This window comes from Blastocatellia bacterium (genome assembly GCA_025054955.1).
GTDB lineage: Bacteria > Acidobacteriota > Blastocatellia > HR10 > J050 > JANWZE01.
Genome location: JANWZE010000152.1, coordinates 1 through 115,343 on the forward strand (window position 1 = coordinate 1; position 115,343 = coordinate 115,343).

Below are 115,343 nucleotides of genomic sequence, written 5' to 3' on the forward strand. Positions count from 1 at the left end.
TCCAGGGCGCGCGCGCCGGCCGCCCAGAGGAGCTCTTGGCTGATGACTGACCGCTTTTAACATAGGATTTTGTTTTTTTCATAGCGAAAACAAAATACTAACTTTGACCAACACAGTCAACCCCATGCTCATGGGCCGACAGAGCGCACATGAGGCTGAGCAACACAAGCTCGTCAACGGTGGCGTTGTCATCCTTGATCGGGGCTGGTCGGTCGCTCGGTAGCCAAACCGATCAGCGAGTGACCACCACCTGATTTGACTCGGCATGATTGCCGACGTTGTCCCACACGCGAATGATGAAGTAATACGTGCCAGGCGGTAGCGAGCGGGGCAAGATCACCTGCTCAACGGTCCCTGCCGGTTGAGGAAACGGGGCATTTGGCAACTTCTGAGCCAGCTTGATATTGTCGGGTGTCATTGGACTGGTCAGGTAACGAATCTCATAGAACATCGCTTGCCCTTGGTCGTCGTCGTCTCCCGTGGCTGTCCAGACAAGCAGTGGCGCATCGTTCGAGCCAAGCACACGCGCATCGCGGATCGGCGCTGGGGCCACTTCGTCGGTTTCGAGCGCGCGCAGCGCATTGACGCGGCCGCCGGCCACCGTGCGTTCGCGAAAATCGGGCAAGCGATCAACGCTGCCGCGCAATCGGTATTTCACCTGTAACGGGGTGAGTGTAGGAAATTGCGAGTAGATCAGTGCGGCAATGCCGCTGACAATCGCTGTAGCGGCCGACGTACCCTGCCACGTGATGTGTCCCGTCTCGCTGCCCAGCGGGATCGGCGCGCGAGCCGTGATACCGAAGATGCCGCTGCCGGGCGCTGCCAGATCCACGCTGGAGCGGCCATAGTTGGCGAAGAATGGCCGACGATTGAATCGGTCGGTGGCCGTCACCGCGATGACGTTGTCCATGGTCGTTGAGTACTGCGCCGGGTAGATGGGCGTTAGGTCGTTATCGGCGCCTTGATTGCCGGCTGCTGCGACGACCAGCAATCCGGCTTGTTGAGCCGCGCGCAAGGCTAGCTCTCGCGTTTGATTAACCGAAGCGCCGCCGAAGCTCATGTTGATCACACGCACGCCGTGCGGCATCATCGCAATCGCATAGTTGATGGCTTGCACTTGCTGTGAGATGTAGATGCCCGTTGCATCGCCAGCCTTCAGTGGCAGAATCCGGCTACCCCAACTGACCCCGGCGGCGTCCAGCGCATTGTTCGTATGCATGGCGGCCAACCCAGCTACCCAAGTTCCGTGCCCGGTTTCCGCCTCAGGGACGTTATCGCGCCGCGTGAAATCCCAACCGATGACATCGTCCACGAGTTGGTTCAGGTCATCGTCAATGCCGTTATCGGGGATTTCGCCCGGATTGACGAAGAGCTTGCCACGCAGGTCTGGATGATCCAGGTCGAAGCCCGCGTCAATCACGGCAATGACCACATCCGGCTCGCCAGTGGTGATGTCCCACGCTTCAGTAGCGAAAATATCAGTCCGCTCACCTGTGCTCAGCGTCGTCGGATTGAGGTGCCACTGTATAGGAAAGAATTGATCGTTTGGGATCAAGCTCGGTTGATCGAGCGAGTCCGGCTCAGCGAATTCGATCAGGTCGGGATAACGTTGCACGAGCAGAGCGGCCAGCCGCTGCGGATTGATAGGTCGCGCAAAGCGCAGCAGCACGGTGCGGTCTAGTCCGTAGGCACGCCACAGCGTCATTGCTTGCGCCGGCGGTGTGAGGCGTAGTCCTTGATTGAGCGGCTGAGCGTTCTCAGACGGCTGACTCAGCGCCGGCGTGAGACGTTCGATTTCACTTAATCCCCATTGAGCTGCGAGTTCGTCCAGTGCCCGGTTGAGCGTTGTCGGCAGCCGTTTCGTCAAAGGCACCGTAGGAATCCAGACGCCTGGTTTGAAACGCACAATCAGGTGATGATCCACATCACCAATGAACGGTCCGGGCTTTGCCGTTGTCAGCCCAGCATGGGGCATGCTCAGGAGCATCGTGACAAGCAGTATTGTCGTTATCCTCATGCGTGACACTTTACCATTTCCTCTGAACGCCGGGCCGTCGCTCATTTTAGGCGAGGCCGGCTCAGTTGACAACCATAGAATGAGTACTCGGCGCTCGTATGCAAAGCCCGAAGGCTCCCGCGCGCATTCAACATGCATCCAACCACGAGGACTAACAGGAAGAGCCTTGGTTAGGCCGCTGATACGTTCACCACGAGGTTGTCAATCAATCGCGCAGGTCCCACGAATACAGCCAGCGCAATCAAACACTCGCCTTCGAGCACAGTCAGCGGATCAAGCGTTTGGGCGTTGACGATTTCGATGTAGTCAATCCGAGCCAGCGGCTCGCGCTGGATCAATTGCCGCATCGCTGCTGTGATCTCCGCCGCTTGTCTCTGCCCGGAATCAATCATCTGCCGGGCATGTTGCAGCGACCTATAGAGAATTGTCGCCGCCTGCCGCTCGTCAGGCTGCAAATACCGATTGCGTGAGCTCATGGCCAATCCGTCCGGTTCGCGCACAATTGGACAAGCCACGATCTCCACATCCAGATTCAAGTCGGCCACCATTTTCCTGATGATGACCAATTGCTGAGCATCTTTTTGACCGAAACAGGCCACATGGGGACGAACGATCTCGAATAACTTCAGCACGACGGTGGTGACGCCACGAAAGTGGCCGGGGCGCGACCGACCGCATAAACGATCGGCCAGTCCCTCCACCGTCACATAGGTCGCATAGCCAGCGGGGTACATCGCCTCAACCGATGGCGCGAAGAGATACTGCACGCCTTCGCGTTCGAGCAACGCGATGTCAGTTTGCAAATCACGTGGATAGCGATTGAAGTCTTCATGGGGGCCAAACTGGGTGGGATTGACAAAGACCGATACGATGACCACGTCGGCGCGTTGCTGCGCAGCGCGAACCAAGCTCAGGTGGCCTTCGTGTAGCGCGCCCATCGTCGGCACGAATCCAATCCGTTGCCCCTGCCGAGCAGTGGCGCGGGCAACGGCTTTCATTGGCGCTACCTCAGTGATGATCTCCATAACCACGTCCTATTCATCGTAGCTGTGCTCATCGGCGGGAAACAAGCCTGTCTTCACCTCATCCACATACTGACGACAAGCCTGCACAATCAAAGGGCCAATCTCGGCATAGACCTTGACGAATCGCGGTCGAAACTTATCAAATACGCCGAGCATATCATGAATAACCAACACCTGCCCGTCACAGTATGGGCCAGCGCCAATACCGATGGTCGGAATGGACACAGACTCGGTGACTCGCCGCGCCAGCGACTTGGGAATCTTCTCCAACACGATGGCAAAGCAGCCGGCGTCCTCCAGCGCGCGAGCGCTATCCAATATCTTTTGCGCATCATCGGGCGTGCGCCCTTGCAACTTATACCCACCGAACTTATGTACAGATTGTGGCGTCAACCCGATATGCCCCATCACCGGAATGCCCGCGCCAACGATTTTCTTGATCGTCGGCACCATGCGACGGCCGCCTTCCAGTTTGACGGCATGGGCGCGCGCTTCTTTCATGAAGCGTCCGGCATTGATCAAGGCTTGTTCGGGATTGACCTGATACGACATGAACGGCATGTCACCAACCACCATCGCCCGCTTGGCCGCGCGGGCGACAATTTCGGTGTGGTACAACATCTGTTCCAACGTCACGGGAATCGTCGTTGAATGCCCGGCAAATACCATCGCCAGCGTGTCACCGACTAACAAAATATCTACACCCGCCTGATCCAAAATCTCCGCCGTCAGGTAATCGTAGGCCGTCAGCATGGCGATTTTTTCTCCATTGGCCTTCATCTGACGCAGCACACTCACTGTGACCTGGTTGAACGGCATGAGCTCCTCCGGAAATACATCCACAGATTCACTGATGACCAGATTTTCAATCAGTCAATCAGTGCTTGTTTTCATCGTTTCTCCCGCGTCGCCACCGGCGACGTGAGCACCTCCTCCTCTTCCGCACGCGAATCACATGATGAGCCAGCAGCGCGTTGTAAGCAAGGTGGCGCCGGCTGTGTCTTGCACGACGCTCTCCCATTGGCCATCACCCACGATGCTTGAGTTCGATCACATTGGACACTCTCTCCTTGCCCTCATCCGCGATACATGGCTTCAATCACGTCGGCATATCTTTCCATAGCCACCTTCCGTTTAATCTTCATGGTTGGCGTCAGCAAGCCGTCTTCAATCGTGAACTCGTTCTGCAAAATAGCAAACTTCTTGATCTGCTCGAATGAGGCAAGCTGTGCATTGCGCTGGGCGACGACGCGCTCCAGCAAGGCACGCACCTGAGGATGACGGACCAGTTCGCTGTAAGGTGTATCATCAAGCCCCTGGCTGGCCGCCCACTGCTGGATGGCCGGCGGATTGAGCGTGATCAACGCCGTCAGATATGGGCGTCGGTCGCCGATGATGATGATCTCGCTGATATATTCAGAAGCTTTGAAAAAATTCTCCAGCTTGGCCGGCGCGATATTTTTCCCGCCTGCTGTGATGATCAAGTTTTTCTTACGATCCGTGATTACCAGATAGCCCTGTTCATCAATCATGCCGACATCGCCTGAGTAGTACCAGCCGTCGCGCAGTGCGCGCGCGGTTTCGTCTGGGTCTTTGAAATAACCTTTGAACACGCCGCCGCCTTTGATCAAGATTTCCCCGTCGTTGGCGATTTTGATCTGCACGCCGGGCAGCGGCACTCCGACCGTGCCGATACGCGGAGACTGAGGGCGATTCATGGTGGCCGGACCGCATGTCTCTGTGGCGCCGTAGCCTTCCAGGAGCGGCAATCCGATGTCACCAAAAAATTCGGCGACATCACGCGCCAGCGGCGCAGCGCCAGAGATGCCGTATCGCGCTCGACCGCCCAGTCGAGCCTTGATCTTGCTAAGCACCAGCCGCTCAGCCAGCGCGTGCTGTAGCGCCAACCACGGAGAGACGCGACGGCCTGACTCCTGAGCCAATCGTCGCGCCCGCCCAACGCCAAGCGCCCAGTGGAAAATTTTCTTGGCCACTGGCGAGCTTTGCTCAACGGCGCTCATGACGCGTGCATGAATCTTTTCATAGAATCGCGGAACGCCGACCAACGTGGAAGGCGCGACCTCTACCAGATTCTCGCCGACCGTTTCCAGGCTTTCGGCAAAGCAGGTCGTACTCCCCATGTAAAGCTGAGCAAACAATCCCATCCGTTCCAACGCATGAGCCAGCGGCAAATAACACAGATAAACATTCTGGTCTGAGAGATACTCACGAAACGCTTCCTCAACGGCCCGCAACACAAACATGATGTTCCCATGCGTGAGCATCACGCCCTTGGGCTGGCCGGTCGTGCCTGACGTGTAAATAATCGTTGCCAGATCATCGGGCGTGATGGCCGCTTGCCATTGAGCGCGTTGCTGCACGGTGGCCGAATCGGCCTCCTCACCCAGCCGGCACACGTCATCAAAGCTGAGCCATCGCGCATCGGATTGGGCGGCGACTGAGTCAAACACAATGACCTTCTCCAACCCGAACAAACGATCTTCAACCGATTTGATTTTGTCCAACTGATCGCGCTGATCCACAATCAGCAATCGCGCTTCCGAATGATTCACGATGTAGGCCACATCATCGGCGACGCTGGTAGCATAAATCGGCACCGTCACAGCGCCGGCTGACAAAATCGCTAAATCGGCAAACATGAACTCAGGCCGATTGCGTGAGAGCAAGCAGACGTTTTCGCCCCGCTTGAGGCCCAAGCGAATCAGGCCAAGACTCAACTGGCGCACGCGCTCGCCACATTCGTGCCAGCTTATGTCGGTGTAACGACCGGCTCGTTTGACGCGCAGGGCCGCGCGCGACCCATAGCGCTTGACCTGATGGTTGAACACCTCAACAATTGTGCTCGCCGCCTGCATATCACCATTGGCGGTGCATTATGACACGGGTGGGGTTTCACTGGCAATTTGTTGGGACAACAACCATCGCTTTGAGTGACTTGACGGTGACACGACCGAAGTGACAGACTCCGGCGCTCGATGGCCGCGACCAAACGCAAACACGATGGCTTCTCGTTCCTGCTGGGAGCGACCGCTTTGACCATTGTCCTCTGGTACGTGCCCTATGCAGACCGGCTCGTTTATCCGCTTCGCATCTTCGTCACATTCATGCATGAGACCGCGCATGCGCTGGCCGCGCTGGCTACAGGCGGCGCTGTTGAACGCATTGAGATTGCTTCCAATGGCAGTGGCCTGACTTACACGCGAGGTGGCTGGAGCCTGTTGATTGCCAGCGCCGGTTACGTGGGCACCATGCTCTATGGTGGACTGCTCCTCATGCTGAGCAAACAGGCGAAGCACGCCAGGCTGGCATTGGTTGGAACGAGTCTGCTCGTGGGATTGGTTACGCTCTTTTGGGTCAAGCCGATTTTGAGTTTCGGGTTCTCGGCAGGTGTGGCCTTGACTATCGGGCTGGCAGCGACCCTCTATCTGGCGACCGCACGAGTAACCCATTTCTTGGTCAGCTTCCTCGGTGTTCAAAGCTGTCTGAACTCGCTCTTCGACTTGAAGACGCTCTTTCTACTCTCGGCTCATACCAATGTGCCAACTGATGCGATGACCTTGGAACAAATGACCATGATCCCGGCGATCCTCTGGGCGTTGGCGTGGGTTGGCATTTCGCTGCTGATCTTGTTCCTAGCGCTGCGCAGCTACCGCTCAGCCTTGCCCAAGCTCTGAATAGGTGGACAAAAGGTCTGGGGGATTTTGGCAGACAGACGTTTTGGTTTGCTCTGCTGTCCCAGACGTTGCACGTCTGGCTACCTTCTTTCCGGCCGCTGACGCGGCCTCCGGATGCTGACCCACCACAGAAGGCGCCACTAAATCGCACCCTCTGGAACTCGCAACTCGCTTGCGCGGCCTCCGGATGCTGACCCACCACAGAAGGCGCCTGTAAGGCGCATCCCCCGGAAGTTGCAGGCCACTGACGCGCCCTCCGAAGGCTGACGCACCCCACTGAGGATGTCATAAAATGCGCACAGAAAATCGTAGACTGCCCGCGTGGGACGTTCTGAGCGTGCTCTCCATGTTGCTTTTCAAACATGGCTTTTCTCCAGTCTATTGGTATAAGCTGTATAGCCTGTGAGCGGTCGTATGAATCTTGAGAAATACTCACGACAAATTCTCTTTGAACCCATTGGCGCGGAAGGGCAACAGAAATTGCTCAACAGTCGCGTCGCTGTCATCGGTTGCGGCGCGCTGGGCGCCGTTCAGGTGGAATCGCTGGCGCGCGCTGGCGTCGGCTTTCTGCGGCTGGCTGACCGCGATTTCGTTGAAGAAAGCAATTTGCAACGGCAGATCATGTTTGATGAATCGGACGCAGCCGAGCGACTGCCGAAAGCCATTGCTTGCCGGCGACGTGTGCAGCGCATCAACTCGATGATCAACGTTGAAGCTATTGTCGCCAACGTTCATCATGCCAATATCGAACAGATCATCAGCGATGTAGACCTCGTGCTGGACGGGACAGACAATTTCGAGACGCGCTACCTGATCAATGACGCGTGCGTTAAGACGGAAACGCCGTGGGTCTATGGCGCGGCCGTCGGCTCCTACGGGCTAACAATGACCATCATCCCTCACCAGACTCCATGCCTGCGCTGCGTGATCGAGACGCTGCCGCCGCCAGGCTCATCACCCACCTGTGACACCGCTGGCGTCATCTTGCCGATCATCTTCACCATCGCTTCGATTCAGGTCACGGAAGCGATCAAAATTCTGACCGGCCAGCTCGATCAATTGCATCATTCCATTATTCAAATTGACTTATGGCAACACGCTTACAATCGGATTCGGCTCGGCTCGTTACGAGACAAATCAGATTGCCCGGCGTGTAAGCGCGGCCAGTTTGAATTTCTCGACGCCAAGGCTGGCCACCTGGCTTCGGGACTGTGCGGCCGTCATGCTGTGTACATTTCGCCGAGTCAGCGCGTCACGATTGACCTGCCCACATTGGCCGAACGCTTGAAGGCTGTCGGCTCGGTTAAACTCACAGCTCATTTACTCACCGTCAAGCTGGACGAGTACGAAATCAATCTCTTTGCTGATGGTCACTGCATCGTCAAAGGGACAACCGATGTGGAGACGGCGCGCCGTTTGTACACGCGCTATATCGGCAGTTGACCATCACTCAAGTTCACCACGTTCGTAGGCCATAACAGGGACATTCTGTGGTTTTGATGCCAGGTTGACTATCACTCGAGTTCACCATGCTCGTAGGCCGGCCAATCCCAATCCGCTCAGCGCAACGTGCGCCAAAATCGGCGCGATCAACGATCGTCGCCACAAGTAGACAACACAGAGCCAACCGCCGACATACAAACTACTCGGCACGACAAACCAATCCAATGCTACTGCCTCGCCCAATCCAAACGCAGTGTAGGCCAAGACTGCTATCACCACCGAGCTACTCAAACGATAGAGCCGATGCAGCTCGGTCAGCACGTAACCGCGCCAGACGATTTCCTCACACACCGCGATGATGATCACATGAATCCACTGCACTGGCGCTGCGAGAGATGGCAACGCGGCAGTTGGCACGTTGATGTTGAACCATCGGAGCAACCAGACGGGCATCAGAGCGATCAACCATAATCCACATCCCACCAACAGACCGATCAATGCTTCGCGCCCAAACCAATCGGTTGTCAAGCCAATCTCGGCCAGATGCCGCTTCTGCTGTCGCAGCCGCCAAATTACCCACACAAGCAAACCAACATCGGCTGTGAGCCTCACCCACGGGCGAACGGGAGCGCCCAGCAGATGATGATTGATCAACCACAATGCCATCCACCACACCGGCGCGCAGGCCACGAACCACCAGATACACCACCGAGGCATGCGCACCCGACTGTGCGAGAGGGATGATGAGACGGCCGGCTGCTCACTCATAGCCACGCCCTATAACTGAACGAGGGTCTGCCGTGGGCGATGCACGCGCATCTGGTCAACGGCGCGCAGCACGTCATCTACCAGCGAGGCAACCGACCACGCTGATTCGACGCACAGTATATTCACCGGCGCAGGCCCACCCGGCGTCCACCGTTCGACAAATCGTCGGGAGGGATAGCCGGCAAAAATGACCGTCGTCGGAATGCCCAACGCCGCCGCAATGTGCTGCCCCGCAGAATCGTAACCGATATACTGGTCTGAATGAGCCACCAGCGCGCTGAACCGTCCAATGCCGCCGTGCCAGGTGAACAGGTCAGCATCAAGATCATCCAACGCAACTCGTGCTGAGGCGTTCCTCTCGTCCAGTTCAATGACCCGACGCCCTTGTTGGCAAACGGCTCGTATGATCGAATCCACGCGCTGAACCTCTTGGGCGCCCACACCTTTATCTACAACGAGAGCCGCTCCTGTTTGAAGCAATCTCGACACCAGCTCCAATTCAAATGACTCGTTGAGGCATTTTCGCGGATTACCGCCGACGCCCAAGCTGAGCGTAATCAGGTCACGCGGACGTTTCGCGCGAATCCGCTCAACCACGGTCTTGCCAAAAACCACGTCATCACGCCTCAACCAGACGCATGGATAAAGCCGCTGGCCTTCGCCAAACGTTTCATCGGCCCACGTTGCCGCCAACTGGCTCAACCCGGACAGCCCATCTTTTTGATAACTCCGGCTCTCAAAAAAGTAGGAATGCCTTTCATCCTGCGCCAATGGTAACAGCCCCAACTGAGTGAGTCGTGAATCGGGATCAACGATCAAAAATTCATCGTGGGACAATCCCGTTGCCAGCTCTTTGATCGTTTCAACCACGGCGATCCAACTTGCTAAACGCTCCAGCAGACTGCTGCCACGGTGGTAATCGAGCCGATGAATCCGAAGGGAGGCGCTGCCGCCGAACAATTCATTCGCCTTCTCGCTCCCCAGCAGGATGATCTCAGCGGACGGCATGAGCTGCCGTAGCTTCTGCCAGATGATGCTGGTGATTTCCACATCAGCCCCAAGCGTGACGCGGGACAGGATGAACGCTCTCTTGATGCGACCAGTTCGAGCCGGATCACATGGCTTGATCTGGCGGACTGTTTGCATGCGTTGATTGAGGTCACGCGTTGATTGGAGGCCGAATTGGTTCAATTGCCTGTTAAGTTTCTGTTGCTGGGGAAGCTGTCGGCAAAACTCAATCACGTGGGCAAAGATGGCATAGTAGGAGGCACAATCACTCGGCTCGAACGAATCCGACAGTGGTTCAACAACGTCACGGAACAAAGCATTCAGGCCGGGCGCAGCCAGCGTCTCATCGTCGAGCGTCGCGATCTCGCAGAGCAAGCGGAGCGCCTCAGCGCAAACCAGCGGGCGACACGCCATGAGGTCGGTAGCCGCATCCGCGGCCCACTCGTTGACTTGTTCAAGCGCAAGGCGACCGGCTTGCCTGGCGCGGTGGAAGGCCTGCAATCGAATATGCGCTTGCTGCTTGACCTCTTTGACACGGACTGGTTCAGCCATACGAAATAAAGGCCAATTGTAGCCAACGGCCTCAGGCTGTGCTAGGCTAGTGCATCTACCAAGCCAACAGAAAACAGCAACAAGCAGTTTATGATGAAACCGGTGAAATTCGTCATTCCGAAAGGTTCATTGGAAAAAGCGACGTTCGCGCTGCTGGAACGCGCCTGGTATGAAATTCACGGGCAGGATCGCACCTACCGGCCAATGGTCAATGATCCGCAGATTGCCCTGAAGCTGCTACGGCCACAGGAAATTCCTATCTTCGTCGCCGAAGGACTGCATGACGTCGGCATCACCGGCCAGGACTGGATCCGCGAGACCCAAGCCGACGTCGAAGTGCTGATGAATTTGCAATACGGAAAAATCAAGCTGGTCATGGCTGTGCCGAGAGATTACCAGGTCAACTCGCTCAGCGGGCTGATCAAAAAATATGCCGACGGACACAAGCGGCTGCGCATCTCAACCGAGTATTTGAACATTGCCGCTGAGCACATCAAAGCGAATCCGGCCTATCGTAAACTGTTCGGCGCGACTGACCCGATGATGATTACGCCGTGGTGGCACAAGGGCGACAATCCCCGCGTCGGCATTTATCTCTCGTTCGGCGCGACGGAAGCCAAGCCGCCGGAAGACACCGACGCAATCCTGGACGTCACCGAGACCGGCACGACGCTGGAGCGAAATAATCTGCGCATCATCGAAACGGTGATGGAATCCTCAGCCGTGTTAATCGCCAATAAGCGATCGCTCGGCGATCAGCGGAAGCGGGAGAAAATCTTCGACATCGTGACACTGCTCAAAGGCGTCATTGATAGCAATACCAAGCTGCACATCTTCGTCAATGTCAAACACGAAAATCTGCAGAAGTTGCTCAAGCAGTTACCCGGACTTAAGGGGCCGACGGTCAGTCCGTTGTCAACCAAAGGTTGGTATTCCGTCAACACGATCATTGACAAAAGTCAGTTTCTGCGCCTACTGCCCATCTTGCGCCGACTTGCCCAAGGTTTGGTCGTGCATGAACCCAAACAAATTCTTCCGCTCGAGGAAATCAGCCGGAGCGAAGATTCACCGTCATAACATGCCTGTTTCTATCCACCAACTCACGCGAAGAAACCTTGACCAGCTTCTCGTCCGACTGCGTCCGCACCGGATCGTGGATCAAGCTGTGCAATCGCGCGTGCGGGTGATCATTGATGATGTTGCCCGTCGAGGTGACGCAGCATTGCTTCAGTACACGGCTCAGTTCGACGGCGTCGTGTTGCATCCTGAGGAACTGCGCGTTCAAGGGCGTGAGTTTGACCAGGCTCGGCGTCAGGTCACCGGTGAGCAATTGGCCGCGCTGAAAGTATCGTTGGCCAACATCAGGAAAGTCGAGCAACACAGGTTGGCGCGATTGTCAGGTCGGATGCAGACAAGCCCCGGCGTGAGCGTGCGAGCCACCGTTCGACCGCTCAGCAGCGTTGGCTGCTACGTGCCTGGCGGGCGCGCCGTTTATCCAAGTTCCGTCTTGATGAATGTTGTGCCAGCGCAGGTAGCCGGCGTCAAACGCATCGTGCTGTGCTCGCCGCCGTCGGCAACAAAAACGATTCATCCACTGATTCTGGTGGCTGCCAAGCTGTGTGGCGTTCATGAAGTCTATCGCGTCGGTGGCGCGCAGGCGATTGCCGCGCTGGCCTTCGGCACGCAGACAATCAAACCAGTGCAAAAAATCATCGGACCGGGCAGTGCGTATGTCGCCGCCGCCAAGCTGGCCGTGTCTGATCGTGTGGCGATTGATGCGCCGGCCGGGCCGAGCGAACTGCTGGTCATTGCTGATGAAACAGCCGACCCGGTCAACGTCGCGGCCGACATGCTCTCTCAGGCGGAACATGGCCATGACAGCATTGTTGGGCTGGTGACAACCTCATCGAAACTAGCTAAACAGGTTGTGGCGGCGCTCCGTGAACGATTGGATGCAGTGGAGCGGTCGGCAACGATTGCGCAGGCGCTGGCCCAGAACGGCTTCGTGCTGACTTGCAACAGCATGAAACTGGCCGTCGAGTTCACCAACGGGTTTGCGCCTGAGCATCTGGAGATCATCGCCCGACAGGCTCACTCGCTTGCCAATGAGATTGAGGCAGCGGGCTTGATCCTGCTTGGCAACTATTCGCCGGTGGCGGCCAGCGATTATGTTGTTGGCTCCAATCACGTCCTGCCGACGGGCGGCGCAGCAAAAACCTATTCAGGGTTATCCGTCATTGATTTTGTGCGGCGAGTCAACATCGTGCACTGCTCGCGCAAAGGACTCAAGGGTCTGATGCCGTCACTCAGAGCGCTGGCGCTGGCCGAAGGTCTGCCCAATCATTATCGCGCCGCCGCCGAGCGGTTCAGACACAGAAGGCAGTAGGGAGCAAACGGGAAGCAGTGGTCAGTAGAATGAGTAACGACGGCGGAGCATGCCAATAAACTCCATTGTCTACTGAATGCCAACTACCGTTAGGTGTTCTATATGATCAGCGTAGCTCACAATAGTTGGCGAGAAGTATAGTAAAATGGCAACAGCCTGCTCGGCGGGCGACAAGTCATATTGATATGGAGAACTGATGGCAAACCCTACCAAAAACTATCGGAGGACATTGGAAGAGCTTGAAGAGGTAGCGTCCAAGTTTTGGCCCGCTGAACTGTCTGAGCTTGAAGCCAAGCTGAGTGTCATTCCGTTATTGCTGGAGACGCAGGATCAGTTTATTAGCATCCTCAGCGTGAAAACACCCAACTTGGCCAATTTATTCAGCATTCTAGAAGCTTCAAGCCTGCCCGCAAATCTGTTTCTCAAGCACCTAGCCATCCTCGCTGACTTTGGTGGCGAACTCCTACAGCGAGTGAGCCGTGAATTTGAGATGCTTTTTCCCGAAGGCAAATTGAGTTACTACTGGCAAGGGAAGCCACACAGCTATATCTTCCGATCTTTGCCCCGTCCTAAGTTCAGTAACCAAAACCTTCATATTGACGGGAGGCACCTGCTTGAGCCACACCCTCTGGATGACTTAAAGAGAGACGCTATTGCCTTGCTCCTATTTGGTAGCGCATATAGCGGTGAGCATCAAAAAGTCGCCGAAGCGTTGGCCAAGTGCGAGATTGGAGATTACCTGGGGAAATCGGACGAACTGGCGAATTTTGTCAAGCAACGGTATCTTTGGGTGAGCCGAATCACCGGCGGAGCAAAGGCGAATAACTTGGGGCAGTTAGCTCAGAGGTTCGTGGCCGAGTACATAGAGAATAACCTTGGATTAGATCATGTAGAGGTCAGGTCGAGTGGCCGTATACCGGGAGTCACTCATACAGACCCACTGACCGGGCGTGAAACTTCATTCGACTTGGTTGTGACTAATGGGGCGAGATATGTGGCAGTCGAGGTCAGTTTCCAAGTAACGACCAATAGCACTATTGAGCGCAAAGCAGGCCAAGCAAAGGGCCGTTATGAGCAAATTGAGAAGGCGGGGCATCGGATAGCGTATGTCATTGATGGCGCAGGCAACTTCCAAAGGGAAACTGCAATGAAGACCATGCTTTCACATAGCCACTGTTCAGTAGCCTTCTCTCGTAGCGAGCTGGAGGTTCTTTGCAATTTTCTGAGAGATTTCTTTGCAGAAGATTCGCAATGAGGTTAAGCAATGGCGCATCTTTCAGAAGGTAGTCATCCTCTTGTGGCACAATACATCTCTGTCCAGAGCGACGAACACCTGTGCAGTTTGGTGCGTAGGTTCCCTGATGTTTGCATGTTAATACTGCCGCCGTGTGCTGAGCCCGATCAATATCGAAGACCCCTACAAGACATTGGGAGTGTGGTTGCCGGTGTTGCTCAAGAGTTAGGTCCGGATGCAACGCTGATTACCGTAGGTGAAGTTATTGACTTAGTGCAAGTGCAAGCGGCTATGCCTGCCGCAGTGCGATACCAGCATTGGATAGCCATCAAGCGCGCGTCTCCCAGAAGAGTTGACCAGCGTTCCTTGCCGAATCATCATTTTGGTGCTTTGATCCACACCAGGTATCAGCAGTCCTTACGCCATACTAAGACCAGGATAAAATACACGTACTGTCCCGCCTGTCATAAGACTACGAAGGATTACGGTGGCAAGAAACATACTTACCACGAGTATGGCACGTTAGTGTCAGATGTGTGGCGTGACGTGGTGTGTGATCTGGAAGGCGATCTCACACCTATCATTGACCGATTTCGAGATCTTTTTGGGATTGATTCTTACAAGGAACTGTTAATCCTCGACTGCCGCCAGAGGGACGTTAAACGAGTGCCAGCGCAGTACAGTCTAAAGTCTGATTGGAACGCTAGCTTTATTGTCGGGCGAGAGGGCTCCCCTAAATATGAAGCAGCCCAACCTGTGATGTCGCAGTCCCGCCTTTTTCCCTATGACTTCTCAGACCACATCTATGAAGCCACGGAAAGCAAGTTGCCTGCGCATCTGATGAACCAGGTGTTGCATGGTGACTGCTTGCAGTGGCTGCGAGAAATTCCGGATGACAGCGTCGACTTTGTCTTTGCCGATCCACCTTACAACCTGGGAAAGAACTATCTGGGTTACTCGGATGACCTAGAGATCAGAGAGTACTTCAACTGGTGCGATCAGTGGATTGCTGAGTTGGTCCGTGTCTTAAAACCAGGGCGCACGCTCACACTTCTGAATATCCCCCTCTGGGCGATCCGGCACTTTCTGTTTATGGATTCAACTCTCCAGTTTCAAAATTGGATTGTTTGGGACGCATTGGCTTTCCCTGTGCGTTTGATAATGCCAGCTCATTACACAATTCTGGCGTTTTCTAAGGGGAAGCCCCGCGAGCTACCGGGCTTGATCGGGGAAGCGGATCCGGTAGATGTTCAAAGTGCCCCAGATATGTTCAAAGCTTTGGAACCACTGGCCGAGGGGTATTGTCTCCGTGCCACATGCGTAAAACGGCGACGAGCTTCACAGGCGACTGACCGCGGACCGCTTACTGATTTGTGGTGGGATATTCACCGCCTGAAACACAATACTCGCCGTGTAGATCATCCAACTCAACTCCCACCACATCTTATGTACCGGCTGATCGCCATTTTCACCAAGCGTGGTGAGGTAGTCCTGGATTGTTTCAATGGAGCGGGAACGACAACTCTCGCTGCTCATCAGATGGAGCGCTGCTACGTCGGAATTGAGAAGTCAAAAAAGTATTGTGACACGGCGAGGAACCGTCATGAGGAGATATTCAGAGGCCTGAACCCATTTCGTAAAGCATTCCGGGAACTCACTGCCAAGAACAGCCCTGTCCCACGGCTACCTAAACAGAAATATGAGGTTCCCAAGAAAACATTGCAACTGGAAGTTAAGCGAGTGGCACAGCAGTTGGGGCATCTGCCCAGTCGTGATGAGCTTGCTCAGTACGGCAAGTTTCCAATCAGGTATTACGATGAGTATTTCATAAGCTGGGGCGAGGTTTGCGCTGCCGCCCGTACTACAGGCATGACGGAAGAGTTACCGTCCTCTGTGAATCGCCAATCCTCAGTGTCTGAAACACAATTAAGGCTGAGTTTTGAATTGAACAACCATAGCGATGAAAGGTAGAAGATGCACCTAATCACAGGCTCAGAGGGCACAGGTTTGCGCCGCCGCCGAGCGGTTCAGACAACGCCGTCGGCAGACAACCGATACACAACAGAACAAGGCAGCCGGCAGCCAACAACAACGCAATAAACCACCACGACCGGCTCTGGCCTAACGCCTTGATCACATGGACGAGAAAGTACGAAAACGACTCCAACAACTAGAACGGCTCGAAGGCTACGTCATGCCTGACTCCACGCCGCTGGAGGGTCAACCTGCGGCTCCGGCTGACATCATCAAGCTGGACGCCAACGAAAATGTGTTCCTGACCAAAGACTGGCTGCATGCGTTGGCCATGGAGGTCATTGAAGAATTGGACCCGCGCTTTTACTCGACCCATGAGTATCAGCAACTGGTGCGCGCCCTGAGCATACGTCACGACATCACCCCGCAGCATATCGTGCTCGGCAACGGCGGCGATCAAATTATTGACTTCGTCGCCAAGACGTTTCTTGATGTTGGCTCAATAGCTGTGTCTGTTGAGCCGACATACTCTTTCTATCGCCTGCGGGCCAAGTTGGCCGGCGCACAGTATGTCACCGTTCCGCTGAACGATGACTTTTCGCTGAATGTCAACCGGCTGCTCGACGCGGCCCGCGACGCAAGCATGATGTTGCTGTGCTCGCCCAACAATCCGACAGGCAATCAATTTGCCGCCGAGCACCTCAGAGAAGTGTTGCAGGCGTTTGATGGCATCGTGTTTGTGGACGAAGCTTACGCTGACTTCGCCGACGAGAACCTGGTTCACTGGGTCGCCGAGTTCGAGCATCTGGTGATTTTGCGCACATTCTCGAAGGCGTTTGGCTTAGCCGGGCTGCGGCTCGGATACTTAGTGGCTCATCCGACACTGGCGCGGCCGTTCGCCGAAAAAATTCAATACCCTTATCCGGTCAGCGCATTCACGCTAGCTCTGGCGTTGAAACTCATGCAACAGATTGACGTTGTCCAAGCCGCCATTGAACGCATGAAGAGCGAACGCGCGCGGCTCATCCGAGAGCTGGCATCAATCGAAGGCATCAGCCCATTTCAATCCCAGAGTAACTTCGTGCTCTTCCAACTGGCATTGCCAGCAGAGAGGGTTCACAGCCAGCTCATTGACCAAGGCATCTTCTTGAAACATGTGGGCACGGTGTTGGGCATGAACAACTGCCTGCGAACGACAGTCGGCACGCCGCCAATGAACGATCGGCTCCTAGAAACATTGCGGCGAATCTGTCAGAGTTAGCCATTCTGGCTTATAATCTCCCGCCCTATGCGTACAGCCAATGTCACCAGAGAAACGCGCGAGACGCAGATTTCTGTTCAGGTCAATGTGGATGGCAGCGGGCAGCATCAGGTTGACACTGAAGTCAAATTCCTCACCCATCTTCTCGAGCTGCTGGCCACACACAGCCTGTTCGACATTACGGTTCACGCGCGGGGCGACCTCGTTCATCATCTGGTCGAAGATGTGGCGTTGACGCTCGGCCAAGCACTGAACCAAGCGCTCGGTGATCGGACGGGCATCGCTCGATTCGGCTGGGCGATGGTTCCACTGGACGAGTCGCTCGCCTACGCGAGCGTTGATCTGGCTCGACGACCATACCACGTGATTGACCTGAAAATTGACAAGAATGGCGTCGAAGATATGGCTCGCGAGGACATCTACCACTTCACACGCTCGCTGGCCACAGCCATGGAAGCAACCGTTCATATCATTGTCCAACACGGCGACAATGATCATCACAAAATCGAATCGGGGATCAAGGCATTGGCATGGGCGTTGCGTCAGGCCGTTGCTCACGATCCACGACGCAGCGGTGTGCCCAGTTCCAAGGGGGTCATCTGATGACGCGCATCCTGATCCTTGATTACGGCGTCGGCAATCTGTTTAGCCTCAGCAGCGCGATTGAGCGAGAAGGCGCCACGCCACTGATCAGCGCCGAGATTCCATCCGATCTCTCTTTCGACGGACTGATCTTGCCTGGTGTAGGGAATTTCTCGCCGGTCGCTGCCCGGCTCCGCGGGCTGCGTGAGCCAATCGAACGAGTCGTTGAAAGCGGGCGTCCCCTGCTGGGCGTGTGTCTTGGCATGCAAATTCTTTTCCATCGTAGCGAAGAAGGCGAAGGCGAAGGACTGGGCTTGATCGCCGGAGACGTAGTGAAGTTGCCCGCTTTCGTCAAGACGCCACACATGGGCTGGAATAACCTTGAGCGAGTTCGATTGCATCCACTGCTTGACGAGGTTGCTGACGACGGCTGGGTTTATTTCGTTCATTCGTACTATCCGCAACCAGAAGATGAACAAGTAGTGCTGGCACGAACACACTACGGCATTTCATTCCCGGTGATGGTTGCGCGCGAGAACGTCTACGGGATGCAGTTTCATCCTGAAAAATCCGGTCAAACAGGCCGGACCGTGCTGAGAAATTTTTTGCGCCTCTGCGCGCGTTAGCCTAGCTCAGATCATTCAATGATGAGTCACGAACATGGAGCTTATACCGGCAATTGATTTGATGGGCGGTCGCGTTGTTCGCTTGCGACGAGGTGATCCAAACCAGGCGACCGTTTATAGCGACGCTCCGGCGGCTGTTGCGCAACACTGGGAATCTTTGGGAGCCGATGCTCTTCACGTTGTTGATCTGGACAGCGCGTTGCAAGTAAGCAAGGAGCGGCAGACGTCGCTGATAAGCCAGATCGTCAAAGCCGTGCGTATTCCGGTGCAGGTCGGCGGCGGCATCCGTACCACGGAGCAGATCGCTGAGGTGCTCTCGACCGGCGCCAGTAAGGCAATTGTCGGGACCATGGCGTTGCAGAATCAACAGGAGCTTGAGATGGCGTTGCGCGAGTTTGGGGCGGAGCGCATCATGGTGGCGCTGGATTATGCTGACGGACGAGTGAAGATCAAAGGGTGGCAGCAGGCGACCGACCTTGATCCCATTGAAGCGTTGCAACAGCTTTGCCGACGCGGCGCGCGACAATTTCTTATGACGGCAATCGCTCAAGACGGCACACTGGCCGGCGCCGATGTGGAAACGCTCGCCGGGGCTGTGCGTGTGGCCGACGCGCAGGTCTACGCCAGCGGCGGTATCGCAGGACTTGCTGATGTGCAGCGACTCAAACAAATTGGCGTGAAAGGAATCATCATCGGTAAGGCGCTATATGATGGGGTCGTCACCATGAAGCAACTTTCCGAATGGTGCATGGCTGATTGAAGAGTTTATGCCACTGGTCAAACGAATCATTCCCTGTTTGGACGTCCATGAAGGTCGTGTGTTGAAAGGCGTGCGATTTCGGCAACTGAAAGATGCCGGTGACCCGGTTGAGCTGGCCAAGCGGTATCGCGATGATGGCGCCGATGAGTTGGTCTTTTTAGACATCACCGCGTCGGTTGAGAAGCGGGCCACGTTGAGTCGTTTGGTCAGCCAGGTCGCGCGACAACTCGATATTCCCTTCACCGTTGGCGGCGGGATCAAAACGATTGAGGATGCGCGTGTCATTTTGTGTAGTGGCGCCGATAAAATCTCAATCAATACGGCGGCCGTTGAGCGCCCTGAGTTCATCACCGAGTTGGCTGAGTTGTTCGGCAGGCAGTGTGTGGTAGTGGCAATTGACGCCAAACGACATCCGACATCGGCTCCATTCAGCCGCCAGCGTTTATTCGACGTGTACACCTACGGTGGACGGCAACCAACGAATCGGGGCGTTCTGCAATGGGCTGCTGAAGCCGAGCAACGAGGCGCCGGCGAATTGCTGGTCACATCTATTGATCAGGATGGAACGGCGCAAGGCTATGACATCGCTTTGCTGGAAGCCGTGGCGGAAACGGTTCACATCCCCATCATTGCTAGTGGCGGCTGTGGTCAACCTATACACATCTACGAAGCCCTTGCTCACGGCAAAGCCGATGCCGCGTTGGCTGCCTCCATTTTTCACTTTGACACCTATCCGATTCCTTTGGTCAAGCGATTCCTCGCTGAACGAGGCATCCAGGTGAGGCTATGAAGAGTATCCCAGTCGAACAACTTGATTTTCAGAAAGGCAACGGGTTAATCCCTGTCATCGCGCAAGACGCGACTACAGGAGAAGTGCTCATGCTGGCTTATGCCAACCGGGAAGCGCTTCGGCTCACGCTAGAAACCGGCTACGCCCACTACTGGAGCCGCTCCCGACAACAACTATGGAAAAAGGGGGCTTCATCGGGTCACTTGCAAAGAGTTCAACAAGTGCTGGCCGATTGCGACCAGGACACGCTCCTTTACCGGGTGGAGCAAACAGGGCCAGCCTGCCACACTGGTGAACGAAGTTGTTTCTTTCAATCGGTGCACACAACATGAGGGCCTCCGTTTCAATCCTGCAACATCTGCTTAATATTTGAAACAACTGAATTTAGACTCGAATTTTTTCTTGACGATAAGCGCGTTCTCGTGTATTTAATAACTGTCAAGGCAGTAGGAGCGAGGGAAGCCAACTCATGCAAGGTAGCCCGTCAGGACAACTGTGCGTGGCATTTTCAGCGGTTGGCACAGGCCAGGGTTCAACGGCAAAAGCTGAACTGAACCCAGAGGAAAAAACACAACATACTCTGAGGCTCGAAGGTAACCTATGTCGAATAATCAACTCCACTCCACAGCAAGTTGGCAATCTGATTTGATTCGGACGAGCTTACCGGCGGAGTATCCGCCCGTGCCCTCATCGTTTGAAGAGCTTGGTTTAGAGCAAGACCTGTTAGTGCAATTGCTCGTGAAAACCCTCTATGTTGTCGGCGAGTTGACAGAAGCGTCTGCGGCGCAACGGTTGAAAGTGCCTTATGCCATTGTTGAAGAGTTGTTCCGCGTGCTACGCACGGAAAAATTGTGCGAGGTCAAAGGACTCAGTGGCGCGCGTGGCATTCTCTATCGTTACAACCTGACAGAGCTAGGCCGCGCGCGCGCACGCGACTACATGGAAGTCAGCCAATATGTCGGACCAGCGCCGGTGCCGCTGATTCAGTACGAGGCAATGATGGCTCGCCAATCGGTGCTGAACGTTCGCATCAACCGGCGGATGCTCGAAGCTGGCGTGACACATCTGGTGTTGCCGACGTCACTGATTAACCAACTGGGTGAAGCGGTCAATTCCGGTTGGCCGATTTTCCTGTATGGCGAGCCAGGCAATGGTAAAACGGCATTGGCTGAGGCCATCGGCGAGATGCTCGGCAGCGTGGCCGGCGGCGAGATGTTCATCCCCTATGCCATCGAGATTGATAATCAGATCATTCAGGTTTATGACCCTGTCACGCACGTTGCTCTGGAAGTGGTCAGTGGCAATCCCAGCTCACTGATTGAGATCGAATCAGACACGGAGTATGACACGCGCTGGGTCCTCTGCAAACGACCGATTGTTTTCACCGGCGGCGAATTGACGCTGCCGATGTTGGACCTTTCATTCAATCCCATTTCCAAATACTACGAAGCACCTCCCCAGGTCAAAGCCAGCGGCGGCGTCTTCATCGTTGACGACTTCGGACGTCAACAGGTTCAACCGCAAGACTTGCTCAACCGCTGGATCGTGCCATTGGAAAAACGTGTAGACTACCTGACCCTGCACACGGGCAAAAAGTTCCGTGTTCCGTTTGATACCATCGTGGTATTTGCCACGAACCTTGAACCAAGCAAGCTAGCTGATGAAGCTTTCCTGCGACGTATCCGCAACAAGATTTTCGTCGGCGATCCATCGCTGGATATTTACACGGAAATTTTCAAACGACTCTGCGAGAAGAAGGGTATCCCGTTCGAGCCGGAAGCCATTGACTACTTGTACAACGAATACTACTTGAAGTACGGCATCGGCATGAGGAGTTGTCAACCACGCGATATTATTGAGCAAATCATGAGCATCGCCAAGTTCAACGAAATTCCACCCTCACTAGACCGAGACCTGATTGATCGAGCGTGCCAGATTTACTTCATGCTCAAGCCACCAGACCAAGACCTCAGCAGTATCTACGAATCGGTGCCCAGCCGTCATACCAACCATTTTTGAGCCTACAACCGAAGAGGGTTTAACGCCAAGAGAGCAAGGTCGCCAGCCGATACACGTTATTGAATCGAGCTGGCGACGTTGGTCTCTTGCCAATCCGTGTTGGCGATTGGCAGGCGCGGCGTGCCCGAATGGATATACGACCCAATATGTCAATGCGCGAGTTCGTATCTGCCAGATTCGCAGGCACGACAGCCATGTTTTGCTTCAGGCGTTAATCAATCCCCGACTCGATGCAATATCTTCTCGATGCCAGCCTGAAATACATCGGGCGGCGGTAGCAAACTAGCGACCAAATATCCATCAGCAGCAAAGTCGAAGAAGTAGCCTGGATGAATCAACACGCCGTCTTGCTCAAGCAGCGTCAGTACCAGCTCTTCCTCGGGGTATGTACAGGGAACACGAATAACCGCATACCAGCCGCCCTCTGCATCCAGACATTCGCACGTCGAAGTGGCTTTCAATCGGTTGAGCAGGTACTGACGATTAACCAATACGCGACTCAGAATTGGTTGACTGAGCCGAACGCGTTGCGCCATCCAGCGCGGCAAAGCGTGTTGCACAGGTGTATTGACAGACAGATAAGTATCGGCGATGACCTCCAATCGAGCCAACGCCTCGCCGAGCAGACCGGCGGGACCGCTCGCACAAAGCCATGCTAGCTTCATCTGCGGCAAGCCTAGCAACTTGGAGATGCCACCAAGCGCAAAAGCCAGCACATCAGTCGCGCCAGCCACCGTGACCACGCGATCAGCATTGGTCGAGAATGGATAATCGGCAAAAACTTCGTCGCAGATGAGCGCCAGACCATGCGCGCGACAGGCAGCGACCAGCTCGCTCAATTCTTGACGGTGCAACCACGAGCCGGTCGGATTGTTGGGACTGACGACCACAATGGCCCGCGTCCGAGCCGTGATCAACCGGTGGATGTCAGTCAGATCAATATGCCACTGGCCGCTGTAGACCAACGGATATGCAACCAGCTCGACGTCATTGATTGTTGCCAGGAAATCCAACAGCGGATAGCTCGGTCGTGGCACAAGCACGCAGTCGCCCGGATTGGCCAACAGGCGAAACAGGAATGAATAGGCTTCGCTCGTGCTGGCGGTTAATATGATTTGGTCAGGATCAACAGAAACGCCTTTGCCGGCGTAATAGGCAGCGACTGCCTGCCGCGCTGGCAACATGCCTTTTGGCGATGGTTCGTAAACAAGGCTTTCAGGTTTGCCTAAGACCGAGAGAATGTCGTCGGGATAGCTCAAGCCGCAGCGCGTCGGATTTGATTCGGTCAAATCCAGGATCGGCAGCCCGGCGCGGCGCCGTGCCTCGAGCTGTTGACTCAACTTGTTCGGCGTCAATTTCCAGTCAGTGCGTGAGGCCCACATCAGGGCATTAGAATACAATGGAGCGGGTACGATGACCAAGCGTGCGCTTTAGCGCCGGTGATTTTGCCTAGCAAAAATCAATGCGGAAGAGCAGCGACCAAATCCATCACGCAGCGTCTAGCTGATGCTGCCAGCTTGGCCAAGATGCGCAAATTCTACACCCCGGCGATGAATACCAAATCAGCAGCCGTCTACTTTGAACCTAACGCACTCAAATCAACCCAACATCACGGTGATGCGATCCATCACCGCGTGGCCTACCGACTCAGTCATCTGGCCAAGCTGCTGAAGCTGACGGCTGGAGCCGGCTGCGGCAGCGACGGTCTCTCACGGCGATGCCTGCCTCTTCGGTGATGGCATTGCCAATCTGAATCAATTCGGCTCCCTCAGCGCCAGCCTGTCACGGCGATGCCTGCGGATAGAGCTTCTTCATCAGTTGATCTTTGACTTTGGTTCCTGCCTCGAATGAGGCGTCGGCTTTCTCTCGCGCAGCGGCGAAATTCAACGCATGCCACTGAGTTTTGCCTGCTTTCAACAGGCTCCGAACCGTCTTCATTTGGTCTGTTTCCTTCGTCAGGTCCAGCTTTTTATCCTGACCAACTTCCAGCAACCGGTCTGCCCAGATGAGCATCGCATTGGCACGACTGATGGCTTCCATCACCTCCTGTGCCTTTTGTGGAATTTCGGGTCGAGCCGGTAACGGGCCGTTGATGGTGTTGTGACAACTCGCGCACAAGGCAGCGGCTTGCGTCGGCGAATGCACAACGGCTGACGCCATGTGGGCATGACAGGTCGTGCAGTTGGGGCCTAACCCGGACGCCTTCAATTTTTCGTAATGCCGACTCGTCGTGAACGCGGCGACAGTTTCGGCATGGCAGGTTCCACACGTTTGCGGCAATTGATTGGGATGAACTTTGCTCTGTGGATTGGCCACCGGCAGCACAATCTCCTGATGCGATTTGGCCTTGTCCTTCACCGTCGGGTCGCCGCCGTGGCATTGCTCACAGCCGACAAGATGGTCGCGATGTACCGACACATGCCATTCAAAATAGCGATTACTCACCGACAACGGCGACTTGATCTGAGCATGACACGTGACGCACGTATTCTGTGGCAAGATATTCTGGCTCTGCTGCTCGGGCTTGGCCGTCAACCAGCCGGGCAGAAGCGCCAGCCACAGCGCCAGAACGAAAAGCGTGCAGAGTTGTTTGCACATAGCTGTTGACCTCCATAGCCGAACGTAATACGTGAGAATGGATAATCGTTGCAAAGCCCATGCCGTAGCAGTTCAAGCGCAGCGCAGTCGGCTTCTTGTTGCCACCGAACGAGATGAACATGAATCAAGAGTAGGAGCAGAGGAGAATCAATCCGACAGGTGGAATTTTCACCACCTCAAACGGGCGATAAAACCCAACCTGATGAATTGCTTGACAGGCACAATAAGCTGTGCCAGCATCTGTGGCCTGAAGTGAGCGATGAACGTTTTAGTCATTGGGTCAGGCGGACGCGAGCACGCGCTGGCGTGGAAACTCCAACAGAGCCGTCATACTTCACAGTTACTCTGCGCGCCAGGAAATGCAGGCATGGCGCAGATGGCTACGTGTCACTCACTTGACCTGACGCAGATCGAGCCGCTGCTTGCGTTAATAGAGTCAGCCTCCGTGGAGTTGACGATTGTAGGCCCTGAAGCGCCGTTGGTGGCCGGTGTTGTTGATGCATTGGCTTCGCGTGGGGTGAAAGTCCTCGGCCCAACGCGGGCAGCGGCGCAATTGGAAGGATCAAAGGTTTTTGCCAAGGAGTTCATGGTGCGACATGGCATTCCGACGGCTCGGTTTCAGGTTTGTGATTCACCCGAAGCGGCGCGCCGCGTGATTGAATCAGGCCAATTCGAGTTTCCGCTTGTGGTGAAGGCCGATGGACTGGCTGCCGGCAAAGGCGTGACAGTGGCTCATACGCGCCAACAGGCGCAAGAAGCGATTGAACAGGCGATGGTGCGGCGCGTGTTCGGCGCTGCTGGCGACCGTGTGGTCATTGAAGAATGCCTGTTCGGGCGCGAGCGGAGCTTCTTGCTTTTCACCGATGGCGAAACGATCGCTCCGATGCCGGCGGCGCAGGATTACAAACGCGCGTATGATCACGATCAAGGCCCGAACACAGGCGGCATGGGAACAATTTCCTATCCCGGCTTAGTTGATGACTCAACGTGGGCGATGATCGCTCAGACCATTGCTCGGCCGACCATCCAGGCAATGAGCCGAGAAGGCCATCCGTATCGAGGTGTGCTCTACATTGGCTTGATGTTCACGCAAGAAGGGCCGAAAGTGCTTGAATACAATGTGCGGATGGGCGATCCGGAAACGCAGGCGATCATGCCCCGCTTGGAAACCGATCTGGTGGAAATCAGTGAGGCCATTACAGCCGGTGAGTTATCCCGCATTGACCTGCGCTGGAACCAACGAGCGGTGGCCTGCGTAGTGATAGCCTCCGGCGGCTATCCAGCAACTTATCAAACAGGGTTGCCGATTGACGGCCTTGAGGCGGCGGCAAGCATGCCAAACGTTGTTCTCTTTCATGCTGGAACAGCGACATCTGCTCAAGGGCAGATCATCACAGCCGGCGGGCGCGTGCTGGGCGTGACAGCCTGGGATGAAACGCTGCCGGCAGCCCTCGATCGCGCGTATGGCGCTGTCTCGCAGATTCACTTCGAGCAGATGCACTATCGGCGCGACATCGGACGCACAACGCCTCACCAAGGATGAGAGAGACGCGAGCGTCTCAGAGCCAAACGCTTGAGCAATGCCCACACCTGCAAACATCCGCCGGAAGGTCATTCATGAATGGCTCCGCCAGGTTGGCCGATCTGAATTTTCCTTCCGGTCTCGCGCGGGAGTGGTTATAATCGAACGAAACAGTTAGGAGGCAAACGCCATGTGGGAACGATTAAAACGGCTGCTCCGGTCAATCTTTGGCGGCCTGATTGAGAGGGCCGAAGACCCGGAACTGATTTTGCAACAGGTCATCCGCGACATGCGCGACAAGATACCGCAGATGAATGAAAACGTCGCCCAGGTGATGGCAACGCAGAAATTGCTGGAAAAAGAGGTTGCCACGTTGGAGCGCGAGATCAAAGAACTGGATGGCAAAATTCGCGCAGCGATCAAACAGGGTCGCGATGATATTGCGACGATGTTCATCAGCGCCATGCAAGAGAAGCAAAACTCGATGGAACGCGCCACACAAGAACTGGCGTCGGCCCGCGCTGCATCTGAGCAAGCCAAAAAATTCCGTGATAGCTACTTGCTACAACTGAAAAAGAAACAGGCCGAAGCCATGCAGCTCATCTCCGAACATAAGCGCGCCCGCTTGCAAGAACAACTGGCGCAAACGATGGCCAGCTTCCAGATCGGCGATGATGCGGCGACGTTTGACGAGATGCGCGAAAAGGTCGCCCGGCGCGTTGCCAGCGCTGAAGCTAAAATAGATTTGGCCACCAGTAGCGTTGAATCGGAAATCGCCGAAATTGAGCGTGAAGCATTCTCCATGCAGGTGAACGATACGCTGGCCGCCTACAAACGCCAGATGGGGCTGGCTGTCGAAGGACCAGCGTCGTCACCCTCGGTCAGTGTCGAATCGTCACAAGAAAAAACGCTGGGACCGTCCGAACAAGCGCGTGCGACAGAATGACCGCTGGCCAACGATGCGAGACCGATCCGCTATGACCTTCTACTGATTGACGGATGACTGACTGCGGTTCACTGCCTACTCAAGAGCAACCATGCCGGACAAGATCAACTACTACTGGGAAGCGTTCAAAGAACCATTAAATCTGTGGCCATTGGCCGGCCTGCTTGTTGCCTCCGCCATTGCCGCAGGACAAGGTCCAATGGGTGAATTAACCGGCTTGCTGATGCTAGGCGGCGGATTGCTGGCCGAAGCCATCTATATGATCACTGTGCCGACGAGCGGTTTCTACCGGCGATTGATCGAACGCCGTCAAGCCAGAAAACTGAGCGATCAACGCCGAAAAGCGCGCGAAGAGGTGATTAAAAAATTTGATCCACGCGAGCGTGAAGCCGTCGCCTATTTGCAATGGCTGAAAAATCAAATCTACGCCAATTATCAGCGATTCTCCGGCTCCAAACAGATTCCGGCTGACATCCTGCAACTGGAGACCATGTGGGAACGGTTCGTTGACTTCCTCGACTTATACCGTCGGTGCAAATTGCACCTGCGCTCGTTTAACCGGCAAGCAATCGAAAATCAGATTGCGCAGGCCGAGCGGAATCTAGCGTCAGCCGACGATAAGACGCGCCGGGTGATTGAAAATAACCTGCAAATTCTCAAAGGCCGACTGGCCGAGTACGAAAGCATTCAACGGGCGGTGAAGCTGCTGGAAGCTCAACTGCAGTCCATCGAAAACTTTTTCGGTCTGGTCAATGATAAAGTCGTCACGATGTCTTCGATTGACAGCATTGCCTCGCTCGACTTCGATTCGGTCATTTCCAGCATTGAAATCACTCGCTCGTTGTTGGAAGAAACGGCGCCGATGATGAGCGCGTTGGAGTCATTGCAACGCGAGGAAACGCCGCGTCTACCACCAGAATTGCGCATCAGACAATAGGCTATGAGTGAAGCAAAACCTTATCGTTCGACCTCAGATGTCTCATCCTTGCCGGCGTGGGCTCAACAGATGGTTAAGAAGTACTACGCCGGTGAGGCAAGTCATTTCCTGCTCCATCACAATGTGCACGATTTAGTTCGCACGCGGGACGGCCAATATGTCGGGCTTGTGTCATTCTTGCGGCGCGAGCTACTGGGCAACAAAAACGTCGTCATGTACGATCGTAGCCAGGGCATCACGTTTGGCTCGCCGGAGGTTGAGCGCGCGTTCATCGCTCAACTGCGCGTGATGGACCCGCTTATGTCGAAAGAGGTGCTGGCCAAGCTGCCGAAAGATCCGGGGCGGGCGCTGCCGTTGATTGAGCACTACATTTTCTATGGCGATCAAGCAGCCGTGATCATTGACTTTCTGGAGACCATCGTGCCGACCGGTGAAGTCAGTTACATGGGCCACGAAGACCGCAATAACCTGGTCGCGCTGCAACGCTGGATCACCAGCTCACGACTGCTCAGCACAGATAATATCGTCATCCTCATTGCCGAATCGCTGGCTGATGTCAATCAGCGCATCCGCGAGAATTCGCGGCTGGCCACGATCCAAATTCCTTATCCCGATGAGGCCGAGCGATTGGATTACATTCGCTCGTTCCTGGCCAACAACCCCGACCTGAAAATGGAAATGACCCCTGAGCAACTGGCTCACCTGACCTCCGGGTTGAATCGCGTTCACATCAACTCCATGATGCGCAGCTCGCAACTGGACGAAGCCGGCTTGACGTTTGAATCAGTCCGATTGAAGAAGAAAGAAATCATCGAAGCAGAATGCTTCGGACTGATTGAATGGATCACGCCAAAATATGGCCTGGAGCACGTTGGTGGATTGACTTATGCGAAGGATTTTCTGCGCCACATCGCCGAGACAATCAGACAGGGACGGACCGAGGAAGCGCCAATGGGTATCTTGCTGAGCGGGCCGGTCGGCACAGGCAAGACATTCTTGGCCGAATGCTTCGCCCGCGACTGCGGCCTGAACGTCGTCGAGTTCAAAAATTTCCGCGAAAAGTGGGTTGGCTCAACCGAAGCCAATCTGGAGAAGATCCTGCACCTGCTGCACACACTGGCGCCAATTGTTGTGCTGATTGACGAAGCCGATGCCGCGCTGGGCAATCGCGTCAGCGAAGGCGATAGCGGCGTCAATGCCCGCGTCTTTTCTAAGATCGCCAGCGCCATGGGCGACACGACCAATCGTGGACGGATACTCTGGATCCTCATGACCTGCCGCCCAGACCTGCTGCCCATTGACTTGAAGCGCCAAGGCCGCTGCGAAGAGCACATTTCGTTGTTCTATCCGCAAACTGAGCAGGAACGCCTGGAGATCACGCAGGCAATGGTCAAGAAGAACAAGATTCAAGTCGAAGATGGCATTGACTACGCCCCGATTCTGAAACACCCGCTGGAGATCTCCGGAGCAGACATTGAATCTATGCTGATCCGCGCCCGCCGTGAAGCGCGTCGCCAACAACGGCAACACGTCACGCAACACGATTTGGTAAAAGTCGCCAACGAATTCATTCCCGCGCGCGATGAACTGGAATTGGAATATCAAACGCTGGTTGCTGTGCTGGAAGCGACTTCGCGTGAGATGATCCCGCAGAAGTACCGTGACATGCCTGCCTCGGAAATCAGCCGGCGCGTGGAAGAGTTGAAGATGCTGGTCTAGTGTGGCGCCGAGATTAACCGGACGGGACGAGAGCTGATGAATGCTTCGTCATGGCCTGAATTGATCGGTTGCCGGATCAGGGCTGGTGGTGCTGTCACAATGCCGCATCTTGCAATTCGATGGTCACTGTGGCCGCCGGCACCGGCTAGCGCCTATCAATCCGAAACAGCATTACGCAGTCAGCGATTGGTATAAGGTTGATCTGGACAGAGCTGTGAATGCCATGATATGCTAGCCGCCGTTGTGCGCCTGTAGCTCAATTGGACAGAGCAGCGGACTTCGGATCCGCAGGTTGGAGGTTCGAGTCCTCTCGGGCGCGCGACGAAAAAAGGAACCAACATAAACGCACCCGTAGCTCAGTTGGATAGAGCGTTGGCCTCCGGAGCCAAAGGTCGTGAGTTCGAATCTCGCCGGGTGCGCTTTTTTCTTCTCGTGAGTTCGTGTAACCGGCCGGGTGCAGCCTTCGACAAAATCAGTTTTGAGTACGTTTGCTGACTCTTCTGGTGAATTCGTGTAACCGGCCGGGTGCAGCCTTCAACAAAATCAGTTTTCAGTACGCTCGCCTTCGTGGCGTGCACGGAGCACATGAGCGACTCCTCTGAAAATCCTCATCATCCATTCCTGCGAAGGGAAATGTCGCGCTCGTGTGCAAAAACCGAATGAGATTGTCAAGCCGGATCGTGCGAGGTTGTTCACCCACCAATGAAGAGCATCTGCCGGTGTGGACTCATCAGCCGGGTACCTTTTGCCAAGACTTGACGGCGATTTTGGATTAGGCTTCCCCTGAGGCGCTTTCGTTCTCCCAACAGGAGGCTTCCAAAAAAATTCAGCTTGACAGCGCAAGGCGCATGGGTGCAAGATAAACGCCGCAGGTTTGAGAAACGTCGGGTGGCGTAGTGGGGAGCACCCGAAAGGAGGGAAAAATGATCTCCCCGACGACGCATAGGATCTTCTTGGTTGTGGTTCTCTGCCTGTTGGCCGATTGGCTTCTCTTGGCCGGTCTCTCGACGCGGGCGGAGACGTTTCTGGTGTGCGCGCAGGGCTGTCCTTACAGCTCAATACAGGAAGCTATCGGTCGGGCAAGTCCCGGCGACACGATCCTCGTTCAGGCCGGGACCTATACAGAGAATCTGGTCATTACAAAGCAAGGCCTCATCCTTCGCGGGGAAGACCCGGAGAAGGTCATTGTGCAAGCGCGATTTTCGGATGAGCCAGTTGTCCTCGTGCGTGAATCGAATGTGCGCGTGAGCAGTCTCACCGTGACGGGGGGCGCGCGGGGGGTTCAGATCGAACCCAGGGGGAATAATCCCACGCTCTCAAACCTCATTGTGCGCGGGAATCAGGGCGAAGGGCTCTTCATCGAGGCAACTCAAGCTGGAGAAGCGCGCGGCTGCTTGATCCGGGGGAACACGATTGGTGTCTTCGTGGGGTTGCGAGGGGCTTTTCGGTTCACCGCGAACCGGATTCGCGACAATCGGGACGGCGTAGAGGCTCTGGACGCCGATCGCGTGGAAGTGCGGGAGAATGTGATCACGGGTAATCTGGGCTGTGGGGTGAAAGCTGATGATCGCTCTCAGCTTCTTGGCTCCAACAACGCCATCTTTGCCAACGGTCAGAATCTCTGCGGCCGTGCGCAGAATCGCCCAGACCTCTTGGATCAGACTCCACCCCCTCCTCCGCAGAACCTCGTGGTCACTCCAGCCGAGTGGACCAATCAAGGGCGATTTGAAATTACGTGGGAGGATTCGGTGGACCTGGCGGGCATCGTCGCTTACTTCTTCAAGCTGGGCGCTGCGCCTGCGAGCGCTACCGATGGAATACGTCGGGAGATCGCCCAGAAGCCGCTTGTCCTCGAGAATCCATCGGAAGGAGAGCGACCCGTCTTCGTTTGGCTTGAAGATGGGATGGGAAATCGGAGTCATCTGAATGCCGCTCGCGGCACGCTTCGGTTTGATCGCACGCCGCCGTCGGGCACGCTGCTGATCAATCGGGGAGCGCGGCAGACGACGGAGCTGCGGGTCGCCCTCACGCTTCAGGTTCAGGATGCAGCGAGCGGATTGGCCGAGATGCGATTCTCTAACGATGGGCAGACCTGGTCGCCCTGGGAGCCCTTCGCCGCAGAGAAGGCCATTTGGGACCTTTCGCAATTCGGTGGAAATGCCGATTCCGGTCGCAAGACCGTGTCCGCTCAAGTGCGAGATCGGGCGGGCAATGTGGCCTCGCTCTCGGCACAAATTGAGTACATTCGACTCCAACCTCCCTCGGTTCGATTCACGTTCACACCCCAAACCCCACGTCCTGCTCAGCGGGTGACCTTCGACGCTTCAGGTTCCTCCAGTCCGAATGGCGCCCTCACCCGCTACGTCTGGAACTTCGGCGACGGGACGGAACGGCAGGCGAATCAACCGACCATCCAGCACACGTATGCTTCCGAGGGACGCTACACCATTCGCCTGACGGTAACAGACGCCTTGGGCATGACGGCTTCCGCCGAGCGAACATTGGTGGTGGAAGCTCGCTCGGATACGCTGCGTGTGCCTCAGGACTTCTCCAGTGTGGAGGATGCCGTCAGAGCTGCTCAGCCGGGAGATGTCATCGTCATCAGCGCCGGGTTCTACAGCGTGAATTTGGTGCTCGATAAGCCTCTGACGCTCCGAGGCGTCGGGCCTCAGACGCTGCTTCGGGGGCAGGATTTGAGCCGACCCGTGCTTGTTGTTCAAGGCGAAGGCTTTCAAATGCGCGTGGAGAATATGAGGCTCACAACACAATCCGCGGCGACAGCAGCCACGGTCTCTGCCCAAAGCGGGTCACTCACAATAGCGTCGGCAGTGCTTGAGAACCTCAGTGCTGCGCCAGCGCTGGAGATGGCTGGATCAGCTCGTGTTTCCCTGGAGGGTACGGAAATGGCGCCGATCCGTTTATCCAGCGCTCGTGGGACGACTCTTCGCGCTCGCGATCAAGCCCAGCTTACCACTGCCCATGTCCAGTTCGCCGGGGAGGCGGGATTGGCTTTCACTGGATCGGCCACAGCCGTTGTGGAGGATTCGGCGATTGCTGCTGCTAGCGGTAGCGGTTTCGCCTTCGATGGCTCAGGGAATCTAGCCCTCACTGGTGTGAGCATCGAGGCTGGGGGCGATGGGCTGTCATTTTCTTCCTCCGGTTCGCTCACTATAGAAGGTGTCGAGATTGTGGCGGGCAAAACGGCCGTGCGGCTTGCGGGATCGGCCGAGCTGGCGCTCGATCTCACAGATTCGGCGTTGGCGGGAGCCGAGGTTGGGCTCTCTCTGAGGGGAACGGTTCGCGTGACCGCCATGGACGGCACGATCCAGGGAGGTCTGATCGGCCTCGATGTCGGAGAGAATGCGTGGCTTGTGATGGAGGGCACGGAGGTCACCGGCGATGGGCTCAATGTGAAAGTCAGCGGGCGGGCGGGCGCACGACTTCAGCGGATGAAGCTTTACGGTGGATTGGCTGGCGCGCTGGCCAGGGATTCGGCGACGCTTATTCTTGAGGGTAACACGATCACCGACCACGCCCTGTGGGGCGTTTTCCTGCCTCAACTTCCTTGCTTGGTGACGAGCACGCTCAGCGGGCATACCGATTGGGTCAACTCCGTCGCCTTCAGTCCGGGTACGAAGCTTCTGGCCTCGGGGTCCGGGGATCAAACGATCCGGGTGTGGGATGTGGGGACGGGCAATCTCGTGCGCACGCTCAGTGGGCATACCGCTTGGGTCAGCTCCATCGCCTTCAGTCCGGATGGGAAGGTTTTGGCGTCAGGGTCAGGGTCAGGGTTCTTGGATGGGACGGTTCGGCTGTGGGACGCAGCGACGGGAGCTCTGGTGCGCACGCTCAGCGGGCATACGGGTGGGGTTAGCTCCGTCGCCTTCAGTCCGGATGGGAAGCTTCTGGCATCAGGGTCATGGTACGGGGATCAGACGGTTAGGGTGTGGGACGTAGCGACGGGAGCTCTGGTGCGCACGCTCAGCGGGCATACAGGTGGGGTTAGCTCCGTCGCCTTCAGTCCGGATGGGAAGCTTTTGGCATTGGGGTCCGATGATCAAACGGTCCGGTTGTGGGATGTAGGGACGGGCAATCTCGTGCGCACGCTTAGCGGGCATACCAATTTGGTCCGCTCCGTTGCCTTCAGTCGGGATGGAAAGCTTCTGGCATCGGGCTCTGCGGATCGGACGGTCAAGTTGTGGAATGTCGGTATGGGAGTTGAGTTGGTTGATGTGGCGTTAGAGCTTTCATCCGGTCCGGCTGCGGAATTCACGGGTGTGCTGACAGGGAGCGAGAACGAGATGGAGCGGAACGGACAGCGATTGCCCCAACAGGCACTACAAGATGCTCAGGCAGATGTCTGTCCCGCCTACCTGCGCTTCCTGATTAAGCCAAAATGATACCAATTGACCTTCAAAAGACCATCCTCTCGTGGGCTTCAATGGCGAAGGTCGCGTTTCTTAAGCGTCAGCAGTGGATGTTGTGTTCCCCCTGTTGCACGGTGCCTACGGAGAGGACGGCTGGGATTTCGCAGCAGTGAGTAAGAGGTGTAGAGTGTTGATGCTATGAATAAGATTCGACTCACTCACCCCTGCACTTGAAGCAATACTTGATCGGCTTGATCTACTGCGACACACGAACGACCTGTTTATCCCTGTCGGCGCTGCGCCCGTGGGTATCCCACGACACATTGAGTCGTTTGCTGCAAGCCGGGTTGTCCCGGTCAGGACAACTGTGGACAGGCATGGCTTGTCGGTCGGTGCAGGCAGGCGGCGACTTGATGCTCGATGATACCCGTTGACAACGGTGGGCGAAGAAGGCGGAGACCGTCGGTTTGGTTTGGTGTGGAGGATTGAATCAAGTCGTCACAGGGATGCAAGCGGTGTTATTGATCTGGACCGATGGCCACTGGAAAGTGCCGATCGGGTTGCGACGGTGGCGCACAGGCGACCCATCGAAGATCAGCTTCGCGCTTGAGTTGATCCAGACGGCGGCGCAAGCGGGTCTGACGCCAACCCATGTCGTCTTCGGCAGTTGGTATGCGGCGGCGGTGCTGTTGAATCGGCTCGATGACCTGATTTGGCGCTCTGTGGCTCAGCTCAAGAGCCATCGCACAGTGGATGGCCACTCGATTCGTCATCGCTGGTCGCATCGGTTTGGTCACACCGACGGTCACCTGAGGCACGTGCCTCACCTAGTGAGAGTCATCAAAGATGGGCGCCGCTTCTGGGTCACCAATGAGCTGAGGCTGACCCCGGCGCAGATCAAACAGCACTATCAAGTCAGACAGTCGAAGAAACCTTTCGTCTGCGCAAACAGGAATTGGATTGGGGAGTTGCCGGGCAGGCAAGGCCCAGGCCCAGATCGTTCATCTGCACATGGAATTGGTGGCTCTGTGGTTTGACACAACAGATGGCCTTTGCTCAAGGGCTCACGATCTATGGCTTCAAGCGCCGGTTATTCCGTCACCCCATCCCAGACCATCTCCCTTGGTTGTAACCGTTTCTTGACATTGCGTAATTTCAGTGAGTTTGTCTTGGGAGCGCACGCATGCAGCGTGCATCAGCCCGCAAGGATGCGGAGCCCCCAAGCTAAAGGCAATTGAAAATCGCTCTAAGAGTTTGCTTCCGACAAAACGGCAACCGTTGGCACTTTTCCTCCATGGGCGATCTCATCGGGAAAACCGCTGCCAACGGATGAAAGGTTCCAACGGATAGAAAAATCAGTTAGCACGTTTCGGCGATTCGTTTCCAGTGATGTTCGGTTCTGCTGTCATACGCGTACAGAAATCCGGGACGGGCCGCGTGGCTGTAGCCGGCGCACAGCCGCCGGCCGACCAACCGCCCTGCCAAGATGACCGCCAGAAGCATGAAAGGAGCTTCGATCAGCTCCGCCGTCCGCACACCGAGGCGTGGCTCCAACCACACAACGCAGATCGGACCGAGAGCAAACCCGACGCCGAACACGATAGCGATATAGGTCGCGGACGGTTTCACCCACCGCAGTACGTTCAATCGCGGCTCGCAGTGCCGACCACCGGTTCGTCGCGCCTAACGGCTCGCGTTCCAGCCGCAGCATGGAACATTGTTGGCTGGAAACGCTTGTTAGGCGCAATCCCAATTGGGAAGCTGCGAATCATCTGTACTTCAACAACTCTTCTAAGGCAACTCCGATGTCTTTGGCTATCTACCGTAGCAGAATCGGTGAAATGTCTCGTCCTTTGTGAAAAGGGACGGTTGTACTCCGACCATCTGGATGCCGATACTGCTTGTGTGAACCTCTTTGGCGCACTTGAACAAAGCCAAGTTTTTCCAAGATTGCTACTACTTCGTGAGGCTTGAGAAGGGGGTACTTACCCATTGTTAGGCAACCATCACCATTTGTGTACCAATGAATTCGGCTTCCAGCACTGGCTCACCATCCTCCAGCAGCATTTCAATGACTTCGCGGAGGTTTTTTTGTAGTTCATCCAGTGTTTCTGCTTGCGTGTGAGCACCTGGGAAACCTGGCACATAGCCAATGTACAAACCAGTATCAGGACACTTTTCAACAACCGCTGGAAAAATTCTCATATTGTCCACCTCCATTGCAATTCTACATCGTGACACCCCTTGCGCCCAACTCCTGATTAGACAGTTTCTATTATCACCTTTAGGCCGCGTTCTAGCAGCCTAAAACTCCAGTGTTGCTTCTCACATTCTGTGCTGCCAATGATCTCATCTTGTTTTTCCAGCTTCTTCGGAGTGTTATATGGTTTCCACACAGCACACCGTTGCATTCCGGTTACAACGTGTCAACCGGACTGCGAACGCCTTTTCCACCACGGTTCAACACGTGCGTGTAGATCATCGTCATCAGCACATCCTTGTGGCCGACAAACTCTTGCACCACCCCGGTGCCATAGCCCGCTTCGATCAGATGCATGCCAAATGAATGTCTCAGTGTGTGACAGGTTGCCCTTTTTGTCAATCCTGCCTTCTCCACGGCCTGCTCGAACGCCTTTTGCAAGGATACGAGCTTCGCGCTATCGAAGCTTGCCATTCGCGCCTTCTCAATTGCCCGCTTGAACGCCTTTTGCACGATGGACTCATCAACGTGATGGCGCTCTTGCTCACTCCTCCAGCAATTCTTCCGCGGATGCCTCTGCCGCAACATCCACTGCCAGCGCCATTCACCAGAGGCGTTTGGATACTTCCGATCCAGTGCATCGGGCAATGGAACCAAACCACCGGCCACTGCCAGCCGCCACTTTGTCCGCCCAAGCGATGACCGGCTGTGTGCAACATCCCCATGGGCTGCCAGTTTCGTCATAAAACCTCATTTGCGACCCGCTACTGCCATCGGTGTGCGTTCAACACTTCAGATGGTCGCGATGCTAGCCAGTGGCTATAACAAAGTCAAGCGTTGACCTGTACACTTGCACCAACCGGTCGCGCAGGTCCTCTCACCTACTCCCACAGACTGACGTGGAAGGTTGTGTTCATGGTGATTTCCTTTCTCCAGATCAAGCCAATTGGGGTCGCGTGGGAGAGGTTGGCCGCGGCAGTAGTTCATCATGAGCAATGATAGCGAGCGTCGTGAGCGTGAGCCTGCATGGCTGGCCATACGATTTTTGAAAATTGAACACTGTTCACTTTCTTCTGGCCTGTCGGTGTAGTAAGCTACGCGCGGCCCGAAATCCAAAATCTCTTCTAAAGGAGGAACTATGCAGAACAATCGAAGCTTTGCCGTTGCCGTCACCATTACAATTGGCCTGGTCGCCTTAGCAGCCGTGTTGTGGTTGTCCAATCAACGACTGGCTCATTCAGCCGCGGCTGAACCGTTCCAAGGCGCACCGGCCACGGGCGGCGCCGTTAACGCGAGCAACAACGTCTCAACCGGATCAGGTGCTTTCGTGGACATCCCCAATATGTCCATCACTACATCGTTCATTCGCACAGGTGATCTTCTGATCACGTTCTCAGCCGAGTCTTTTGTCAGCAACGCTGCCACGCGATTGCAGGTACGCTGCCTCGTTGACGGCAATGTGATCCCACCGAATGAATTGACGTTTGATTCAACAACCACTCGTGAAGCGCACTCGATGAGTTTCCTTGCCCAGAACGTCGGTTTAGGCCCTCACCAGATTCGCATGCAGTGGCGCCAAACCGGTGGTGGAACGGTGACGGTTGACGAACGGAACCTGTCATACGCCAATGTGAATTAGAACCGCTCGAAATTCTTTGGTTCACCACTGAACTCCTCAACCAGCAAGGGATTGTTCGATTAACGCAGAGGTCATTAATCACACGAGCTGAGTGAGACCATGCTCCAATGAGTTAATCTTCAATCCCTCCCAATCACCTAAAGCGATTTTCAATTGCACTTAGCCTGGTTGCCCCGCATCTTGTTGCGGGCTGATGCACGCTGCAAGCCGCGCGCCCTAGCGTAAACTCATTCACAAATCGCTCTCATCGAGCGTTGGATGGATTGCGACATCGTGACGCGAAGCCGCTGCTCAGCGGTGAGCTGAGCGCGCAACACCACAATGCTGTGGATTCAGACCTGACGAACGAGAGGGTCAAGGCATCCTCAGCTTCAAGCTGAACGAGCAACAACCCTTGCTTGTGGAGTCAAATTGTCAGCCGTTGCCATTGTGATGCTCATTGGTCAGGCAGCAATCGTCGGTCAAGCGGGTTGTGGGTGCATAAGCGTTTCCCTGTTATCACCCGGACGTTTGAACTTCCGAGCGTGAGGCAGCCGCGGCCCTGGGTTGCATCGCCGGCAGATAAGAGAGTCCAACACACAACAGCAGATTGACGACCCAGCCAATAAGCCCAGCATGAAAACCGGCCAATTTTGGATAGCCAGCCGCTGCTAAACCGAGCGACAGTCCAACACCAACCACCATGCCGGTCAAGGCAGCGCGCGCGGTCAAGCGCGGCCAGAGCAAGCTCAGGATGAACATGGGCGACACTTGCGCCAACACTTCCATCTTCAGCTCCGTCAAGCCCCACAAAGTGATACGCGGCACGAGTGCCAACAGGATCAGGACGCCGACGATACCCCACGATAGGTATTTGCCAATTCGTGTCAGCCGCTCTTCGGGAGCGTGTTTGAGCACGGTTTTGCCGAGGCAGTCCTTGGCAAGGATGGATGACAAGCTAAGCAGCACTGAATCGGCAGTGGACATGATTGCAGCGAGTGTGCCGGTGAAAACAAGCGCGCCCATCACGTACATCCACGGCGACTGATGAGCCCATTCCCGCACCAGCAGCGGCATGACTTGATCGGCGGCCACGCCTTTCAAACTGGCGAAGTGCGGAATGCTCAAGATGCCGATCAAATAAACCACCAACATGGTCACCAGCGGCATGAAGACCATCATGCTGAGCGAGCGTTTCAGCGTGGTTGCATTGCGTGCAGCATAGATGCGCTGAATGGCTTGCGGATAGACAGCGGCAGAAAAACCGACAAGCAACGTCGTGCTCAACCACGTGCTGCACATTTCAAGTGAAGGCACGGCCGCCTTGTGTGGTTGATGCGCCATAATCCATTCGGTGGTCACACGCAAATGATCTGGTCCGGGCGTAGCCGCGATTAACATACCAAGCAGCCCGATCAGCAGCATCAAGCCTTGCACACAATCGGTCCACGCTACCGCCCGCATGCCGCCCATTGTCTCGTACATGGCAACCGTCAATGTGAGAACCACCACGCCAACCCAGTAGGGCACGGCATTGCCTGATAATCCGGCCACGACATGTCCCATGGCCATCAGTTGGGCCAGCAGGTAATTGGAGAGCGTGATGACAAACAACCCATTGGCGAACCACGTCAAGGCCGGTGAACCAAAGCGGTGCTCAATCCAATCCCCCGGTGTGACGTAATTGTATTGCTTGGCCAGGCGGTGCAAGCGTGGCGCAAACAGCAAATAGATGACGATGATGGCCATCATGAAGCCGACGCTCATGATCCAGGCGTAGCCGATCCGGTAGGCTTCGCCCGGATATCCGACTAGCGCGTTGCCACTGTACTGGGTCGCATAGAGCGTCAGAAAGAGCACAAATGGGCCCAGCGTTTTTCCCGCCAAATAAAAATCCGTCAGCGAGTGATTGCGGCGCGCACGCCGAGCGACATAGCCGGCTACCACCATCATGAGTAAGTAGAGGCCGATCACCACGGCCACGCCCCAGCCGAAAGTAAGGTTCATGATGGTTCCTCCTGCCGGCGTGATGCACTGTTCGCCTCGTCATCATCTTTCCAGTAACGATGCACCACAAAGGCCGTGAAGCACGCGATGCCAATGGTGGCAAGTAATGAGACGACGACCCAATAAGGCAGTCCAAACCAAATCGGCGGCGTTGAATCTGACGGCAAATACCAGGGAATGGCCACTGCAAACAGCGCGAGGTACACCAACCAAATCCAACGCCGTTGAACCAAGCCACTATCGGCGCGGCCGGTTGCTGAAGAAAAAATAGGATGTTGGTTCTGATCGTTCATGCCACAGTCAACAAGTCGGGACTATCGTGAGCGCAACGGTCAACTTTCATCATCCGTACCGTCAATTTTTCCAGAAGCTCCTTAAGCTCCTTGCCGGATTGTTCTGTGAAGCGCCATGCTCAACCTTTATCATCGGTGACGCCAGCGCTGAAGCTAATTGCTACTGTTCGCCGTCCACGATTGACCGATCGTGAGCGCAGTGCCTTTGCCGCAACGATGTGGCTTAACGTCCTTCTGACCAGGGCGGCGTCACTTTGTTCATGCGGGCGTAGGCGATGGATTGTCCCAGATGCTCGTGCATGTGGTTGAGCAGAATCATCAGCGCCTCACGATGGGTGCTATCGCGGCCAAACAGCTTGACTGCTTTGTCCATATCGGCGTCAGACATCTTCATGACCGATTTGCGCACATGATCGAACGAGGCCTTCAGCGTGTCGAGCACTTTATTCTTATCGGTCACCTTTTCCATCTCGCGGCCCGGCATGGTTCCTTCCGGCGGCGCAATGCCGAGCGCGCGCAGGATGAAGAAATTGGCGGCTGCCAGATGCATATACACCTCGCTAATAGAGCGCACCCCCTCTGCCGGACGCCATGTGTATTTATCGGCTGACACAGCATCAGCAAGCTTGACAACTTTCGCTTGGACGTCGTCAATTTGCCGCAGGTATTCAGCGCGGAATCCGCCGACCTGGGATGGTTCTGGCACAACTTTTTTCTCAGGCATCGGCTGCGTGGCCGGCGCTGTTTTATCCTGAGCTAATCCGATGGCGACGCTGCCAACGAGCAGTAGAGTGAAGGCAAAGATCAGTTGGCAAAAATCTCTCATGCGATCCTCCCGCTACACGGTTGATTGAAAACCCGAGAGGCGACATTGTACTGCCCTTACCGGATGCCGACAAGCAAGCCTGCCCTACCCGGATGCCAATCGGCAATGACTGGTGTATAATCATAGCCGGACACTGAGCATCGAAGGAGAGAACAAAATAGGGGGCAGTTGATGGGGAATAATTTGAAAACGGCGCTGCTGCTGGGATTGATGACAGGCTTGTTCATTCTCGGCGGCGATCTGATTGCTGGTCAGGAGGGCATGGTGGCAGCGTTGGTCATGGCTGCCATGATGAATCTGGGCGCATACTTTTTCTCTGATAAACTTGCGTTGGCGGCTTATCGCGCGCAGCCGGTCAGCGAGCGGCAGTTGCCCGAAGTGTACGCCATCATGAGAGGGTTGGTCGAGCGAAACAGGTTGATCATGCCGCGAATTTACCTGATTCCGAGCCAGTCGCCCAATGCTTTTGCCACCGGACGCAGCCCGCAGAACGCGGTGGTGGCCGTCACGCAGGGCTTGTTACAGATGCTGGACCGAGACGAATTGGAGGGCGTCTTAGCTCACGAGCTGGCACACGTGCAGAATCGTGACATCCTGATTCAATCCATTGCAGCCACCGTTGCCGGGGCGTTGACGATGTTAGCCCGTATGTTTTACTTCACGGGTGGCCGACGCGGTGGCAGTCGCAGCGCGCTGGGTCCACTGGGCGGCATGCTGTTTTTGTTGCTGGCCCCGCTGGCAGCGATGCTGGTGCAAATGGCCATTTCGCGGGCGCGCGAGTTTGAGGCTGACGCTACTGGCGCGCGATTGGCCGGCAGTCCCTACGGGCTGGCTCGGGCGCTGGAAAAGCTGGAGCGTGGGGCAACACAAATTCCTATGCACAACGCCAATCCCGCCACAGCGCACATGATGATTGTCAGCCCATTGCGCGGCGATGGCCTGATGTCGCTGTTTCGCACACATCCTCCCACACGTGATCGTATCGAGCGACTGATCGGTCATGCGCCCCAATCAATGTGGGAGTAATTCTATCTGAGCGAGGCTCGCATGGAGAATCATCCTATGGAACCAACCAATCCAACGAATGGACGTGAACGATCGAGCATCAACGGAGACGCCGGAGATGACAAACCACGAGTGGTAGATAAGCGTCGTTTCCGGCGATTGCTTGACGAGGATGTACCGACGGGCGAGCTGTTGCCGGAACCGCCGCGGTACCCGTCATACGTTGAAGAACTCCAGAGCAAGTTGCAGGCCGGCGAAGCGCGGCTACTGGAATACGCCGAACAGATGCGGCAGGCGCGTCAGCAAATGGATGCCGAACTGGAGGCCATTCGAGAGCGGTTGCGCCGCAACATGCAAGAGCAAGTGGAGCAAAGCAAGAGCCAGTTTGTCGGGCCGATGCTGGATGTGTTGGACAATCTCAAGCGGGCCATTGAAGCGGCTGAAGCGACGCGCAATTTTGACGCTCTGTTGGATGGCTTGAAAGTTACCGCGGCGATGTTTGAGCGGCACCTGCAAGCCTTCGGCGTCGTGTTGATCGGCTCTCCCGGCGAGCCATTCGATCCACGGTTTCACGAAGCCGTTGAATCGGTGGCGGTCGAGCCGGAACGCGACGGACAGATCGTCGAGGTGATACAGCCAGGCTATCGGCTCGGCGATGCCGTGCTCATCCGTCCGGCGCGCGTGCGTGTCGGGCAGTGCAGCCACACAGAGTGAGGAGCGATGAAACACGTCACCCATGGTGACAAACCATCGAGCCAGCGCGCCAGGCGCACGCGCTGCGGCGTCGGCCTGAGCAAAATTTCAGCTTTTATGTTTTCTCTTTTGCTTTTATAATACCGGCGGAGGTTGCACCGATGATTGACCTTGGACCTTATCAATTTTCTGAAAGTGGCAAGCGGGTGATGCAACGCGCGATGGAAGAATCGCGCCAGCACGACCATAATTTCATCGGGCCTGAACATATTTTTATGGCTCTGATTGAAGTCGAACGGAGCCTGTTCAACGAGGTGATGCAGAGCCTGAATCTAGACCCCGAAGTGGTCATTCGCGCGCTGCATCAAGCGCTTCAACTACCCAAGCAATATACCGGGCGCGGCATGCGGATGCATCCATCAGGCCAGTCGGTCTTGCGCATCGCCTACGATCGAGCTCGTCAACGAGGCCGCAAAGAAGTTGACGCGGCTGATTTGTTCGTCGGGTTGTTCCAAAGTCGCCAGGGCGCGCCGGTAGACCTACTGCGGCAGTTGGGCGCTGATCCAGAACTGGTGCTGAAGAAAATCATGACGCGGGTTAATACCCGTGAAGAAACTGAAGAACGTTACAAGCGACGTTATGAGTTGCCGCCATATCTCAAACACTTCGGCATCAGCTTCAATCGGCTGGCGCGACAGGACAAAATCCCGCCGATGATCGGCCGACAACGCGAACTGCGACAGATTATCGAGATTCTCTGCCATCGCGAACGGGCGAACTCGCCGATGCTGGTTGGTGAGCCGGGGGTCGGCAAGACAGCCGTTGTGGAGGGCTTAGCCCGCATGATCGAATTTGAGAGCGACAAACTGCCGCCACGATTGCGTAATATTCACCTGGTCGGGTTGCAGATGTCCGGCGTCGTGGCTGGAACCATGTTGCGGGGCATGTTTGAAGAGCGCCTGCACGGCATCATCAACGAAGTCAAAGAACGCGAGAACATTGTCTTGTTCATTGACGAAGCGCATACCATCATCGGCGCTGGCGCAGCGCTCGGCGTCTCTAACGACGCAGCCAACATCTTTAAGTCAAGTCTGGCGCGCGGTGAAATTCGCATCATCGGCGCAACGACGATGAATGAATACAAAGAATACATTGCCGAAGATGAAGCGTTGGCCCGGCGTTTCCGTCTGGTCAAGATTGAAGAGCCGACGCTGGATGAAACGCGACAGATTCTGATGGGCGTCAAGCCACGATTGGAGCGGAATTACTCGGTGACGATTTCCAATGAAGCGATTGACACGGCGCTGGAAATGGCGCCCCGCTACATCCGCAATCTGCACTTGCCAGACAAAGTGATCGGGTGGCTCGACACGGCGTCGGTCAAGGTGGAGATCAGTCAGGGTGATTTGGCGTTGGTGCGACCGGAACACGTCATTGAGGTCATCTCACAAGACGCCCGCATCCCACGCGATATGATCTTCCGCGATGTGACCGAGCGATTCAAAGACATGGAACAGGCGCTGGCCCGGCGCGTCGTCGGACAAACGGAGGCTATCAACGCGGTGGCCCGACGGCTGCGCCTCAATAAAGGGCCGCTTAAGGAAAATTACTATCGGCCCGATGGCGTGTTGCTGTTTCTCGGTCCGACCGGTGTGGGCAAAACCGAACTGGCCAAAGCGGTCGCCGAATTTATGTTCGGTGATGAACAGAAGATGATCCGCATTGATTGTTCGGAATATCAGGACGGCACGATCGGCGTCGAGAAGCTGATCGGCATGCCGCGTGGCATCGTAGGCAGCGAACGTGGCGGGCTGTTGACCGAGAAACTGCGCGATAATCCGTTCACGGTGCTGCTGCTGGATGAAATTGAAAAAGCCTCCACCTACTTGCTCAACATCTTCCTGCAAGCCTTCGATGAAGGCTGGATCACCGACGGTCGCGGGAAGCGCGTTTATCTATCCGATGCGATCGTCATCATGACATCCAATCTGGGCAGCGAGAAATACAAGCGCCATCTGAAACCGCTGGGATTTGCTCCTCAGGACCAAGCTGAACAGGCGGCGATCAAACGGGAAATCTTGAAGTCAGCCGAAGAGCGGTTCTCGCCGGAGTTTCGCAACCGGCTTGACGAAATCGTTGTCTTCTCACCGCTGACGCGCGATGAGGTTCGGCAGATCGCACAGATGTACCTGGGCAGCATCGAACAAAAAATGCGACGGTTCGACAAATCGTTAACGGTGACCGAAGCCGGTCTGGATCAAATCGTCAACCTCGGTTACTCAGAAGCCTTCGGCGCGCGGTATCTGAAGCGCACGATTGATGAGCGAGTGAAGTTGCCCATCACGCTGATGTGGAAAGAGCACCGAGCATTCACTGTAGACGCTCAAGGGGGTGAGCTGGTCGTTCTGCCTGGCGAACCGGCGTGGGAAACGACGCCGGCGCTTGGCTCCGACTTGCTCGGTAACCGGTGAAGCCTTCCCAGCATCATGAAACATCTGTTGTCATGGTTCTCGTGTCTATTGCTGCTGGGACTCCCACTGCCTGATTCAGAACCGCAACCTGTACAGAGCCGCGCCGACGCGCAGGCGCGCGCCGTGCTGGAGATGGCCATTCAGTCAATGGGCGGCCAAGCGTTGCTCAATGTTCGCACCATGATCGGCAAAGGGAAGTTTTCCCAGTTCAATCCCAAGGGCGATCTGGTCGCCTTCTCCGACTTCGTTGATTACATCGTCTATCCTGACCGTGAACGCACGGAGTTCGGCAAAGGTAAGAAACGCTATATCCAGACTAATGTGGCCGACACCGGCTGGATATACGATGGCGAACAAAAAGCGGTGCGCGATCAAAAGCCTGAACAAATTGAGATGATCCAACGGGCCTTGCGCCGCAACCTGGACAATGTGCTGCGCCGAAGCCGCCAACCTGACGTGACGCTACGCGACCTGGGCGAGAAAGAGCTGTGGCCCCGCCAACGCGGCCGTGGCGTGCAGATCCGTTTCCCATTGGCCGACGGAAGCGAGGAAGTCATCGAGTTGTATGTTGACCCGCTGACGCACAAGCCGGTCCGCATCGTGTTTCAGGATAAAGAAGAACAGCGGTTCTTCCTCTATCGCGAGTTCGATGGCGTCCTCTGGCCGGTGCGCATTGACCAGTACAAAGACGGGGTTCAATCGAGCCGTATTGCCTACGATTCGGTCAGCTTCAATCAACAGATTGACCCGCGGCTGTTCGACAAGCCAGAACATGCCGACAAAATCAAGTAAGGCCAATAGTCCGAAGAAACGCCATATCGAATGAGCTGGCGAGCAGAGCCAGGCGGTCGTCTCTGCGCGCGTGGCGTCACCGCGAACAATCTATGCAACTAAATTCCCATTCTGCGGGCGTCTCTGCGCGCGCAGCGTCACCTGCTCCAACATACGAGGACGTCAACCAGCGGCGTCGTCGGCATTACCGGCTCTGGCAGGCGATCCTTCCGGTCGCATGTGGGGAAACAAGATCACATCTCGAATGGATTTTTGATCGGTCAATAGCATGACCAAACGATCAATCCCAAGCCCTTCGCCGGCTGTCGGCGGCATTCCATAGGCCAGCGCCCGCACGTAATCCTCATCCATGACCATAGCTTCTTCGTCGCCACGTTGACGTCTCTGCATCTGCTCTTCAAAGCGACGACGTTGCTCTTCATGATCATTCAACTCGCAAAAGGCATTGGCCAGTTCCATGCCGGCGATATACAACTCAAATCGGTGGGTGACATCGGGATTAGTTTCGCTCTGTTTGGCCAGCGGACTCATCGCGGTCGGAAATTCGGTGATGAATGTCGGTTGAATTAAGTGCGGCTCGGCCACGTGCTCAAACAGCTTCGCAATTTTCTGGCCGACGCTGGCCTGAAAGTCAGCATGGCACGCCGTCGCGCGTAAGAGCGCGTCGAGCTGAGCCGGGTCCCACAACTGATCCGGCGTCGGACGCGGCATGTCGGCAGGCCAATACTGAACAATCGCTTCGGTCAGCGTCAGTCGTCGCCACGGCCGCGCCAAACTGATGTGTTGGCCGTCGTATACAAATTCCAATGAGCCGTTGACTGCGTGAGCAACGTGCGTCAGCAACTCTTCCGTGAGTTCGATCAGGTCTTCGTAACTGCTGTAGGCTTGATACCACTCCAGCATGGTGAATTCCGGATTGTGACGGATGGATAGACCTTCGTTGCGGAAATTCCGATTCAGCTCATAGACCTTTTCAAATCCGCCCACGACGAGTCGCTTCAGATACAATTCCGGCGCAATCCGCGCGTATAAGTCAATATCCAGCGCGTTATGATGAGTCACAAAGGGTCGAGCTGCCGCGCCTGTAGCCAGCGGCGAGAGCATCGGCGTTTCAACTTCCACGTACCCGCGTTCGTCAAAGAACGAGCGGATCGCGCGAATGATGTGCGCGCGTTTGATGAACACTTGGCGCGAGCTGCGATTCACCATCAAGTCCAGATAGCGACGGCGATGGCGCAATTCAACATCTTGCAAGCCGTGCCACTTCTCCGGCCAAGGCAGGAAAGCCTTGGCAAGAAAATGAAGCTGTTGCACATGAACAGAAAGCTCGCCTGTTTTGGTGACAAACAAATAGCCTTCAGCGCCGATAATATCGCCCAGATCGAGCAGGCGCTTGAACAAATCCCACTCACGCTCGGCCACGTCGTCGCGGCGCACGTAGATTTGTAAGCGGTGATCGCCATCAGAAAGATGCGCAAATCCGGCCTTGCCCATCAATCGTTTGGTCATCATGCGCCCGGCTACGCGCACGCTCACAGCATTGAGCGTTTGGTTGAACTGGGCCAATACCTCGGTTGAGTGGGCGCCGGCATATTGACCGTACTGCTGAACAATCTGCGTGATCGTGTGGCTGCGGTCGAATCGGTGAGGGTACGGGTCAAAACCAAGCTCCACGATGGCTTCAAAATTTTTCCGGCGCTGCATCGTTAATTCATTTTCTTCCTCTGCCACGATCAGGCCTCCTTGTGGGAAAAGGTCGAACGATGAGCGGCAATAGTATCAAACGATCCAGGGTTTGTCAGCTTTGAGGTGAAGCCTGCCATGTCCCGGACGCGCGCGTCTGAGAAACTAATTACCGATTGTGCAGGGAAAGACCACGTTCTTTGTAGGGGCGTCGGCGGTCACACAACGGCTTGCATCAACAGCGGGAACATGGAACGCATCATCAAAACGACTCGATCTGCCGTAGCGCCTCATACAGCACGATGGCCACTGCGGTGGCCAGGTTGAGGCTTCGCACGTGTGGCGAGCGCATAGGAATTTTCAAAGCACGATCCCAGTTTGCTTCGAGTAAATGGCGTGGCAGTCCGCTCGTTTCACTACCAAACACCAGGCAATCGTTCGGCTGGTACGTGACCGACGTGTAGGGCTTCGTCGCTTTGGTGGTGTAGTAGTAAAACCGCGCCTGCGGCAAAGCTGCGTAAAATTCCTCCAGCGAGTGATGCCGACGCAGGTCAACGTAAGGCCAATAATCAAGCCCAGCGCGCCGCACCGCTTTATCATCAATGCGAAAGCCAAGCCGCCCGACCAAATGCAAGGTGACATCGTTGGCAGCGCACAAGCGGGCAATGTTGCCCGTATTGGGGTGAATCTCCGGCTCGATAAGCGCCACGTGCAGCCGCGCCGATGATGATGCGATAGCCGTTGCCGATGTGATCTGACTTGGATTGTCTGGCATTTTGGCTCGTCCACGTTGATGCCGTTTAACGGGGTAGTATAAAATGGTCATCGGTTTATGGGCAATTCGCGGCCATCGGCTTATGACAAAGGAAATGGGTTGAAGCACGAAATCGAGCGCCTCCGGCAGATGATTCGGCTGGCGTTGGCGCACGCGCCGATGTTTGAGTCATTGGGCATCGCTCCACCCCGCGTGATTCTGCTCTCAGGTCCGGCCAACATGAGCTGTTCGCTGATGGAACAACTCTTGACGGAAACGATGCCGATGACGTTTCTCTCGACCAGCGGCCCGGAAATTCTGAGCCGGTATTTCCACCACGAAGACCCTTATTTGCCCAAGCTGTTTGAACAAGCATTGCAAAGTCAACCGGCTATCATTTTCATTGACGAGCTGGAGCACATCGCCTCCAGACATGCGTTTGTAACAACAGAGACGGAGAAACACATTGCAGCGGATTTGCTGACGTTGCTGGATCGCTTGGAGCCGCATGCGCAGGTCGTGGTCATCGGCGCCAGCGCGCAAATTGAAGCGATTGATCCGATATTCCGTCGTCACGGGCGATTCACGCAGTCGGTGGAATTGCCGCTGCCAGACCATCAGATGCTGAAAGAAATTTTGCACATCTATCTGCGGGAGCGGCCGCTGGCCGACGATGTTGACCTGGAGCGATTGGCGGAGCTGGCGAATGGATTCAGCGGGATGGATGTGGAAGCAGCCTGTCAGATGGCGGCCACCTATGCCGTCACCGATTATCTGCTGGCCAACCCGCCGGCGGGCACTCCCGTGCACATCACTTACCAGCATTTGGCGAGAGCCATCACCGAACTGTGTATGAAAAAGCTGGAAGAAAAATGACCGGCAATTATGGCGGGAACGCTCTACGTTGTGGCCACGCCGATTGGCCACCTGGAAGACATCACCTACCGGGCTGTGCGCATCCTGGGAGAGGTTGATCTGATTGCGTGTGAAGATACGCGGCAAACCAGAAAGCTGCTGACGCGATACCAAATTGCCACGCCGACGATCAGCTATCACGAACATAATGAGCGGCAGCGCGCTCGCTACCTGATTGAACAACTGGAAGCCGGCAGGAGCGTTGCGCTAGTGAGCGATGCCGGCACGCCGACGATCGCTGATCCCGGCCTTACGTTGATCCAGCAGGCTATCGCCCACAATATTCGCGTTGTGCCGATTCCCGGCCCTTCGGCGCTGATCACCGCGTTAATGGCGGCAGGCATCTCAGCCGAACCGTTTCTCTTCATCGGCTTTCTTCCAGCCAGACAGAGCGCGCGGCGCAACCAACTGGAGGCGCTCCGGTCGTGGCCATACACGCTGATCTGTTATGAAGCGCCGCATCGCATTCGAGCTGCCCTCAAGGACATGCTGCTTGTCTGGGGAGATCGCCAGGTCGTACTCGCACGCGAACTGACGAAACTTCATGAGGAATTCCACCGCGGGCACTTGAGCGAATTAGCCGAGCAATTCCACCAACGCTCGATCAAAGGGGAAATCGTCTTGGTCGTTGCCGGCGCGACGACGGCAGAGGCGCCATCCCAGCGGCCAACGACGCATGTTCAATCGAGCATCTATCAGCGCGTCATGGAGCTGATGCAAGCCAATGCGCTGTCGCTCAACGCAGCGATCAAACAGGTTTCACAAGAGCGTCGGCTGAGCAAGAAGAGCGTTTACCACGCCTATATCCAACAACGGCCTCAAGAGCGCAATGATGGAGGATGAGTATGGCACTGATGAAACCATCAACGGCGATTATCGTGGCGTTGGTAATGACAACAACGGTCAGTTCGCAATCAGGCATTCGTCAACATAGAAGCGCACGCGCCTATGGTGTCAACTGCACGTTGGCGCTGTATCAATATGATGAAGCTGCCTCGCAGCCGCTGGAATCCGAATTCCGACTGCCGCACACGTTTGACAGCGCAGAAGGGGAGACGACCTTTTTGAAGCGAAACTACCGACTGGAGGACTTGCTCGTGCGGCACATTCGCTCGGTTGGGTTGATGCCTGGCGAGCGATTCCGCGACGCTGCCCAACTGGGTGACACTCTGCTGATGATCGCGCTTCAGGCTGTGGCAGTGACGGACTCGTTGGCTACGCTGAGCATTAAAATTACCGCCGATCAAACCAACTTGCTGGAGAAAGCCGACCTGCGACTGAAAAACTATGAAACCCGCGCTGTCAGAGGCGGTCGAGCGCGATTCGGCGCGCTCGTTTTTGTAGGACCCCAGGGAAAAGAACAGGCCACCGTGGATCGAACGCTGCTGCTCACTGTGACTGCCGTGATTGTGCCTGAGCATCAGTTGCAGAACCGCCCCACTGATGTGGCCTTCCCGACGGATGAATACGGCACCAGACTAGAACTGAAAGATGAAGACGAATTCCTGCCACCTGTCATCATTGAACGGGTTGCTCCACGCGGGCAGATTAAGCGCCAGCGAGCTGCTTCCATCCTGGTGGAAGCCTTGGTAACACCCACCGGCAAATTTACCAACATCCGCGTGCTGCGCACTTTTGATTCAGAGTTGAATGAGCGGGCCATCGAGGCAGTCAGCCAATACAAGGCGCTTCCTGCTCGTCTCAATGGCCAACCTGTCTACGCCGTTTTTCGAGAAGAAGTCAGCTTCCTGCCCGCTCCGCCAACGAGCGTCATGCCGACTCAACGCCCCTGATTGACTGTGCTACGCCAACAGCCTACGATTACAACCTATGAGCAAGCTGACAGCGGCGCCCGGTCAAGCGACTGTTCAAGACGTGGTTCAGGAGATCAAACGAGCGCTGGACCAGCAGTGGATTCCGCGGCTTTACAGCGAACAGATTCGCTCTATTCGCACGCGGCGCTATCAACTGAATATGAGTCGTGGGGCCAGCGCGGTGCAGATCAATGAGACGCTGCTCGGCATTGAGCTGAAAGTCGGACGACGTCGCCTGATGCTGCCTGATCGAGCGACAGGGCGCTACCTCTCGGTCTTTGCGCGCATCGGGTTGCAGGCCGTCGCCGTGCCGTACGACATCACGCGCGTAGCGCGTCTGGCCGATCAGTTGGAAGCCGCCTGGCAACGCATGATGCAGCTCGTTGAACATTACACGGCGTCACGCTCGACGCGGTTCGCGTCACTGGTCAAGGCTGCGCTCATCCGGTCTTTGCGTCACGAGCTCAACACGCTCGGCGCGGGTCAACCTTATCCATCATTCGCAACCACTACCAGAGTTTACGCCCAGCGCCGAACTCAGGCCGGCGGCCCAGCGTAACAGAGTCGTCATCCATGCCGATACCACCATTGCAGCGCGAGCCACACCGTATTCTGATCCTTCATCTAGGCTCGTTGGCCGAGGTCATTCTCAGTCTTCCAGCCTTGCACGCCGTGCGTGAACGATTCGCACGAGCGCATCTGACGTTGTTAGCTACGGAGCCAGCCTGCGAAACGGTTGCTATGACCTCACTCATGGATGAGTATGTGCCCGTTGCGACGCAGCGCCTGCGCCAGTTAGCCACGCCGTGGGGCGCCTATCGTTGGCTGCGACTACCACGATACCTTCGCCAGCAATCGTACAACTGGGTGCTTGACCTGCCTTCATACAGCTCAACCAGCCTGTTGACCAAAGTGACACAGGCGCGCGTGCATTGGTCGTTGCACCCGTCAATGCGGATTGCGAATCTGCTTGGCTACGTATGGCCACCAAGAAGCGCTCCACGGCAGCACGTGCTCGAACGCTACTTGGGCCTGATACGCTCATGGGGCATACAACCTACTCAGCGTCGGCCTGTTCTGCCCTTGTCGTTGGATGTGCGCGACGCCATTGATAAACAACTGCGGCAAAAAGGCTACCACCGCGACCGGCTTCTGATTGGGCTTTATCCACAAGCGGCTCACGGATTGCGGCAGTGGCCGCCCGACTGGTTCGTTGCGCTTGGCGAGCGACTGAACCATGATCTAGCAGTTCGACTGCTGCTGGCGAGTCATCTGAAAAAAGATAGAATCATTCGCCAAGTCGCTAAGCAGGTGGCTGAGGCAATTACCCTACAAGGATTGACGATGCCAGAGCTGGCTGCGGCCATGGCAGCATGCACGCTGCTGGTCACTGATGATCCAGGCCTCGCTAATCTGGCTGCTGCTGTGCAGACGCCGGTGCTGGGGTTGGGCTTAAACGCCTCGCTGGCTCCCAGAGGCGACGAGCACCGGATGATTCAACCGGGAAGATTCGCTTCAACCTTGGAAGAAGCTGTGGCGACCATCACCGAGATGGTCACACGTCAACGCAGTACCACGCTGTTTCAATGATGAAAACGGCTCGGTCTGTGGCGCGTCCGTGATTGAGCCAGGGACGAACGCGAACGAACATTATTGGATAGACCTGGCATCAGCCGGCAGTGATAGCTCGCCATTGGCCTGCGTGATGGGCGACATCGCCTCATAAATCGTGCCGCTGGTGTCAGCGCCGAAGTAACGATCACCCGATGTCCCTGGTGTTGTCGGATGCAGCTCGATGGCATACTTGGTGCCTAAACCGTTTTGCGCGTCACCGCTATGCGACGCGCTGCCTTCATAGCCGCTCTTAGAAACCGGCGTCCCATTGGCGCCGAGCTGCTCAGCCAGTCCTTGACTAATGGCGCCGGCCTGCACCAAGTCGGCTGGTCCGCCATAGTACCCTCGATTGGAAGCGGAAAACATCAACTGCCCTTGAATGTAGTTTTTGATCGCTTGGATGGCAGCAGCCTCGTTGGCAGCCTTTTGCGCGCCGCCCAACCGAGGCAAAATTACCGCGGCCAGAATGCCGATGATCAATATCACAATCAATAGCTCAATCAAAGAAAAACCTGCTTGGTTTCTTCCCAAACGTTTGGTCATACCGTCTCCTTCATCAAACGATCGCTCAAGTCTGTCCACCTGAACGTCACCGCTCTGTGCCTGTCAGGCCCACGCCGGGACGCTGAGAAAGTTCCTGATTGCGGCATCCTGCATGGTCAATCGTTGATCGGCCTCAGCTTTATTTCTTCTTCTTCGGCTGTGTTTTCATGGCTTCCTTCAGCGCGAAGATGACTTGATTGGCTTCTTCAACTTCCTGCGCTCGCTTCGGGTTGCTGGCAGCTTCCTTGGCCGCTTTGTCGGTAAACTTGCTCAGCACGTCAACGACTTCTTGATATTTCGATTCATCGCCGGTCTGTACAAGCGCCATGCCAAGGCCACGCAAGGCATCCAGATTATTGGGATCAGCCGCCAGCGTTTTACGATAGTTTTCAGCCGCTTCATTGGGCATGGTAGCGTTCAGGTAGATGTCGCCGATGGCATTTTGCGCTTTCAGCTTCTCTTCCGGCGTGGTGTACATCTGGATCAATTGCTCGTAAGCGGCGACGGCCTCGGGGACCCGCTTGTTGTCAAGCCGCGCGATGACGCCGAGCGACTGCGCATGCAGTTGTAGCAGTTTGGGTTTTTCGACGGCTTTATCGGCGGGAACCATGTCGGCTCCTTTTTTCGCCGTTTCGGCAGCCAGCGCGAACGACTCTACCGCCAATTGGCGATTGCCGCTGTTGTTGCGCTCAACGCCCAGATTGAAATAGGCCTCGGCCATTTTGCCAACGACGACATAGAGCTGAGGGTGATCGGGGCTGGCTTCCAATGCCAGTTTGTATTCAGCTATAGCTGGCTCGTACTGATTGGTGCTGGCCAACTGCTTGCCAGCCTCAAAGTGCTTAATCATGACCTGGTCAGCCGCGGCCTTCTTCCTGGACTCCTCGTATTTCTTCTGCGCCTCTTCCATCTGCTTTTGCTGCTCGGCCTGCTGAGCGGGCGTCAGGGGTTGCTGCGTGCCAGCTTGCGCTTGAATGCGTTCAATGTCGGCCAGTGAGAGCCGGCGACCGTCGCCAGGGAATAGCTCAAACGTTCGTTCTATCGGCTGACCCGGCGGGATCTGAACATTGTACTCATAATACGGAGCCAATCCCTCGCCAGAGACGGCGATCGCATAGCGTCCATAGGGCAACCCAATGTGAGCAAATCGTCCATTCTTATCGGTCTCCGCTTTGTAACTGCCTTTGATACCGAGGCGATACAGATCAACCACGGCTTTGGCAACAGGAGTTTTGGTTCCATCGGCGTTGCGTCGCAACACCTGACCTTCGATGCCACCTGTTTGCGCCGACGCGGGCAACGAGAAGACCGCCAACAATCCCAGCGCAAAGATGCCGGTCATAATCAGATTGATTTTCTTCATATCTGTCCCTCCGTTACGGGTGACGAAGCACTGGTTGACAGTGCTCATCTCATCTTCAATTTCACACCTCATGCTGAAGAGCAAATCTCTGACTGCCCATCTCCACCTGCCAGTTTGCATGCTCGCTGTATGAGATCGGGTCGGGCACGCCGGCCTGGCGAAAGGCGCGAATTCGCAAGAGGCAACTTTCGCATCGGCCGCAGGCGCGATCTTCTGCTTGGTAACACGACCACGTCAAATGAAGCGGCGCGCCCAGCGCCACTCCTTTGCGAACAATCTCGCTTTTGTGCAGATGAATCAGGGGCGTCTCAACTTCAATGTGCGTTCCCGGTTTCGTGCCAACCGCCACGAGCTGGTTGAACACAGCGTAATATTCCGGTCGGCAATCAGGATATCCGGAACTATCCTGCGCGACCGCGCCAATGAAAATGCGTGTGGCTCCAAGCACCTCGGCCCATGACACGGCAATGGCCAACAGGTGCGTATTGCGAAATGGAACATAGGTCAGCGGGATTTGACCGGTGGCCGACAACTCCGTGGTGAACCCATCCAATCCATGCTGGGAGGTCGGCACCGGAATGCGATCGTCGGTCAAAGCCGAGCCACCAATCTGACGGAGATAACCAAGATCAGCCACCAGTCGGCGTTGCACGCGGTAAAAATCGGCGATCTGGTCGAACGCCTGGCGTTCGCGCCGTGCCGTTCGCTGACCATAGCTGACATGCAACAGGGCCAATGGGTGTCGTTCGGCTGCTATCGCCGTCGTCACGCAACTGTCCAGGCCGCCGCTCAGTAAGATGATGGCTAGTTCGCTCATGGAAGGTCACCCTTTTGTCGTTACTTCATGCAAATTGGTTGCCTCGGTTCATGCCGCGCTCGCCCGCCTCAACCAACTATCTCGCGTTCAGCGCATGGCCAGTTTCAGGTTTTGATGAGAGCGACTCATCTTTGTGACAACCATTGACCAAGTTGCATTCTACAAGTTTGAGACGTTATTCTACTCTGCCGACAAAAGGCGATGCAAGTAAACACGACCAGCAAAGGCGCTCAGGTTCGGCAGATGTTCGCTGCCATTGCTCACCGTTATGACCTGTTGAATCATCTGCTCTCACTGAACACTGACCGACGCTGGCGGCGCGTGACAGCTCAAAAGCTTGCCTCGGTATTGCAGCGGCCCGGAGCCGTTGCGCTAGACCTATGCTGCGGGACAGCCGACCTGTCGTTGGCGCTCAGTCGGCACGCGCAGGTCGTTGGCCTAGACTTCTGTCATCCGATGCTCGTGCGTGGGCAGGAAAAAATTGCCTCCCGCCGCGCGCGCGTGGTCTTGGCCGAAGGCGATGCCTTGAGCTTGCCCTTTCCCGACGGCCAATTCGATGCTGTGACAATTGCCTTTGGATTGCGAAATCTGGACGACGTCACTCAGGGACTGAACGAGATGTATCGTATGCTCAGACCTGGAGGGGCGGCAGCAATCTTGGAATTTTCTCGACCTGTTGTGCCGGTGTTTCGGCAGCTCTTTGCGATCTACTTCAGGCACGTCGTGCCGCGCCTCGGTGCAATCGTCTCAGGCGTCAACGGCGCCTATCAATATCTGCATGACTCGGTTCAATCCTTCCCCGATCAAGAACAGCTTGCCGCCAAGATGCGACAGCTTGGATTTGTGAATGTGGTCTATCACAACCTCACCGGCGGCATTGCGGCTCTTCATATTGGAGAGAAACCTTGATCCTAACCCTTCTAGGCCAATGCCATCATGCTAGGTGAGGCAGGCCGCCACCTCAGGCACCCGCGTGTCGGCAATCCAGTGATCAACCCCGCCTCCCTCATGGTGGCGCTGCTGGCCCAGGCGTTCATTCATCAGCCCGCCAGACCATGATTACACCCACCCAACACTGACCTATCCTTATGTTGCCAGCCTCTGACCGCTATGCTACCATTGCCGCCTTTTAGAGAGGACATGAGACAACGCATACAGAAGACCGTCTTGCCAAACGGTCTAACAATACTGACCGAAGAGATGGATCATCTGCGGTCGGCTAGTATTGGCATCTGGGTTCGCTGCGGGTCACGTCATGAGCCGATCACCCAAAGCGGCATTTCACACTTCATCGAACACATGTTATTCAAGGGGACCGAGCACCGCTCGATTCATGACATCGCTTATGAGACTGACCTGCTGGGCGGCAACCTGGACGCATTCACCAGCTATGAATGTGCCGGTTATTCAACTAAAGTCCTCGATGAACACGTGGGACGCGCATTTGATCTGCTGGCCGATTTGGTTTCGGCCCCGCTGTTTGATCCGACGGAAATCGCCAAAGAACGACAAGTCATCCTCGAAGAAATCAAGATGATTGAAGATGCGCCTGACGAGTTGACGACGGAACTCTTCCTGAAAAACTTTTGGCCGGATCACCGGCTGGGCACGCCGATTTCCGGCACCGAAGAGAGTCTCAACCGGATCACCCGCGACGACCTGGTGAGCTACTGGCAGCAAGTCTACTCGCCGAGCAATCTCATTGTTTCAGCCGCCGGGCATCTCTGTCACGAGGAGATCGTGGCGATGGCCGACGCCGCCTTCGGGCAGCGAGTCAGTAACGGCGCCCGCCCGCCCGATAATCAACCACGCGCTCATGTCTGTGTCGTGGTTCATCGGAAAAACCATCTGGAACAAGTCCACATGCTGCTGGGAGCCGAGTGTCCATCGCTACGGTCGGACGACCATTTTCCGCTGCTCATGCTCAACACGATTCTCGGCGGGGGCGTCAGTTCGCGATTGTTTCTGAAAATTCGTGAAGAACACGGCCTGGCCTATGCCATTGATGCGGCGCCGTTGCTGTTTTCCGACGCTGGCATCTTTGCCATTCACGCGGCCACATCGCCGGAAAAAGTCGAGACACTCTTGGAACTGACCATCCAAGAGCTGCGCCGACTAAAAATCGAACCTCCGCCGCCAGAGGAATTCGATCGCGCCAAGCAACTGGTCAAGGCATCACTTGTGCTCAGCTTGGATTCGTGCTCAGCGCGCATGGCACAAATGGCTCGACATGAAATTTTCTTTGGCCGTCAATTGACTGCCGAAGAGATTTTGCAGCAAGTTGAAGCGGTCACCGTTGAAGACATCAATCGCCTGGCCAACGAGGTGTTCAAGCCGGAGGCGCTGGCCCTAGTAGTTGTCGGCTGTGTCAACTCATTGCAGTTTGAGCCAGCCCGGTTAGCCTAGTCAATGACCAGGCGTGCATTGAGTCCAGGGAGATATAGCAGCTCGTTCATTATTGGACAGGCATCATCGTTTGAGTATGCGGATTAACGTTCTGGGTAGTTCCAGCGCAGGCAATGCGACACTGATCGAGAGCGGCTCGACCCGTGTGCTGGTGGATGCCGGTTTCTCAGGGCGTGAGATCAAGCGCCGGCTTGAGGCCATTGGCCAAGATATTGCCACCATCTCAGCAATCGTCATCACGCATGAGCATGCCGATCATATTCGTGGCGCGCCGGTTCTGTCGCGCTCACTGGAGATTCCGGTGTTTGTCGGGCAACGGGCGCTGGCCTCATGGCGCCAAGGCAAGAACGACGAGTTGATTCAAACCTGCCGGTTCATCGCCGCGCAGGAGCCGTTCCAGATCGGTTCGCTGACGTTCTATCCATTTGAAGTGCCGCACGACGCGGCGGAGACGCTGGCGTTCACCATCGAGTCGGCGGGCGTCAAACTCGGTTTTCTGACCGATCTGGGCTACATCCCGCAAATGGTCGCGCACCATCTGAAAGGGTGTGACGCTCTTATCCTGGAGGCCAACCATGACCTGGAGATGTTGCGCGTTGGACCCTATCCCTGGGCGCTCAAACAGCGTGTCATGAGCCGGCACGGGCATCTGTCCAACGATGAGACGGCACGCTTTCTGCGCGAACAGTTCGACGGACAGGCAGAATATGTCGTGCTGGCTCATCTGAGCCAGAAGAATAATCATCCAGACCTTGCGCGCCTGGCGGCTGTCGAAGCTCTCGCTTCACGCAATCCGCTGTGGGCGCGCGAAGCCGAGCGACGCGTGCGCCTCTCCTACCATGATCGTCCGAGCGAATGGATTGAATTATGATTCCGCGATATACGCTGCCCCAGATGGGGCGCATCTGGACAGAAGAGAACAAATTTCGCACATGGCTGGACGTGGAAATCGCCGTCTGCGAAGCGCAGGCGGAAATGGGCATGATCCCTGCCGAAGCCGTGCACGTGATCAAACAAAAAGCCGCCTTCGATGTCACCCGGATTCACCAGATCGAACAAACAGTGCGCCACGATGTGATAGCCTTCTTGACGAACGTGGCCGAATACGTCGGCCCAGAAGCTCGATTCATTCATTACGGATTGACGTCATCTGATGTGATTGACACAGCCAACGCGCTCTTATTGAAACAAGCCGGCGCATTGATCATCGCCGATTTGGAACAGCTCGCTCAAACGCTTCAGCGGCGCGCTATTGAGTTCAAGCATACGCCGATGGTGGGCCGCACGCATGGGATGCACGCTGAGCCGACAACATTTGGATTGAAACTGGCCCTCTGGTATGCTGACACACAACGCAACCATCAACGCATGCAACGCGCGTTGGAAACGATCAGCGTCGGCAAAATTTCCGGCGCTGTCGGCACGTTCGCGCATCTGGATCCGGAAGTTGAAGAGCGCGTCTGCGCCCGCTTAGGACTAAAGCCAGCGCCAATCTCCACGCAAATTATCCAACGTGACCGACACGCCGAATTTCTTGCTACACTGGCAATCATCGCCGCCTGCGTGGAGAAAATCGCTCTGGAAATTCGGCACCTTCAGCGAACAGAAGTCGGTGAAGTCCACGAGCATTTTGGCGAAGGCCAAAAAGGATCATCGGCAATGCCGCACAAACGAAATCCAATCATCTGTGAACAACTTTGTGGTCTGGCGCGGCTAGTCCGATCTAATCTGCAAGCAAGCCTGGAAAATGTGGCGCTCTGGCATGAACGAGATATTTCTCACTCCTCCGTTGAGCGCGTCATCTTCGCCGACAGTTGCATCCTGACAGACTATCTTCTGCAGAAGGTAGCCATCTTGATTGACAAACTGGTGGTGCATCCTGACCGGATGCGCAAGAACATGGATGCCTCGCGCGGACTCATCTTCAGCGGCGCATTGCTGCTAGCCCTGACGCAAGCGGGACTGGCTCGCGAGGAAGCTTACCGACTTGTGCAACAGTGCGCCATGCGGGCGCTGGACGAAGGCGAAGATTTCCGCCAGTTGGTTCTGGCTGACCCGGAGATCACGGCCATCATGCCGCCCCAGCAAATCGAGCGCGTGTTTGATTTGAATCTCCAATTGCGCAATGTGGATAAGATTTTTGCGCGAGTGTTCCAGCGGGAGAAGGCATGACCCACAGAGGCAAAATCCAAACGTTGGAGTCTTTCACCGAAGCCTGCAGGAAGGTCGTTCTGCCTGAATTGAAAAAGGACTACGCAACACTCGATCGCATGGCTGCCATACAGAATGAGGCGCGCAATCAGATTGATGTTTCATTCAAGCAGTGCGAGAAACCGGAAGTCGGATATGCCGCGATCAAGGAGGCTTCGTTGCGAATCGAGCGACGATTGGATTCGTTCCAAAAATTTAAGTCCGAGTGGGAAAAAGAAGTGAAATTATTGAAAGGCGAGATGAATTCACTGCAACAACGCCTGACCCAGATCGAAAAACGACTGAGAGCCTTATGAAAGCCAAGATTCTGGTGACGTTGAAAAAGACCGTCCTTGATCCGCAAGGGCAAACAATTTTACAGGCAGTGAGAACATTAGGATACGAGACGATCCACGAGATCCGGCAAGGGAAATACTTTGAAATCACACTGGACGATTCAGTGAATCCTGATGACGCTCGCGCCCAGATGGAGCAACTGGCCCGCGACGTTCTTTCCAATCCGGTGCTGGAAGAATATAACGTGCTGTTGGAGGAGTCCTCATGAAGTTTGGCGTGGTGGTCTTCCCTGGCTCCAACTGCGATCATGATGCCTATCACGTCATCAGCAAAGTCATCGGTCAACCGGTTGACTTCATCTGGCATCGCGACACACATCTGAGCGGATATGACGCCGTCATCCTGCCGGGCGGCTTTTCCTATGGCGATTACTTGCGACCCGGCGCCATTGCGCGGTTCAGTCCAATCATGAAAGCCGTGAAAGCATTTGCAGCCGAGGGCGGGCTGGTCTTAGGAATTTGTAACGGATTTCAAATTCTCTGCGAGAGCGGCCTGCTGCCGGGCGCGTTGATGCGCAATCGTACCCTCAAGTTCATCTGCACATTTGTCCACATCCGCGTCGAGGCTACGGATACCCCATTTACGCGGATGTATCAGCCGGGACAGGTCTTGAAAATTCCTATCGCCCACGCCGACGGAAATTATTATTGCGACCCAGAGACACTGGACGAATTACGCCGCGAAAATCGCATCATCTTTCGTTATTGCGACGTTGATGGGAATCTTTCAGACGAAGCCAATCCTAACGGATCACTCGATCACATTGCCGGCATCTGCAATCGCCAACGGAACGTGCTCGGCCTCATGCCACATCCGGAACGAGCCTCGGAAGAGATTCTCGGCAGCAGTGATGGACGTCTGCTGTTTCACTCGATGGCTACTGTGCTAGCCGAGCTGGCACGGCTTTGATTGTGCCGGCGACTCAATGACCAATTGACACCATCACACGGTTGCCGATTGCACAGGCCGCTGCTGGTGACATCTGCAAGGCGACTCAATGACCAATTGACACCATCACACGGTCACCCCCCTCAATCATGAAGCATGTCAACCGCTGGCGCCACGCTATTCGCTGCACCGTGATCCGTCTGATTCGTCACGTGCTGACTGGCGCATTCCTAGCGACCGGCCTGTGGATGCTCACCACACTTGGATTCAGCGCCTACGCGAACAACTTCGGCAAGCGCGACGTCCTCTACGGCAGTCGTGGAGCAGGCATTGTGTTGTTGATCGGGGGGTACATCAGTTCGCTGGTCGTATTCATCGGTGGCGAGTTCAATGCTGCATCGGAAACCAATGTGAACGATGCGGCATGGACCTTGATCGAACACGCTTGTTGCCGGTATAGTCTGGATGGGTTTGATGCACGATGACACGTGAAGAAGTATTACAGTGGCTGAGAACGGAGCTTCCTCCTATGCTCCGCGAAGACCCGATGTTTCGGGCGCAAGTCATCGGTTTGCTTAGCGAGGCATTGGTCACCAAGGCCGAATTCACACAGATGCTGGATGAATTGAGAGCCATGCGCCTTGAATCTGAACGACAGTTCGCCCAGGGTCATGCGCGCCACGATGCTCACGACCAACGCTTCGATCAGGTTGACCAACGCTTCGACCAGGTTGAGCAGCACCTGACCGCTCACGATCAACGCTTCGATCAGGTTGACCAACGTCTGTCCACTCATGATCAACTCTTGGAAGACTTGCGCGCAGAGGTCGCTAAAGTCGCTGTCAGTGTTGGAGCCCTAGGCGGGCGCATGGGCTGGAAGATGGAGGATGTCATTCGCAGGGTTATCGAACACTTCTCCGGTTTACGAAAATTGAAAGCCAAGCCGTTCACCATCATTGATGATACCGGCGAATGTTTTCAGTCCGGAGCGACTATTGAGTTCGATGCGCTTGTCACCAACGGTCGCAAGTTTCTCGTCGAAGTAAAAAGCTACGCCAAGCCGGGTGACGTCTGGGCATTCCATCGCAAAGCCCGATTCGCGGAGAAGAAGCTCAACGAAACGTTCGACAAGGTGTTGATCGCGCCGGCTGCTTCGCAAGCGGCATTGGACTTAGCCAACGAGCTAGGCATCACTTGTTACACATTTAGTGTCGAGGGATAGCGCGGCAGCGACCGCTTGGCGAGCGACGGGACGCTGCCCGAACCGAGATGCAGGCAGATGACCTCAAGACCATTGAGAGTTTCTCGTTCTGCGCCTCGGCTGTGAGATTTCTAGAGCGATTTCCAATTGCCTTTAGCCTGGAGGCCCCGCATCGTGCGGGCGAGCGCACGCTGAAGTGTGCGCTCCCTGGGTAAACACATTCCCAAATCGCTCGAATCAGCGTCATTCCATCGGCAATCTGCCCAGCGCGAGCTGCGCTCCCAGCATGGCTGCGTCGGTGACGGGCCTCTGGCAGGTGAAGTTCTGACAAACATAGGCTGTTGCCCGACCATCAATGGCGCTTCGATCCCTCAGTAAAGGAATCAACTCACCGACCAGTTCCTCATCATCAGGCTCCTTCAGCGCGACGATCTTATTTGGCAAAAACCTATCGAAGATGACGCGCAGTAACGCTTGCGTATCGGCAGCAGCCCGCCGTCCCACCACCGCGATTTCTTTTGGCGCTCCACAGTAAAAATCCAAAGCGCCGAGCAGATGCCCGAATGCGCTCGGAAATCGCCTGACCGACTCAATTGTTGCGCGCAGGATGCGTTCAGCACGCTGCCGATACTCCGGAACATCGAAGTACAGCGCCAATCGCAGTAAGACGTCAGCCGCCACCGAATTGCCGGACGGCGTCGCATTGTCGTAGAACTCCTTGGCCCGCGTGATCAACCGTTCATGATCGTGGCTGGTGAAATAAAAGCCCCCGGCCACGTCATCCCAGAACTGCTCAATCATGATGTCAGCCAAGCGCCGCGCTTCCTGCAGATACCGCAGCTCGAACGTGGCTTCATACAAGGCGAGCAATCCGTCAATCAGCAGCGCGTAATCCTCCAAGTAAGCGTTCAGTTTGCTGATGCCATCGCGGTATGTTCGGAGCAACCGCCCATCACGCTGTAGATGCGTCAGTAGAAACTCAGCATTGGCGATGGCGACCTGCCGATAATCGTCACGGTTCAAGATGGCGGCCGCTTCGGCAAAACTTCTGAGCATCAGGCCATTCCAACAGGTGATGATCTTGTCATCACGCAGCGGTTTGATCCGTTGCTCACGATGCTCGAACAATTTCTTCCGCCCGCGTTCGATGACCTGGCGCAGCTCATCCTCGCTCAACCCTTCCAGTTTGGCGAGAACGCTCATTGGCCGCGGAACATTCAGAATGCTGTGGCCTTCCCAATTGCCCCATGTCGTCACGTCGAAATACTTGCACAACAGCGTTCCATCCGCCTCACCCAACACGCGCATGATTTCATCCGGCGACCAGACGAAGAACTTCCCTTCAACGCCCTCACTGTCTGCGTCCTGCGCTGAATAAAAACCGCCTTCGGGAGCCGTCATCTCGCGGATGACATATTGAAGCGTCTCTTCGGCAATGCGTCTGTAGAGCGGCTTGTTGGTGATTTGATAAGCGTACAAATAGACTCGGCTGAGCAGCGCATTGTCATACAACATCTTCTCAAAATGCGGCACCAACCATTTCTCATCTGTTGAATAGCGATGAAAGCCGCCGCCCAACTGATCATAAATCCCGCCATAGGCCATCTTCGTCAAGCTCAGTTCGACCATGTGGAGCGCTTCCGGTCGCTTGGTGCGCTGGTAGTAGCGAAGCAGGAAAATCAGATTCATCGCAGCGGGAAACTTCGGCGCTGCACCAAAGCCGCCATGTTGTTCATCAAAGCTTCGATATAAGCGGACGTATGCTTGATCCAGCACATCGGCCGTCACCTCGCCTTCGACCAGCGTGGGCGCGCTGATGTGTTGCAGCTCTTCCATGATCTGTCGCGCATTGGCTGTTATATCATCGCGCCGCGTGCGATAGACCTCGGCGACATTGAGCAACAGTTGCTTGAAGCTGGGCATGCCGTAGCGCGGCTCAGGTGGAAAGTACGTTCCACCGAAGAACGGTTCCCCATCAGGTGTTAGAAACACCGTCATCGGCCACCCGCCGTGTCCGGTCAACATTTGCACAACGTTCATGTAGATCATATCCACGTCGGGGCGTTCTTCCCGATCAACCTTGATGCTGACAAAATGTTCATTAACTAGCCGCGCCGTCTCTTCATCTTCAAACGATTCATGGGCCATCACGTGACACCAGTGGCAGGCTGCATAACCAATGCTGAGCAGGATTGGCTTGTCTTCGCGACGCGCTTTCTCAAAGGCTTCCGGCCCCCACGGGTACCAGTCAATCGGGTTATGCGCGTGCTGCAACAGATAAGGGCTGGTTTCGTGTATCAACCGATTAGTATGCGATGGTGTCGCCTGTTTGCGTTCTGTGTCATTCATGAGCTTCTCTCCTTTGGATTCATCCGGTGCGATCCTAGTTGAGGAGCGGGACTCAGGCTTGATCATTACTGGCCAGCCTCCGAGCCGTCGCGCAGCCGCGCCCTTCCAGCATCATTAGGCCCGACGGGCAAAGAAGCGTATTACATTCCGCCATCCCGTGTTCAATTGTAGGAGAACACCTCATAAATCCGCGTTCATTATACTGGCTTCGCCCACTCTCGGCCAGGCAATGCAGCTTTTGTGAGGCAAAGCCTCGCTTGTGCAATCACTGCCAAAGTATGTTAGCATTGCATCGGTGCGCGCGCATGACAATCAGGGGTTTCACAAGGCAATTGATAGGCCGGCTGCAACTCATGGTGTTGGTGTGCGCTCTGACGCTCGCCGCCTCGATCCTGTGGCCAGCCGTGATTGGACACGCTCAACGCAATACAAGCTCGCCTGCGCAACGCGCAAGACAGGCGCCGGCCAAGACGCCCTCCACAACGACAACTGAACGGGAGGCTGCGCAAGCGGCTGAGCAACAAGCCATCACGGCCTTTGAACAAGGTCAGCAGGCGCACGCGCGCGGCGAGTTGCACACTGCAATTGCCTTTTATGACAGGGCGCTGGAGATCATCCCTGACTTCCCCGAAGCTCTCTTTCAACGCGCCATGGCGCGATTGGCACAAAAACAACTGGATCAGGCGCAAGCTGATTTGGAACGATTGCTCTCACTGAAACCAACCATCCTATCATCGTCTGAACCGTCGGCAGACGCGGCAGTGAAGTCGTTTTTCGCTCGCGCGCACAGCGCGTTGGCAGACATCTACCGTGAGCGGCAGGATGTCGTCAATGCCGAGCAACATTATCGTCATGCCGTCGCGCTTGACGGCACACTGCAACGAGCGACCACTCACTTGATCTGGCTGCTGATCGAGCGAAACGCGCTAGAAGAAGCGAGCGCCCGTCTCAATGTCCTGCTCGCCACAGGCGCTGCTTCGGCTCCTCTTTATGGCCTGCAAGGCTATCTGTACGAACAGTCAGGTCAGAGCGACAGAGCGCTGGCCGCGTATGACCAAGCGATTGCTTTGGACTCACGCGACCTGCTGGCTCGCCAGCAACGGAGCCGGCTTCGCGCCCAACGCCGGGATTTTGCCGGCGCTGCCGAAGATATGGCGGTCGTCTATGAACAGGATCGCTCATCCAGCCGCGCGCTTGAGCTGGGCGCTCTTTACGAATTAGCGGGAAAACCGGCCGAAGCCATCGCCCTCTATGAGACCGCACTGAGTAGCACAACTGCATCAGCAGAAGCCCGACAGGCACGATTGAAATTGGTAATTCTATTGGCGACCGTCCAGCGTCAAGCGGAAGCCTTGGCTCATGCACAACAACTGATGAAGGAATCACCGCAGGATGCTGAGATACTGGCTCGGCTTGGCAGCGCCTTGCTCGCGCTCGACCCAGCTCTAGCGGCGCAGGCGTATCTCCAGGCGATCAAGGTGGACGAGCAGGATGTTGATTATCGGGCCGGGTTGAGCGCAGCTTTACTCAAAATGCGACGGTATGACGAAGCCCTCAGCGTTGCCCTTGAGGCCATCAAACGCGCGCCGAATCATTACTATGCCCGCACGAATGCGGCGACGGCGCTCTTTCAGTTACAACAATTTGCTGCTGCCGCTGAACATTTTGAGTGGATCGTCGCCCACAACCCGAATACGGCGATTGCCTACTATTTCCTTGGAATTTGCTATGACAAGCTTGGCCAATACGAGTTGGCTTTACCAGCTTATGAAGCATTTCTCCGATTGGCCGACGCTGGTCAGCATCAAGCGGAAGCTGACAATGTCAAATTTCGTCTGCCGGCTGTGCGTCGAGCGATCGAAAAGCAGCGAGGCAAAAAGCGATGAACGCTAGGAGGTTGTCATCCCATGTCCTGTGGCCGTTAGTAATGGCCGTCATGTCAGTGAGCGGTCAGCCGGCAATGACCGGCCAAAGCCCGGCGCCGGTCAACCAGTTGTCCTCTGCTGCGTTGACGGCTGAAGAATGGTCCGAAGTGCGCCAAGAAGACAATCCAACCAAACGGACTCGCAAACTCTTGAGCATGGCGGCTCGTCGGCTCACGCAGGCTCAGGCGTTCATCCAGCGCGAGCACTACAGCGATGTTCTGACGCTGCTCGAACAATACAAGCACATCCTCGTCTACGCGCTCGATTCGATTGACAGCTTGCCTGAGCCGGAACGCAAGCGACAGCGCAATGCTTACAAAGAGATTGATCTTTCCCTGCGCAAACAAATTCCTATACTGCAAGAAATCAAGCGAAATTTTCCTCGTGAACATCCAGTGGTGGAGGATTCGCTGCTCGCCGCGCAGCGGCTTCGAATGACGGCGTTGAACCGATTTTCTGGGTCGGACATTTTCAAAATCCCATAATCCCGCTCTCCACCAATACAACTTGCAACGACCACGGATCGCCTTGGCGCAGGCTGCTGGCGCGCTGTCATGCGCTCTGATGGTGACTTGTGACCGGTGATGCCTGCTCGCGCAGGCTGCTGGCGCGCTGTCAGCCTGTCTGGTGAATAGTTGTCAGTAACTCATGCTGACTGACAGTGGCCGTGCCGATTTTCCCGATGACCACACTGGCTGCGTGGTTGGCAATGAGCGCCGCTTGCGCCGGCGTGGCGCCACTGAGCAACGCTAATGCCAATGCTGCGATCGTCGTGTCGCCGGCGCCGGTGACATCATAGACCTCTCGCGCCATCGCCGGGATATGGGTCAGTTGATCGTCACGGGAAAACAGCGTCATGCCCGCTTCGCCGCGCGTCACCAGCAGGTATTGGCACCGCACCAGCCGCATGATGCGCTGACCAGCCGCGCGCAACGACGCATCATCAGTGATCTCCATTTGAGTCACAGCTTCTGTCTCTCGCAAATTCGGTTTGAGCAAGGTGACGGGCGAGTAGTACCGGAAATTACGCAGCTTGGGATCAACCAAGACGGGTTTGCCGGCCTGCTCGGTCAGTGGCAGAATCTGCGCCAATAACGATGGTGTGACCACGCCCTTGTCGTAGTCAGATATGATGACGCCGGTGACATCCGGCAGGCGCTCGGCATAGCGAGTAACCAGTTGCTCGGTCAACGAAGGATGCAGTGGCTGGCGGGTTTCACGGTCGGCGCGCACGACTTGTTGATGATGAGCGATGATTCGCGTCTTGACGGTGGTCGGTCGGGTTGCGTCGCGGATCAGCCCGCAGGCTTGCGCGCCGATGTGTTGCAACGTCTCGACCAATCGCTGGCCGGCCTCATCCTCGCCGATCACGCCCAGGCATACAGCTTGGCCGCCCAACGAAATCACATTATGAGCGACGTTGCCGGCGCCACCCAGGTGAACGGACTCACGCTCAATCCGCACCACCGGCACAGGCGCTTCCGGCGAAATGCGCACGGCCGTTCCCCAGATAAACTGATCCAACATCAAATCGCCCAGCACGAGTAACCGCTGATGAGAAAATCGCCGGATAATCTGTTCGATCTCTTGCTCAAGCATCTGCAAACTCACGCGGACGGCTCAACAACCCTGACGGTTCGGTGGGTTGATTGACTCAACACGTGCTCGACCGCCGCCACCACGGCGTCTACCGAAACATGAGCGATACGCTCGGATGGCGCGAGCAGCCGACCCGTCGCATCGCGCTCGACCTGAACAACCTGATGAGGCGCATCGCCCCACGGCCGCCAGACGTGATAGTTGGACGCGCCGAAGATCACAACCGTCGGGCAGCGCTGGCTCATGGCCACATGGGCTGGTCCGCTATCATTGCCGACAAATAGGCGCGCCAGGGCACACAGGGCGACCAGCTCTTTCAGATGCAAGTCCACCATCATTACGAGCCGTGGGCCAAGGCGTGTCGTCAGCTCATCCAACTGCGCCTTATCACGGCGCGTGCCAATGATGACCGAAGCTAACCCGTGCTCGGACCAGAGCGCCTCAATCAGGCGAGCGAACCGCTCGACCGGCCAGCGTTTGTCCTCGGCCGTCCCGCCCGGATGGATCAACGCAAACGCCCCATCAATTCCTAATCGCCTCAATCGGCTTGCGACATTATGCTGCACAGCCTCACGAGCGTATAACGACGTAGGAGGAATCTGCTGGATCGGCACGCCAGCCCATTTGAGTAATCCCGCCTGTTGCTCGACTGAATGCACGTTGGATTTCTGCCAGATCACTTCAGGGTCGGGCGCGCGATGCGTGAGCATCCACGAATGTCTGTAACCAGCATAACCAATGCGATGTCGTGCGCCGCTCAGATAACACAACATTGTGGCCGTTGGTCCACCATGCAGATCAAACACCGCGTCGAATGACGCGCGGCGCAAGCGTTGAACCAGATGCCAGCGTCGCCACACATTGCCCAACAGGCCTGGCATCCGACTCAGCACAATCACCTCATCCACGTGTGGATGCCGCTTCAGTAACGGCGCCGAAGGTTTCTCCAGCAAGACGGCGACATGCAGGTCTGGTCGAAACTGTTTCAACAGCGCCAAACTTGGCGTCATCAAGACAGTATCACCAAGCGAGCGTAGTCGTACCAACAGCACGCGGTTGATCTGACTCCAATCAATCACAGGCGTCTCATTCTGGAGGTTGCACCGTCGCTTCTTTCACCAGCATCACGGGAATCCCATCACGAATCGGATAGACACGATGGCAGATCGGACACTTTAACCCTTGACCGTCAGCCGTCAGTTGCACTTTGGCGCGCTCTTGCTCCGTTTTGACACAGGCCGGACAGGCCAGAATCTCCAACAATTCAGGCTTGATGCTCATCGTCATGCCCCTTATGCGTTCATCTCAGACTGGCGCGGGTACTCTAACATGGCAACCGAGCATTGTCAAAACAAGCATTCGGTCCCACTCCGTCCTGATGATAAGCGGGTTCAAGGATGGGCAGGAGTGACCTCCGGTGGCTCCTCGTAGGCCATGATCCTGCCGGCAACGGCCGAGGCGGCCACAGTCAGCGGATTGGCCAGATAAAGCTGGCCAGGACCACTGCGACCGGGAAAATTCCTATTCTGCGCGCTGATGCTGATCTGATCAGCCCGACTTGTCCCGCCGGGGCCAGCGTTGATACAGGCGCCACAGCTTGGCTCGATAACCGTCGCGCCGGCTCGATGGAAGATCTCCAGATAGCCCTGCTCAACGCAGTAACGACGCACTTCTTGCGAACCAAACTGGATATAAAACTTCACCGACGGATGAACGCCACGCCCTTGCTGCAACGCCTCACGCAGCACGCGAGCATACATATCCATATCCGCCTTCTTGCCGGCGGTGCATGAGCCGCCATAAGCAATTTCAATCGGGATGACCTCGGTCAGCTCGTCAATGAACACGCCCTGGCTGGGATCACCCGGCAGCGCCACCATCGGTCGCAACTGCGATGCGTCCAGTTCAATCACGTGGTCATAGGCGGCATCCGGATCGCTGAACAATCCTTCACACAACCGCTGGGCTTCAGCCCGTGGCAGGCCACGTCGCTCGACGAGAAAATCAACGGTCTTTTCATCAGGCGCAACCACACCGGTGAACCCACCGATTTCAGCCGCCATGTTCGTCATCGTGGCACGCTCGTCAATGCTCAATGCTTCGATGGCATCGCCGGCATACTCGATGACTTTGCCGATCGCTTGACCACTCTTGACGTACTCCAGGCGCAGGATCGCCAAAATCAAATCCTTGGCGGTGACACCCGCCGGAAGGCGCCCGCGCACAATTACTTTGACTGACGGCGGCACACACACGCGCACATCTTTGGTGATCCACGAATTGAAAATGTCTGTTGTGCCCACGCCAAAGGCCACACAACCAATCGCGCCGGCATGCGGCGTATGCGAATCTGTGCCAACGATCACCTGTCCAGGGAGCGCATAATTCTCCAGGATGATATTGTGGCAAATTCCTTCAGACCCCTTTCGGTCAGTCAATTCGCCGTGATAGGTGATGCCCTGCTCGCGAGCGAACGCTTCTTGCATCAGCTTTTGTTGAATGGCCAAATCCAGCAGCCCCATGGCTCGCCGCTCCGGCGGCATAACTTCATCCAAAAATGTGAGGTGATCGCGGAACAAATAAATGGAGGATGGATCGTTGACTTTCTCATGCTCGCCGACCAGTTGCTTAAACATCATGGCGGCCATCGGCGTCACGTATTCGTGACTGAACCGAATATCGGCGCGGACAAAACCGGCGTCGCCCGGCTGGACTGCCGCCACGCCGACGCGGTCTTCAGTTAAATTCACCACCATGTGTCGAGCCAAGATTTTCTCCGCCAGCGTCATCGGTCGCTGCGGCGTCCTAATCTGTGGCAACCGCGCCTGCCCCTGCAAGCGGGCTACGTTGAAAGCGAACAGGCCGCCGTACTCGATAATCTGACAGGTGATCTCGTCCTCCCCTTCAGTGAATTCGCTGAGCGCGATTTCATCGCCGCGCTCAAGACGCTCAATCAACTGAAAATTCGTGGATGTGAGCATTCCGAGATTCTGGCAATTTTGCCGGTAGATGCGCTCGATATTCTCAGCTATGACCAAGCGAATGCCGGCGCTCAACTCGGCGTATGGGGCTTGTTCGCGGCTCGACCCTTTGCCCCGACGTTTACCTGAGACGCTGGCGACAAAGCCGCCTCGCTTCACCGAGCCGCGCGTCACCGGCGATTGCCCGCCCGTCCGTAATCCAATGTAAGCAAACTCGCCAAGCGTCTCATCGAAGTAGTAACAGATGTATGCCGGCGCGATTTCATCTGTGCTAATATCGTGGCGCAACGGTATGTCCGGGCGCCACGCCAGGTCCTCGCCGTTCAATTGTCGCTGAATCAGATGTGGGTCCTCTGTCAGAAAGAGAATTCGACCATTAAAGCGAATTCGGTCCGGTCGCTTTGACACCGTGCGATTCAACAGGCTGCTCACCATGATCCCGTATCCTTATTGTCAGAAATTGCCTGCACGCATAGGCGAGAAGCAAGTATACTGGCCACTCACCGATGCGTAAAGGAACAGCTAGAGCGCCGGCTCCGAGGTTCACCGCCATGCGCCACGAAAAGCCTCATGAGCGGGTAACATCAGCGGAGCGGTGTTTGCTTCGTGTTCATGCTCAAGAATGCCGATGCGTTGTTTTGCGGATGCGGTGGAATTGCTCAAGTTGGTCGTTCGCCGCCACGATGACCGGCAATTTTTCGAGAACCGCTTCGGCTGCTGGACCCGGAAGAGCAAAGTAGAAATGATCGTCGCCAAGGTCAGTGTAGACGCGATTTCCAATGCACCCGAGGCTGAGGCTGGCTCGTTTGGCTTCGATGGCTTCAGGGATGATCGCACAGGTTGGACGCAGCATAGCCTGCATATCATGGCCGACATTGGCCGCGCGGGCGGCTTCGGCCAGTAGCATAATCTGCTTAGCATTGCCGCGCACAATGATCACATCGGGGTCCAACGGTGTTGAAGTGAGTGGCGCGTAAACGACGTACTGGCATGGCTCGCGTCGTCGTGGCAGTGCGGCAATCTCATCCTGATGGACGTATTCCAAGCCGACCATCATGGTAAGAAGTTCTTCACGCTCGTTTGCTCGCTCCGGTGGCCAGTCAACGTGATGAGTGAACGCTCCAATAGGGCAGTTCAGATGATCTGCCGCAGTTGTGTAGAACGTGACGCCTTCGGCGGCCAGTTTCCAATAGCTGCATCCGGCTGCCGCGGCCTGCTCCACGTGCGGGATATCTTTCGGGACAGTTGATACAAATGTCACCGCCACTGGTGACCACGTCAAGTTTAAGTGCTTCTGAAGGTAGGTTGCTCGCATGAGCCTCGGTTTATTGCGGTCGAGCTAGAGGCAGCACGGTTGGTCCCGCTAGCTCGCCCTATTTGGCCGGTGAATAGTAGGGATTCTGGCCGGCGGCATGATCCGTCGTATCCAGAATCTGACCAACTTCGGGAATCTGCTCACGAATGAGCTGCTCGACGCCCTGTTTCAGTGTGACATTGGCCATGCCGCAACCCTGACAGCCGCCGCCCATACGAATGAAGACGTTGTTATCAATCACGTCTAGTAACTCGATGTAGCCACCATGCGCGGCTACCGCCGGATTGATCTGGGTCTCCAACAGATCAATGACTTTATCCCGGATGTAGTCGGATGATGGAATGCGCGCTTTGAATTCCTGCGAAACGGCCGGCACGCCCGATTGCAGCACGCGGCGGATGGCTGCGCCAATCTGCTTGGCAATCGGCATCCACTCGTCGTAGCCCTGCTTGGTCACGGTGACAATGTTGCCGGCAATCAACACGGCCGTCACCTGCGGAATCTCAAAGAGCGCCTCCGCCAGCGGCGAATCTTTGGCCGCTTCCTGATGAGCAAAATAAGCGGCGCCGTCGTAAACCTGACGGTCTACTGTGAATCGGCACTTGGATGGGTCTGTCTGAATTTCAGCCATGATTTTAATCTCTTGGTCCATAGTCTTTCTCCTTCGTATCAAATGCCGCGTCGTCTCTGGAGCGCGTCAAACTGGCTCGTCGTCGGCTCTGCGCAGCAAAACCACGGCTCAGTCAGGCGTGGCGCACGCCCAGTTTGATCGCGCGTCGCAGTCGAAATGAGTTCCGGCATTTCGTCTCCACGCATAGCATAGGCTACCTGGCACACGCGGTCAAATGTCTTGGCCGGATGTTCGTTTGATTGAGCAGCTTGCTCAACCAACGCGCTGACCGTTTTGTGGAGATCATCCATGCAGGGATCAGGGTGTCTCCAGCGATAACTGAGATGTTGGTGATCCAGGGCGCCAAGGAATGGCTGGATCGCCGGCTGTCGCAACAAGTTTGATCCGGGCGGCACAAGCAATCGAATCGTGTATTGCACCGGATCAACATAGTCAATCAATTTGTGATCGCGCACGAACTGGAGGATGTCAATGTAATCATCGAGCGTCGTCCACGGTGTGAACGGAACCCAGGTCGGTCGCAGCGCCAGTTTGGCTTCGGTGACCACGTCTAATAGCTTGTGAATATCAGCCCGCGTATGGCCTTTCTCCAAATGGGCCAGCACGGTGTCGCTGAGCGATTCAAACGCCGACACGACGAACAAACAGCCTGACTCGGCCAGCTCCGGCAATATGGCCTGATGTTTCAGCAGATGCTCGACCTTCGCTGTGAAATCGAACGTCAGAGCAGGGAATTCGTTGTGCAATGCGCGGACCACGCGCCGCGCATGGCCAGGGCCGTTGAGGAAATCAGGGTCGCCAAACGTAATGTGCGTCGCGCCGGCTTCAACCAGTTGCCGAATATCGTTCAAGACAATATCGGTTGGCACGATGAAAAACCGACCGCCATAAACCGGTGGGATCGGGCAATGCCGGCAGTGATGCAAACAACCGCGACTTGCTTCAACGGTGCCGACCAGTCGTTGCGTTCCCTGGTGCTCCAACCGCGCATACTTGGATAACGGCGGCAAGCTGCTGCGCTGCGGCGCTACGAACGGCTGCCGTTGCACATAAGGACGGCCCACATGCCCGCGCCGGCTAATACCGGCAATGTCCAAAGAACCGCCATTGGCCAGCGCATCAATCAATGCAACTAACGGTGTTTCATACTCGCCACCGATGATGAAGTCGGCGCCATGCTCGAGCAGATAATCAGCGTTGAGCGAAGCGTAAAGACCGTAAAAGCAGATGTGACACCGTGGATTGACGTGACGAATCCGCTCTGCCACGCGCACGCCCAGCCGGAGCGCCGTGTGCATCGGCACCGAGATACCGACGAACCACGCGTTGGCGATCTTTGTCTCGTCCAGTGGTTCGACGGCAATGTCAAGGGTGTCCGTTGCATAACCAACCTGTTGGAGAAAGCCACAGGGGAAGGCTACCCCCAGTGGTTGATGGCCCAGCTCGTAGCAAGATACCAGCAGGATCGTCTTGCCGTTCATGTTATTGTGGAGGACGCCAGCCATACGATTTTGCTTATGCGCGACACGACGGACATGGACAGAGCGCCCGGAGCGTCTGGAAACTATAGATGCCTGTATTGTGACCATCACTCCAGGTGAAGTTCAACGCATACTGGCCGACCAGATCAACGGCGCGGATGCTCAGGTCTGAGGCAATCGAGTCAGGCGTGATACGTCTTTGTCCCGTCCATTCGTCCACACAGGCGGCACACGGACACTCTTGACGCAGGTACGGGGCTGAGTACCGGCTGACGTGCTCATCCTCCCAGGTGATCTCCAGTGTCGCATCACCGATCTTTTTAATGCCGACCGGCCTGTCCGCTCGGTTCATGCGCAACCCCTTCCATGCCCATACGGGCGACGCCGGCGCGTCTACGCCGGCACTTCGAGAATCTGTAGCGGAATCTTTCGATAATTCTCAATGCTGATTTGCTGTGCCAGGTGACCAAGAATCTGGCGATATGCTTGCGCCGATGGCGAATCCGGATCGGCAGCAATGATCGGCGTGCCATCGTCGGCGTACTGCCGAATGGCGACGTCAATGGGAATCTCTCCGAGGAATGGCACTCCCAATTCACGGCTGGCGTTCAGCGCGCCGCTGGAGCCAAAGATATACTCACGATGACCGCACTGCCGGCAGATGTAATAACTCATGTTCTCAATGATGCCGAGGATCGTCACGTTCGTCTGTTCAAACATGCGGAGCGTTTTCAGTGAAATTTTCCAGCCGACGTCCTGCGGCGTAGAGACAATGACCCCACCCGTGACCGGCACAGATTGCACTAACGTCAGATGAACATCGCCTGTGCCCGGCGGCAAGTCCACAATGAGGTAATCTAATTCACCCCATTCGACCTGAAATAAGCATTGCTCTAATGCCTTGTGCGCCATCGGGCCGCGCCAGATCAGCGGTTTATCGCCGGGCACAAACAGCCCCATCGAGATAAACTTGATGCCGTGATTTTGCAATGGCCGGATGCGGTTGCCGTGCAGCTCGACCGGTTCATTCTTGCCCATCATGATGGGAATGCTCGGGCCATAGATATCGGCATCCAACAAACCGACACGCGCGCCGGTTTGGGCTAATCCAACAGCCAGGTTCGTCGCAACCGTTGATTTGCCCACGCCGCCTTTACCGCTGCCGATTGCCACGATGTTGCGGACTGTTGACAGCGTTGAACGATCCAATCCAGCATGCTGACGCACGTCGGCTGTCAAATTCACACGCACGTCGGTCACTCCATCCAGCGCGCGAACGACTTGCTCGGCTTCTTCCTTGAGCCGTTCTTTAACTGGACAAGCTGGCGTGGTGAGGTTGATATCAAAGCTCACTGCCCCACCGTCTATTCTGATGTTCTGCACAAACTTGAGCGTGACAATGTCTTTATGCAGGTCAGGGTCTTTGACGACGCTCAACGCCTTCAGTATGTCCGCTTCGGAGACGGACGATTTCTTTAGTAGAGCCATACACTATTGATCCTTACGCCGGGGAAGGACTTTTCCTGCGCTCCGGGTCAGCCCCCGTGAGATTGGCCCGACGCGCAACGGTGATTGAAAAAAGCCGCCAATGAGAGGCGGCTCTCAAGCGTTACACGGTGAAGCTGCTGCCGCAGCCACAACTGCCGGTGGCATTCGGATTCTTAAATGTGAACCCTGAACCCATCATCGAATTGACATAATCCAGCTCGACGCCATTGAGGTAGCGCTTGCTCATCTGATCCACAAAGACACGGATGCCCTGCAATTCAACCACATCATCACCTGCTGCCGGGCCATCGTCAATCACCATGTCATATTGGAATCCCGAACACCCGCCGGGAATGACGCGAATCCGCAGGCCCGCTTCAGGGCCGACGTTTTCGCTCGCCATGAATTGTTTGACGGCTTCTGCCGCCGCTGCGGTCATATGCAAACTCAATGGTGGCTGTCCAACTGTTGCGCTCATTCCGTATTCTCCTTCATGCAAAAATTATGTTGAATGCGATTTCTTACCTTTTGGTAAGGCTTGATTATAACAGAGCGACCCCGACCTGCCAAGCCATGATTTCGGCCAGCATGGTACTGATGGATTCGCGCTGAGAAGATTGCGCCGTGTTACGCTTCATTATTGTTCGCCTCTCCCGCTTTTTCTTGACCGTTACTTGTTGTTTTTTCTTGCTCAGCCAGCGTCTTGAGGCGCTGTTCAACCAGCGCATAGAGCGTGCCTGGAGGGAATGAGCCGTTGGCTGCCCGTTGGCCTGCTTCCATTCCGGTGAGCAAGGCGGCAGCTTCTTCAACCGTCGTCACCGGATAGATATGGAACTGTCCATGACGGATTGCCTCAACCACATCCTTTTTCAACATCAGATTGGTGACGTTTTGATGGGGAATGATCACGCCTTGCTGCCCCGTCAGGCCGCGCATCTTACAGACAGCGAAGAAGCCTTCAATCTTTTGGTTGACGCCGCCGATTGGCTGCACTTCACCTTTCTGATTGATCGAGCCGGTGACGGCCAGCGACTGTTTAACAGGCACGTTGGCCAAGCTCGAGAGCAAGGCCACCACACTGGCGATCGAGGCGCTGTCGCCTTCGATCGTTTCGTATGTTTGCTCGAACACCATACTGGCCGCCAATTGCAGCGCCTTGTCCCGACCGAACGTCGCGCCCAGATAGCCATTGAGGATCATGAATGATTTATTATGAATGTTGCCGCTGAGTTTGGCGCGCGATTCTGCATTCACCACCCCGCTCTTGCCGGCGAATGTTTCGCAGGTGATGCGCACCGGTTTACCAAATTCGTAATCGCCCAGGCTCAGCACTGACAATCCGTTGACCTGCCCGACCACGGCGCCATCGGTGTCCACTAAAATGAAGCCGCGAACAATCATTTCTTGGAGGCGTTCCTCAATGCGGTTAGAGCGATAGATTTTTTCTTCAATCGCTCGCTCAACATCCTCCCGTCGCACCACCTCGCTTTTCTGCTGCGAAGCCCAGTAGTTTGCTTCGATCATGATGTCGGCGATGGCGCCGAACTCAGTTGAGAGTTTCGTTTGATCGTCGGCCAGGCGCGAGCCGTATTCAATCAACGCCGCGACGCCGCTGCGGTCGAATGGTTTTAGTTGCTGGCGCTGGCTATAGGAGGCGATGAATTGAGCGTAGTGTCGGATATTCTCGGCGGTTCTCTTCATCTGTGTATCAAAGTCAGCTTTGACTTTGAACAGTTTGCGAAAATCCTCGTCGTAGGCGAACAACAAATAATGGAGCAGCGGATGACCGATGAGGATCACTTTGACGTTGATGTTGATTGGTTCGGTTCGCAATCCGGTGGCGCTGATCAATCCATATTGAACGGCAGGGTCTTCGATGCGGACTTGCCCGGTTTCGAGCGACCGCTTGAGCGTATCCCAGACGAGCGGATACTTGAGCAAGTCCATCGCTTCGATTAGCAGATAGCCGCCGTTGGCCCGCAGCAACGATCCAGCTTTCACCATCGTGAAATTGGTCACCAGGGCGCCGAAATGGACCTCACGTTCAACGGTGCCAAACAGATTGGTAAACGTCGGGTTTGATTCAATGATGACAGGCGCGCCCTCAGCCGTCCCGTTATCCACCAGCACGTTGACGCGGTACTCAACAAAGCGGGTTCGTTGTTCGACGAGCTTGAGCGCCTTCAGGGCGGGTTCTGGCACTGGCGCGCCCGTCTCCTCCTTGCGCTGGAATTCGCCGATATTCTCCAACACATAGGCCTGCACTTGGTCAAGGTACTCAATGATGCCACTATGGTCGGCGTACTTACGTCGCAAATAACCGACCAAACTTTGCACGATGATGTTGGCCGTTTGCCTTTCCAGTTCCTTGATCTGATCACGCGTCTGCCGCTCGGCGTCACGCACCTGCTCCATCACTTCCATCACCCGGTGGTTGAATGTCTCGATGCGTTTGCGGATTTCGTCTTTCTCTTCCTCCGAAAGCGATTCGAATTGTTCCTGCGAAATCGGCTGTCCGTTCTTGATGACGCGCGTGATGACGCCCGCCGGCGTGACCTGAAACTGAATGCCTTCCTGATGCGCCTGCTTTTGCAGGTTCGAGAACAAGGCGCTCGTTCGTTGTTGATACTGATTCAAAATTTCGGCCTGCTGCGCCTCGTAACTTTTCCCTTCGAATGTTTGCGGAATTTCCCGCTGTAAGCTTTCTACCAGTTGGTCCATGTCCTTGGCCAGTTGGCGGCTCAGGCCCGGTTTCAGATACAACACGCGCGGTTGGTCAGGGTCATAAAAGTTGTTGACCAAGCAAATGTCGCACGGCACCGGCTTGTTTTTGGCCAATTGAGCAAGGATCGTTTTAATCAATGTCGTGCGCCCGGTGCCGGATTGGCCGGCCAGATAGAGATTGTAGCCGCGGGCTTCAATGTCCAGTCCAAGGTTGATCGCGCTGACGGCGCGCGCTTGACCGATGATATGTTGCAATGGCGGTACATCTGCTGTTGTTTCAAAATCCAGCTCAGCGGCGTCACAGGTGCGATAGACTTCCTCAGCCACTAGCTCTCGATGCTCAGGCATATTCACTCTCCGTAGGCGATGATGTTTGGAGGCGGTATTATCCTTCAGCCGGCATCAAGACTCAAGCGTCCGGCAATGAATCATTACTTTGCGGGCTTCTGATGCTTTCTGAGGAATCGGCCGTGAGCCATCGCCGGCCACCAAGGATGGAAACTTGGGAGCGCCATTGCAAGCGGGCTCAAGCGGGCACGCCCGGAAGCGTGCGCTCCCAGCGATTTTCACAGGGGAGCTGTCTGAAACCGGCACGGCTAAGCTATAACCGACGTGCAATGCCCACACTTGCTCGCGTTGATCGGTATGAGCATCAAGCATTGTGGACATTCTTTTGTCGTTAGGTCCGGCGGCGGCGGTTGCTTCCTCATGCGATTAATGTTTTTGACCACGATGAACAGGGCAAATGCAACCAGCAGGAAATTGATCACGGTGTTGATAAACACACCCCAGTTCATCGTCACGGCGCCGGCTTTCTTGGCGTCAGCCAGCGTTGCGTAGGGGCCTGCTGGATTGCCTTCCTTCAAAATTGTGAAGATATTGCTGAAATCAGCGTTCAGCAGTAAGCCGATGATCGGTGTGAAGAGATCACCGACAAGCGAGTTGATCACGGCGCCAAATGCGGCTCCGAGCATAATACCCACCGCCATGTCCACCATGTTACCTTGTGCAGCAAATTCCTTGAATTCTTTTAACATCGTATTTGTCCTCCCGTATCGGTCGAGCTATCCGTTGCCGGACAGCCGCACGCACAGACCTGCTCGGCGCTGCTGCCGGCGATCTCGGCTTTTGCTTCGCTATCGGCGGTCGTCAGTTGAATCCACGTCACCTGCGTCCGATCCATGTATGCCCATTGTTATATGCTCATCTGACGCGAAGCATGGCTGACCGGCCGCCATGCAATCCGCTATGACGCGAAAACGTCGCGTAACAATTTGGTCACGCGCGCGGCCGGATCACGACGTATCTTGCGTTCTTCCTCCCCTAGCACATAAAACAGCCCGTCGAGGCTCTTCTCCACCACGTATTGATCAAGGTCAAACGGTTCAGTTTTCACAAAGGGAATGTTCTGAGAGCGTCCCAGGACCTCTTTGTAGCGTCGCGTCACACCGACGTCATTCATCGCCTGTTGCACAATCGGCTTGAACGCACTGATCAGATGAGGGGTCGTTTTGCGTCGAAAGTAATCGGTTGCGGCCGTCTCCGGGCCATTCAGGATCGCGCGCGCATCCTCGAACGTCATTTGTTTGATCGCATCCCAGAAGATTGACTTGGCCCGCGGTGCGGCCTGTTCGGCTGCGCGGTTCATGCTCAATACGAGCTGATCAATCTGCGGGCCATAGCCAGCAAAACGGAGCGCAGCTTCCATCTTTCGCAGTTTTTCCGGTAGCAAAATCTTAATGGCTTGATTCTTGAAATACCCATCCACACGCCCGGTCTGCTTGACCGTGTTAGTCGTGCCGACCTGTAACGCTTCTTTCAACCCGGCGACGATTTGTGACTCGCTTAATCGGTGTCCCAAGCCGAGACGTTCGAGGACGCGGTCCACCTGTGCGGCAGAGATCGCGCTGAGCATCAGGATGAGTATGACAGTGAAGCTCATTGACCACGCCTCCGTTCGTGTTTTGCTGGCCATCATAGCACAAGGAAGGCGCTGAGCCAATAAGCTATGATGGAGTCATTCGGCCATTGTCATACCCATCCGGGTCGCTTCTGTGATGCTCGGGAGAAGAGTGGAGGAAGCATCACAACGCTGTTGGAAGTAGGTTGACCAAGAGGCCGAATGACCCCCTTGCCTGCTGGACAACAACGGTGCCCCCCTACGCAGGCAAACTCGCTATACCGCTTCTCCATAGTCCGCTACTCGCCGACATAAACCGACCACTACCACCCTCGTGAACCGAGCACACACAACGACGAGCAACGGACTACGGACAACCGGCACACAGCTAGAGCTGACTGAGCATATCCCCCAGCCCTTTGGCGTATTTCTTTTCACCCTGCTCCTCCTCGCCTAGGAGGCTTGCCAGGTGGTGTTTGAGGGGAACCGGCGCTTTCTCATTCAGGTAGCTGAGAACGCTCTCAATCGCCGTTTGAGCCGCGTGCTCAGGGATGTTGGCGCGTTGCGAAACCAGTTTGACAAGGTCATTCATTGGTTTGTTCATGATGCTCCCTGTTGTGCTTCTCTCAACTTGGCCGCACCAGAGCCAGCAGCGGCGAAGATGGGGTCTCGGTCATCAGCCATCGCCACTGACCCTGGTGCGATAAGCTGCTGAGGTCGTTCGATGTTGAAACATCGAACGACCCTCAGCAGGAAACACGACTGCAAAGCCTGTGCCAGAGTGATGCCGAAATTCTCAACCTGTTCATGATGATTGGGTTGCTGATCGAAGAGGCCACCTCAGAAGCGGACGCCAATCCATCGTTGAGACATCAGGGGCGTTTCATCGGTGTGTCATGTTGTCCCGCCTGAGACAAATGAGTGCCACAGAGACAGTCGTCCGCGCGTGATCGCGTGAGGATGAGCGGTCAGTGTGGGTATGAGTATGAGCGGTGAGTATGAGCATGACCATGAGCATGAGCATGATCTATCTGCACGGTTAGGAGCAAGACCGCACTCGCCCAATGTCAGAGCATGCTATCGGGTGGTTGAAGTGTGGCAGCTCGTGTGCGTCGAATACGGGTTTGATCCACGATCGGCGCACATGCGAGAGTGTGTCGAAGCTCGGTCAAAAAAATCGGGAGTAGGATTTTGGCTTTCCTACTCCCACTCAAGCGATTTAAGGAGGATTGACCTGAAACCCCGCGTTTAGCTGACTATCCTGTTCGTCACCAGTGAATCTCCCTTCCAGAGCGGTTGGTGGAATTTTTCATGATGACATAGTCGCCTTGTTTTGAGCCTCGCTCGACAGCGGCACGTCAGACATTTCAGGCGTTTTCAGAAGGTATCTTGAGCACCTGTCCGACCTTGATCAAATCGGGATCGTCTAACTGATCCTCGTTGGCATAAAAGATGCGCATGTACTCATTAGGGTCACCGTAGAACTGCTTGGCTATTTTCGAGAGTGTGTCGCCGGGCTTGACCGTATAGGTTTGCATCGCCGACGGCGCAGCACTCGGTGCAGCCACATCAAAATCGGCGATCAGATCGTCGTAGGTGGGATTGACAAGCTTGATCTGATCCCAGACGGCATTTTTAGCCTGTTCAGACGGCGCCGTTCCTTTGATGAACAGTTTGTTGTCTTGCACGTGTAGATTGTGAAGCTGAACTTTCTGTTGCTGGATCAAGTTCAGCACGGATTGATACTTGGCTTTTAACTCTTCAAAGCGCTTTGTTGCGGCGGGCGCTGCTTGCGCTGCTGAAGCGCCTTTTCCAAACATCTTATCGAATATCCCCATTGTTTCTCCTCCAAAATAAAGTAGCGCGGCTAGACTAGCTTATTTGCTGATACACTGTCTAGTGCAGTTGAGAAATTTCGGCCTGCAGGCTCACGATGTGACCGTCTCGCATGCATCTTATCCTTCATGTTCAGCTCATGAGTTCTGCTGACCATTTTGCCTGCGTTGCCTTGTACTGTTGCAATCTCCATCCCCCGTCGCACCATCATATCCCCTCGCAGGAGTACACACGCAGAGCAAGCACTGTGCCGCCACTGCCGCTCTTAGAGCAATTGACTGATTCAATAGAAGTTGACCTGCCAACGTGGTTGTTGCACAGTACGTGTTCGAGGCTCTGATGGCACAGAAAATATGTTCCATCAGTGTCCCACCTGTGTCTCATGGATACACAAGCACCGTCTGACTGCGGTGGTTCAATCTGATTATCATGGTCCAGGAGGTTCCAAGAACAAGATGTTCAAAAGGTAGAACGCCGATGAGGCAGATCGGACAGATCGAGATCCAGACAAACCGCTCATCTGCCAACATCGGTCACTGAGAGCAATTTTCAATTGCATTTGGCCTGGAGGCCCTTACATCTTGCGGGCTGATGACGGCCGCTGTCAGGGTAAACTCGTTCACAAACCGCTCTAGCAGCAGCCGCGTTCGCTTGATGCCGTTTCACTGAGAAGAGGCTTCCGGTTTGAAGCCCATTGAAGGATCGAGTATGAGTTCGAGCTTCAGGCTGCTGTTTCACTGAGAAGAGGCTTCCGGTTTGATGTCCAGACTGGCCAGCTTGCGGTAGAACGTTGACCGGCCGATGCCCAGCATCCGCGCGGCAGTTGTTCGATTGCCGCCCGCCCGCTTGAGCGCAGCCAGCAGCCGCTGTTTTTCATCTTGTGGCAGCTCCTCAGGGGGGCGCGCGCTTCGGATTTCGGCTGGCAAGTCTTCAGCTTGAATGATCGAACCGCGGCAGCGAATGACAGCATACTCGATGGCGCTTTTCAGCTCACGCACGTTGCCCGGCCACTCATACTCCATCAGCATGAGCATAGCATCCTGACTGACGCCGGTAACGGCCTTGCCGCTGACAGCGCGACAGCGACTGAGAAATGATTCGATCAGCAACCGGATGTCTTCCCGGCGATGACGCAATGGTGGCAGTTGAATCCGGCCAACGCGAATACGGTAGAGCAGGTCAGCGCGGAATCGCCCGGCCTCGACCTCCTGCGCCAGATTACGATGTGTTGCGACGATCACACGGACATCCACTTTGCGTGGCATGGATTCACCCAGCCGTGTGATCTCTTTTTCCTGTAGCACGCGCAGCAGGTTGGTCTGAACGCTGAGCGGCATGTCGCCGATCTCGTCGAGAAAGATCGTGCCGCCGTTGGCTGCCTCAAAAAATCCTTTATGGTCTGTGACGGCGCCGGTGAACGCGCCACGCCGATGCCCGAACAGTTGACTGGTCAAAATGGATTCGGTCAGCCCGCCGCAGTTGACGGCGATGAACGGTTGGTCCTTGCGCTGGCTGATTTGATGAATCGCCCGCGCGACCAGCTCTTTGCCTGTGCCTGTTTCGCCCTCAATCAGCACGGTCCAGTCCACCTCTGCGACCTCGCGGATATGCTGATAGACTTGTTGCATCGCCGGGCTTACGCCAACCAATCCATGAAAGACAGCCTTTTCGTCCAACAGTTGACGCAGGTCATGAAGCTCGGTCACATCATAGAAGAAAAAGATGGCGCGCCGCCGATCACGTGGGTCGTCTTGAACTTCGACTTCCATCCAGCGTTGGTGACCCTCGTTGGTGGAGAAGGTCACCAGCACTTTGCTGCGCTGTTGTTGCGGGCGCTGCATCATGGCATGGATTTGACGTCGCTCATTCGCCTCAAATGGAAACGCTTCTTGCCAGGGCATGCCCAACGCTTCATCGGCACAGAGGCCCATTACGTCACGACACGTTTGACTCAAAAACATCACGCGCCCATGCTCGTCGGTAATCGCTGTGCCCAGTCGCAGTTGATTGAGGATGGAGATCAAATCATCGTGACTTTTTCTGACCTGTTCGTAACTTTGCTCGAGCTTGGTCTTGGAGAGGCTGACTTCCCGAGCCGATTGTAAAATGGCATGTTTCTCTTCAAACGCCTGTGTGACTTGTTCGAGTAAAAGCAACTTTCTCGAACCGGCGCGGATGGCAATCGCTTGCAAGTAGCGTTCGCACCCGCTCGGATCGGCTTCCTGCCAGGGGCCGGATTTCAACCAGCCCTCTTGGTTGTCATGCCACCATGCCTCGGCATCGATGAGGAAGTTGTCGAGGAAATCAAAAGCATGCGCGGGTTGGAAGTCCGTTTGCCCGGTCGCCGCCTGTGGATAAATCCCGCAGAACCACTCAGGGGTCGGACTGAGAATATGAAATGCTCCATTGGGTTGCCGCTCCAGAACAACGATATCCAAAGCGGCCATCAAATCATTCAAGATCAATTCGTGCATGATGAGGCTCTCACAGCATCGCTCGCCTGAGCGTCAGGAACGCTTCCTCCGCTCGTGCATGATAGTTCTTACGAGAGCATCGCTCGCGTGAGCGTCAGGAACGCTTCCTCCACCCCGAGACCCGTTTTGGCGCTGGTGCGCATGACAGTCCAGCCGCGCGCCACCAGCGGGTCCGTATCGGTCGGGGTCAGCTCCCATTGAGCAGTCAAATCCGACTTATTCAACACCACAACGAAAGGGATTTGATGGATCAAATTCTCCACCATGGCCTGCAACTGAAGCGCATCGTTCAACGTGGTTCGGCGTGTGCCATCAACCACCAACAAATAGCCGGCCGCGCCGCGCAAATAAGAGGAGCGCAGTTGCTGAAATTGATCTTCCCCATGCAAATCCCACAAGACCAGGTTGACCAGTTGACCTTCAAGTGAGACTGCCTTCTTGTCAATCTTGACGCCGACAGTTGTCAGGTATTTTTCTGAAAACATGCTCGTGACGAAGCGCCTCACCAGACTCGTTTTGCCGACAGCCGATGTGCCCAACATGCAAATTTTTTTTCGGATCACAGTTTTCGGATCACCTCCTACTCACATCGCGAAGGCTGATCGTGAACGAGACCCGACGATTCACGGCCTTGTCTGATTCTGTCTTTTCCGGTTGCAACGGTTCACGCGCGCCGAGGCCACGCGCCGTGAGCGCGCTGGCCTTGACACCTTGAGCGATTAACCATGAGCGCACTTTCTCAGCGCGTTGTTGACTGAGCCGGAGATTCGCTTCATCTGATCCGCTGGCATCCGTATGACCGCTCACCGTGACCTCAACCGCGTGTTCGATGGCAGCAGCCGCTTGATCGAGTTGGCGAAGCGCAGCGGCCAGCTCGTTCAGCATGCGCTCTTGGCCGGGCGACAGCGTTGTTGTGCCGCCAGCAAACCGGATCGTCTGCGATTGCAATGCCTCAATTTTGGATTCTAGCGCCTGTTTATCCAGGTCAATCAGTTGTTCTTCACGCCAAGCTGTAATGCCGGCAACAGCCCAGGCCAGCCGTCGCGCGTCAACGATCCAACGATGTGGCGCCGCGCCGACGGCAACCAATGCGCTATTCTGAACGCGCAGCGACACGCCCGGCGGCGGTTGCAACAGCTTCTCGGCTCGCTGACGGATGAACGTCGGTTCTAACGCTTGATACGGTTCCCATTGACCGACGACGCGGTCGGGATCGAGCTTGCTTTCTCGCAGCAACGCCTGCGGATCAGCAGCCAGCGGGTCGCGCAAGCCAGCGACAACGAATCGGCCGCTCTGCTTGAACGCGTTTGTGACGACAATGCCCGGTTCGGCGCGAAGCCGTTCAAGGTAATCATGCCAGCGCCAGTTATCACGGAGCGTCCACCATCCCCATACACCCAGCGCCACCACCAGCAACGCGATCAAGCCGACCAGCGCAGGCGAGAGTTTCTTCGTCGTGGGTTGATATTGCGTTTGAAGACACGCTTGCAGATAAGGCCGCGTGGCTTCAAACGGTGCGTCATCACCGGCGAAGGCTTCCAGCGCCGCGCGTTGCGTTAGATGAATGCGCTCCAGTGCGTCACGAAACACCGCGCGCAGTTCAACCGGTGCGTGCCCGCGAATCACGCCAGCCAGTAGGGCGTGGGGCCCTTGCTCGATCCACACGGTGAGTTCACCAACCTGCAATGTTTCCAGCTCATCATGCGTGCCCAGCGTGAATGAGTCGCGCACGAAATCTTGAATCGCCGTGAGCATGCCGGAAATCATATCGGCATCTCTTGGCGCGGCGGTCTCGGCGGCCACGTGTTGCAGCAGCAACCCGGTTCGTTTGTGAATCAAGAATACCTGCTCAACCCGATAGAGCAGGCTGTGAAGCATGATCACTTCAGCCAGCGGCTTGCCTGTGCGACGCGCTTCCAGTCGCCACTGAATGCTTTGCCAGGAGAGGCTCCGTTCAAGCACTTGATTGAATGATTCCAGCGCCTCGCGCAATGCCGTGGTGACCGCCTTCCGGATCGCCGGTCCGATCACCGGAAAGATCGCGTCGGTGATCGGCTGTGGATCACGTTTGACGGAGATGGTCAGCGCCTGTTGCACGGTGGGCAGTAGCGCTTCAGTCAGTTGTTGGTCTTTGCGCGTGCGCAGCACAATGGCATCAGGCAGGACTTCGCTGATACCTTCAGCGTGGCGCAGATGGTCTACCCGCTCGCGCAGTTGCACAAGCTCAGTTTGCTCCGGCCCAATGAGCAGATGGCGGAGCTCGTCCAGTTCACGGTCATCAGCATGGCGATCGAATGAAACGTCCACAGACACATTCGTCGCAGATGTATCAGGCATTGCCTAACTCCTCGGAGCCGGGCAGCGTGAATTCGTTGTTCAATCGCATGGCGACTTCCGTAAGCAAGTTGGCAAGCGCCGTGCGAGCTACCTTCTCATTGCGGAGTTCGTGGACAGCCCGTTCCAACGTGGCCGATAGGTCTTCATGCCGGCGTTGTATGTCATCGTTCAGGACCCGCACCTGGTCGAGCCATTGTTGACGCAGCTCGCGATGCTTTCTGTTCATTTCATCGTCCAACTGAGTCGCTCGCCGTTCCATAGCGCCGGCCAGCTCGTGCAGTTGTCGCGCCAGTTCATTGCTGGAGGCTGTTCGCTCGTCGCGTTCGCTCATCAACCGGTGCGTGAGCGATTCGATTTCGCCGCGAAAATAATCGGCGAGCGCATCAAACCGTTTGCGAATGTCCTCGCGCAGGTCAGCCGCTTCGCGTGACAGACGTTCTTCCAAACGCGTGAACCGCTTCTCATATTCGCGCGCCTGCGCGCCGAATAGAATATCGCGAACTTTATCGAGACTCCCACTGCCGTGAGCTTCCCCTGTAGTAGCTTGATTCGTGCTTTCCATCGCTCCGGTTAGTTCTGACATAAGCTCCTCTCCCTGTTGGGTCATGTTTGTTGCCTATCGGTAACTCATCCCACCACTGTTGCTCCATAATCATATCTCCAGTTCAGTCACCGACTGGCGGCCATTTTAGTGTCAATGAACCGGGAGCGTCAATGCAAACATGCACCGACAAAGCACTGACTGGTCAGCAGGCAACTACCTCTTGGGCCCTCGCCGTCCGTCGTGGCTGTATAGGCAAAATCCTACCGCTAATTAAGCACTCTTACGGATTTTTTCGAGCAGCGCTTTTTGCGATGATAGAGTGGGCTGATATGTGGAAACCTGGCGCCCACACTGCCATGGTCAACTTGACGTTGCGAGGCACGGCGCTCTACACGCGCGACCCGCTGCCTGCCGGCATGCTCCGTCAGTTGGCCGTTTGGGCCTCAAAGCTCGGCTCCATCGTCATCAACGGGCAGAGCCTCACGGCTGAGCAGTTAAATCAATTGGCGCTGCAAAGCGAGCAGTCCGGCCAGCCGATCTCGTTTCGAGAATTTCCCGAACCAACACGCCCGCGCCGTCACAAGCATTGACAGGCCGCCAACCCGATGGCGCTTACGCTGCGCATACCCTCTCTGCTACTATAGGCTGGTTCATTGTAGGGAGGAACAAATATGAAAAGACCGATGGTTATCGCTCTGCTTGTTTTTGTAATGATGGTTGGTTATGGATTCGGTGTTCGCAGTCGTCAGACAGTCGCTCGCTCAGACAACCAATGGCGAATCAATGTTGCTCGCAGCGTGCCGTTAGAAAGGGCAGCCATTGTCAGCTCAACCGCTCAGTTCGGGGGCGAGGCGGTGTTCAGCAAAATCTTTCCGCAAGGCCGGCGTGTGCGCGCCAATCAGTCGGCGTTCTCACCGGTCGTGGATGTCAGGGGCATGTCGCGGGTGATTCTCCGTTTGGAAGCGTCGGCCAACAATCGCGGCGACCTCGGCGTGATCGTGCGTTTCGGTCCAATGTCCGATGATACGCTGACCATTTTCAGTGACGATCAACTGGGCGTCCTCAGTCCAGGTGTAGGCGTGGATATAGAATTGCCTGTGCGCGGCCCGATGATGCAAGTCGAACTGCTCAATCCGGGCAGCGATGACTTGTTACTTAGCTCAGGCGCGACCCTATACGCCGTCCCTTAAAGCAGACAGAGAACAAGAGACGATTATCAGAGAGCCTCACTGACGCATCAGACGTCAGGAGCACTGAGCTGCGACTCATGAGCCGAGGCCGTGCAGCAGTGGCTAGTCTCTCCTGTTCAGCGTCTTGTATACTCATGCTGCCATGAACCTGCACACATTACGCCGTGACGCGCTGGCTATTTTTCATGCGGGATTGCAGGCTGTGGATGCTATTGCCGCTATCCGGCGCCATGTCTCTTATCGAGACCAAAAGCTCAACATTGACGGGCGCACGTATGATCTTTCGCGTCGAGGCCACGTGTATGTGGTGGGAGCCGGCAAAGCATCAGCCGCCATGGCGCAGGCCATTGAAGAGATCGTCGGCGAGGACAAACTGAAGGCGGGATTAGTCAGCGTCAAGTACGGGCACGCTGGCGCATCGCTCAGAGTTATTCAAGCTCGCGAAGCGGGACATCCTGTGCCGGATGAGGCCGGATTGAACAATAGCAAGCAGATCATCGAACTGCTGCGGCAAACAACGCGAGATGATCTGGTGATCTGTCTGTTGTCGGGCGGCGGGTCGGCGCTGTTGCCGTGCCCGACGCAAGGCGTGACGTTAGCCGATAAACAACGGGTGACGCAATTATTGCTACAGTGCGGCGCAACGATTCACGAGATCAACGCCGTGCGCAAACATCTGTCGCAACTGAAGGGCGGGCGATTGGCGCGGCTGGCTGCTCCTTCACGAGTCGTTTCGTTGATTCTATCGGATGTCGTCGGCGATGACGTGAGCAGTATTGCTTCTGGTCCAACTGCGCCTGACGATACGACGTTTGCCGACTGTTTGCGCATTCTGGACAAGTATCAATTAAGAGATCAGATTCCGTCCGCGGTGCTAAAGGTATTGCAGCGCGGCGCGCGCGGCCAAATAGAGGAAACGCCCAAATCGAACGATCCATTATTCCGAGGGCAGCGGCGGCCACAGAATCTTATCATTGGCAGCAATATCCTCGCTGTTGAAGCTGCAAAGCGCAAAGCTGAGGCCGCTGGGTATCGCTGCCTTGTTTTGTCAACGCTGGTTGAAGGCGAGACAAGGGAGGTGGCTCGCGTTCATGCTGCTATAGCCAAAGAAATTTGCCGGAGCGGGAATCCGATTCCCCGACCAGCCTGTATCATTTCCGGCGGCGAGACAACAGTCACCATTCGTGGCCGAGGGCTTGGCGGGCGCAATCAAGAATTTGCGCTAGCCGCGGCCATTGATATTGATGGATGGAAAAACGTCGTTATATTGAGCGGCGGTACTGACGGCAGCGATGGTCCGACTGATGCCGCCGGCGCCATCGCCGATGGAACAACTGTGCAGCGTGCCCGGCTCAAGGGTCTCGACCCGCAGCGATTCTTGCGCGACAATGACTCCTATCACTTTTTCCGAGCGCTCGGAGATTTGCTGATCACCGGGCCAACATTGACCAATGTGATGGATTTGCGATTGATTTTAGTCGGTTAATCGTGGATCGTGATCTGTGGATTGTGGATCGCGGTTTGTGGTTCGTGGATGGAGCATTGAATGCGACATGCGGGTCACGGATGACGGACCACGAATCACGGATGACGGACCACGAATCACGGACTCCGAATCACGAATTATGGCAAGAACGAAGATTGTTTGCACAATTGGCCCAGCCTCGCGCACACCGGAAAGTCTGGAGCAGTTAATCCGCGCCGGCATGAATGTGGCGCGATTGAATTTCTCGCATGGGACACACGCTGAGCATCGCGAAGTGATCGCCACCATTCGGCGCGTGGCTGCTCAACTGGATCGTCCTGTCGCGATTTTACAAGACCTGGCCGGCCCGAAGATCAGGATCGGGGATATAGAAGACGGCTCGGTCATGTTAGAGCCCGGCGCGTTGTTTACGCTCACCACGCGTCCGGTCGCTGGCAATCAGCAGCAAGTCTCCATCTCCTATGCCGGCCTGCCTGAGGATGTTCAACCCGGCGACACGCTGCTGCTCAGTGACGGCTCGCTAGAATTGGAAGTCGTCTCCACCACTGAGGAAGAGATTCAGTGTCGGGTCATTGTTGGTGGGTTACTGAGTTCGCGCAAAGGCATCAATCTGCCGGCGCGCTCTATCAAAGCGCCGAGTTTGACGGATAAAGATCGTGCCGATCTCGTGTTCGGTATCGAGCAGGATGTTGATTATGTGGCGCTCTCGTTTGTGCGCACGGCGGCGGATGTCGAGCAGGCCAAGCAATTCATGCGCGAGTGCGGCCACATGATCCCGTTGATTGCCAAGGTCGAAAAGCATGAAGCGCTGTTGAACATTGATGAGATCGTTCAAGCGGCTGACGGCTTGATGGTGGCGCGCGGCGATTTGGGCGTCGAAACGCCACTGGAAAAAGTGCCGCGTGTACAAAAGCGGCTGATTGAAAAAGCCAATCGCGCCGGCAAGCCGGTCATCACGGCGACGCAGATGCTGCGCTCGATGGTAGACAGTCCGCGCCCAACGCGCGCGGAAGTCACCGATGTTGCTAATGCGATCCTGGACGGCACCGATGCCGTGATGTTGTCAGAAGAGACAGCCGTGGGAAAATATGCGACCGAAGCGGTCGTTGTGATGAGGCGCATTGCTGAGGATATTGAGGCGGCCTTTCCGTTCACCAATTGGATGCAACGATTCGACCGTGAAGGCGATCCACCGCTGCCCGAAGCGGTGGGGTATGCCGCGTGTAACCTGGCAGAACGTATTCGCGCTGCTGCGATCATCACGTTCACGCAATCTGGTAGCACGGCGCAACTGGTGGCCAAGTATCGCCCCGGGCGTGTCATTCTAGCGCCAACGCCGCTGGAAAAAACCTATCGGCGACTCGCGCTCGTCTGGGGAGTGACACCGATCCTGAGCGAGGAGATGAGAAACACAGATGAGATGATTGATAAAGCATTCGCGGCGGCGTTGAAATCAGGTCTCGTACAGCCAGGTCAGCGCGTTGTCATTACGGCCGGTGTGCCGGTGGGTGTGTCAGGGACGACCAATTTAATCAAAGCAGAGGTGCTAAAACAAACTACTGTGGCCAATGATGAATGATGAATCGAGTGACATATCTTTATGTGGTATGCACCGTTCACCATTCATCATGGCCTATGAATGTGGGGTTTTAGTTGCCGATCCGGACAAGTTCAAAGTAGCCCAAATTGCCGGCCACGGTCGGCTCGATCTGAACGCCTCGAAGCCGAGTAGCCACTGAGCCAGTGGACTCCACGACAACCAACGAATAGTTTCGAGTCAGCGTTCCAATCGGCGGCGGAGCTTGAGCAACGGCGCTGGTGCTTCCCGTGCCATTCGCGTTGAGCGTGTATGAACCGCCGGTCACCTGAACCGGGATGACCGTTCGTCCGGTTTGACCAGGCGCAACGGCCGATCGCGGAATGTGCAGTTCCAATGCCCCACCTGTGATGTTGCCGTTGCCATCGAATGTCACCACACCGATGGTGGCTTCTGTGGTGCTGCCGCCTGCCGTCATAAATACATAGGAGCCCGCCAAGCGAAGGCCTTGCGCAGACGTGTTGTTAAGTCCCGTGAACAAGATGGCCGCGCCGATCAGCGCGACTGTGAACGCAGCAAGAGCTATTGATTTGCGATTGAACATAGTCTTTGTGTCCTCCATAACAAGATTTTGTTGATCTGCTTCATGACAATTTAGGGGGCATACAGCCGATCCCCCTCCATGTTGGCTTGCCCGATTGGTAACAAGCGCACATTGAAAATCCGTCCTTCACGTGTTTGTGCTGAACTTACCGGGCCGCGCGATTATAGCATAGGGTCTCGCGTAAGCAAAAGAAAAATTTCTTGCGTCAGCGGCGCCGTGAAAAAGCAGCTCACTCGCTCAGTGAGCGTGACCAACCAGAAAAAATTTCTTGCCTCAGCAAAACGGTTCTGTCCGCTGACGCCTGATCCGCGCTCTGTGCGCGCAACTCCCCGCGGTCAATGGCATTGATTGAAGGATGGCACATGGATGACGCCGATGATGCGGATCAATGCGAATCAATCAAGGATTGGCGAATATCCGCTCCATCGGTGTTATTCGCGTTCCATTCGTTGGGGAGTTACCGCTTTTGAGGTTGACTTCTGTGAATTGGATAGTACAGAATCTGCCCCGTTAAAAACCAAATTTTCCAGGGTAAGATGGAGAGACACAAATGTCATGAAGCGCTTTTTAAGGGAGGGGAAACGATGAAAAACCATGTCTTCCTAATCGTCGTTCTACTGGTTTCTGCTTCGTCGGCGTGGGCTCAGGCAACAGCCACGTCGGCTGAACTGAGAGGGACGGTGACCGACCCGAATGGAGCTGTTGTGCCGGGCGCGGTTGTGACCGTCACCAATGCCGAACGGGCACTTTCGAAAACAGGCGTCGCCGATGACAAAGGCGAATACCGCATCTTGCTGCTACCGCCGGGCCAGTATGAAGTCAAAGCGGAAGCCCAGGGGTTCAGCACCAAGGTCAGCCGCGACGTGCAACTGACTGTAGGCCAAATTGCCACTCTCGATTTTCAATTGGAAGTCGGTGTGGCAACAGAAATCGTCGAGATTACGGCCTTGCCTCAGTTGGTTGAGACCGAGCGCACGCAGCAAGCTAACACCATTGAGGAGCGATACGTGCAGGAATTGCCGATCAATCGGCGCGACTATCTGTCGTTCACGTTGCTGGCGCCCGGCATCGTTGATTCTGACGCAATGGCCGACAACACGGATTTCCGCGTCGCTCAGACGCCGCAAAGTGGCATCTCGTTTTACGGCAGCAATGGCCGTGGCAACAACATCATGGTGGACGGCGGCGAAGCCAACGACGATGCCGGCGGTGTGCGCCCGACAGTCAGTCAGGAAGCAGTTCAAGAGTTTCAAATCAATCGCAGCAACTACACAGCGGAATTTGGCGGCGCTAGCGGCGGCGTTATCAACATCGTCACCAAATCGGGAACCAATGAGTTTCGCGGCACATTGTTTGGTTTCTTCCGACATGACGCGCTTGATGCTGCTGATCCGTTTGCCATTGATTTGATCAATGATCGTCCCACGCGCATCAAGCCGCCCTCCAATCGTCAGCAATATGGTGGCTCGTTGGGATTCCCCTTTAAGAAAGACCGCACCTTCTTCTTCGGCGCGATTGAAAAGCTCAACCGCGACGAATCCACGGCCGTGCCGGTGCTGACTGACTTCGCCATCTTTCGGCCAACAGCGGCTCAGGAAGCGATCTTGCGCACGTTACCACCCGCCCGCGCAGCGGCGTTGCGCCAACAATTAACCATTACTGACCCGGCTGTCATCAATCTGTTTCGGCGCAATAGCGGCGTATTCCCGTTCACCGCGAACAACCTCTTGTGGAATGTGCGCCTCGATCACAGCTTCAACGAGCGTAATCAACTCGTCTTTCGCTATAACTTCGCCAACAATTTTGATCAGAACCAAAACTTGAACGCGCTGGTGGGATTCTCTCGTGGCAATTCGCTGGATCAATTCGACAGCAACGCCATCCTTGGATGGACCCACACATTCAGTCCGGTGTTGGTCAATGAGGTGCGCGGCCAGTGGAACTACGACCGGCTTGACGTTGTCCCCAATGATCCGGTCGGACCGGAGTTGAACATCGGCGGCTTTGGGTTCTTTAACAGGGACATCTTCCTGCCCAGCTTCAGCACGCAACGACGGTACGAATTCGCCGATAACCTCAGTTATTCGCGTGGCAAACACACGATGAAGTTTGGCGGCGCGCTGTTACTTCGCGGCAACAACACCGAATCGCACACGTTCTTTGGTGGGCGCTTCCAGTTCGGTCCACTGCCTGGCTTCTTCGTAGATGGCGCGTTGGCTGCTACGACGATCACGCCGCTGCAGGCATTCAACCTGGGGTTGCCGCAGTTTTATCAACAAGGCTTCGGCGACCCGACCGTGAAGGCGACCCTTCCGTTTTACGCCATCTACGCGCAGGATAGTTGGAAAATCCGACGCAATCTGACGCTGAATTACGGCGTTCGGTATGAACTGGACGACCGCAAGGACCCATTGCCAACTGATACGAACAACGTTGCGCCGCGTCTGGGACTGGCCTGGGACCCCTTTGGCGATGGAAAGACAACGATTCGCGCTGGCTACGGCATTTTCTACTCGCCGATTTACTTCCAGATTGATTACGTCGTCAATGCGTTGAATGCGCTTGGGCCGGACAACTACCGCCAGATTGCGCAAATTTTCGTGCCATTGACCGGTGCGCCTGGGCTGATCAATCCGATCACCGAGCAGCCGCTCTCTTCGGCCGACATTTTCAATACGCTGCGCGCGCAAGGTGTAATCGGTATACCGGTTCCCCGCCGTACCATCTCGCCGGCGGACCTCACGCAGTTTGGTATCAACATCACGCAACGGGGTCCGATCCCACCGCTGACGGTGTTGTTCAGCAATTCCGACGATTATGCTAACGCCTATTCTCAGCAAGCCAGCCTGGGCATCGAACGGCAACTGTCCACGAACTGGGGATTCGGCCTCAGCTACGTCTTCTCGCGCACGGCCAAAGTCACACGCGCCCGCGATAAGAATTTGTCAACGGCGACGCCCATTGGGCCGCTTGGCATTCGTCAATGGAACGGCCCGCAGTGCGTGCCCAATGGCCCGATCCATTGCTTCATCAATCGTCTCCTGTTGCAGGATAATGTGTATGAATCCACAGGCAACGCATTCTATCACGGGTTCATCGCCGAGCTGACCAAGCGCTATAGCAATTACTTCAGTCTCTCGGCGAATTACACGTTCTCCAAGGCCATTGACGAGGTGACGGATTTCAACAGCGACTTCCAACCGATGGATCAGGCCAATCTGCGCGCTGAACGCGCTCTGTCGGCGTTCCATCAGAAACACAAGTTCGTCGTCTATGCGGCGCTGGAAAGCCCGTGGCAAAACTGGTTCATGCGCGGGTTCGTGCTGACGCCGATTTATCGTTACAACTCAGGCCGTCCATTCAATCTGTTGACCGGCGAAGATACCAACGGCGACCGTCACTCAACGACAGACCGTCCGCCGTTTGCCGGTCGCAATACGGGTCGTGGTCCAAACTTCTGGGCGGTAGACCTGCGGTTGACCAAGAAGATCGGGTTGTGGTCGGAGCGCCGTTCAGTGGATGTGATGTTTGAAGCCTTCAATCTCTTCAATCGAGTGAATTATGCCAGCATCAACAACACGGTCGGTCGTATTCCTCCACCGTTTGACTTGAAAGGCCGAAGTGACCGGAGTCCGTCGGAGCCGCTGGGCTTCACCTCGGTCTTTGATCCGCGTCGTATCCAGTTGGGCTTCCGGCTGAACTTCTAGCACGAGGCATCGCATCTTACTACAGCCTCGCGCGCAAGGTGACATGAGCCAGGAGCAGGTCAGCGCCGAATGCAGAGCTGGCGCGCTGCCTGCTCCTGCTGCGTATCGCTCCGCTGCCAGCGGTGAGTCAGCCCACTCACTGTGTGAAACTTTCTCTATCCCCGGACGTGCTAGGTGGGGAGCACCGCGCTCAAGTGTCATGAGCATGGCGGCGCTCAAACCCCGCGTGAAGGAGGAAGTGATGCGTAACTGCAAGGTCAGCTCAATCATCATTGGCGCAACGCTCCTACTGATCGGGATCAGCGAAGCGAGCGTCGCTCAACAAACCACCTCGGTGAGCAAGTCGTCGCGCGCGACAGCGGACGAGAGCAACATTCAACAGTTGAATCAGACACTTCAGGAGTTGAATCGCCACGTTGGGAGTCTCACCAAGGAACTCCAACGCTTCAAAACCGATGTGGATGAAGTCGCCGTGCTGTGGCGCGTGCTGTTGATGGAACAACGTCAGGGACAACTGGAAGAACGTCTCGCCAGCGTGCAACGACAACTGTTCGATATCGCCAATCAACAACTGGCTATTCGTTCGCGTCTGGAGAACCTTGACAAAGAATTCATTCCAACCGCCAGCGCCTTCATCACGCAGGATCAGATCAAGCGACAAATTCGCCAACAGCTCGAACAGCAATTACAGCAACTGACCGGGCAGCAGCCAGTCCTGCTGGAACGAGAAAGGGAGTTGAAAGAGCAGCTCGGCCAGATGCGCAGTAAGCTGGAAGCCTTCAAACGAGAACTGGAAGCGATTGAACAGAAACGCGACCTTCAGAAGCAGAATGATGATGAGCCATAGGCGTTTCTAGCAACTGGTCTAGCAGTCGGTATTCATCGGCGCTGCCAATCCGAGGCTGCCGATGACTGAACACTCACCGAGGATCACTCACTGATGAGCAGCTTACAATTTTTAGGCGCAACGCAGACGGTCACTGGATCGAAATTCGTCGTGACCGTTGACAGCTTTCGCGTGATGATTGATTGTGGACTCTTTCAGGGCCTGAAAGAACTTCGCTTACGAAATTGGGAACCATTGCCTGTGGCTCCCCATTCACTGGATGCGGTCATTTTGACCCATGCGCATATTGACCACGCTGGTTATTTGCCCAGATTGGTCAGAGACGGATTTCGCGGCACGGTCTATTCGAGCGCCGGCACGTATGACCTGTGCCGATTGTTGTTGCCCGACTCCGCTGAGCTACAAGAAGAAGATGCCCGGCACGCCAACCAACAAGGATTTTCTAAACACAAACCGGCTCTGCCGCTCTACACGGTGAAAGACGCCAAAGCATCGCTCAAGCTGTTTCAGAAGGTCCGGTATCACGAGGTCATTCGGCTGACCAAATCGCTAGCGTTTCGCTTGAGTACATCCGGGCACATTCTCGGCTCAACGTTTGTTGAGCTGTTCATCACGAATCACCACAAGCAGGACACGAAGGTCGTGTTTAGTGGCGACATCGGACGCTATGATCGTCCGATTTTGAATGATCCAGCCGTGGTGCCCGAAGCCGATTATCTGCTGGTCGAATCCACCTATGGCGACCGCCAACATGATCCGCAAAACCCCCAAGACCAAATTGCCCAGATTGTCAATGACACCATTGGGCGTGGCGGAACGATTATTATTCCGGCCTTTGCGGTCGGTCGCGCGCAGGAGCTGCTCTATCATTTCATCCAGCTTGAAGAACAACGGCGCATTCCGCCGGTTCCTGTCTATATTGACAGCCCGATGGCCATTGAGGCGACTGCTCACTACATTTGTCATCCTGAAGACCACGACCATGAAATGAAAGAGACAATGGTCGCCAAACTGCAACAGGCCAAATCCCGCATTACGCTAGTGCGTGGCCAGGCGCAATCCCAATCGCTTGTTCGTGACCGCACGCCATGCGTCATTATCTCATCAAGCGGCATGGCGACAGGTGGGCGTGTGTTGCATCATCTGGCAGCGCGGCTGCCTGAGCCGCAGAATACTATTCTGTTTGTCGGCTATCAGGCTGCTGGAACGCGCGGGCGACTCTTGGCTGACGGCGCGCCAGAGATCAAGATTCATGGACAAATGATCCCGGTACGAGCAGAGGTGCAGGTCATCCATACGCTCTCAGCGCACGCTGACTATAGCGAAATCCTAAAGTGGCTAGGCGGCTTCCAACGTCCGCCCCGCATGACCTACATCGTCCACGGTGAACCCTCGGCCAGCCAAGCCCTCCAGCATCACATTGAACAAACCTTTGGCTGGCCTGTCCAGATTCCTCATTATCAACAAACAGTCCCGTTGGCAGAGTGAAGGGCCGGGTGATGAGCCTCATGAAAACCCTGCGAGCGCCAAGCGTTTTGCCTGCTGCTTTAGCGGTTATTGGAAAAGGCATCGTGGAGCGGGCGCTGCCAGGTTTTCATCTAACGTCGCGTCCCTAACGCGCGGGAGGGATGCCATGAATGGTGCTCGGGCGAACACAGCCAGACCATTGTCCAGTTGTGTCGAAGCTGAACACTGTGGGTCACTGACCGCAACGCGAAACCGTACACGAATTGCAACTATGCCATGTGCACGTTTCACAAGGGCCATTCTCACACCTGTAGCACTTGTCAATATATGACCAAGCGCAGCGTTGATTTTGGCAACTGTAGCAACCCACCCCGGGCGTTGTGAACCATTTCAGCCACTTCAATGCCAAGGTTTCGCTATTAGGGCTGTAGCCCGAGCCGTCTTCGAACCGCGCTTCGGCAATGGCCACAGCTACGTGGTAAGCGCCACTGAGATTCCCTGACGTGCTAAGGGAGGCAGCTTCGTTGGCAAAGGAGACGACCGAGTATTCGATGACCCCTGAAGCTTGAGGCGAGATCGCTATGGCAATACGGGGTGTACTCCCAGAACGTAGTACTTGATCGCCACCCTGTTCAGAGAAGATGTACCACGCCAATTTCACGGCAGTGATCTTCTGAGGTGAGAGGTTCTTCACTTTCACAGAGCTGATGCTCAAGCCTTGGTCGGCACGCAGGGTCACCGCTGCAACATTGACCGGTGACCCATCAGTCCAGACCGGATGTGCTCCAACGGTCCAATTCCCGCCTGGAAGCTGGATTGTGGCTCCTGCTGGGTTACCGCTTTCAGTTGAGGTTGAAAAGGATGGTGAAAGTAGTAAAGCCGTCGGTACTCCCGCATTAGTCCCCTTGGTAAGATACGAGTGGCCGGCTGAGTTGAGGACCAGGCGTGGCCCCACAGCAGTCTGAACGTTTGACTGTGGCCATGCCGCAAGCACTAGGACGCCGACAAGCATGAGATGATAATGACGGTTGGTCATAACTTTGCCTCCTATATCGAAATTATCGAAATGAACGCCTCCATTGTACCCGCTTCGCCATCCTCAGTCTCGGCATTTCGTCTTCATTTTTGCGGCATATCTATTAGACTTGAAGCATAGATTCAACCTCTGAGTTAAACCATTCAGCAGTCCTTGAACGAGTTTCAATAAGTGCTCCTCAATCGCCGATGAGTCAGGCATCATTTCTCCGCTCTTCGATCAAATAACTGAACGGTCAGCGAACCACCTTCCTCAGGCGCTGATTCTGATTTCTTCGCGCAAAATCTTATCCCAGCCATGATCGCGCTACAGCAGCTTTTTCACTACCACTTGCCACCTGATACCTTTGCGCCGATGCCGACTTGGCTAACGGTTCGCTTTCTGGGGTCGGTCAACACGGCTCGATTGCTTTAGTCAACATCGTTATTCATAAGCTATGAAGGGTGCTTTCAGCGTCTTGGGATCAGGGTTTCACCATCCGAGTTTACTCTGCCAGTCAGCATCATGACGAAGCTGGAGTATGATGGCCGATGACTGTGACTTTTTCTTTCAGCCTTTTGATACCGTCGCGGAGGGTGCGTTCAATGCTATGGCGCAACATGGGCCGCAATAGACGAGCCACCATCGTGCGCTTCGTGCTGAATTGGACAGACCAGCGCAGGCGAGTACCAGAACCACTCGGTTCCAACTGAATCTCGCCGATCATAGTCTTAATGGTTTTGGGCAAGCCGGAGACAGAGTAGACCAGTAGCTTGTTTGTTTCCTGATGCAGAACAGTGAGCAATCCTTTGGTGGATTTGGAATCAAAATCCCGAACGGCTGACCAAACACGTTCGGGCGGCGCGGCCACCAGCGTGACCAGCTCGATGCGGGACGTGACATTGGAGCGGGAGTGGCCGGTCGTTCTGTTTTGTACTGTGCTCACAGCAACGGTCATCTTCTCACCTTGCAGCAAAGAACTCAAGTCGAATTAGGCGATTTGCGGCTGTGAGGAACCGGATAAGCTGCCACGGCGCCGGCCCAGGAGCAATTTTCTCAATTTGAGACGCGCTTTGTGAAGTTGCGATTTCGAGGTTCCGGCGCTGATGTGGAGTTTCTCGGCGATTTCTTCGTGCTCATAGCCTTCAATATCGTGCAACACCAGCACGTTGCGATAGCCGGTGGGAAGCTGCGCGATAGCGCGTTCCAAAGCCATTCGATCAATCAGCGAGATTTCATTTCGCTGATCATGCGGATCAACTTCAGCCAGGCTTTGCAGCGAGTCATCTTCGACCGCCTCTTCCCGGTGTTTGCGCTGCTCGCGGCGCAGGTGCATGAGCACCGTGTTGACCGTCATGCGATAGAGCCATGTGGCCAGCGCAGCGTCTCCTTGGAACGTGCCGATTTTGCGGTGCAGTTGCACGAACACGTCTTGCGTGACGTCTTCAGCGTCGGTTGGGTTTCCCAGCATGCGCAAGCACAATGAATAGACCTTGCGCGAGTGGGTTCGATAGATCATTTCAAAAGCGGCCTCATCACCAGCGGCCGAGGCCTGAGCCAGAGCGAAATCGGACATAGGTAATGTGGCTTCAAGTGTCATAGTTGGCATCCTCTGTTTGAATGAAGTTTTCTGACCTGATTTTGCTGCGCCAGCCAGTAAGCTGACAACGAACGCGACCTCTTGTTCCGCAAGGAGTGAACATAACAGGGAGCTCCTGCCAGTAAACCTTCAGCGAGCGAGAATATGATGAAAGCAAACACCAAACTCATCCTGGCAGAAGATCGGCCCTGACCCAATGAAGCTGGGCATTGGACGATGGCTCGGCCACAAGCTCGTGTAGGTTTCATGTCGTGACGTGGACTGGGCAATGGTCGCTTCATGTTCTCTCCTCTTGTTTTGAGCCGTCATTCTTTTTGCAACCGGCGTGCCGTGAATGTTGAGCTTCGCCCAGTTGCCTCAGGTTCGACCTGTAACCGGCAGAAAACACGTCTTGTTGGCGTCATGATCCGTGCCTTCATGAGGTTGTTACTTTGTATTGCGCTTTGATTCATAGCGACACCCTAACAACGTTTTTCGTGTGTCTTGGTTCCGAAATCGTATTACGTGGCGCGTGGCCAGATTGGTTTTCTTGAGAGCCAGTTGGCCAGGCCTTGGCCGCATGAGCACAATGAGCAATGAAGCGACTCGGTCCTCATCATGATTCATGATGGGCGCGGTCCGAGTCGCAGATTGTTCCCGTCTGGTTGGTGCGTGGTTAGTCGTTGATCGCGGCCGTGAGAGCCTCGTGGAAGATGTTCACAGCGCAGTCTACTTGTTCGTGATCAATGATCAGGGGAGGGGAAAATCGAATGGTTGAAGCGCCAGCGCCGATGACAATCAACCCTCGCCGGAAACACTCTTGCACAATCCGGTCACGCAGCGCCTTGTCGGGCTCCAGCGTTTGACGATTTTTTACAAATTCTACGCCGATCATCAGACCTAATCCACGAACGTCGGCGATACGTTCATGAAATGAAACCGCAAGCGAGCGAAGCCGCTCAAGCAGATACTGACCAACGACCCGACAGTTTTCCATGATGCCTTCTTCGAGTAACTGAATTGTCGCGCGGGCAGCCGCCAATGCGACCGGATTGCCGCCGAACGTGGAGGCATGCGCGCCTTCGTGCCATGCCATCAGTTCGGCGCGGGCCACTGTTGCGCCGAGCGGCAACCCCGAAGCAATACCTTTGGCGATGGTGATGATGTCGGGAACGAAGTCGAAGTGCTCGCAGGCAAAGAAACGGCCGGTCCGTCCCATGCCCGATTGAACTTCGTCAGCAATGATCAGGATGCCATACTTCTGGCGCAGATCGTTCAATTGCTCAAAGAATTTCTTTGGCGGGACGATGTAGCCACCCTCACCCTGAATCGGTTCGACCACAATGGCGGCGACCTCTTCAGGCGGCACGGTGGTCTGAAATAACAGGTCTTCGACAACCCTCAGGCATTCGACCCGGCAGGTTTCCACGCGTTGTCCGTAGGCACAGCGCACGCAATGTGCATAAGGGATATGGGTGACGTCCAGCAGTTGGCGGCCAAAGCCACGACGTTGCGCTGTCTTGCTAGCCGTCAACGAGAGCGCGCCAAGCGTTCGACCATGAAAGGCGCCATGAAAGGCGATGAACTTATCACGTTTGGTTGCATAGCGGGCGACCTTCAACGCTGTCTCGATGGCTTCCGCGCCGGAATTGCCAAAGTGGACGCGTTTGGCAAACTCTCCGGGCGTGATCGTTGCAAGCGTTTCGGCGACTGTTGGGAGCAGATCGTAATAGTAATCGGCAGCGCCAATGTGGAGGAATTGAGCCGCTTGCTCACTGATCGCTTGAACGACTCTGGGATGTGAATGGCCTGTTGCGCAAACAGCGATGCCGGCGTTGAAATCGAGGAAGTAGTTGCCGTCCACATCTTCGATGATCGCGCCAGACCCTCGTTTGATGACAAGTGGGAACGGGCGGGTGTAAGACGGCGAGATCATGCGAGCGTCTCTTTGCAGGATGGCCTGAGCGTGGGGTCCGGGCAGTTGTGTTTGAATGCAAGGAAATTTCCTATCAGGTTGCATCGTTGTACCTCCCTCTAACAAGCATTAACGCAGCATTCAAGAAATGCTCAGTGGGTGAGCAAACAGAAGGGAACAGACAGAAGCGAGGTTAATCGGCAAAGAGATTTCGCCGCGCGAAGCGAGGTGTAGAACTTAAGCGGGACCGTTCCATCATGGAGATCACCAATTTCCGGTTGTGGCCGTTTCGAGCCGGCTCGGTCGCGGCTCCGGCTCGATCGGTCTGACTGGTTGGTTTATTCCTCGCGTTTCTCAGCGCCCCGACCGGCGATTTCTCCCAGGCTGGCCAATCGCCCGGAGTCATCATTGACCGTATAGGATGTTGGCTCGGCTTTTTCGACTGCCGCGCGGGTTGACAGGCCGATTCGCCGTTGGCTGGGATCAAGCTTGAGAATGCGGAAATCGTACTCCTGCCCGATCTGGACGACATCTTCAGGTTTCTCCACGCGCTCTTCGGACAGTTCCGAGATATGGCAGAGCCCTTCCACGCCGCTGCCTAAATCCACGAACACGCCGAAGTTCACCACCCGCGCAATTTTGCCTTTGACAATATCGCCCGGCCGGTGAGTCGCGAAAAAGACCTCCCATGGGTCCGGTTCAAGCTCTTTCATGGAAAGGCTCAGCTTGCGGTTGTTGTAGTCAATGTGTTGGATGACGACTTCCACCTCTTGTCCTTTTTTCAACACATCCGACGGGTGCTTAACTTTTTGGCGAGAGATGTCAGAGACGTGCACCAACCCTTCGATACCTTTTTCGACTTCAACAAACGCGCCAAAATCGGTCATGCCACGGACGATGCCTTTCAGGCGCGTGCCCGGCGAATGGGTTTCGGCAAAGAGTTTCCACGGGTCTGGTTCCAGTTGCCGCAAGCTGAAACTCAAGCGCCGTTCTTTGGCATCGGCGCCAATCACTTCCACCATCACTTGGTCGTCAACCTTGACATACTTGGAGGGATGTTTGAGCCGCTTATCCCAGCTCATCTCAGAGACGTGAATGAGTCCTTCGATGCCTTCCTCCAGTTCCACAAAGGCGCCGTAGTTGACGATGCGCGTGACTCTGCCAAGAATGCGCGAGCCGACGGGATAGCGTTCGCTGATCGTGTCCCAGGGGTCTGGCAAGAGCTGTTTGAGTCCCAAATTGATTCGTCCCGCCTCGCGATCGAGTTTGAGGATTTTCAATTGGAGGATGTCGCCGACCTTCACCAAGTCCTTGGCATGTTGCACGCGCTTCCAGGCCATATCGGTGATATGGAGCAAGCCGTCAACGCCGCCCAGATCAATGAAAGCGCCATAATCGGTCAGGCTCTTAACGCGGCCTTGTACGATGTAGCCTTCCTCCAGGCTGTTCATCACTTCATTGCGTTTGGCAGCTTGTTCTTCTTCCAACAGTGCGCGGCGGGAGATGACAATGTTGGCCTGCTTTCTATTCAGCTTAATGATCTTCGCCTCAATGTCTTTGCCTTGCCAGCTTTCCGGGTTGCGCACTTGATGCAGGTTCAGTTGGCTGGCCGGTAAGAACGCTTCCACACCGCCAAGGTTGACTTTGAACCCGCCCTTGACGCGCTCCACGATACGACCTTTGACAGGCGCTCCGCTTTCAGCCGCTTTTTCGATCTGTCCCCACATCTGTTTCTGCAGGGCTTCCTTGTAGGAGAGTCGAATGTAGCCATCTGGCGCGTCCAGCTCTTTGACCACAACCGGGATTTCCGAGCCGACGCTCACCTCTTGCATGCTTTCTTTGATCTCCGCAGCCGGAACAATACCCTCGGTTTTGAAGCCGACATCAACAAATGCGGCGTCATCTCTCAAGGCGATCAACCGACCAGTGATCATCTGACCAACCTTGATGCTCGAGGCCTGCTCCTCCATGGCCTCCAGCATGTCCCCAAACGTTTGATCTGAGAACGATGGTTCTGTTGTGGCCTCCGCTGAAGCGGACAGCTCATTGGTTGGCGTCTCTGCCACAGCCGCCGGGCTGGCGCCAACAGCTTCATTCGTGGACGCAGGACCGGAACCGGGCGGCGGCACTTCAGGACCTGCGCTTTGATTCAAATTATCTAGCGACATCCAAAACACCTCTTGCCTAAAAGATTCACAACGCTTTTGGCAGCGTCGTGCTACAAATCCTGTAGAGCTTGCGTTTATAAGTTCATGCTTTGAAAGGCTCAACTCTATACGTCGTGTCTGAAGTTGTCAAGCTCACTGCCGCCTGTGAACTTCTGGTTCAGTTTTCTTGCTTGCGGGCGCGAGTGATTCACAGGAATCGCCCATGTGTTATCACACGCCACGAAGGATGAAAATGGAGCACAGGCAGGAATACTTGTGCCACATTCTCACAGGATCGCCCATGTGTTATCACACGCCACGGAAAATACAATTCTTTCGTGAGGTTCGTGTGTTTCGTGGGCTATTTTCAGAGGAGCGGGGCACGCACAGCCCGAACTGCACAGCAACCATCACTCGGTCACGATGCGGTACCTACTGTTGATTGCGCCGGGCCGGCGCGGTGCAGGGAATTGAAGGGAAGCGTCGTCACCAATCCGAAACTAACAATGGCTAGGCCGAGCGTCGTTAACATGCCGATGATGGGTAGGGAAAAGATGATGGCAAAGGTCCCCATGCCATATAGCAGTGCGTTGATTGTAGAACGGTCGCGCCCGTGCCGGAATCGTTGCTGCACCCAGCGTCCAACTAACAAGTGCATGGCCAGGCTGCCGAAGAAATAGACGCCCAGTAGCACCAGCGAGGCGAACAACGTCAATGAAGCCGCTACTTCGACAGGCAATGTGCGAACCAACAGAAACAAGCCGACAACAAACAACATCGCGCTGAGCAAGCCAACGACACCGATGTTGACAGCTCGGTGTTTCAGCACATGGATGGCCCGATTCAGTTGTGTCGGCATGATAGCGATCAGCAGCAAGGCGATCAAGAAATAAAACAAAAGGCCGAGGATGCGCTGACCTACATAAAGCGCCGACAGTTGTGGCAGGAAGAGCCGCCGCCACGGCCGTTGAAAGGCATCGCGAAGGTAGTCGCCATACTCGCGGATGACGATTTTCTGCGCTTGTGGGTTGAGCGGCCTGGCCTCCGGCGTCTGGATGTAATCGCCGCCGACAACGATCACGTCGCCGCCAATGTATCCGCCGTTGCGTTGCGTGATCGAACCGCCAATGACCGTTGCGTCTCCATGCACGCGGCCTTCAATGGTGGCGTCGTTGCCCAGCACCAGCAGACTGCCATTGACCTGACCCAGCACATGCAGCGGTCGCCCCCGCACGACAATATCGGAAACGGTTTCATCGGCGCGCACAATCACCGGCTCAACAGCCGGTGATTGTGCGTAGACAGGGAGGGAATAGGACAGGAGACAAACAAGAACAATACTGCAACGTCGTCGGCAGCTCATGGTGTCTCAGGAGGGGCATCGAACTTCATGACCGTGCGCGCCAGCGCCAGACTCAATATGGCAGCCAACGTCAGCGCGAATAAGAGCCAGACCGGCATCTGGCCCGACAAGTCGTGCGCCATGCCAAGCGTGACAAACGAAAGACCCTTGAAAAATACCACCGCCATGTTCCAGACAACGGAGCCGATGGCTTCGATGCCGGTCAGCAGTTCCATCAGGTAGTTACTGACGACATCAAATCGTAGAAACGCGACCGCCATAAGCCCCAGTGTGACGGCGGCCCGCAACGCGCGGCGTCGTTCAGCTTGCTGTTGAAAGGTCGTTGTTAAGTCGCCGTAGGCACGGTTCAAGATAGCTTGCTCCAGCCAAGCCGGCGGTTCCTTTTCGGCAAGGACAGCGTCAAGTTCAGCCAGCAGCGTTTGGTATGCTCGCATGAGCTTGGCGCAGTGCGCGCAGTGCGAGAGGTGACGCTGCACCTGCTCGCGCTCAGCGCCATGCAACTGGCCGTCCACATACAGGTAGATGCTCTCAGTTGTGCAGTTCATTCGATTCCATCAATCCCCAGTTGAATGATTTTTTGGCGAATCGCTTCGCGAGCGCGGAACAACCGATTTTTCACTGTTCCCATCGGCAGCCCCGTGACCTGAGCGATTTCTTCATATTCCAGCTCGGCCACGTGGCGTAAGATGATGATCTGCCGGTACGGCACGGGCAATTGCGCGATCGCTTGTTCGATAAGCGCTCGTCGCTGATTGAAAATGGTCTGCTGCTCTGGCGAAGGTTCATGGGAGATGGCTTCCAACAAACCTTCGTGCGGCTCATCCTTCAGCGCGTCTAAGGAGAGCTCACCGTGCTGCCGGCGCAAATAGTCAATCGTGTGATTGGAGGCGATCTTGAACAGCCAGGTGGTGAATTTGTACCGCTCGTCGTACTTGTCGAGGGCGGTATAGACTTTGAGAAAAACTTCCTGCGTTAAGTCCAACGCTGTTTCGTAGTCGTTGACCATTCGATAAATGAACTTGGTCACCGGACGATGATAGCGATGGACGATCTGCTCAAACGACTGCTTTTCGCCGCCAACCGCGCGCGTCATCATCTGCTGATCGCTATACCTCATAGCGATGGACGCCACCGTACTCATACGCTCAGGCCGTTGGGTGGTACGCAAGAGGCCATGAAATGTTTCGCCTCGGCCGACCCTTCTTTCAAGCCTGGTAAACGATCTTGCCGGCGACAATCGTGGTTTTGACAGCCCCCGTGAGCGTCCAGCCGTGAAACGGCGAATTTCGGCTCTTTGATTTGAATCGGTTCCGATCAATCGTCACCGTGCGCTGTGGATCAATGATGGTGACATCAGCCACGCTGCCAACGCGGAGCGAGCCGCGATCAAGTCGGACAATCCGTGCCGGGTTGGTTGAGAGCAACTGGACAAGTCGAGCCAGCGAAATATGCCCCCGATGCACCAACCGATCCAGCGCCAAACTGACGGCTGTTTCCAAACCGATGATGCCAAAGGCTGCCTGATCAAATTCCAGCATTTTCTCATCGTCATGATGGGGAGCATGGTCAGTGGCGATAGCATCAACCGTGCCATCGGCCAGACCTTCGATAAGAGAGTCAACGTCACGTTGTGTGCGCAGGGGCGGCGACATCTTCATGTTGGTGTCATAGCCGACCACCGCTTCCTCGGTGAGTGTGAAGTGATGAGGTGTCACTTCGCAGGTGACGCTGAGTCCTTTCTGTTTGGCGCGGCGCACAAGCTCCAGCGAACCGGCTGTACTCAGGTGAGCGATATGGACGTGCGCGCCGGTTGCTTCGGCCAGCACAATGTCGCGTGCGACGTGAACCTCTTCGGCGGCAGCCGGCATGCCGCGCAGCCCTAACATGGTCGAATAAAATCCTTCATTCATGACGCCGCCGGCGGACAGATGGAGGTCCTGGCAATGGTCAATCACGGGAATGCCCAGTTGACAGGCGTATTCCATTGCTCGACGCATCACGTTGGCGTTCATCACCGGACGCCCGTCATCGCTGATGGCGACGGCGCCGGCGGCGACCATCTCGCCGATCTCGGCCAGCGACTCGCCATGGGATTGATGAGTAATCGCTCCCACAGGGAAGACATTCACGATCGCTTTTTCACGAGCCTGATCAATGATGTATCGCGTGATCGCCGCATGATCGTTGACCGGCGCTGTGTTTGGCATCGCGCATACGGAGGTGAACCCGCCAGCGGCAGCCGCTTGCGCGCCCGTTTCAATCGTCTCTTTGTACTCCTGCCCTGGCTCGCGCAAATGCACGTGAAGATCAATGAAGCCAGGCGCGACGATGCACCCACTGGCATCCAGGCATTCAGCTTCGGGACAGGAAATCCGTTTCTCAATTCGGGCGACGCGGCCATCTTCAATCAGAATGTCACAGTCGGATTCGACGGATTGACTCGGATCAATCAATCTTCCGTTTTGAATGAGCAGTTTCATGGGGTTTACAATGGGCATCAATCATAGGGTCGAACACAGTGAGGGTCAAGCCGGTGGTCAACTGACTGAGTGACGCATCTTGGCCGTGCGGCGTTCCAGTTGCTTGACGCTGATGAGCAAGCTTGCTACTCTAGCCAACTTGCAAGCGACACACGATGTGACACGGCAGAGAGCATGATCGAAGAAGAAGTATTAGGCAAAGCCTATGACGCGCGATTGATGCGCCGGCTGATCCGGTACCTGCGGCCCCATCGGTTGATTGTGTTGAGCGCCGTGTTGATTATCCTGGTGCAATCTGTTGTGGAGTTGGCCGGGCCTGCCCTGACGGTGGTTGCTGTTGATCTGTTCATCAAGCAGGAGCCGGCTGCGTCGCTCAGCCTTGTTTCGGCCACCGCTCAGCGCCTCATCGGTGGGCTGGGCATTGAGCTAAGTCGCGCCGAGGGAGTGAATCTGGCCGGGGCGCTCTACCTGGCGACGCTCATTCTGGGCTTTGTGCTTTATTACTGGCAGACGGTGCTGGTGCAGACGCTCGGCCAGCGCGTGATGTACGACCTGCGTGAGCAAATCTTCGGCCACTTGCAGCGGGTAGATGTTGCTTTCTACGATCGCAATCCGGTCGGACGCTTGATGACGCGGCTAACCAACGATGTGGATGCGCTGAATGAATTGTTCACGGCTGGTGTGGTAGCGGCCTTTCAAGATGTCTTTGCGTTGGTCGGCATTGTCGTGCTCATGTTCGTGTTGAATTGGAAACTGGCGCTGGTGGCGTTTGCTGTGATACCGATGTTGGTGGCAGTCACGGTCTGGTTCAAGATTCGGGCGCGTCAATCCTATCGCAAAGTGCGCGCGCGCATGGCTCGCATCAATGCCTTCCTGCAAGAACATCTGAGCGGCATGGCGACTGTTCAACTCTTCACGCGCGAGCGTCAAGCGATGGAACAATTCGATCGCATCAATGCCGATCATCGTCAGGCCAATATCGAATCCATTTTCTATTACGGCGTCTTCTTTCCGGCGATCGAATTGATCAGCGCCATCGGCATCGCGTTGATCATCTGGTATGGCGGCGGTCAGGTGATTCAACAGGAGCTGACGATCGGCGCGCTGATCGGCTTCATTCAACTCTCACAACGATTCTTCCGACCCATTAGCGATCTGAGCGAGAAATACAATATCCTCCAATCGGCGATGGCTTCGTCCGAGCGCATCTTCACGTTGCTCGACACGCCGGTCGCGGTGACCTCGCCACCCAATGGCTATCAACCGGCCACGGTGCGTGGTCATATCGAATTTCGCCATGTCTGGTTTGCCTATCAGGATGAAGATTGGGTTTTGCGTGATGTCTCGTTTGAAGTCAGGCCGGGCCAACGCCTGGCTATCGTCGGACACACCGGGGCCGGCAAAACAACTATCACCAATCTACTGCTGCGGTTTTATGATATTCAGCAAGGTCAGATTCTGCTGGATGGCGTGGATATTCGTCAGTGGGACCTGAGGACGCTGCGTCGCGCCTTCGCCATCGTGCTGCAGGATACCTTTCTGTTCACCGGCACGATTGAATCAAACATACGGCTTGGTCAAGAGCTACCGCGCGAGCGCGTGCAGCAGGCCGCGCGTGACGCGCGCGCGCATGAGTTCATCCGGCAACTGGACGGCGATTATCAGGCCGAAGTCAAAGAACGTGGCGCCACACTCTCCACTGGTCAGAAACAGTTAATCGCGTTTGCTCGCGCATTGGCCTTTGATCCAACCGTCTTGATTCTGGACGAAGCAACCGCCAACATTGATACGCAAACAGAGCTACTCATCCGCGATGCACTCGACCGATTGCTTGAAGGACGCACCAGCATCATCATTGCTCATCGCTTATCCACCATTCAGCATGCCGACCAGATTCTGGTGTTGCACAAGGGGCGCGTGCGCGAAATCGGCACGCACGAAGAGCTGCTCAGGCAGCGTGGCATTTACTATCGGCTTTATCAATTGCAGTACAAGGATCAAGAAATGCCTTTGGTAGGCGATTAGAAAACATAGAGAGCATGAGCAGGTGAGACAGATGAGTCCATGTTTGCATGATTACTTGGTGGGCGATTAGAAAAATAGACAGACATCGTGGCCTGACGATATAATCAGTTGGCCAAACGGACAGATTCTTATGGAACGACATCTCGTTGAGCAGATTCGCATTCACTACGATCTGTATGTGCCGCCGAACTATTCCAAGCGCCGCAAGTATCCATTGCTCATCGGCCTGCACGGCTATGGCGGCAACAAAGACGCCATGATGCGATTGATGCGTCGGATCAATGAGACGGATTGGTTGATCGCTTCTGTTCAGGGGCCTAATGCGTTCATTATTCCACCAGGCCATTACTCCAAAGACACGAAGACGGGCTTTGGCTGGGCTGCCCACTATAAACACGAAGAGGCGGTCGCGCTGCACCACGAGATCATTCTGGATTTAGTCGAGGATGTCAGCGCCGATTATTCGGTGGATAAGAAACGATTATTCCTGCTGGGCTTTTCCCAATCGGTCGCGCTCAATTACCGGTTCATCGGCACCTATCCGAATTACATTCGTGGCGTCATTGGTGTGTGTGGGGGCATTCCGGGCGATCATCAGCGGGTGAATTATCTGGTAGCCGACACAGAAGTGTTGCACATCGCCACTGATCAGGACGAATTTTACCCGTTGGACCGTGTCAAGACGTTTCTCCCCTGGCTAGAACAGCACGCGCTCTCAGCCGAGTTGAAAATCTATAAGGATAAACACACCTTCCCACGTCGCGCGCTCAGTTACATTCGCCGATGGATTCGTGAGCGAATCTGATGACGGCACGGGAGCAGGCCAACCCACAGCCACCTTCAAGGTGAAAGAGCCGACGTATAACCACGCCGGCAGGTTGAATTCAATGGCTGAAGAAAAACCTCAGTATCTGCACCATCGAGCGCGGCTCCGCCAGCGATTTGAAAAGACAGGCGCCGACGGCTTTCATGATTATGAGCTATTGGAATTATTGTTGACGTATGCCATACCGCGCAGGGATGTCAAACCTATCGCCAAGCGCCTCATCGAGCATTTTGGCAGCCTGGCCGGCGTGCTCGATGCGAGCCAACGAGAATTGCAACGCGTCGCTCAAATGGGACCTGCTTCAGCCGTCTTGATTCGGCTGGTCAAAGAGATGTGCGGCCAGTACCTCGCTCAGCGACTGGTCGCCTCCGATGTGCTGTCTTCACCTCGTGCTGTGACCGACTTCGCCCGCATGAAACTAGCCGGCTTGTCCCACGAAGCCTTCATGGTCATCTACTTGAACACGCAAAATGGCGTCATTCATTACGACGTGATTCATGAAGGGACGATTGATCATGCCGTCGTTTACCCCCGGCGTATCTTTGAAGCAGCTCTGAGCTGTCATGCCAGCGGACTCATCCTCGTTCATAATCATCCCAGTGGTCGAGTCCACCCTTCAGAAGAAGATAAGCGACTGACGCGCTCGTTAGCTGAGGCCGCGCGAGCCCTCGACATACGCATCTTGGATCATATCATCGTCGGCAAAGAGGGCTATTTTAGCTTTGCCGAGAACCATCTGCTGTCTGTAAGTTGAAAAATAAAGTGGGTTAGCCCGTTCCTCGCTGTGTCATCACCGGTGGCTGTTAGAGATAATAAACTTTTCTCGTTTACGATAATAAACCTTTTTGGCTTGTGCCGTATCTAAGAGCACGTGACGACGATTTTGAATTTCCTGGAGGCATCATGAAACGGATTCTTAGTTACTATTTTGCTGGACTGATGATCGTGACGGGGATATGGCCGGCTCAAGCCAGTCAAACCCGACCCTTTTTCGATGTGAGCCAATTTCGTGGCGCGCGATTTGTGCCCGGGCGCGTGCTGGTCAAGTATCGTGGCGAGGCAGCGGTTCGGCTGGTTCATTTGCCAGCCGGTGAGGACGTGATGGGTCGGTTGCAATCGCTCTCGTATGACGCGCGCGTCGAGTATGCCGAGCCGGATTTGATTTACACGATTGACAAAGTTTCTAATGATCCGCGGCAGGCTGAGCTGTGGGGCATGCGTGCGGTCCGCGCAACCGACGCATGGGAGATCACAACTGGAAGTCAAGATGTAGTCGTGGCCGTCACTGATACAGGGATTGACTACACTCATCCGGATTTGAGTGACAACATGTGGCGTAATCTTGGCGAGGTTCCCAACAACGGTCGGGACGATGATTTTAACGGTTATGTTGATGACTATTACGGTTGGAACGGTTACAGCAACAACGGTCATCCCCTTGACGACAATGATCACGGCACGCATGTAGCCGGCACCATCGGCGCAGTTGGCGACAACAATGCGGGCGTTGTGGGTGTCAATTGGCGCGTGAAACTGATGGCCTTGAAGTTTCTCGGTTCGGATGGTTCGGGCTCGTTGTCTGACGCTATCGAAGTGATCAATTATACTATTTTCATGAAGCAGCGCGGCGTCAACATTGTGGCGATCAATGCCAGTTGGGGTGGTGGCGGTTATTCGCGGACGCTGGAGGAAGCTATTGATCGAGCAACGGCAGCCGGCATCTTGTTTGTCGCGGCCGCTGGCAATGACAGCACGTCGGCAATTGAATATCCCGGTGGTTATAGGAATGCATTGGCCGTCGCAGCCGTGGAAATGGACGGTCAGACGCTGGCCAGTTTTTCGAATTACGGGAGTTGGGTTGACGTGGCGGCGCCGGGGCGCTCAATCTTGAGCACGGTTCGCGGCAATCGTTATGCGAGCTTCAGTGGCACTTCGATGGCCACGCCCCATGTAGCTGGATTGGCCGGTTTGCTTGCCTCGGTGGCGCCGCTGTCTGTTCAACAACTGCGCCAGGCCATTGAGAACCACGTGCGCGTCGTTCCCAGCTTGCAAGGCAGGGTGCAAACAGGCGGTCTGATTGATGCGGCTGCGTCGGTGGGCAGCTTAAGTAGTAGTCCGCCGCCTCCGCCCACACCCAGTCAGAATACGCCGCCGACGGTCACGCTTGCGGCCAGCTCGACCACTGTGAATGCCGGCACGCCGGTCAACATTACGGCCACCGCGTTTGATCCTGACCAAGACCCATTGACCTACCAGTGGCAAACGTCAGGCGGTCAGATTCAGGGGCAAGGCAGTGCTGTGACGCTCAATACCAGCGGCATCAGTTCATCTGCTGGGACGCCCGTTCCCGTGACTGTTCAGGTGCTCGTGTCTGATGGTCGTGGCGGCTTCGCTCAAAATCAGGTCGTCATTAACGTCACGCCGCAAGCGGCTCCGGCAGCGAAATTCTCGTTGCAAATCACGCCAGCCTCGCAATCCATTCGGAGCGGTCGCGTGCTGTACGCTATTCAGATCACGCGGACGCAGGACTATCAAAACGGTGGGGCGAAGTTGGACCCGATCGTGCTGAACAATCAGGATGAAGTCTTTGCTGTCGTTGTCACGCCGCGTCCGCGCAAAGGCAAACAACCAACCACGGCGACTATGTATGTATCGCTGTTGACGGCCCGACCATCTGCGTCGGAGTACCGATTGCAGGTCAAAGGAACGGATGACTTTGGTGGCGAAGTCCTATCCAACATCGTCACCGCCACGCTCCCGTAACGACGCAGCCCAGCCAGGGTGAACTTCTTCACCCTCCATAACCGTGGCGACTGGCCGGCCGACTCCCGACCGGCCACCGCCACGGGTTCTCTCCGCCACAGAGGCCGCCGACGCACGGCAAACAATAAC

Annotated in this window: 103 protein-coding genes and 2 tRNA genes; 55 read left to right on the forward strand and 50 right to left on the reverse strand. The window is 55.6% G+C overall.

From position 1 onward, the window contains the following. Window positions 1-232: 232 nt before the first annotated feature. The 4 genes from NZ823_17875 to NZ823_17890 all read right to left on the reverse strand — a co-directional run bounded on the left by NZ823_17875 (window position 233) and on the right by NZ823_17890 (window position 5,918). The gene (locus NZ823_17875) at window positions 233-2,017 is read right to left on the reverse strand and encodes a S8 family serine peptidase (GenBank protein MCS6806994.1); all 1,785 of its coding nucleotides are present in this window, start codon (window positions 2,015-2,017) and stop codon (window positions 233-235) included. Window positions 2,018-2,187: 170 nt separating this feature from the next. Beyond that, entirely contained in the window at window positions 2,188-3,042 is an 855-nt protein-coding gene (gene panC / locus NZ823_17880) for a pantoate--beta-alanine ligase (protein ID MCS6806995.1), read from the reverse strand. Between the two features lie 9 nt (window positions 3,043-3,051). Beyond that, window positions 3,052-3,861: a 3-methyl-2-oxobutanoate hydroxymethyltransferase gene (panB, locus tag NZ823_17885; GenBank protein ID MCS6806996.1), complete on the reverse strand. Its 810-nt coding sequence runs from the start codon at window positions 3,859-3,861 to the stop codon at window positions 3,052-3,054. A 257-nt stretch (window positions 3,862-4,118) separates the two neighbouring features. Then, window positions 4,119-5,918, reverse strand: coding sequence for a long-chain fatty acid--CoA ligase (locus tag NZ823_17890; GenBank protein MCS6806997.1), 1,800 nt, complete (start codon window positions 5,916-5,918; stop codon window positions 4,119-4,121). A 120-nt stretch (window positions 5,919-6,038) separates the two neighbouring features. On the opposite strand from NZ823_17890, the gene NZ823_17895 reads away from it, so the two are divergent. Further along, window positions 6,039-6,737: a M50 family metallopeptidase gene (locus NZ823_17895; GenBank protein ID MCS6806998.1), complete on the forward strand. Its 699-nt coding sequence runs from the start codon at window positions 6,039-6,041 to the stop codon at window positions 6,735-6,737. 414 nt (window positions 6,738-7,151) lie between these two features. Further along, window positions 7,152-8,180 (forward strand): ThiF family adenylyltransferase, encoded by a 1,029-nt coding sequence (locus NZ823_17900; GenBank protein ID MCS6806999.1) that lies wholly within the window; start codon window positions 7,152-7,154, stop codon window positions 8,178-8,180. A gap of 81 nt (window positions 8,181-8,261) precedes the next feature. Here the strand turns inward: NZ823_17900 and NZ823_17905 are convergent, their stop codons facing one another. Continuing rightward, a complete protein-coding gene (locus NZ823_17905; protein ID MCS6807000.1) occupies window positions 8,262-8,948 on the reverse strand; it encodes a CPBP family intramembrane metalloprotease in 687 nt (228 codons plus the stop codon). 9 nt (window positions 8,949-8,957) lie between these two features. After that, the gene (locus NZ823_17910) at window positions 8,958-10,508 is read right to left on the reverse strand and encodes a hypothetical protein (GenBank protein MCS6807001.1); all 1,551 of its coding nucleotides are present in this window, start codon (window positions 10,506-10,508) and stop codon (window positions 8,958-8,960) included. A 93-nt stretch (window positions 10,509-10,601) separates the two neighbouring features. On the opposite strand from NZ823_17910, the gene hisG reads away from it, so the two are divergent. The 11 genes from hisG to NZ823_17965 all read left to right on the forward strand — a co-directional run bounded on the left by hisG (window position 10,602) and on the right by NZ823_17965 (window position 22,140). Then, window positions 10,602-11,585, forward strand: coding sequence for an ATP phosphoribosyltransferase (gene hisG / locus NZ823_17915; protein ID MCS6807002.1), 984 nt, complete (start codon window positions 10,602-10,604; stop codon window positions 11,583-11,585). Further along, window positions 11,524-12,894 carry a histidinol dehydrogenase gene (hisD, locus tag NZ823_17920; GenBank protein MCS6807003.1) on the forward strand — a complete coding sequence of 457 codons (1,371 nt, stop codon included), beginning with the start codon at window positions 11,524-11,526 and terminating at the stop codon, window positions 12,892-12,894. The genes hisG and hisD overlap by 62 nt, the downstream gene beginning before the upstream one ends. Before the next feature lie 196 nt (window positions 12,895-13,090). Further along, window positions 13,091-14,149, forward strand: a complete 1,059-nt coding sequence (locus tag NZ823_17925) for a restriction endonuclease (GenBank protein MCS6807004.1) — start codon at window positions 13,091-13,093, stop codon at window positions 14,147-14,149. Window positions 14,150-14,158: 9 nt separating this feature from the next. After that, window positions 14,159-16,099: a site-specific DNA-methyltransferase gene (locus NZ823_17930; protein ID MCS6807005.1), complete on the forward strand. Its 1,941-nt coding sequence runs from the start codon at window positions 14,159-14,161 to the stop codon at window positions 16,097-16,099. A 166-nt stretch (window positions 16,100-16,265) separates the two neighbouring features. Continuing rightward, complete coding sequence (hisC, locus tag NZ823_17935; protein MCS6807006.1) at window positions 16,266-17,363, forward strand: histidinol-phosphate transaminase; 1,098 nt, start codon at window positions 16,266-16,268, stop codon at window positions 17,361-17,363. A 27-nt stretch (window positions 17,364-17,390) separates the two neighbouring features. Then, complete coding sequence (gene hisB / locus NZ823_17940) at window positions 17,391-17,966, forward strand: imidazoleglycerol-phosphate dehydratase HisB (GenBank protein MCS6807007.1); 576 nt, start codon at window positions 17,391-17,393, stop codon at window positions 17,964-17,966. Further along, complete coding sequence (gene hisH / locus NZ823_17945; GenBank protein ID MCS6807008.1) at window positions 17,966-18,571, forward strand: imidazole glycerol phosphate synthase subunit HisH; 606 nt, start codon at window positions 17,966-17,968, stop codon at window positions 18,569-18,571. The genes hisB and hisH overlap by 1 nt, the downstream gene beginning before the upstream one ends. Window positions 18,572-18,605: 34 nt before the next feature. After that, on the forward strand, window positions 18,606-19,331 hold the full coding sequence (gene hisA / locus NZ823_17950) for a 1-(5-phosphoribosyl)-5-[(5-phosphoribosylamino)methylideneamino]imidazole-4-carboxamide isomerase (protein MCS6807009.1): 726 nt from the start codon (window positions 18,606-18,608) through the stop codon (window positions 19,329-19,331). Window positions 19,332-19,338: 7 nt separating this feature from the next. Further along, window positions 19,339-20,121 (forward strand): imidazole glycerol phosphate synthase subunit HisF, encoded by a 783-nt coding sequence (gene hisF, locus NZ823_17955; protein MCS6807010.1) that lies wholly within the window; start codon window positions 19,339-19,341, stop codon window positions 20,119-20,121. Further along, a complete protein-coding gene (gene hisI, locus NZ823_17960) occupies window positions 20,118-20,453 on the forward strand; it encodes a phosphoribosyl-AMP cyclohydrolase (GenBank protein ID MCS6807011.1) in 336 nt (111 codons plus the stop codon). The genes hisF and hisI overlap by 4 nt, the downstream gene beginning before the upstream one ends. Window positions 20,454-20,721: 268 nt before the next feature. Then, window positions 20,722-22,140 (forward strand): ATP-binding protein, encoded by a 1,419-nt coding sequence (locus NZ823_17965; protein MCS6807012.1) that lies wholly within the window; start codon window positions 20,722-20,724, stop codon window positions 22,138-22,140. A 215-nt stretch (window positions 22,141-22,355) separates the two neighbouring features. Here the strand turns inward: NZ823_17965 and NZ823_17970 are convergent, their stop codons facing one another. Next, window positions 22,356-23,480: a pyridoxal phosphate-dependent aminotransferase gene (locus NZ823_17970; GenBank protein ID MCS6807013.1), complete on the reverse strand. Its 1,125-nt coding sequence runs from the start codon at window positions 23,478-23,480 to the stop codon at window positions 22,356-22,358. A 186-nt stretch (window positions 23,481-23,666) separates the two neighbouring features. Here NZ823_17970 and NZ823_17975 point away from each other — a divergent pair, with 186 nt between their 5' ends. Next, window positions 23,667-23,876, forward strand: coding sequence for a hypothetical protein (locus NZ823_17975; protein ID MCS6807014.1), 210 nt, complete (start codon window positions 23,667-23,669; stop codon window positions 23,874-23,876). Window positions 23,877-23,922: 46 nt separating this feature from the next. Here NZ823_17975 and NZ823_17980 read toward each other — a convergent pair whose 3' ends face one another. Next, the gene (locus NZ823_17980) at window positions 23,923-24,738 is read right to left on the reverse strand and encodes a hypothetical protein (protein ID MCS6807015.1); all 816 of its coding nucleotides are present in this window, start codon (window positions 24,736-24,738) and stop codon (window positions 23,923-23,925) included. A gap of 259 nt (window positions 24,739-24,997) precedes the next feature. Between NZ823_17980 and purD the strand changes: the two genes are divergently transcribed. The 9 genes from purD (at window position 24,998) to NZ823_18025 (ending at window position 35,266) form a co-directional block, all read left to right on the forward strand. Further along, a complete protein-coding gene (gene purD, locus NZ823_17985; GenBank protein MCS6807016.1) occupies window positions 24,998-26,281 on the forward strand; it encodes a phosphoribosylamine--glycine ligase in 1,284 nt (427 codons plus the stop codon). Window positions 26,282-26,450: 169 nt separating this feature from the next. After that, the gene (locus NZ823_17990; GenBank protein ID MCS6807017.1) at window positions 26,451-27,206 is read left to right on the forward strand and encodes a PspA/IM30 family protein; all 756 of its coding nucleotides are present in this window, start codon (window positions 26,451-26,453) and stop codon (window positions 27,204-27,206) included. Window positions 27,207-27,297: 91 nt separating this feature from the next. After that, window positions 27,298-28,143: a hypothetical protein gene (locus NZ823_17995; protein ID MCS6807018.1), complete on the forward strand. Its 846-nt coding sequence runs from the start codon at window positions 27,298-27,300 to the stop codon at window positions 28,141-28,143. 3 nt (window positions 28,144-28,146) lie between these two features. Further along, complete coding sequence (locus tag NZ823_18000) at window positions 28,147-29,862, forward strand: AAA family ATPase (GenBank protein ID MCS6807019.1); 1,716 nt, start codon at window positions 28,147-28,149, stop codon at window positions 29,860-29,862. 245 nt (window positions 29,863-30,107) lie between these two features. Further along, window positions 30,108-30,181, forward strand: a tRNA-Arg gene (locus NZ823_18005). Window positions 30,182-30,207: 26 nt separating this feature from the next. Then, window positions 30,208-30,281: transfer RNA gene (locus NZ823_18010), tRNA-Arg, on the forward strand. A gap of 504 nt (window positions 30,282-30,785) precedes the next feature. Further along, on the forward strand, window positions 30,786-34,262 hold the full coding sequence (locus NZ823_18015) for a right-handed parallel beta-helix repeat-containing protein (GenBank protein ID MCS6807020.1): 3,477 nt from the start codon (window positions 30,786-30,788) through the stop codon (window positions 34,260-34,262). 197 nt (window positions 34,263-34,459) lie between these two features. Continuing rightward, the gene (locus NZ823_18020) at window positions 34,460-34,663 is read left to right on the forward strand and encodes a hypothetical protein (protein ID MCS6807021.1); all 204 of its coding nucleotides are present in this window, start codon (window positions 34,460-34,462) and stop codon (window positions 34,661-34,663) included. A gap of 33 nt (window positions 34,664-34,696) precedes the next feature. Then, window positions 34,697-35,266 carry a transposase gene (locus NZ823_18025; GenBank protein ID MCS6807022.1) on the forward strand — a complete coding sequence of 190 codons (570 nt, stop codon included), beginning with the start codon at window positions 34,697-34,699 and terminating at the stop codon, window positions 35,264-35,266. A 322-nt stretch (window positions 35,267-35,588) separates the two neighbouring features. Here the strand turns inward: NZ823_18025 and NZ823_18030 are convergent, their stop codons facing one another. The 4 genes from NZ823_18030 to NZ823_18045 all read right to left on the reverse strand — a co-directional run bounded on the left by NZ823_18030 (window position 35,589) and on the right by NZ823_18045 (window position 37,173). Further along, complete coding sequence (locus tag NZ823_18030; protein MCS6807023.1) at window positions 35,589-35,876, reverse strand: hypothetical protein; 288 nt, start codon at window positions 35,874-35,876, stop codon at window positions 35,589-35,591. Window positions 35,877-36,048: 172 nt separating this feature from the next. Next, window positions 36,049-36,222, reverse strand: a complete 174-nt coding sequence (locus NZ823_18035) for a type II toxin-antitoxin system HicA family toxin (protein ID MCS6807024.1) — start codon at window positions 36,220-36,222, stop codon at window positions 36,049-36,051. A gap of 2 nt (window positions 36,223-36,224) precedes the next feature. Then, window positions 36,225-36,434 (reverse strand): type II toxin-antitoxin system HicB family antitoxin, encoded by a 210-nt coding sequence (locus tag NZ823_18040; protein ID MCS6807025.1) that lies wholly within the window; start codon window positions 36,432-36,434, stop codon window positions 36,225-36,227. Window positions 36,435-36,645: 211 nt separating this feature from the next. After that, window positions 36,646-37,173, reverse strand: a complete 528-nt coding sequence (locus NZ823_18045) for a tyrosine-type recombinase/integrase (protein ID MCS6807026.1) — start codon at window positions 37,171-37,173, stop codon at window positions 36,646-36,648. 394 nt (window positions 37,174-37,567) lie between these two features. Between NZ823_18045 and NZ823_18050 the strand changes: the two genes are divergently transcribed. Beyond that, window positions 37,568-38,068, forward strand: a complete 501-nt coding sequence (locus tag NZ823_18050) for a hypothetical protein (protein MCS6807027.1) — start codon at window positions 37,568-37,570, stop codon at window positions 38,066-38,068. 498 nt (window positions 38,069-38,566) lie between these two features. Here NZ823_18050 and NZ823_18055 read toward each other — a convergent pair whose 3' ends face one another. The 3 genes from NZ823_18055 to NZ823_18065 all read right to left on the reverse strand — a co-directional run bounded on the left by NZ823_18055 (window position 38,567) and on the right by NZ823_18065 (window position 41,173). Then, the gene (locus NZ823_18055; protein ID MCS6807028.1) at window positions 38,567-40,054 is read right to left on the reverse strand and encodes a sodium:solute symporter family protein; all 1,488 of its coding nucleotides are present in this window, start codon (window positions 40,052-40,054) and stop codon (window positions 38,567-38,569) included. Continuing rightward, a complete protein-coding gene (locus NZ823_18060) occupies window positions 40,051-40,347 on the reverse strand; it encodes a hypothetical protein (GenBank protein ID MCS6807029.1) in 297 nt (98 codons plus the stop codon). Before NZ823_18060 ends, NZ823_18055 begins: the two co-directional genes overlap by 4 nt. A gap of 223 nt (window positions 40,348-40,570) precedes the next feature. Next, window positions 40,571-41,173 carry a DinB family protein gene (locus NZ823_18065; protein MCS6807030.1) on the reverse strand — a complete coding sequence of 201 codons (603 nt, stop codon included), beginning with the start codon at window positions 41,171-41,173 and terminating at the stop codon, window positions 40,571-40,573. A gap of 171 nt (window positions 41,174-41,344) precedes the next feature. Between NZ823_18065 and NZ823_18070 the strand changes: the two genes are divergently transcribed. From NZ823_18070 to NZ823_18085, 4 genes are all read left to right on the forward strand, one after another. Then, a complete protein-coding gene (locus NZ823_18070) occupies window positions 41,345-42,199 on the forward strand; it encodes a zinc metalloprotease HtpX (protein MCS6807031.1) in 855 nt (284 codons plus the stop codon). Between the two features lie 36 nt (window positions 42,200-42,235). Further along, window positions 42,236-42,892, forward strand: a complete 657-nt coding sequence (locus NZ823_18075; GenBank protein MCS6807032.1) for a nucleotide exchange factor GrpE — start codon at window positions 42,236-42,238, stop codon at window positions 42,890-42,892. A 140-nt stretch (window positions 42,893-43,032) separates the two neighbouring features. Continuing rightward, window positions 43,033-45,342: an ATP-dependent Clp protease ATP-binding subunit gene (locus tag NZ823_18080; protein ID MCS6807033.1), complete on the forward strand. Its 2,310-nt coding sequence runs from the start codon at window positions 43,033-43,035 to the stop codon at window positions 45,340-45,342. Between the two features lie 15 nt (window positions 45,343-45,357). Next, the gene (locus NZ823_18085; protein ID MCS6807034.1) at window positions 45,358-46,134 is read left to right on the forward strand and encodes a hypothetical protein; all 777 of its coding nucleotides are present in this window, start codon (window positions 45,358-45,360) and stop codon (window positions 46,132-46,134) included. Window positions 46,135-46,296: 162 nt separating this feature from the next. On the opposite strand, the gene lysS is transcribed toward NZ823_18085, so the two are convergent. Both lysS and NZ823_18095 read right to left on the reverse strand, forming a co-directional pair. Next, complete coding sequence (gene lysS / locus NZ823_18090; GenBank protein MCS6807035.1) at window positions 46,297-47,838, reverse strand: lysine--tRNA ligase; 1,542 nt, start codon at window positions 47,836-47,838, stop codon at window positions 46,297-46,299. Between the two features lie 241 nt (window positions 47,839-48,079). Continuing rightward, window positions 48,080-48,592, reverse strand: coding sequence for a tRNA (cytidine(34)-2'-O)-methyltransferase (locus NZ823_18095; protein ID MCS6807036.1), 513 nt, complete (start codon window positions 48,590-48,592; stop codon window positions 48,080-48,082). A 57-nt stretch (window positions 48,593-48,649) separates the two neighbouring features. Between NZ823_18095 and NZ823_18100 the strand changes: the two genes are divergently transcribed. The 5 genes from NZ823_18100 to NZ823_18120 are packed head-to-tail and all read left to right on the forward strand — an operon-like array spanning window position 48,650 to window position 52,890. Further along, the gene (locus NZ823_18100; protein ID MCS6807037.1) at window positions 48,650-49,447 is read left to right on the forward strand and encodes an AAA family ATPase; all 798 of its coding nucleotides are present in this window, start codon (window positions 48,650-48,652) and stop codon (window positions 49,445-49,447) included. Window positions 49,448-49,456: 9 nt separating this feature from the next. Next, window positions 49,457-50,329 (forward strand): 16S rRNA (cytidine(1402)-2'-O)-methyltransferase, encoded by an 873-nt coding sequence (gene rsmI, locus NZ823_18105; GenBank protein MCS6807038.1) that lies wholly within the window; start codon window positions 49,457-49,459, stop codon window positions 50,327-50,329. Window positions 50,330-50,331: 2 nt separating this feature from the next. Beyond that, window positions 50,332-51,279: an energy transducer TonB gene (locus NZ823_18110; protein MCS6807039.1), complete on the forward strand. Its 948-nt coding sequence runs from the start codon at window positions 50,332-50,334 to the stop codon at window positions 51,277-51,279. A gap of 37 nt (window positions 51,280-51,316) precedes the next feature. Beyond that, complete coding sequence (locus tag NZ823_18115; protein MCS6807040.1) at window positions 51,317-51,859, forward strand: hypothetical protein; 543 nt, start codon at window positions 51,317-51,319, stop codon at window positions 51,857-51,859. Between the two features lie 14 nt (window positions 51,860-51,873). Further along, window positions 51,874-52,890 (forward strand): hypothetical protein, encoded by a 1,017-nt coding sequence (locus NZ823_18120; GenBank protein ID MCS6807041.1) that lies wholly within the window; start codon window positions 51,874-51,876, stop codon window positions 52,888-52,890. Window positions 52,891-52,950: 60 nt separating this feature from the next. Here the strand turns inward: NZ823_18120 and NZ823_18125 are convergent, their stop codons facing one another. From NZ823_18125 to queC, 3 genes are all read right to left on the reverse strand, one after another. After that, window positions 52,951-53,457 (reverse strand): prepilin-type N-terminal cleavage/methylation domain-containing protein, encoded by a 507-nt coding sequence (locus NZ823_18125; protein MCS6807042.1) that lies wholly within the window; start codon window positions 53,455-53,457, stop codon window positions 52,951-52,953. Between the two features lie 139 nt (window positions 53,458-53,596). Then, entirely contained in the window at window positions 53,597-54,820 is a 1,224-nt protein-coding gene (locus NZ823_18130; protein MCS6807043.1) for a carboxypeptidase regulatory-like domain-containing protein, read from the reverse strand. A 61-nt stretch (window positions 54,821-54,881) separates the two neighbouring features. Further along, on the reverse strand, window positions 54,882-55,637 hold the full coding sequence (queC, locus tag NZ823_18135; GenBank protein ID MCS6807044.1) for a 7-cyano-7-deazaguanine synthase QueC: 756 nt from the start codon (window positions 55,635-55,637) through the stop codon (window positions 54,882-54,884). A gap of 201 nt (window positions 55,638-55,838) precedes the next feature. Here queC and ubiE point away from each other — a divergent pair, with 201 nt between their 5' ends. The 9 genes from ubiE (at window position 55,839) to NZ823_18180 (ending at window position 62,700) form a co-directional block, all read left to right on the forward strand. Then, window positions 55,839-56,546: a bifunctional demethylmenaquinone methyltransferase/2-methoxy-6-polyprenyl-1,4-benzoquinol methylase UbiE gene (gene ubiE / locus NZ823_18140; GenBank protein ID MCS6807045.1), complete on the forward strand. Its 708-nt coding sequence runs from the start codon at window positions 55,839-55,841 to the stop codon at window positions 56,544-56,546. 231 nt (window positions 56,547-56,777) lie between these two features. Beyond that, the gene (locus tag NZ823_18145; GenBank protein ID MCS6807046.1) at window positions 56,778-58,043 is read left to right on the forward strand and encodes an insulinase family protein; all 1,266 of its coding nucleotides are present in this window, start codon (window positions 56,778-56,780) and stop codon (window positions 58,041-58,043) included. A 76-nt stretch (window positions 58,044-58,119) separates the two neighbouring features. Then, a complete protein-coding gene (locus NZ823_18150; protein MCS6807047.1) occupies window positions 58,120-58,914 on the forward strand; it encodes an MBL fold metallo-hydrolase in 795 nt (264 codons plus the stop codon). After that, the gene (gene purB, locus NZ823_18155) at window positions 58,911-60,215 is read left to right on the forward strand and encodes an adenylosuccinate lyase (GenBank protein ID MCS6807048.1); all 1,305 of its coding nucleotides are present in this window, start codon (window positions 58,911-58,913) and stop codon (window positions 60,213-60,215) included. Before NZ823_18150 ends, purB begins: the two co-directional genes overlap by 4 nt. Next, entirely contained in the window at window positions 60,212-60,550 is a 339-nt protein-coding gene (locus NZ823_18160; GenBank protein MCS6807049.1) for a hypothetical protein, read from the forward strand. The genes purB and NZ823_18160 overlap by 4 nt, the downstream gene beginning before the upstream one ends. Next, complete coding sequence (gene purS, locus NZ823_18165; GenBank protein ID MCS6807050.1) at window positions 60,547-60,798, forward strand: phosphoribosylformylglycinamidine synthase subunit PurS; 252 nt, start codon at window positions 60,547-60,549, stop codon at window positions 60,796-60,798. Before NZ823_18160 ends, purS begins: the two co-directional genes overlap by 4 nt. After that, on the forward strand, window positions 60,795-61,499 hold the full coding sequence (gene purQ, locus NZ823_18170) for a phosphoribosylformylglycinamidine synthase subunit PurQ (GenBank protein ID MCS6807051.1): 705 nt from the start codon (window positions 60,795-60,797) through the stop codon (window positions 61,497-61,499). Before purS ends, purQ begins: the two co-directional genes overlap by 4 nt. A 128-nt stretch (window positions 61,500-61,627) precedes the next feature. After that, window positions 61,628-61,963, forward strand: a complete 336-nt coding sequence (locus tag NZ823_18175; GenBank protein MCS6807052.1) for a YihY/virulence factor BrkB family protein — start codon at window positions 61,628-61,630, stop codon at window positions 61,961-61,963. Further along, window positions 61,960-62,700 (forward strand): DUF3782 domain-containing protein, encoded by a 741-nt coding sequence (locus NZ823_18180; protein ID MCS6807053.1) that lies wholly within the window; start codon window positions 61,960-61,962, stop codon window positions 62,698-62,700. Before NZ823_18175 ends, NZ823_18180 begins: the two co-directional genes overlap by 4 nt. Window positions 62,701-62,922: 222 nt before the next feature. Here the strand turns inward: NZ823_18180 and NZ823_18185 are convergent, their stop codons facing one another. Then, window positions 62,923-65,028: a thioredoxin domain-containing protein gene (locus tag NZ823_18185; GenBank protein ID MCS6807054.1), complete on the reverse strand. Its 2,106-nt coding sequence runs from the start codon at window positions 65,026-65,028 to the stop codon at window positions 62,923-62,925. A gap of 305 nt (window positions 65,029-65,333) precedes the next feature. Between NZ823_18185 and NZ823_18190 the strand changes: the two genes are divergently transcribed. Together NZ823_18190 and NZ823_18195 are read left to right on the forward strand one after the other, a co-directional pair. Then, window positions 65,334-66,914 carry a tetratricopeptide repeat protein gene (locus NZ823_18190; GenBank protein ID MCS6807055.1) on the forward strand — a complete coding sequence of 527 codons (1,581 nt, stop codon included), beginning with the start codon at window positions 65,334-65,336 and terminating at the stop codon, window positions 66,912-66,914. After that, entirely contained in the window at window positions 66,911-67,438 is a 528-nt protein-coding gene (locus NZ823_18195) for a hypothetical protein (GenBank protein MCS6807056.1), read from the forward strand. The genes NZ823_18190 and NZ823_18195 overlap by 4 nt, the downstream gene beginning before the upstream one ends. A 130-nt stretch (window positions 67,439-67,568) precedes the next feature. Here the strand turns inward: NZ823_18195 and rfaE1 are convergent, their stop codons facing one another. From rfaE1 to NZ823_18295, 20 genes are all read right to left on the reverse strand, one after another. Continuing rightward, entirely contained in the window at window positions 67,569-68,552 is a 984-nt protein-coding gene (gene rfaE1 / locus NZ823_18200; GenBank protein MCS6807057.1) for a D-glycero-beta-D-manno-heptose-7-phosphate kinase, read from the reverse strand. 8 nt (window positions 68,553-68,560) lie between these two features. Continuing rightward, a complete protein-coding gene (locus NZ823_18205; protein ID MCS6807058.1) occupies window positions 68,561-69,631 on the reverse strand; it encodes a glycosyltransferase family 9 protein in 1,071 nt (356 codons plus the stop codon). 7 nt (window positions 69,632-69,638) lie between these two features. After that, window positions 69,639-69,833, reverse strand: coding sequence for a Trm112 family protein (locus NZ823_18210; GenBank protein MCS6807059.1), 195 nt, complete (start codon window positions 69,831-69,833; stop codon window positions 69,639-69,641). Window positions 69,834-69,943: 110 nt separating this feature from the next. Further along, a complete protein-coding gene (locus tag NZ823_18215) occupies window positions 69,944-71,968 on the reverse strand; it encodes an aconitase family protein (GenBank protein ID MCS6807060.1) in 2,025 nt (674 codons plus the stop codon). 181 nt (window positions 71,969-72,149) lie between these two features. Further along, window positions 72,150-72,848, reverse strand: coding sequence for a DUF169 domain-containing protein (locus NZ823_18220; protein MCS6807061.1), 699 nt, complete (start codon window positions 72,846-72,848; stop codon window positions 72,150-72,152). Between the two features lie 58 nt (window positions 72,849-72,906). Then, the gene (locus tag NZ823_18225) at window positions 72,907-73,500 is read right to left on the reverse strand and encodes a NifU family protein (protein MCS6807062.1); all 594 of its coding nucleotides are present in this window, start codon (window positions 73,498-73,500) and stop codon (window positions 72,907-72,909) included. Between the two features lie 17 nt (window positions 73,501-73,517). Continuing rightward, window positions 73,518-74,984, reverse strand: a complete 1,467-nt coding sequence (locus tag NZ823_18230) for a CUAEP/CCAEP-tail radical SAM protein (protein ID MCS6807063.1) — start codon at window positions 74,982-74,984, stop codon at window positions 73,518-73,520. Window positions 74,985-74,994: 10 nt separating this feature from the next. Next, window positions 74,995-75,312 carry a DUF971 domain-containing protein gene (locus NZ823_18235; protein ID MCS6807064.1) on the reverse strand — a complete coding sequence of 106 codons (318 nt, stop codon included), beginning with the start codon at window positions 75,310-75,312 and terminating at the stop codon, window positions 74,995-74,997. Between the two features lie 41 nt (window positions 75,313-75,353). Further along, window positions 75,354-76,448, reverse strand: a complete 1,095-nt coding sequence (locus tag NZ823_18240) for an Mrp/NBP35 family ATP-binding protein (GenBank protein ID MCS6807065.1) — start codon at window positions 76,446-76,448, stop codon at window positions 75,354-75,356. Window positions 76,449-76,569: 121 nt separating this feature from the next. Then, window positions 76,570-76,926, reverse strand: a complete 357-nt coding sequence (locus tag NZ823_18245; GenBank protein ID MCS6807066.1) for an iron-sulfur cluster assembly accessory protein — start codon at window positions 76,924-76,926, stop codon at window positions 76,570-76,572. 149 nt (window positions 76,927-77,075) lie between these two features. Then, window positions 77,076-79,520: an AAA family ATPase gene (locus NZ823_18250; GenBank protein MCS6807067.1), complete on the reverse strand. Its 2,445-nt coding sequence runs from the start codon at window positions 79,518-79,520 to the stop codon at window positions 77,076-77,078. Between the two features lie 248 nt (window positions 79,521-79,768). Then, the gene (gene mscL / locus NZ823_18255) at window positions 79,769-80,209 is read right to left on the reverse strand and encodes a large conductance mechanosensitive channel protein MscL (GenBank protein MCS6807068.1); all 441 of its coding nucleotides are present in this window, start codon (window positions 80,207-80,209) and stop codon (window positions 79,769-79,771) included. Next, the gene (locus NZ823_18260; protein MCS6807069.1) at window positions 80,203-80,355 is read right to left on the reverse strand and encodes a hypothetical protein; all 153 of its coding nucleotides are present in this window, start codon (window positions 80,353-80,355) and stop codon (window positions 80,203-80,205) included. Before NZ823_18260 ends, mscL begins: the two co-directional genes overlap by 7 nt. A 63-nt stretch (window positions 80,356-80,418) precedes the next feature. Continuing rightward, entirely contained in the window at window positions 80,419-81,114 is a 696-nt protein-coding gene (locus NZ823_18265; GenBank protein ID MCS6807070.1) for a DUF4197 domain-containing protein, read from the reverse strand. Window positions 81,115-81,460: 346 nt separating this feature from the next. After that, window positions 81,461-81,676: a hypothetical protein gene (locus NZ823_18270; protein ID MCS6807071.1), complete on the reverse strand. Its 216-nt coding sequence runs from the start codon at window positions 81,674-81,676 to the stop codon at window positions 81,461-81,463. Window positions 81,677-82,439: 763 nt separating this feature from the next. Next, on the reverse strand, window positions 82,440-82,910 hold the full coding sequence (locus NZ823_18275) for a LysM peptidoglycan-binding domain-containing protein (protein MCS6807072.1): 471 nt from the start codon (window positions 82,908-82,910) through the stop codon (window positions 82,440-82,442). A 732-nt stretch (window positions 82,911-83,642) separates the two neighbouring features. Then, window positions 83,643-85,382 (reverse strand): sigma-54-dependent Fis family transcriptional regulator, encoded by a 1,740-nt coding sequence (locus NZ823_18280; protein MCS6807073.1) that lies wholly within the window; start codon window positions 85,380-85,382, stop codon window positions 83,643-83,645. A 68-nt stretch (window positions 85,383-85,450) separates the two neighbouring features. Then, complete coding sequence (locus NZ823_18285) at window positions 85,451-85,945, reverse strand: GTP-binding protein (GenBank protein MCS6807074.1); 495 nt, start codon at window positions 85,943-85,945, stop codon at window positions 85,451-85,453. Window positions 85,946-85,955: 10 nt separating this feature from the next. Next, on the reverse strand, window positions 85,956-87,719 hold the full coding sequence (locus NZ823_18290) for an OmpA family protein (protein ID MCS6807075.1): 1,764 nt from the start codon (window positions 87,717-87,719) through the stop codon (window positions 85,956-85,958). Next, entirely contained in the window at window positions 87,712-88,302 is a 591-nt protein-coding gene (locus tag NZ823_18295) for a hypothetical protein (protein MCS6807076.1), read from the reverse strand. Before NZ823_18295 ends, NZ823_18290 begins: the two co-directional genes overlap by 8 nt. Window positions 88,303-88,592: 290 nt before the next feature. On the opposite strand from NZ823_18295, the gene NZ823_18300 reads away from it, so the two are divergent. The 4 genes from NZ823_18300 (at window position 88,593) to pyk (ending at window position 92,518) form a co-directional block, all read left to right on the forward strand. Then, the gene (locus NZ823_18300; protein ID MCS6807077.1) at window positions 88,593-88,853 is read left to right on the forward strand and encodes a hypothetical protein; all 261 of its coding nucleotides are present in this window, start codon (window positions 88,593-88,595) and stop codon (window positions 88,851-88,853) included. 81 nt (window positions 88,854-88,934) lie between these two features. Then, entirely contained in the window at window positions 88,935-89,453 is a 519-nt protein-coding gene (locus tag NZ823_18305; protein MCS6807078.1) for a hypothetical protein, read from the forward strand. Window positions 89,454-89,595: 142 nt separating this feature from the next. Then, entirely contained in the window at window positions 89,596-90,939 is a 1,344-nt protein-coding gene (locus tag NZ823_18310; protein MCS6807079.1) for a glycerate kinase, read from the forward strand. Between the two features lie 139 nt (window positions 90,940-91,078). Continuing rightward, entirely contained in the window at window positions 91,079-92,518 is a 1,440-nt protein-coding gene (gene pyk / locus NZ823_18315) for a pyruvate kinase (protein MCS6807080.1), read from the forward strand. Window positions 92,519-92,588: 70 nt separating this feature from the next. Here pyk and NZ823_18320 read toward each other — a convergent pair whose 3' ends face one another. After that, window positions 92,589-93,080: a hypothetical protein gene (locus NZ823_18320; protein MCS6807081.1), complete on the reverse strand. Its 492-nt coding sequence runs from the start codon at window positions 93,078-93,080 to the stop codon at window positions 92,589-92,591. A gap of 584 nt (window positions 93,081-93,664) precedes the next feature. Between NZ823_18320 and NZ823_18325 the strand changes: the two genes are divergently transcribed. The 3 genes from NZ823_18325 (at window position 93,665) to NZ823_18335 (ending at window position 99,122) form a co-directional block, all read left to right on the forward strand. Continuing rightward, window positions 93,665-96,787 (forward strand): TonB-dependent receptor, encoded by a 3,123-nt coding sequence (locus NZ823_18325; GenBank protein MCS6807082.1) that lies wholly within the window; start codon window positions 93,665-93,667, stop codon window positions 96,785-96,787. A gap of 241 nt (window positions 96,788-97,028) precedes the next feature. Then, the gene (locus NZ823_18330; protein ID MCS6807083.1) at window positions 97,029-97,634 is read left to right on the forward strand and encodes a hypothetical protein; all 606 of its coding nucleotides are present in this window, start codon (window positions 97,029-97,031) and stop codon (window positions 97,632-97,634) included. 93 nt (window positions 97,635-97,727) lie between these two features. Then, window positions 97,728-99,122, forward strand: a complete 1,395-nt coding sequence (locus NZ823_18335; GenBank protein ID MCS6807084.1) for an MBL fold metallo-hydrolase — start codon at window positions 97,728-97,730, stop codon at window positions 99,120-99,122. 1,517 nt (window positions 99,123-100,639) lie between these two features. Here the strand turns inward: NZ823_18335 and NZ823_18340 are convergent. From NZ823_18340 to NZ823_18375, 8 genes are all read right to left on the reverse strand, one after another. Continuing rightward, a complete protein-coding gene (locus NZ823_18340; protein MCS6807085.1) occupies window positions 100,640-101,074 on the reverse strand; it encodes an SRPBCC family protein in 435 nt (144 codons plus the stop codon). A gap of 33 nt (window positions 101,075-101,107) precedes the next feature. Then, window positions 101,108-101,716 (reverse strand): RNA polymerase sigma factor, encoded by a 609-nt coding sequence (locus tag NZ823_18345; protein ID MCS6807086.1) that lies wholly within the window; start codon window positions 101,714-101,716, stop codon window positions 101,108-101,110. A gap of 655 nt (window positions 101,717-102,371) precedes the next feature. After that, the gene (locus NZ823_18350) at window positions 102,372-103,715 is read right to left on the reverse strand and encodes an acetyl ornithine aminotransferase family protein (GenBank protein ID MCS6807087.1); all 1,344 of its coding nucleotides are present in this window, start codon (window positions 103,713-103,715) and stop codon (window positions 102,372-102,374) included. Window positions 103,716-103,948: 233 nt separating this feature from the next. Then, window positions 103,949-105,778 carry a 30S ribosomal protein S1 gene (locus tag NZ823_18355; GenBank protein MCS6807088.1) on the reverse strand — a complete coding sequence of 610 codons (1,830 nt, stop codon included), beginning with the start codon at window positions 105,776-105,778 and terminating at the stop codon, window positions 103,949-103,951. A 397-nt stretch (window positions 105,779-106,175) separates the two neighbouring features. Next, a complete protein-coding gene (locus NZ823_18360) occupies window positions 106,176-107,120 on the reverse strand; it encodes a hypothetical protein (protein MCS6807089.1) in 945 nt (314 codons plus the stop codon). After that, on the reverse strand, window positions 107,117-107,665 hold the full coding sequence (locus NZ823_18365; GenBank protein MCS6807090.1) for an anti-sigma factor: 549 nt from the start codon (window positions 107,663-107,665) through the stop codon (window positions 107,117-107,119). The genes NZ823_18360 and NZ823_18365 overlap by 4 nt, the downstream gene beginning before the upstream one ends. Continuing rightward, complete coding sequence (locus tag NZ823_18370; protein ID MCS6807091.1) at window positions 107,662-108,237, reverse strand: sigma-70 family RNA polymerase sigma factor; 576 nt, start codon at window positions 108,235-108,237, stop codon at window positions 107,662-107,664. The genes NZ823_18365 and NZ823_18370 overlap by 4 nt, the downstream gene beginning before the upstream one ends. 88 nt (window positions 108,238-108,325) lie before the next feature. Beyond that, window positions 108,326-109,600, reverse strand: coding sequence for a dihydroorotase (locus NZ823_18375; protein ID MCS6807092.1), 1,275 nt, complete (start codon window positions 109,598-109,600; stop codon window positions 108,326-108,328). Between the two features lie 174 nt (window positions 109,601-109,774). Between NZ823_18375 and NZ823_18380 the strand changes: the two genes are divergently transcribed. The 4 genes from NZ823_18380 to NZ823_18395 all read left to right on the forward strand — a co-directional run bounded on the left by NZ823_18380 (window position 109,775) and on the right by NZ823_18395 (window position 115,214). After that, window positions 109,775-111,625 (forward strand): ABC transporter ATP-binding protein/permease, encoded by a 1,851-nt coding sequence (locus NZ823_18380; protein ID MCS6807093.1) that lies wholly within the window; start codon window positions 109,775-109,777, stop codon window positions 111,623-111,625. Window positions 111,626-111,755: 130 nt separating this feature from the next. Then, the gene (locus NZ823_18385; protein ID MCS6807094.1) at window positions 111,756-112,430 is read left to right on the forward strand and encodes a hypothetical protein; all 675 of its coding nucleotides are present in this window, start codon (window positions 111,756-111,758) and stop codon (window positions 112,428-112,430) included. 82 nt (window positions 112,431-112,512) lie between these two features. Further along, window positions 112,513-113,205: a DNA repair protein RadC gene (radC, locus tag NZ823_18390; protein ID MCS6807095.1), complete on the forward strand. Its 693-nt coding sequence runs from the start codon at window positions 112,513-112,515 to the stop codon at window positions 113,203-113,205. Window positions 113,206-113,354: 149 nt separating this feature from the next. Beyond that, complete coding sequence (locus tag NZ823_18395) at window positions 113,355-115,214, forward strand: S8 family serine peptidase (protein MCS6807096.1); 1,860 nt, start codon at window positions 113,355-113,357, stop codon at window positions 115,212-115,214. The last annotated feature ends 129 nt before the right edge of the window (window positions 115,215-115,343 follow it).

Bases quoted from the DNA above. Each gene is read 5' to 3' on its own strand.
- NZ823_17875 (MCS6806994.1), bottom strand. From the start codon at position 2,017: ATGAGGATAACGACAATACTGCTTGTCACGATGCTCCTGAGCATGCCC.
- panC (MCS6806995.1), bottom strand. From the start codon at position 3,042: ATGGAGATCATCACTGAGGTAGCGCCAATGAAAGCCGTTGCCCGCGCC.
- panB (MCS6806996.1), bottom strand. From the start codon at position 3,861: ATGCCGTTCAACCAGGTCACAGTGAGTGTGCTGCGTCAGATGAAGGCC.
- NZ823_17890 (MCS6806997.1), bottom strand. From the start codon at position 5,918: ATGCAGGCGGCGAGCACAATTGTTGAGGTGTTCAACCATCAGGTCAAG.
- NZ823_17895 (MCS6806998.1), top strand. From the start codon at position 6,039: ATGGCCGCGACCAAACGCAAACACGATGGCTTCTCGTTCCTGCTGGGA.
- NZ823_17900 (MCS6806999.1), top strand. From the start codon at position 7,152: ATGAATCTTGAGAAATACTCACGACAAATTCTCTTTGAACCCATTGGC.
- NZ823_17905 (MCS6807000.1), bottom strand. From the start codon at position 8,948: ATGAGTGAGCAGCCGGCCGTCTCATCATCCCTCTCGCACAGTCGGGTG.
- NZ823_17910 (MCS6807001.1), bottom strand. From the start codon at position 10,508: ATGGCTGAACCAGTCCGTGTCAAAGAGGTCAAGCAGCAAGCGCATATT.
- hisG (MCS6807002.1), top strand. From the start codon at position 10,602: ATGAAACCGGTGAAATTCGTCATTCCGAAAGGTTCATTGGAAAAAGCG.
- hisD (MCS6807003.1), top strand. From the start codon at position 11,524: ATGAACCCAAACAAATTCTTCCGCTCGAGGAAATCAGCCGGAGCGAAG.
- NZ823_17925 (MCS6807004.1), top strand. From the start codon at position 13,091: ATGGCAAACCCTACCAAAAACTATCGGAGGACATTGGAAGAGCTTGAA.
- NZ823_17930 (MCS6807005.1), top strand. From the start codon at position 14,159: ATGGCGCATCTTTCAGAAGGTAGTCATCCTCTTGTGGCACAATACATC.
- hisC (MCS6807006.1), top strand. From the start codon at position 16,266: ATGGACGAGAAAGTACGAAAACGACTCCAACAACTAGAACGGCTCGAA.
- hisB (MCS6807007.1), top strand. From the start codon at position 17,391: ATGCGTACAGCCAATGTCACCAGAGAAACGCGCGAGACGCAGATTTCT.
- hisH (MCS6807008.1), top strand. From the start codon at position 17,966: ATGACGCGCATCCTGATCCTTGATTACGGCGTCGGCAATCTGTTTAGC.
- hisA (MCS6807009.1), top strand. From the start codon at position 18,606: ATGGAGCTTATACCGGCAATTGATTTGATGGGCGGTCGCGTTGTTCGC.
- hisF (MCS6807010.1), top strand. From the start codon at position 19,339: ATGCCACTGGTCAAACGAATCATTCCCTGTTTGGACGTCCATGAAGGT.
- hisI (MCS6807011.1), top strand. From the start codon at position 20,118: ATGAAGAGTATCCCAGTCGAACAACTTGATTTTCAGAAAGGCAACGGG.
- NZ823_17965 (MCS6807012.1), top strand. From the start codon at position 20,722: ATGTCGAATAATCAACTCCACTCCACAGCAAGTTGGCAATCTGATTTG.
- NZ823_17975 (MCS6807014.1), top strand. From the start codon at position 23,667: ATGCGCAAATTCTACACCCCGGCGATGAATACCAAATCAGCAGCCGTC.
- NZ823_17980 (MCS6807015.1), bottom strand. From the start codon at position 24,738: ATGTGCAAACAACTCTGCACGCTTTTCGTTCTGGCGCTGTGGCTGGCG.
- purD (MCS6807016.1), top strand. From the start codon at position 24,998: ATGAACGTTTTAGTCATTGGGTCAGGCGGACGCGAGCACGCGCTGGCG.
- NZ823_17990 (MCS6807017.1), top strand. From the start codon at position 26,451: ATGTGGGAACGATTAAAACGGCTGCTCCGGTCAATCTTTGGCGGCCTG.
- NZ823_17995 (MCS6807018.1), top strand. From the start codon at position 27,298: ATGCCGGACAAGATCAACTACTACTGGGAAGCGTTCAAAGAACCATTA.
- NZ823_18000 (MCS6807019.1), top strand. From the start codon at position 28,147: ATGAGTGAAGCAAAACCTTATCGTTCGACCTCAGATGTCTCATCCTTG.
- NZ823_18015 (MCS6807020.1), top strand. From the start codon at position 30,786: ATGATCTCCCCGACGACGCATAGGATCTTCTTGGTTGTGGTTCTCTGC.
- NZ823_18035 (MCS6807024.1), bottom strand. From the start codon at position 36,222: ATGGGTAAGTACCCCCTTCTCAAGCCTCACGAAGTAGTAGCAATCTTG.
- NZ823_18040 (MCS6807025.1), bottom strand. From the start codon at position 36,434: ATGAGAATTTTTCCAGCGGTTGTTGAAAAGTGTCCTGATACTGGTTTG.
- NZ823_18045 (MCS6807026.1), bottom strand. From the start codon at position 37,173: ATGACGAAACTGGCAGCCCATGGGGATGTTGCACACAGCCGGTCATCG.
- NZ823_18050 (MCS6807027.1), top strand. From the start codon at position 37,568: ATGCAGAACAATCGAAGCTTTGCCGTTGCCGTCACCATTACAATTGGC.
- NZ823_18055 (MCS6807028.1), bottom strand. From the start codon at position 40,054: ATGAACCTTACTTTCGGCTGGGGCGTGGCCGTGGTGATCGGCCTCTAC.
- NZ823_18060 (MCS6807029.1), bottom strand. From the start codon at position 40,347: ATGAACGATCAGAACCAACATCCTATTTTTTCTTCAGCAACCGGCCGC.
- NZ823_18065 (MCS6807030.1), bottom strand. From the start codon at position 41,173: ATGAGAGATTTTTGCCAACTGATCTTTGCCTTCACTCTACTGCTCGTT.
- NZ823_18070 (MCS6807031.1), top strand. From the start codon at position 41,345: ATGGGGAATAATTTGAAAACGGCGCTGCTGCTGGGATTGATGACAGGC.
- NZ823_18075 (MCS6807032.1), top strand. From the start codon at position 42,236: ATGGAACCAACCAATCCAACGAATGGACGTGAACGATCGAGCATCAAC.
- NZ823_18080 (MCS6807033.1), top strand. From the start codon at position 43,033: ATGATTGACCTTGGACCTTATCAATTTTCTGAAAGTGGCAAGCGGGTG.
- NZ823_18085 (MCS6807034.1), top strand. From the start codon at position 45,358: ATGAAACATCTGTTGTCATGGTTCTCGTGTCTATTGCTGCTGGGACTC.
- lysS (MCS6807035.1), bottom strand. From the start codon at position 47,838: ATGCAGCGCCGGAAAAATTTTGAAGCCATCGTGGAGCTTGGTTTTGAC.
- NZ823_18095 (MCS6807036.1), bottom strand. From the start codon at position 48,592: ATGCCAGACAATCCAAGTCAGATCACATCGGCAACGGCTATCGCATCA.
- NZ823_18100 (MCS6807037.1), top strand. From the start codon at position 48,650: ATGGGCAATTCGCGGCCATCGGCTTATGACAAAGGAAATGGGTTGAAG.
- rsmI (MCS6807038.1), top strand. From the start codon at position 49,457: ATGGCGGGAACGCTCTACGTTGTGGCCACGCCGATTGGCCACCTGGAA.
- NZ823_18110 (MCS6807039.1), top strand. From the start codon at position 50,332: ATGGCACTGATGAAACCATCAACGGCGATTATCGTGGCGTTGGTAATG.
- NZ823_18115 (MCS6807040.1), top strand. From the start codon at position 51,317: ATGAGCAAGCTGACAGCGGCGCCCGGTCAAGCGACTGTTCAAGACGTG.
- NZ823_18120 (MCS6807041.1), top strand. From the start codon at position 51,874: ATGCCGATACCACCATTGCAGCGCGAGCCACACCGTATTCTGATCCTT.
- NZ823_18125 (MCS6807042.1), bottom strand. From the start codon at position 53,457: ATGACCAAACGTTTGGGAAGAAACCAAGCAGGTTTTTCTTTGATTGAG.
- NZ823_18130 (MCS6807043.1), bottom strand. From the start codon at position 54,820: ATGAAGAAAATCAATCTGATTATGACCGGCATCTTTGCGCTGGGATTG.
- queC (MCS6807044.1), bottom strand. From the start codon at position 55,637: ATGAGCGAACTAGCCATCATCTTACTGAGCGGCGGCCTGGACAGTTGC.
- ubiE (MCS6807045.1), top strand. From the start codon at position 55,839: ATGCAAGTAAACACGACCAGCAAAGGCGCTCAGGTTCGGCAGATGTTC.
- NZ823_18145 (MCS6807046.1), top strand. From the start codon at position 56,778: ATGAGACAACGCATACAGAAGACCGTCTTGCCAAACGGTCTAACAATA.
- NZ823_18150 (MCS6807047.1), top strand. From the start codon at position 58,120: ATGCGGATTAACGTTCTGGGTAGTTCCAGCGCAGGCAATGCGACACTG.
- purB (MCS6807048.1), top strand. From the start codon at position 58,911: ATGATTCCGCGATATACGCTGCCCCAGATGGGGCGCATCTGGACAGAA.
- NZ823_18160 (MCS6807049.1), top strand. From the start codon at position 60,212: ATGACCCACAGAGGCAAAATCCAAACGTTGGAGTCTTTCACCGAAGCC.
- purS (MCS6807050.1), top strand. From the start codon at position 60,547: ATGAAAGCCAAGATTCTGGTGACGTTGAAAAAGACCGTCCTTGATCCG.
- purQ (MCS6807051.1), top strand. From the start codon at position 60,795: ATGAAGTTTGGCGTGGTGGTCTTCCCTGGCTCCAACTGCGATCATGAT.
- NZ823_18175 (MCS6807052.1), top strand. From the start codon at position 61,628: ATGAAGCATGTCAACCGCTGGCGCCACGCTATTCGCTGCACCGTGATC.
- NZ823_18180 (MCS6807053.1), top strand. From the start codon at position 61,960: ATGACACGTGAAGAAGTATTACAGTGGCTGAGAACGGAGCTTCCTCCT.
- NZ823_18185 (MCS6807054.1), bottom strand. From the start codon at position 65,028: ATGAATGACACAGAACGCAAACAGGCGACACCATCGCATACTAATCGG.
- NZ823_18190 (MCS6807055.1), top strand. From the start codon at position 65,334: ATGACAATCAGGGGTTTCACAAGGCAATTGATAGGCCGGCTGCAACTC.
- NZ823_18195 (MCS6807056.1), top strand. From the start codon at position 66,911: ATGAACGCTAGGAGGTTGTCATCCCATGTCCTGTGGCCGTTAGTAATG.
- rfaE1 (MCS6807057.1), bottom strand. From the start codon at position 68,552: ATGCTTGAGCAAGAGATCGAACAGATTATCCGGCGATTTTCTCATCAG.
- NZ823_18210 (MCS6807059.1), bottom strand. From the start codon at position 69,833: ATGAGCATCAAGCCTGAATTGTTGGAGATTCTGGCCTGTCCGGCCTGT.
- NZ823_18215 (MCS6807060.1), bottom strand. From the start codon at position 71,968: ATGGTGAGCAGCCTGTTGAATCGCACGGTGTCAAAGCGACCGGACCGA.
- NZ823_18220 (MCS6807061.1), bottom strand. From the start codon at position 72,848: ATGCGAGCAACCTACCTTCAGAAGCACTTAAACTTGACGTGGTCACCA.
- NZ823_18225 (MCS6807062.1), bottom strand. From the start codon at position 73,500: ATGGACCAAGAGATTAAAATCATGGCTGAAATTCAGACAGACCCATCC.
- NZ823_18230 (MCS6807063.1), bottom strand. From the start codon at position 74,984: ATGGCTGGCGTCCTCCACAATAACATGAACGGCAAGACGATCCTGCTG.
- NZ823_18235 (MCS6807064.1), bottom strand. From the start codon at position 75,312: ATGAACCGAGCGGACAGGCCGGTCGGCATTAAAAAGATCGGTGATGCG.
- NZ823_18240 (MCS6807065.1), bottom strand. From the start codon at position 76,448: ATGGCTCTACTAAAGAAATCGTCCGTCTCCGAAGCGGACATACTGAAG.
- NZ823_18245 (MCS6807066.1), bottom strand. From the start codon at position 76,926: ATGAGCGCAACAGTTGGACAGCCACCATTGAGTTTGCATATGACCGCA.
- NZ823_18250 (MCS6807067.1), bottom strand. From the start codon at position 79,520: ATGCCTGAGCATCGAGAGCTAGTGGCTGAGGAAGTCTATCGCACCTGT.
- mscL (MCS6807068.1), bottom strand. From the start codon at position 80,209: ATGTTAAAAGAATTCAAGGAATTTGCTGCACAAGGTAACATGGTGGAC.
- NZ823_18260 (MCS6807069.1), bottom strand. From the start codon at position 80,355: ATGGATCGGACGCAGGTGACGTGGATTCAACTGACGACCGCCGATAGC.
- NZ823_18265 (MCS6807070.1), bottom strand. From the start codon at position 81,114: ATGAGCTTCACTGTCATACTCATCCTGATGCTCAGCGCGATCTCTGCC.
- NZ823_18270 (MCS6807071.1), bottom strand. From the start codon at position 81,676: ATGAACAAACCAATGAATGACCTTGTCAAACTGGTTTCGCAACGCGCC.
- NZ823_18275 (MCS6807072.1), bottom strand. From the start codon at position 82,910: ATGGGGATATTCGATAAGATGTTTGGAAAAGGCGCTTCAGCAGCGCAA.
- NZ823_18280 (MCS6807073.1), bottom strand. From the start codon at position 85,382: ATGCACGAATTGATCTTGAATGATTTGATGGCCGCTTTGGATATCGTT.
- NZ823_18290 (MCS6807075.1), bottom strand. From the start codon at position 87,719: ATGCCTGATACATCTGCGACGAATGTGTCTGTGGACGTTTCATTCGAT.
- NZ823_18295 (MCS6807076.1), bottom strand. From the start codon at position 88,302: ATGTCAGAACTAACCGGAGCGATGGAAAGCACGAATCAAGCTACTACA.
- NZ823_18300 (MCS6807077.1), top strand. From the start codon at position 88,593: ATGTGGAAACCTGGCGCCCACACTGCCATGGTCAACTTGACGTTGCGA.
- NZ823_18305 (MCS6807078.1), top strand. From the start codon at position 88,935: ATGAAAAGACCGATGGTTATCGCTCTGCTTGTTTTTGTAATGATGGTT.
- NZ823_18310 (MCS6807079.1), top strand. From the start codon at position 89,596: ATGAACCTGCACACATTACGCCGTGACGCGCTGGCTATTTTTCATGCG.
- pyk (MCS6807080.1), top strand. From the start codon at position 91,079: ATGGCAAGAACGAAGATTGTTTGCACAATTGGCCCAGCCTCGCGCACA.
- NZ823_18320 (MCS6807081.1), bottom strand. From the start codon at position 93,080: ATGTTCAATCGCAAATCAATAGCTCTTGCTGCGTTCACAGTCGCGCTG.
- NZ823_18325 (MCS6807082.1), top strand. From the start codon at position 93,665: ATGAAAAACCATGTCTTCCTAATCGTCGTTCTACTGGTTTCTGCTTCG.
- NZ823_18330 (MCS6807083.1), top strand. From the start codon at position 97,029: ATGCGTAACTGCAAGGTCAGCTCAATCATCATTGGCGCAACGCTCCTA.
- NZ823_18335 (MCS6807084.1), top strand. From the start codon at position 97,728: ATGAGCAGCTTACAATTTTTAGGCGCAACGCAGACGGTCACTGGATCG.
- NZ823_18340 (MCS6807085.1), bottom strand. From the start codon at position 101,074: ATGACCGTTGCTGTGAGCACAGTACAAAACAGAACGACCGGCCACTCC.
- NZ823_18345 (MCS6807086.1), bottom strand. From the start codon at position 101,716: ATGACACTTGAAGCCACATTACCTATGTCCGATTTCGCTCTGGCTCAG.
- NZ823_18350 (MCS6807087.1), bottom strand. From the start codon at position 103,715: ATGCAACCTGATAGGAAATTTCCTTGCATTCAAACACAACTGCCCGGA.
- NZ823_18355 (MCS6807088.1), bottom strand. From the start codon at position 105,778: ATGTCGCTAGATAATTTGAATCAAAGCGCAGGTCCTGAAGTGCCGCCG.
- NZ823_18360 (MCS6807089.1), bottom strand. From the start codon at position 107,120: ATGAGCTGCCGACGACGTTGCAGTATTGTTCTTGTTTGTCTCCTGTCC.
- NZ823_18365 (MCS6807090.1), bottom strand. From the start codon at position 107,665: ATGAACTGCACAACTGAGAGCATCTACCTGTATGTGGACGGCCAGTTG.
- NZ823_18370 (MCS6807091.1), bottom strand. From the start codon at position 108,237: ATGAGGTATAGCGATCAGCAGATGATGACGCGCGCGGTTGGCGGCGAA.
- NZ823_18375 (MCS6807092.1), bottom strand. From the start codon at position 109,600: ATGAAACTGCTCATTCAAAACGGAAGATTGATTGATCCGAGTCAATCC.
- NZ823_18380 (MCS6807093.1), top strand. From the start codon at position 109,775: ATGATCGAAGAAGAAGTATTAGGCAAAGCCTATGACGCGCGATTGATG.
- NZ823_18385 (MCS6807094.1), top strand. From the start codon at position 111,756: ATGGAACGACATCTCGTTGAGCAGATTCGCATTCACTACGATCTGTAT.
- radC (MCS6807095.1), top strand. From the start codon at position 112,513: ATGGCTGAAGAAAAACCTCAGTATCTGCACCATCGAGCGCGGCTCCGC.
- NZ823_18395 (MCS6807096.1), top strand. From the start codon at position 113,355: ATGAAACGGATTCTTAGTTACTATTTTGCTGGACTGATGATCGTGACG.